General features: G+C 38.0%; 88 protein-coding genes, 3 tRNA genes and 1 pseudogene (1 of these 92 running past the window's edge). 54 read left to right on the forward strand and 38 right to left on the reverse strand.

Annotated features, from left to right (window positions below; genetic code table 11):
- The 3 genes from HX021_RS17325 to dnaN all read right to left on the reverse strand — a co-directional run.
- Positions 1 to 485, reverse strand: partial view of a CAP domain-containing protein gene (locus tag HX021_RS17325; RefSeq protein ID WP_286591799.1) — the 5' portion only. The gene continues 88 nt to the left of window position 1, outside the view; the window shows 485 of its 573 coding nt (coding positions 1–485); its start codon is at positions 483 to 485; its stop codon lies beyond the left edge, outside the window.
- Between the two features lie 273 nt (positions 486 to 758).
- Positions 759 to 1,418, reverse strand: a complete 660-nt coding sequence (locus tag HX021_RS17330; protein ID WP_286591800.1) for a DedA family protein — start codon at positions 1,416 to 1,418, stop codon at positions 759 to 761.
- Positions 1,419 to 1,432: 14 nt separating this feature from the next.
- Complete coding sequence (gene dnaN / locus HX021_RS17335; protein ID WP_286591801.1) at positions 1,433 to 2,554, reverse strand: DNA polymerase III subunit beta; 1,122 nt, start codon at positions 2,552 to 2,554, stop codon at positions 1,433 to 1,435.
- Between the two features lie 210 nt (positions 2,555 to 2,764).
- On the opposite strand from dnaN, the gene HX021_RS17340 reads away from it, so the two are divergent.
- The 7 genes from HX021_RS17340 to HX021_RS17370 all read left to right on the forward strand — a co-directional run bounded on the left by HX021_RS17340 (position 2,765) and on the right by HX021_RS17370 (position 8,517).
- Positions 2,765 to 3,907 (forward strand): DNA polymerase III subunit, encoded by a 1,143-nt coding sequence (locus HX021_RS17340; protein ID WP_286591802.1) that lies wholly within the window; start codon positions 2,765 to 2,767, stop codon positions 3,905 to 3,907.
- Positions 3,908 to 4,007: 100 nt separating this feature from the next.
- Positions 4,008 to 5,291, forward strand: coding sequence for a PSP1 domain-containing protein (locus tag HX021_RS17345; RefSeq protein WP_502959012.1), 1,284 nt, complete (start codon positions 4,008 to 4,010; stop codon positions 5,289 to 5,291).
- Positions 5,292 to 5,351: 60 nt separating this feature from the next.
- Positions 5,352 to 5,816 carry a gliding motility lipoprotein GldH gene (locus HX021_RS17350; protein WP_286591806.1) on the forward strand — a complete coding sequence of 155 codons (465 nt, stop codon included), beginning with the start codon at positions 5,352 to 5,354 and terminating at the stop codon, positions 5,814 to 5,816.
- A complete protein-coding gene (gene lpxK / locus HX021_RS17355) occupies positions 5,813 to 6,868 on the forward strand; it encodes a tetraacyldisaccharide 4'-kinase (protein WP_286591807.1) in 1,056 nt (351 codons plus the stop codon). The genes HX021_RS17350 and lpxK overlap by 4 nt, the downstream gene beginning before the upstream one ends.
- 79 nt (positions 6,869 to 6,947) lie before the next feature.
- Complete coding sequence (locus HX021_RS17360; RefSeq protein WP_286591808.1) at positions 6,948 to 7,334, forward strand: hypothetical protein; 387 nt, start codon at positions 6,948 to 6,950, stop codon at positions 7,332 to 7,334.
- A gap of 324 nt (positions 7,335 to 7,658) precedes the next feature.
- The gene (locus HX021_RS17365) at positions 7,659 to 8,048 is read left to right on the forward strand and encodes a DUF4890 domain-containing protein (protein ID WP_286591809.1); all 390 of its coding nucleotides are present in this window, start codon (positions 7,659 to 7,661) and stop codon (positions 8,046 to 8,048) included.
- Positions 8,049 to 8,109: 61 nt separating this feature from the next.
- Positions 8,110 to 8,517: a hypothetical protein gene (locus HX021_RS17370; protein WP_286591810.1), complete on the forward strand. Its 408-nt coding sequence runs from the start codon at positions 8,110 to 8,112 to the stop codon at positions 8,515 to 8,517.
- A gap of 68 nt (positions 8,518 to 8,585) precedes the next feature.
- Here the strand turns inward: HX021_RS17370 and dnaA are convergent, their stop codons facing one another.
- Together dnaA and dxs are read right to left on the reverse strand one after the other, a co-directional pair.
- Positions 8,586 to 10,010: a chromosomal replication initiator protein DnaA gene (gene dnaA, locus HX021_RS17375; protein ID WP_286591811.1), complete on the reverse strand. Its 1,425-nt coding sequence runs from the start codon at positions 10,008 to 10,010 to the stop codon at positions 8,586 to 8,588.
- 548 nt (positions 10,011 to 10,558) lie between these two features.
- Positions 10,559 to 12,487 carry a 1-deoxy-D-xylulose-5-phosphate synthase gene (gene dxs / locus HX021_RS17380; protein WP_286591812.1) on the reverse strand — a complete coding sequence of 643 codons (1,929 nt, stop codon included), beginning with the start codon at positions 12,485 to 12,487 and terminating at the stop codon, positions 10,559 to 10,561.
- Positions 12,488 to 12,647: 160 nt separating this feature from the next.
- Here dxs and HX021_RS17385 point away from each other — a divergent pair, with 160 nt between their 5' ends.
- Entirely contained in the window at positions 12,648 to 13,433 is a 786-nt protein-coding gene (locus HX021_RS17385; protein ID WP_286591814.1) for a segregation and condensation protein A, read from the forward strand.
- 42 nt (positions 13,434 to 13,475) lie between these two features.
- Here HX021_RS17385 and thiL read toward each other — a convergent pair whose 3' ends face one another.
- Both thiL and nadA read right to left on the reverse strand, forming a co-directional pair.
- Positions 13,476 to 14,528, reverse strand: a complete 1,053-nt coding sequence (gene thiL / locus HX021_RS17390; RefSeq protein ID WP_286591815.1) for a thiamine-phosphate kinase — start codon at positions 14,526 to 14,528, stop codon at positions 13,476 to 13,478.
- A 126-nt stretch (positions 14,529 to 14,654) separates the two neighbouring features.
- Positions 14,655 to 15,650: a quinolinate synthase NadA gene (nadA, locus tag HX021_RS17395; RefSeq protein ID WP_286591816.1), complete on the reverse strand. Its 996-nt coding sequence runs from the start codon at positions 15,648 to 15,650 to the stop codon at positions 14,655 to 14,657.
- 2,106 nt (positions 15,651 to 17,756) lie between these two features.
- Here nadA and nadB point away from each other — a divergent pair.
- Together nadB and HX021_RS17405 are read left to right on the forward strand one after the other, a co-directional pair.
- A complete protein-coding gene (gene nadB, locus HX021_RS17400; RefSeq protein WP_286591817.1) occupies positions 17,757 to 19,349 on the forward strand; it encodes an L-aspartate oxidase in 1,593 nt (530 codons plus the stop codon).
- A gap of 15 nt (positions 19,350 to 19,364) precedes the next feature.
- Complete coding sequence (locus HX021_RS17405) at positions 19,365 to 19,871, forward strand: gamma carbonic anhydrase family protein (protein WP_286591818.1); 507 nt, start codon at positions 19,365 to 19,367, stop codon at positions 19,869 to 19,871.
- 44 nt (positions 19,872 to 19,915) lie between these two features.
- On the opposite strand, the gene HX021_RS17410 is transcribed toward HX021_RS17405, so the two are convergent.
- The 4 genes from HX021_RS17410 to apaG form a co-directional block, all read right to left on the reverse strand.
- Positions 19,916 to 21,511 carry an Ig-like domain-containing domain gene (locus HX021_RS17410; protein ID WP_286591819.1) on the reverse strand — a complete coding sequence of 532 codons (1,596 nt, stop codon included), beginning with the start codon at positions 21,509 to 21,511 and terminating at the stop codon, positions 19,916 to 19,918.
- Between the two features lie 158 nt (positions 21,512 to 21,669).
- Positions 21,670 to 23,529: a tRNA uridine-5-carboxymethylaminomethyl(34) synthesis enzyme MnmG gene (gene mnmG, locus HX021_RS17415; protein WP_286591820.1), complete on the reverse strand. Its 1,860-nt coding sequence runs from the start codon at positions 23,527 to 23,529 to the stop codon at positions 21,670 to 21,672.
- An 89-nt stretch (positions 23,530 to 23,618) separates the two neighbouring features.
- A complete protein-coding gene (locus HX021_RS17420) occupies positions 23,619 to 25,478 on the reverse strand; it encodes an ABC-F family ATP-binding cassette domain-containing protein (RefSeq protein WP_286591822.1) in 1,860 nt (619 codons plus the stop codon).
- A gap of 352 nt (positions 25,479 to 25,830) precedes the next feature.
- Positions 25,831 to 26,217, reverse strand: coding sequence for a Co2+/Mg2+ efflux facilitator ApaG/CorD (gene apaG / locus HX021_RS17425; protein WP_286591823.1), 387 nt, complete (start codon positions 26,215 to 26,217; stop codon positions 25,831 to 25,833).
- Positions 26,218 to 26,365: 148 nt separating this feature from the next.
- Between apaG and HX021_RS17430 the strand changes: the two genes are divergently transcribed.
- The 10 genes from HX021_RS17430 (at position 26,366) to HX021_RS17475 (ending at position 36,627) form a co-directional block, all read left to right on the forward strand.
- The gene (locus tag HX021_RS17430; protein ID WP_286591825.1) at positions 26,366 to 27,076 is read left to right on the forward strand and encodes an SAM-dependent methyltransferase; all 711 of its coding nucleotides are present in this window, start codon (positions 26,366 to 26,368) and stop codon (positions 27,074 to 27,076) included.
- A 217-nt stretch (positions 27,077 to 27,293) separates the two neighbouring features.
- Complete coding sequence (locus tag HX021_RS17435; RefSeq protein ID WP_286591826.1) at positions 27,294 to 28,052, forward strand: alpha/beta hydrolase; 759 nt, start codon at positions 27,294 to 27,296, stop codon at positions 28,050 to 28,052.
- A gap of 18 nt (positions 28,053 to 28,070) precedes the next feature.
- Positions 28,071 to 28,556: a hypothetical protein gene (locus HX021_RS17440; protein ID WP_286591827.1), complete on the forward strand. Its 486-nt coding sequence runs from the start codon at positions 28,071 to 28,073 to the stop codon at positions 28,554 to 28,556.
- The gene (locus tag HX021_RS17445; protein ID WP_286591829.1) at positions 28,546 to 29,646 is read left to right on the forward strand and encodes a Nif3-like dinuclear metal center hexameric protein; all 1,101 of its coding nucleotides are present in this window, start codon (positions 28,546 to 28,548) and stop codon (positions 29,644 to 29,646) included. The genes HX021_RS17440 and HX021_RS17445 overlap by 11 nt, the downstream gene beginning before the upstream one ends.
- A complete protein-coding gene (locus HX021_RS17450; protein ID WP_286591831.1) occupies positions 29,646 to 30,398 on the forward strand; it encodes a zinc ribbon domain-containing protein in 753 nt (250 codons plus the stop codon). The genes HX021_RS17445 and HX021_RS17450 overlap by 1 nt, the downstream gene beginning before the upstream one ends.
- 140 nt (positions 30,399 to 30,538) lie before the next feature.
- Positions 30,539 to 33,847 carry a S41 family peptidase gene (locus HX021_RS17455; protein ID WP_286591832.1) on the forward strand — a complete coding sequence of 1,103 codons (3,309 nt, stop codon included), beginning with the start codon at positions 30,539 to 30,541 and terminating at the stop codon, positions 33,845 to 33,847.
- Positions 33,848 to 34,326: 479 nt separating this feature from the next.
- A complete protein-coding gene (locus HX021_RS17460) occupies positions 34,327 to 34,959 on the forward strand; it encodes a CPBP family intramembrane glutamic endopeptidase (RefSeq protein WP_286591834.1) in 633 nt (210 codons plus the stop codon).
- Entirely contained in the window at positions 34,934 to 35,143 is a 210-nt protein-coding gene (locus HX021_RS17465; RefSeq protein WP_286591835.1) for a putative signal transducing protein, read from the forward strand. The genes HX021_RS17460 and HX021_RS17465 overlap by 26 nt, the downstream gene beginning before the upstream one ends.
- A 1-nt stretch (position 35,144) precedes the next feature.
- The gene (locus tag HX021_RS17470; RefSeq protein ID WP_286591836.1) at positions 35,145 to 35,945 is read left to right on the forward strand and encodes a phosphatidate cytidylyltransferase; all 801 of its coding nucleotides are present in this window, start codon (positions 35,145 to 35,147) and stop codon (positions 35,943 to 35,945) included.
- 10 nt (positions 35,946 to 35,955) lie between these two features.
- Positions 35,956 to 36,627 (forward strand): DUF2461 domain-containing protein, encoded by a 672-nt coding sequence (locus HX021_RS17475; protein ID WP_286591837.1) that lies wholly within the window; start codon positions 35,956 to 35,958, stop codon positions 36,625 to 36,627.
- 1 nt (position 36,628) lies between these two features.
- On the opposite strand, the gene HX021_RS17480 is transcribed toward HX021_RS17475, so the two are convergent.
- Positions 36,629 to 37,825 (reverse strand): anhydro-N-acetylmuramic acid kinase, encoded by a 1,197-nt coding sequence (locus HX021_RS17480; RefSeq protein ID WP_286591838.1) that lies wholly within the window; start codon positions 37,823 to 37,825, stop codon positions 36,629 to 36,631.
- A 100-nt stretch (positions 37,826 to 37,925) separates the two neighbouring features.
- On the opposite strand from HX021_RS17480, the gene gcvH reads away from it, so the two are divergent.
- Positions 37,926 to 38,306 carry a glycine cleavage system protein GcvH gene (gene gcvH, locus HX021_RS17485; RefSeq protein ID WP_286591839.1) on the forward strand — a complete coding sequence of 127 codons (381 nt, stop codon included), beginning with the start codon at positions 37,926 to 37,928 and terminating at the stop codon, positions 38,304 to 38,306.
- Positions 38,307 to 38,362: 56 nt separating this feature from the next.
- On the opposite strand, the gene HX021_RS17490 is transcribed toward gcvH, so the two are convergent.
- The 3 genes from HX021_RS17490 to mqnB form a co-directional block, all read right to left on the reverse strand.
- On the reverse strand, positions 38,363 to 39,118 hold the full coding sequence (locus HX021_RS17490; RefSeq protein WP_286591841.1) for a DUF6263 family protein: 756 nt from the start codon (positions 39,116 to 39,118) through the stop codon (positions 38,363 to 38,365).
- 108 nt (positions 39,119 to 39,226) lie between these two features.
- Positions 39,227 to 40,213: a pyruvate dehydrogenase complex E1 component subunit beta gene (locus HX021_RS17495; protein ID WP_286591842.1), complete on the reverse strand. Its 987-nt coding sequence runs from the start codon at positions 40,211 to 40,213 to the stop codon at positions 39,227 to 39,229.
- Between the two features lie 138 nt (positions 40,214 to 40,351).
- Positions 40,352 to 40,978 carry a futalosine hydrolase gene (mqnB, locus tag HX021_RS17500; RefSeq protein ID WP_286591844.1) on the reverse strand — a complete coding sequence of 209 codons (627 nt, stop codon included), beginning with the start codon at positions 40,976 to 40,978 and terminating at the stop codon, positions 40,352 to 40,354.
- 168 nt (positions 40,979 to 41,146) lie between these two features.
- Here mqnB and HX021_RS17505 point away from each other — a divergent pair, with 168 nt between their 5' ends.
- The 8 genes from HX021_RS17505 to HX021_RS17540 all read left to right on the forward strand — a co-directional run bounded on the left by HX021_RS17505 (position 41,147) and on the right by HX021_RS17540 (position 47,230).
- Entirely contained in the window at positions 41,147 to 41,560 is a 414-nt protein-coding gene (locus HX021_RS17505; RefSeq protein WP_286591845.1) for a 6-pyruvoyl trahydropterin synthase family protein, read from the forward strand.
- Positions 41,561 to 41,589: 29 nt separating this feature from the next.
- Complete coding sequence (gene folE / locus HX021_RS17510; protein ID WP_286591846.1) at positions 41,590 to 42,219, forward strand: GTP cyclohydrolase I FolE; 630 nt, start codon at positions 41,590 to 41,592, stop codon at positions 42,217 to 42,219.
- Between the two features lie 240 nt (positions 42,220 to 42,459).
- Positions 42,460 to 43,095 carry an O-methyltransferase gene (locus tag HX021_RS17515; protein ID WP_286591893.1) on the forward strand — a complete coding sequence of 212 codons (636 nt, stop codon included), beginning with the start codon at positions 42,460 to 42,462 and terminating at the stop codon, positions 43,093 to 43,095.
- 22 nt (positions 43,096 to 43,117) lie between these two features.
- Positions 43,118 to 43,642: a glucosaminidase domain-containing protein gene (locus HX021_RS17520; protein ID WP_286591847.1), complete on the forward strand. Its 525-nt coding sequence runs from the start codon at positions 43,118 to 43,120 to the stop codon at positions 43,640 to 43,642.
- 14 nt (positions 43,643 to 43,656) lie between these two features.
- On the forward strand, positions 43,657 to 44,484 hold the full coding sequence (locus tag HX021_RS17525; RefSeq protein ID WP_286591848.1) for a glucosaminidase domain-containing protein: 828 nt from the start codon (positions 43,657 to 43,659) through the stop codon (positions 44,482 to 44,484).
- Positions 44,485 to 44,599: 115 nt separating this feature from the next.
- Positions 44,600 to 45,307 (forward strand): hypothetical protein, encoded by a 708-nt coding sequence (locus HX021_RS17530; RefSeq protein WP_286591849.1) that lies wholly within the window; start codon positions 44,600 to 44,602, stop codon positions 45,305 to 45,307.
- A gap of 19 nt (positions 45,308 to 45,326) precedes the next feature.
- The gene (locus tag HX021_RS17535; RefSeq protein ID WP_286591850.1) at positions 45,327 to 46,364 is read left to right on the forward strand and encodes a DUF3078 domain-containing protein; all 1,038 of its coding nucleotides are present in this window, start codon (positions 45,327 to 45,329) and stop codon (positions 46,362 to 46,364) included.
- Positions 46,364 to 47,230: an N-acetylmuramoyl-L-alanine amidase gene (locus tag HX021_RS17540; RefSeq protein WP_286591851.1), complete on the forward strand. Its 867-nt coding sequence runs from the start codon at positions 46,364 to 46,366 to the stop codon at positions 47,228 to 47,230. The genes HX021_RS17535 and HX021_RS17540 overlap by 1 nt, the downstream gene beginning before the upstream one ends.
- Before the next feature lie 65 nt (positions 47,231 to 47,295).
- Here HX021_RS17540 and HX021_RS17545 read toward each other — a convergent pair whose 3' ends face one another.
- The 6 genes from HX021_RS17545 to HX021_RS17570 all read right to left on the reverse strand — a co-directional run bounded on the left by HX021_RS17545 (position 47,296) and on the right by HX021_RS17570 (position 53,455).
- Positions 47,296 to 49,017 carry a sodium:solute symporter family protein gene (locus HX021_RS17545; protein ID WP_286591852.1) on the reverse strand — a complete coding sequence of 574 codons (1,722 nt, stop codon included), beginning with the start codon at positions 49,015 to 49,017 and terminating at the stop codon, positions 47,296 to 47,298.
- A gap of 97 nt (positions 49,018 to 49,114) precedes the next feature.
- Positions 49,115 to 49,324 (reverse strand): hypothetical protein, encoded by a 210-nt coding sequence (locus HX021_RS17550; RefSeq protein WP_286591853.1) that lies wholly within the window; start codon positions 49,322 to 49,324, stop codon positions 49,115 to 49,117.
- Positions 49,325 to 49,328: 4 nt separating this feature from the next.
- Positions 49,329 to 51,791: a PIG-L family deacetylase gene (locus tag HX021_RS17555; protein WP_286591854.1), complete on the reverse strand. Its 2,463-nt coding sequence runs from the start codon at positions 51,789 to 51,791 to the stop codon at positions 49,329 to 49,331.
- A gap of 397 nt (positions 51,792 to 52,188) precedes the next feature.
- Positions 52,189 to 52,443 (reverse strand): DUF6952 family protein, encoded by a 255-nt coding sequence (locus tag HX021_RS17560; protein WP_046673203.1) that lies wholly within the window; start codon positions 52,441 to 52,443, stop codon positions 52,189 to 52,191.
- Entirely contained in the window at positions 52,424 to 52,738 is a 315-nt protein-coding gene (locus HX021_RS17565) for a thioredoxin family protein (RefSeq protein WP_286591855.1), read from the reverse strand. Before HX021_RS17565 ends, HX021_RS17560 begins: the two co-directional genes overlap by 20 nt.
- A gap of 84 nt (positions 52,739 to 52,822) precedes the next feature.
- Positions 52,823 to 53,455, reverse strand: a complete 633-nt coding sequence (locus HX021_RS17570; protein WP_286591856.1) for a peroxiredoxin — start codon at positions 53,453 to 53,455, stop codon at positions 52,823 to 52,825.
- Positions 53,456 to 53,740: 285 nt separating this feature from the next.
- Between HX021_RS17570 and HX021_RS17575 the strand changes: the two genes are divergently transcribed.
- Positions 53,741 to 53,821, forward strand: a tRNA-Tyr gene (locus tag HX021_RS17575).
- 230 nt (positions 53,822 to 54,051) lie between these two features.
- A tRNA-Arg gene (locus HX021_RS17580) sits at positions 54,052 to 54,126 on the forward strand.
- 65 nt (positions 54,127 to 54,191) lie between these two features.
- On the opposite strand, the gene HX021_RS17585 is transcribed toward HX021_RS17580, so the two are convergent.
- Positions 54,192 to 55,385, reverse strand: a complete 1,194-nt coding sequence (locus tag HX021_RS17585; RefSeq protein ID WP_286591858.1) for an MFS transporter — start codon at positions 55,383 to 55,385, stop codon at positions 54,192 to 54,194.
- A 521-nt stretch (positions 55,386 to 55,906) separates the two neighbouring features.
- Between HX021_RS17585 and HX021_RS17590 the strand changes: the two genes are divergently transcribed.
- Together HX021_RS17590 and HX021_RS17595 are read left to right on the forward strand one after the other, a co-directional pair.
- A complete protein-coding gene (locus tag HX021_RS17590) occupies positions 55,907 to 59,101 on the forward strand; it encodes a S41 family peptidase (protein ID WP_286591859.1) in 3,195 nt (1,064 codons plus the stop codon).
- 160 nt (positions 59,102 to 59,261) lie between these two features.
- Positions 59,262 to 59,334: transfer RNA gene (locus tag HX021_RS17595), tRNA-Lys, on the forward strand.
- 526 nt (positions 59,335 to 59,860) lie between these two features.
- Here the strand turns inward: HX021_RS17595 and HX021_RS17600 are convergent.
- Together HX021_RS17600 and HX021_RS17605 are read right to left on the reverse strand one after the other, a co-directional pair.
- Positions 59,861 to 60,865, reverse strand: a pseudogene (locus HX021_RS17600) (recombinase family protein); the annotation flags it as partial.
- Positions 60,866 to 60,891: 26 nt separating this feature from the next.
- Positions 60,892 to 61,053, reverse strand: a complete 162-nt coding sequence (locus tag HX021_RS17605; protein ID WP_286591860.1) for a hypothetical protein — start codon at positions 61,051 to 61,053, stop codon at positions 60,892 to 60,894.
- Positions 61,054 to 61,515: 462 nt separating this feature from the next.
- On the opposite strand from HX021_RS17605, the gene HX021_RS17610 reads away from it, so the two are divergent.
- From HX021_RS17610 to HX021_RS17665, 12 genes are all read left to right on the forward strand, one after another.
- The gene (locus tag HX021_RS17610; protein WP_286591861.1) at positions 61,516 to 62,178 is read left to right on the forward strand and encodes a MarR family winged helix-turn-helix transcriptional regulator; all 663 of its coding nucleotides are present in this window, start codon (positions 61,516 to 61,518) and stop codon (positions 62,176 to 62,178) included.
- On the forward strand, positions 62,175 to 63,656 hold the full coding sequence (gene crtID / locus HX021_RS17615) for a bifunctional phytoene desaturase/3,4-desaturase (protein WP_091099027.1): 1,482 nt from the start codon (positions 62,175 to 62,177) through the stop codon (positions 63,654 to 63,656). The genes HX021_RS17610 and crtID overlap by 4 nt, the downstream gene beginning before the upstream one ends.
- Positions 63,653 to 64,489 carry a phytoene/squalene synthase family protein gene (locus HX021_RS17620; RefSeq protein WP_286591862.1) on the forward strand — a complete coding sequence of 279 codons (837 nt, stop codon included), beginning with the start codon at positions 63,653 to 63,655 and terminating at the stop codon, positions 64,487 to 64,489. The genes crtID and HX021_RS17620 overlap by 4 nt, the downstream gene beginning before the upstream one ends.
- Positions 64,486 to 64,944 (forward strand): hypothetical protein, encoded by a 459-nt coding sequence (locus tag HX021_RS17625; RefSeq protein WP_286591863.1) that lies wholly within the window; start codon positions 64,486 to 64,488, stop codon positions 64,942 to 64,944. Before HX021_RS17620 ends, HX021_RS17625 begins: the two co-directional genes overlap by 4 nt.
- Positions 64,945 to 64,947: 3 nt before the next feature.
- Positions 64,948 to 65,415 carry an SRPBCC family protein gene (locus HX021_RS17630; protein ID WP_286591864.1) on the forward strand — a complete coding sequence of 156 codons (468 nt, stop codon included), beginning with the start codon at positions 64,948 to 64,950 and terminating at the stop codon, positions 65,413 to 65,415.
- Position 65,416: 1 nt separating this feature from the next.
- Positions 65,417 to 65,875 (forward strand): sterol desaturase family protein, encoded by a 459-nt coding sequence (locus tag HX021_RS17635; RefSeq protein WP_165319616.1) that lies wholly within the window; start codon positions 65,417 to 65,419, stop codon positions 65,873 to 65,875.
- A 17-nt stretch (positions 65,876 to 65,892) separates the two neighbouring features.
- The gene (locus HX021_RS17640; RefSeq protein WP_286591865.1) at positions 65,893 to 66,573 is read left to right on the forward strand and encodes a lycopene cyclase domain-containing protein; all 681 of its coding nucleotides are present in this window, start codon (positions 65,893 to 65,895) and stop codon (positions 66,571 to 66,573) included.
- Positions 66,554 to 67,120 (forward strand): lipocalin family protein, encoded by a 567-nt coding sequence (locus HX021_RS17645; RefSeq protein WP_240903160.1) that lies wholly within the window; start codon positions 66,554 to 66,556, stop codon positions 67,118 to 67,120. Before HX021_RS17640 ends, HX021_RS17645 begins: the two co-directional genes overlap by 20 nt.
- The gene (locus tag HX021_RS17650; RefSeq protein WP_286591866.1) at positions 67,110 to 68,417 is read left to right on the forward strand and encodes a cryptochrome/photolyase family protein; all 1,308 of its coding nucleotides are present in this window, start codon (positions 67,110 to 67,112) and stop codon (positions 68,415 to 68,417) included. Before HX021_RS17645 ends, HX021_RS17650 begins: the two co-directional genes overlap by 11 nt.
- An 18-nt stretch (positions 68,418 to 68,435) precedes the next feature.
- A complete protein-coding gene (gene idi, locus HX021_RS17655; protein WP_165319619.1) occupies positions 68,436 to 68,954 on the forward strand; it encodes an isopentenyl-diphosphate Delta-isomerase in 519 nt (172 codons plus the stop codon).
- Entirely contained in the window at positions 68,951 to 69,853 is a 903-nt protein-coding gene (locus HX021_RS17660) for a TIGR01777 family oxidoreductase (RefSeq protein ID WP_286591867.1), read from the forward strand. The genes idi and HX021_RS17660 overlap by 4 nt, the downstream gene beginning before the upstream one ends.
- A 374-nt stretch (positions 69,854 to 70,227) precedes the next feature.
- On the forward strand, positions 70,228 to 70,692 hold the full coding sequence (locus tag HX021_RS17665; RefSeq protein ID WP_286591868.1) for a response regulator: 465 nt from the start codon (positions 70,228 to 70,230) through the stop codon (positions 70,690 to 70,692).
- Positions 70,693 to 70,718: 26 nt separating this feature from the next.
- On the opposite strand, the gene HX021_RS17670 is transcribed toward HX021_RS17665, so the two are convergent.
- From HX021_RS17670 to HX021_RS17685, 4 genes are read right to left on the reverse strand one after another with little or no spacing between them, the layout of a single operon-like run.
- Positions 70,719 to 71,804, reverse strand: coding sequence for a hybrid sensor histidine kinase/response regulator (locus HX021_RS17670; protein WP_286591869.1), 1,086 nt, complete (start codon positions 71,802 to 71,804; stop codon positions 70,719 to 70,721).
- 59 nt (positions 71,805 to 71,863) lie between these two features.
- Entirely contained in the window at positions 71,864 to 74,035 is a 2,172-nt protein-coding gene (locus tag HX021_RS17675; RefSeq protein ID WP_286591870.1) for a sensor histidine kinase, read from the reverse strand.
- 9 nt (positions 74,036 to 74,044) lie between these two features.
- Positions 74,045 to 74,809, reverse strand: a complete 765-nt coding sequence (locus HX021_RS17680; protein ID WP_286591871.1) for a methyltransferase domain-containing protein — start codon at positions 74,807 to 74,809, stop codon at positions 74,045 to 74,047.
- Complete coding sequence (locus HX021_RS17685; protein ID WP_286591872.1) at positions 74,809 to 75,618, reverse strand: hypothetical protein; 810 nt, start codon at positions 75,616 to 75,618, stop codon at positions 74,809 to 74,811. The genes HX021_RS17680 and HX021_RS17685 overlap by 1 nt, the downstream gene beginning before the upstream one ends.
- 276 nt (positions 75,619 to 75,894) lie before the next feature.
- Here HX021_RS17685 and HX021_RS17690 point away from each other — a divergent pair, with 276 nt between their 5' ends.
- The 8 genes from HX021_RS17690 (at position 75,895) to HX021_RS17725 (ending at position 83,799) form a co-directional block, all read left to right on the forward strand.
- Entirely contained in the window at positions 75,895 to 77,034 is a 1,140-nt protein-coding gene (locus HX021_RS17690; protein WP_286591873.1) for an SH3 domain-containing protein, read from the forward strand.
- 143 nt (positions 77,035 to 77,177) lie between these two features.
- Positions 77,178 to 77,654 (forward strand): hypothetical protein, encoded by a 477-nt coding sequence (locus HX021_RS17695; RefSeq protein WP_286591874.1) that lies wholly within the window; start codon positions 77,178 to 77,180, stop codon positions 77,652 to 77,654.
- A 10-nt stretch (positions 77,655 to 77,664) separates the two neighbouring features.
- Complete coding sequence (locus HX021_RS17700; protein ID WP_286591875.1) at positions 77,665 to 78,129, forward strand: hypothetical protein; 465 nt, start codon at positions 77,665 to 77,667, stop codon at positions 78,127 to 78,129.
- A gap of 196 nt (positions 78,130 to 78,325) precedes the next feature.
- Positions 78,326 to 79,294, forward strand: a complete 969-nt coding sequence (locus HX021_RS17705; RefSeq protein WP_286591876.1) for a D-2-hydroxyacid dehydrogenase family protein — start codon at positions 78,326 to 78,328, stop codon at positions 79,292 to 79,294.
- 215 nt (positions 79,295 to 79,509) lie between these two features.
- Positions 79,510 to 80,556, forward strand: coding sequence for a PLP-dependent aminotransferase family protein (locus tag HX021_RS17710; protein WP_286591877.1), 1,047 nt, complete (start codon positions 79,510 to 79,512; stop codon positions 80,554 to 80,556).
- Between the two features lie 246 nt (positions 80,557 to 80,802).
- On the forward strand, positions 80,803 to 81,087 hold the full coding sequence (locus HX021_RS17715) for an HU family DNA-binding protein (protein ID WP_028071165.1): 285 nt from the start codon (positions 80,803 to 80,805) through the stop codon (positions 81,085 to 81,087).
- An 18-nt stretch (positions 81,088 to 81,105) separates the two neighbouring features.
- Positions 81,106 to 81,942, forward strand: coding sequence for a tetratricopeptide repeat protein (locus HX021_RS17720; RefSeq protein ID WP_286591879.1), 837 nt, complete (start codon positions 81,106 to 81,108; stop codon positions 81,940 to 81,942).
- Positions 81,943 to 82,245: 303 nt separating this feature from the next.
- Positions 82,246 to 83,799: an Rne/Rng family ribonuclease gene (locus HX021_RS17725; protein WP_286591880.1), complete on the forward strand. Its 1,554-nt coding sequence runs from the start codon at positions 82,246 to 82,248 to the stop codon at positions 83,797 to 83,799.
- A gap of 50 nt (positions 83,800 to 83,849) precedes the next feature.
- Here the strand turns inward: HX021_RS17725 and miaA are convergent, their stop codons facing one another.
- The 3 genes from miaA to HX021_RS17740 form a co-directional block, all read right to left on the reverse strand.
- Entirely contained in the window at positions 83,850 to 84,749 is a 900-nt protein-coding gene (gene miaA / locus HX021_RS17730) for a tRNA (adenosine(37)-N6)-dimethylallyltransferase MiaA (RefSeq protein ID WP_286591881.1), read from the reverse strand.
- A complete protein-coding gene (locus HX021_RS17735) occupies positions 84,746 to 85,918 on the reverse strand; it encodes a Gfo/Idh/MocA family protein (RefSeq protein ID WP_286591882.1) in 1,173 nt (390 codons plus the stop codon). Before HX021_RS17735 ends, miaA begins: the two co-directional genes overlap by 4 nt.
- Positions 85,919 to 85,982: 64 nt before the next feature.
- The gene (locus HX021_RS17740) at positions 85,983 to 86,762 is read right to left on the reverse strand and encodes a hypothetical protein (RefSeq protein ID WP_286591883.1); all 780 of its coding nucleotides are present in this window, start codon (positions 86,760 to 86,762) and stop codon (positions 85,983 to 85,985) included.
- Between the two features lie 212 nt (positions 86,763 to 86,974).
- On the opposite strand from HX021_RS17740, the gene def reads away from it, so the two are divergent.
- Positions 86,975 to 87,556: a peptide deformylase gene (def, locus tag HX021_RS17745; protein WP_286591884.1), complete on the forward strand. Its 582-nt coding sequence runs from the start codon at positions 86,975 to 86,977 to the stop codon at positions 87,554 to 87,556.
- A gap of 29 nt (positions 87,557 to 87,585) precedes the next feature.
- Here def and HX021_RS17750 read toward each other — a convergent pair whose 3' ends face one another.
- From HX021_RS17750 to HX021_RS17780, 7 genes are all read right to left on the reverse strand, one after another.
- On the reverse strand, positions 87,586 to 88,197 hold the full coding sequence (locus HX021_RS17750; RefSeq protein WP_286591885.1) for a trimeric intracellular cation channel family protein: 612 nt from the start codon (positions 88,195 to 88,197) through the stop codon (positions 87,586 to 87,588).
- Positions 88,198 to 88,226: 29 nt separating this feature from the next.
- On the reverse strand, positions 88,227 to 90,587 hold the full coding sequence (locus HX021_RS17755) for a GAF domain-containing protein (protein WP_286591886.1): 2,361 nt from the start codon (positions 90,585 to 90,587) through the stop codon (positions 88,227 to 88,229).
- Between the two features lie 13 nt (positions 90,588 to 90,600).
- Complete coding sequence (locus HX021_RS17760) at positions 90,601 to 93,210, reverse strand: BamA/TamA family outer membrane protein (protein ID WP_286591887.1); 2,610 nt, start codon at positions 93,208 to 93,210, stop codon at positions 90,601 to 90,603.
- A 5-nt stretch (positions 93,211 to 93,215) separates the two neighbouring features.
- Positions 93,216 to 94,112, reverse strand: a complete 897-nt coding sequence (locus HX021_RS17765; protein ID WP_286591888.1) for a hypothetical protein — start codon at positions 94,110 to 94,112, stop codon at positions 93,216 to 93,218.
- A gap of 4 nt (positions 94,113 to 94,116) precedes the next feature.
- Entirely contained in the window at positions 94,117 to 96,129 is a 2,013-nt protein-coding gene (gene ppk1, locus HX021_RS17770; RefSeq protein ID WP_286591889.1) for a polyphosphate kinase 1, read from the reverse strand.
- Positions 96,130 to 96,179: 50 nt separating this feature from the next.
- Complete coding sequence (locus HX021_RS17775; RefSeq protein ID WP_286591890.1) at positions 96,180 to 97,364, reverse strand: Pycsar system effector family protein; 1,185 nt, start codon at positions 97,362 to 97,364, stop codon at positions 96,180 to 96,182.
- A 639-nt stretch (positions 97,365 to 98,003) separates the two neighbouring features.
- Entirely contained in the window at positions 98,004 to 98,297 is a 294-nt protein-coding gene (locus HX021_RS17780) for a hypothetical protein (protein WP_286591891.1), read from the reverse strand.
- Positions 98,298 to 98,633: the final 336 nt, after the last annotated feature.

Below are 98,633 nucleotides of genomic sequence, written 5' to 3' on the forward strand. Positions count from 1 at the left end.
TATAATGAACTGTTCCATTCGTCCATCCCCAATAAATGGGTCCGGTGATGGTATCCTGGGGCTTCTTTACCAATAATTAAGGCTTTAATGCCATCTGTTGCGCTAGCACGATTGGCGGCAATGGATTCAAAATTATTTGCGCTTCGCTTAGCCAGCCATGTAGAATTAAGACTATATCCTGCTTCTACGATAAAATAATTTGGCCCGTATCCCTCAGGAGAAACATGATCAAAATAGGAACGCTTAGCCATGTCCTTTGCACGGTATTCTGCAACCTCCGCAAGTTGTTTATTCCATTTCAATTGTGTCCTTTTTATCTTGTGTAGATTAAAAAGTCTCAATTCCTTTTTATATCGCTCTGGATTAGTACGAATCTTATTTAGTAGCTCGTAGGCCTCTTTTGCCTGTCGATGATCTACAATGACGCGCTGGGCAAAAACAAACTGCGTGAAAAATAAAGTAAATGCTAAAACGAAATATTTCATATCAATCCTTTAACCTAAAAAGACTTCATTTAGTATTTAACGTTTAATATTTTTTGAGTTTTTGGCAGTTAAAAATTATATAAACATGAAAATGAATATGATACATTTCAAAAGCTGATAACACCAAAGAAAAGACTCGAAAAATGAATCGTCCGAAAAGAAAAGAGTAATATATTGGTTACCTTCTATTGGATCCCATCTAAGCACACTAAAAATCAATCGATTGTGAGTTCCTTTTGTAATCTGCTCTAAGAATAAAAAAGGGAGCCTGATTTAGACTCCCTTTTTAGCTTTTATTTTTTCTTTTATTACTTCAACGATGATTGGTAGTATGGAAATAAAGATAATAAACAATACTACCTTGGAAAAATTGTCTCTGATAATTGGAATATTCCCTAAAAAATAACCAGCTAAGGTTATTCCTCCTACCCAAAGTACTGCACCGACAACATTATAAGTAATGAATGTTCCATAATTCATCCTTCCTATACCGCCAACAAAGGGAGCCAAAGTACGTACAATAGGAACAAAACGAGCTATAACAATGGTTTTGCTTCCATATTTTTCATAAAAAGAATGCGTTTTAGCAATCTGTTCATCCTTGACAACCTGCTTACCAAAAAGCTTAAATTTTGTCAATCGCATTCCAAAATGCTTTCCAATGGAATAGTTAAGTGAGTCTCCTGTAACTGCGGCAATCAATAAAACAAAAATCATCAAGCCTATATTCAATTCATTAGGTTGAGCTGCTAACATTCCTGCAGCAAATAACAGGGAATCTCCAGGTAAAAATGGCATTACCACCACACCAGTTTCAACAAAAATAATGAGAAACAAAATGAGGTATGTCCAAGTCTGATAATCATTGACAATTTCAACCAAATGTTTATCAATATGGAGGATAAAGTCAATAAGGTGTGTAATTAATTCCAAAACTGATAAGAAAATTAAGCGTTATTCAACATCACAGGCATCACCAACATTAAGATATCTTCATGGTCTTCAGACGCAGCCGGAATCAATAAGCCAGCACGGTTTGGTGTACTCATTTCAATAACGACCTCTTCACTTTCAAGATTGTTTAACATTTCAACCAAGAATTTGGCATTAAAACCAATCTCCATATCATCCCCTTCAAACTGACATGACAACCGTTCGTGGGCCTCGTTGGAAAAATCTAGGTCTTCAGCCGAAATATTTAATTCACTTCCTGATATTTTCAGACGGACTTGATGTGTTGTTTTATTAGCGAAAATTACAACTCTTCGCAATGTATTTAAGAAAAGTAATCGATCTACTGTCAGTTTATTAGGATTAACCTGAGGAATGACAGCAGCATAATCAGGATAACGTTCATCTATTAAACGGCAGATCAAATTGATATTGCCAAAACTAAAGAATGCATTTGTTTGGTTGTATTCAATAGAAACGGCAGTATCATCCGAAGGTAAGGAAGATTTCAATAAAGATAGCGCTTTCTTCGGCAAGATAAGTGATGCTGGTTTTTCTGCGCCAACATCTGTCCTGGTATAACGCACTAATTTATGTGCATCTGTAGAAACAAAAGTCACATTTTTTTCTGCCAATTGCACCAAAACACCGGACATTGCAGGTCTTAATTCATCATTACTAACAGCAAAGATCGTTTTACTGATGGCTTCTGACAAAATTGGAGCCGGCATCTGAATAATGGAACCATTGTCAATGGAAGGAATCTTAGGAAAATCATCGGCATTTTCACCACTCAATTTATACTTACCATCGCCGGCACTGATTTCAATAGCTAAGGTGTTCATATCTACTGAAAATGCTACAGGTTGATCAGGGAGCGTTTTTAAGGTTTCTATCAAAATCTTTGAAGGCATAGCTACTCTTCCTTCTTCTTTTGCTTCTATCTGCAAAGAAGTAACCATACTTGTCTGCAAATCCGTAGCAGATATAGTCAAGTTATTATCTTTTATTTCAAAAAGAAAGTTTTCCAAAATTGGCAAAACAGTACTTGTACTAGATGCTCCGTTGATAGCTTGTAACTGCTTTAATAAAATTGATGTTGATACAATGAATCTCATTTCCTAAATGCTAATTATTATGTGCAATAATACACAAATTAATCAATATTTTTTTGTTTTATAAGCGCCTTTCTTTCCACAAATAAAGATTTATACGGATGAAATAAGCAGTTGTATTTCAATTAATAAACACACTTTCAAAAGTATAGAAACCAAATTCACCCTTAGAAATCACAATATTTAGTTACATTTGTATAATAGCAATAGTGTATGCAGTTTAAAGATATCATTGGGCATAAAGAAATCAAAGAACACCTTGTTCGTACGGTTCAGGAAAACCGTGTGAGCCATGCCCAATTATTCTTGGGCCCCGAGGGCTCTGGAAGTTTAGCTTTGGCCTATGCTTACGCTCAATTTTTGAACTGTGAAAATAAGCAGGCATCCGATAGTTGTGGAGAATGTTCATCTTGTCGAAAATATGGTAAGTTGATCCATCCCGACTTACATATGTCCTATCCTTTTATCGCAAAACACAAAGAAGATACAGCCGTTGATTATGCAGAAAGTTGGCGCAAATCTTTTTTATCCAATCCTTATATGGGATTGGAACACTGGCGAAATCAATTGGATGCAGACAATAAACAAGTTAATATCAATATTGCCGAAGCACATGCCATCATCAAGAAATTAAGCCTTAAAGCTTTCGAAGCTGAATATAAAGTCTTAATTATGTGGTTGCCTGAATATCTGGATACACAAGGCAACGCTTTATTGAAATTAATTGAAGAACCCCCTGAAAAGACCCTATTTATCTTGGTTGCTGAGAATCAGGACAAAATATTGAATACAATCATTTCACGTACTCAACTAGTAAAAATAAAAAAATTGGGGTATAATGAAGTTGCTCATTATTTGATGACAACAGAGCATCTTTCTGATCAGGAGGCTTCTGAAATTGCTTTTATTTCTGACGGCAATCTACAAGAAGCATTCAACCAACTTCATTCACAGACCAATAATCAATTTGGTATTTTAGTCAATTGGCTCCGATTTGTTGTATCAGATGCTGGTACCAATATGATTTCATTAGTAGAGGAAGAATTGGCTAAAATGGGGCGAGAAAATCAAAAAAGCTTTCTTTTTTATGCGATCAATATGATGAGACAGATCATCTTGATTAAAGAAAGTCTTTCCAGTTTAGTATTTTTATCAACCAAAGAATTGGATTTTGTTCAAAAATTTGCATTACATTATAGCATTGAACAAATTGAAGCAACAATAAATCTATTTGAGGAAACGCATTATTTTGTTGAGAGAAATGCGAATCCCAAAATATTATTTTTAGATTTATCTTTGCAATTAACATTAATATACAAGTACAAAACGTTTCCGAAAGGAACTCAATATATATAAATAGAAAACTATGGGATGTGGCAGTTGCTCATCCGGCGGAGGTTGCGGTAGTACCACAGCGAATGGTATACCGGCAGGATGCCAAAACAATGGCTCCTGCATGACTAGCGGATGTAATAAATTAGATGTATATGACTGGCTTTCCGATATGGATATGCCTTCAAACTATAAACCATTTAATATCGTCGAAGTACGATTCAAGGGATCTCGAAAAGATTTCTTTATTAATGTAGACAACCTATATCTGGAAATGGGTGAAATGGTCGTTGTAGAACCTTCAACAGGGGGATACGATGTTGGTCATGTTTCCCTTACAGGTGAACTGGTCAGGTTACAATTAAAAAAGAATAATGTTACAGCAGAATCAGTAACAAAAAAAATCTATCGGAAACCAAATGAAGTGGACGTAGAAAAGTATAACGCGGCAAAAGATCTTGAATGGGAAACCATGCATAAAGCACGTAAACTTGCTTTAGATTTAGGTTTATCCATGAAAATTTCAGATGTGGATTATCAAGGTGATAAAACGAAAGCAACGTTTTATTATACAGCAGAAGGTCGCGTTGATTTCAGGGAATTGATAAAAAAAATGGCCGAAGCCTTCCGTATAAGGATTGAAATGCGCCAGATTGGTATGCGTCAAGAAGCTAGTCGTCTCGGCGGTATTGGATCTTGTGGCCGTGAACTTTGCTGTTCTACTTGGTTAACAGATTTTAAAACCGTGTCAACATCTGCAGCGCGGTATCAAAATCTATCCTTAAACACGTTAAAATTAGCTGGGCAATGCGGTAAATTAAAATGCTGTCTCAATTACGAATTGGATAGCTATATGGATGCATTGAAAGATATCCCAAATAACATTGACCGCATCGAAACTTTAAGGGGGATTGCCTATTTACAAAAAACCGATATCTTCAAAAAAATGATGTGGTTTTCTTTCCCAGGAGCAGAAAACTGGATCGCAATGCCTGTTCAACAAGTCAAAGAGCTTGTTGAAATGAATAAGCAAGGCATTAAACCAGAAGCAATATCAAGTACGATAGAAACTGATAATGTCAGGGAAGAAAAAAATATCAATTACGATTATGAAAATGTAGTTGGACAGGATAGCCTAACTCGTCTCGATGAGCGAAATAAACGGAAGAAAAAAAGAAAATCCAAAAACAATAATTCAAGGCCGGAAAACAAAGGGGGGCAGAAAAATGAAAAGATTGAACAAAATCCCCAAAAACAAATAGTGCCCAAGCAGACAACTGTAGACAGTTCAAATCCGACAGTGGCGAATAAAGATCCCAAAGAAGGTGGAAACAATAACAAGCCTAAAAAGCGATTTAATCGTCATAGAAATAAAAACAGAGGGAATAATAATCCTAAAGCAGAATAAAAGGAATCTGCCTAATAAATTTGATTGTATTAGGCAGATTCTGTTTTATATATATTTAAAATGAAATTAAAGGCTTTTCTTTTTGGAATTTTATGTACTGGTTTGTGGGTATCTTGTGACCAAACGGCTATCTTGAATGAGAATAATCCCATAGACAACAAAGCTTGGCTATATACCTCACCCTCCACTTTTCAATTCCACATCAGTGATAATACAAAAAAATACGATGTGTTGATGGATATACGTCATACACCGGAATATGCATTTTCAAATCTTTTTGTTCTCATTCATCAACAGGGACCTGACAAAAAACGTTATACCTTTCGTAAGGAAGTTAAATTAGCAAAACCAGATGGAAAATGGACTGGTAAATCATCAGGTAGCTTATATAATAATCAAACAATCATCCATAATGATTATCAATTTCCAGATACTGGTCTATACATCGTTTCTATTGAACAACATATGCGAGAAAACCCTTTGAAGGAAATTACAGATATTGGTCTAAAGGTTATTCCAAAATGATAATTAGCTTACTAAGATATCTCCTTTTTCCATTCTCCATTCTATATGGGTGTATTATATGGGTTAGAAATCGCCTCTATGATTTTCATTTTCTTTCTTCAAAGTCCTTTTCTATCCCCACAATTGTTATCGGTAATTTAGCCGTTGGAGGGACTGGTAAAAGTCCAATGACCGAATTTATAGCTTTCCATCTGCAAAATAACTATAAAATAGCTATCCTCAGTAGAGGATATGGTAGAAATACCAAAGGATTTCTTATCGTTGAAAAAGATTCTTCTGCGATGGCCGTGGGTGATGAACCCCTGCAGTTCAAAAACAAATTTCCACAACTAACTGTGGCCGTCAGTGAGGACCGCTGCACTGGTATAGATAAACTTAAAAATGATCATCAAATTATTATTTTGGACGATGCTTATCAGCATAGAAAATTGTCTCCCCTATTCAATATTCTTTTATTTGATTTCCAATCATTCGCAAAGCCAATGTTCGTATTCCCCTCAGGTAACTTTAGAGATTTGCTTATAGAGGCAAAGCGGGCACACATTATAGCTGTAACCAAATGTCCTGCTAATGTTTCCATTGCAGACCAGAAACTTATAGAGAAAAAATTAAGACGCTATAATAAAAAAGCTATAATCATATTCAGCAGTATTGACTATCTTCATCCAATAAATAGTATTGGTGATCAGGTTGATCTTAATGATAAAGATATTATTTTGGTGACTGGAATTGCTAAACCACAGCCTTTGGTGGATTATATCGAAAAGAAAGCCAAATCCATTATACATCTTTCCTTTGGTGATCATCATTCTTTTACCAGCTCAGATATGGAATATATTCTAAAAACATATCACGCTTCAGCCAGTTCAAATAAAATTCTGTTAACCACAGAAAAAGATTTTCAGCGTTTAAAACCATTTAAGGATCTTTTAACGCATGTAAACTTAGTCTATCTGCCTATTGGTCTTCAGTTTCATAATGAAGTCCAAAAAGACCTATTCCTCAACGTACTGAATAAAGCAATAGAAAGCCCAAATGTTAATCAACATTAAATTTTGTTAAAGACAATTTTCGTTAAACTTTTTTGTCAAATTTATATTCAATAGGAACATAAACTTAAAATATAAAACGATGAAAAAGAAAATGTTAATGGCAATAGCCTACTTGCTTTTAGTTTCAAGCTGGGGCATTGCACAACAAAAAGTAACAGGCACAACTCCCAAACATAGTCCTGAAGAACAAGCCAAAATGCGTGTAGAACGCCTGGACAAATTATTAACACTTAACCAGACACAAAAAGATTCAATATACAATCTGGTATTAGCTCATGCACAACAGCGTACAACATTAAAAAATGAAGGCGGCAATCGTAAAGCAAATATAGAAAAGTTTAGACAGCAACGCGAAGCACAGACAGCCAAGATAAAATCATGGCTTAGCCCAGAGCAAGCCAGGCTCTTTGAAGAACAGCAGGAAAAAATGAAAAGCAGAATGCCTAAACATACAGAAAATCAATGAAGACAAATACAAAATGGTCGATTAATAATTAATCGACCATTTTACAAAGAGATAGTATACATTATCTGAAGCGACATTGACTAGTACAAAGTCAAATAAAATATGAGTACGGCCAGAAATAAATTGATCTTACTTTAAACACTGTATTTAGAACCAATATTAAAAGTTTCTTACAAAACTAAATAAACACCTGATTATAAGACAGTTATTTAATATAACTTTGTTAAAGTTCTGTTAAAGTAAGCTATCTGATACAACATAAATTGATATTGAACAGTTTCTATACTAAGACGTTATAATTGTAACTTTTTAAATACAATAGATATGAAAAAGCTAATTTTAACAACTATAGGATATTGTTTGGTATTGAACCTAACATTCGCTCAGCAAGCAACTCCAGAAGAAATTGCTATTAAAGCGACCACAGAGCTCGTACAAAAACTGAATTTAAATGATGATCAAAAGGCTGCCGTTTCATCTATTCTTTTAGATCAGGCAAAAGCTGAAGAAGAGGTCTTAAACGATAGCAGCTCCAGCTCTGAAGCAAAAACAGAAAGCTTAAATAAACTACAAACAGAAATTGATGGTAAGGTAAGCCAACTACTCACGGAGGACCAAAAATCAATCTATCAAAAGCTTATTGCTGAACGACCGTCAAAAGCAATTCCTACGGCTACTCATCCAGCAAAAACTGAATCCACTACAAGTGAGTAACAGTTTGAATAAGGTATACATCACACAGTTCATTGAATAATTTCATTTAAAATTAAACATCATGAAAAAGTTATTTTTAACCGGTATAGGTTTTTTCCTTGCAATGAGCCTTACCTTTGCACAACAAGCAACGCCTGAAGAAAGTGCTTCTAAAATAGTGACCGAATTGGTGACCAAGCTTACCTTGAACGAGGAACAAAAAGCAGCTGCATCAGCAATTATCTTAGATCAAGAAAAAGCTATATCTACAATTGTTCAAGATAGCAATACTACAGCAGAGGTCAAAAAAGAAAGCATTGGCAAAGTCCAAAGTGAGTCTGACAGCAAGATTGCACAATTACTAACAGATGAACAAAAGGCAGCCTTTGTAAAATATATCCAAGAGCGCCCCGCCATAAGTATTCCAGTTACTCAAGAAACAACAGAACAGAAGGAATCAGGTAATGAACAAGGCAATCAACAACCATAATTTTAAGTAAAAAAAGCCATCCAATTAAATCGGATGGCTTTTTCGTTTCAGTCTTAATCTGATTTCTACTAAGACTTCAATTTTTTCATAATGTCACTGACATAAGTTTTGAATTTCTTATCAGTTTCAATTAAATCCTCAACGGTTTGACATGCATAAATGACAGTGGAGTGATCTCTTCCACCGAAGAAAGCTCCAATTGACTTTAAAGAAGATTTTGTATGGCTTTTAGCTAAATACATCGAAATTTGCCTGGCCTGCACAATTTCACGCTTTCTAACTTTTGACTTTACCATGTCTACAGGAACTTCAAAATACTCACAAACTAACTTCTGGATAAAGTCCATTGAAATTTCTTTATGTGTATTTTTTACAAAATTCTTCAACATCGATTTAGCTAAACTCAAATCAATCTCTTTTTTGTTCAAAGTAGACTGAGCTAATAGTGAAACCATTGCTCCCTCCAATTCACGAACACTGTTATCGATTTGTGTTGCAACATACTCCACGACATTTTCTGGTAATTCAATGCCATCAGAATACATCTTTTTCTTCAAAATAGCCATTCTCGTTTCAAGATCAGGAATTTGAATATCTGCAGATAATCCCCATTTAAAACGACTAAGCAAACGTTCTTCCAAACCAGCTAAATCTTTAGGTGCTTTATCAGACGTTAAAATAATCTGCTTTCCAGACTGATGCAAATGATTGAATATGTGAAAGAAAATATCTTGTGTTTTCTCTTTACCAGCAAAATTGTGCACATCATCCATAATGATTACATCCATTGCCTGATAAAAATTTACGAAATCATTGATTGTATTATTTTTCAATGAGTCCACAAATTGCTGACAAAATTTTTCACACGAAACATAAATGACCAACTTATCGGGCAGATTTCTTTTAATTTCATTACCGATGGCCTGAGCTAAGTGTGTCTTTCCCAAACCTACATCACCATAAATCATTAAAGGGTTAAATGAAGTTCCACCTGGCTTATTTGCGACAGCATAACCTGCAGAACGAGCAAGACGGTTACATTCACCTTCAATAAAATTTTCAAATGTGTAGTTTTGATTCAATTGCGGATCAACCTGCAATTTCTTCAATCCAGGAATAACAAATGGATTTTTGATATCTCTATTTAAAGATACAGGCACTGGGATAGATTGTCTCTTTCCTTCTGCTCCATTGCCATTGGATGGAAGATTAGTCGTATAAGGATGAGAAGCTGATGACTTCTCAACTACAATATTGTATTCCAATCTACCTTGTTCTCCTAGAAACTTCTTTACGGTCTTACGAAGAATTCCTACGTAATGTTCTTCCAACCATTCGTAAAAAAATAAGCTAGGCACTTGAATAGTCAAAACGTCACCCTCCAAACGGACTGCTTTCACAGGTTCAAACCAGGTCTTAAAACTTTGCGCTGGTATATTATCTTTGATGATCGAAAGACAGTTATTCCAGACACTTGAATACGTTTTTTCCATTCTAAAATTGTTAATAAGTTGATTTACAATATGCGACAAAAAATATGTTGATAACTTTCTCTGAGAACGAAGATGACAAAAAAAAATCAGCTAAAAAACTAAAATATGAAATAATTAATAAAACATTATATATCAGCTATTTACTATGTAAAATTGTGGAAAACTTAAGCTAAAATTGATATCTAAAAATAATTATTAACATTCCAAATTTATTTCGAAAAAAGATCAAAAAAAGTAGCAAGCATACTACAACTTCGTCTTAAAGGTTCAGAACTAAATTAACCAAAATAAAAGCGAAATACAACCTTTAATTCATAAATTTTTAATATTAAATTTATAAGAATTTAAAACATGATTAACATCATTGCGCAATATCTTTTTAGCTGATCTGACAACATACAAAAGATAGAAAACTATATATACTATTGGTTTGCAAAATCTATTTTGTAACATATTGTACATAGCTTAAATCTCTTGGATAAAAAAAGGGAAATCCCAAAATTGAGATTTCCCTTTTTAAATTATACGGAAATATTTTCTATTAACTCCTATCCAACCATGGTATCAGTCAATTTTATAGCACACATCTTTCTTGCTTCTTCTACTATCGCTCCTGCATCATAATGTGAATTCTTCCATTGCGTACTTTGATCTGCATGTTCGATAATTTTATCTAGGATCCCCAACCGAACAATTTGACTCTTATAATTGTGGTCAGCCATAAATTCCAGTACTGCAGATCCTATTCCGCCCTGCAAGCTGCCATCTTCTACGGTAATGATTTTCTTAAACTTTTTAAAGACTTGGTGCAAAAGTATTTCATCCAAAGGTTTAGCGAAGCGAAGGTCATAATGAGCTGGGTGTATACCCAGTTCATTCAATTGCTGCACTGCCTTTATTACTTCATTTCCAATAGCACCAAAACTTAAGATTGCCAATTCTTCCCCTTCTGTAATCACTCGTCCTTTTCCAATTTCAATTTCTGTGAATGGGCGGCGCCAATCGGGCATCACTCCGTTCCCTCTTGGATAACGGATTACGAAAGGCCCTTTGTTAGGTAATTGTGCCGTATACATCAAATTTCTTAGCTCTTCCTCATTCATTGGTGCAGAAACGGTCATATTAGGAACACAGCGCATGTATGCAATATCATAAGCCCCGTGATGTGTTGCCCCATCCGCCCCTACTACTCCTGCTCTGTCAAGGCAAAATACAACATTTAGATTCTGTAAGGCAACATCATGAATTACCTGATCATACGCCCGTTGCATAAATGAAGAATAAATATTACAAAAAGGCAATAATCCCTGTGTTGCAAGACCAGCACTGAACGTAACAGCATGTTGTTCGGCAATTCCCACATCAAATGCACGATCTGGCATCGCTTTCATCATGATATTCATAGAAGAACCTGAAGGCATTGCAGGAGTAATACCAACAATGTTAGCATTTGCCTCAGCAAGTTCAACCAACGTATGCCCAAAAACATCTTGATATTTTGGTGCTACAGGCTTTTCATTGGATGACTTTTTTATTTCACCAGTAATCTTATCAAATAAGCCTGGAGCATGCCATTTTGTTTGATCCTTTTCGGCAAGAGCAAATCCCTTACCTTTAATTGTAACCACATGCAACAATTTTGGACCTGGTATATGCTTAAGATCTTCAAGTGTTTTAGCTAATTTTCTCACATCATGTCCATCAACTGGACCAAAATATCTAAAATTTAAAGACTCAAAAAGATTCGCATTTTTTAATAAAGTGCCTTTGATACTTTTTTCTAATTTTTTGGCAACACCAAGAGCATTGGGTCCTATTTCAGATATCTTTGTCAATACAGCTGCGATATCATCCCTAAATCTGTTATAACGTTTTGATGTCGTAATACTTGTTAAATATTCTTTTAATGCTCCCACATTTGGATCAATAGACATACAATTGTCATTCAAAATCACCAAAAGATTAGATTTTGAGATACCAGCATGATTCAATGCTTCAAAAGACATCCCGCCCGTTAACGCACCATCGCCAATAACCGCAATATGCTGGCGGTCTTTTTCGCCTTTGATCTGTGAAGCCACAGCCATACCTAGCGCAGCAGATATTGATGTAGAGGAATGTCCAACGCCAAATGCATCGTACTCGGATTCAAAACGATTTGGAAAGCCAGAAATACCATTCTCTGTTCGGTTCGTGTGAAATACATCACGACGTCCCGTCAAAATCTTATGACCATATGCTTGATGTCCCACATCCCAGATCAATTGATCATAGGGGGTATTCATTACGTAATGTAACGCTACGGTTAACTCAACGACTCCTAAACTTGCTGCAAAGTGACCACCATTCACCGAGACTTGGTCAATTATAAATTGACGTAATTCTTGGCTTAGCTGTTCTAATTGGTCTTCATTTAGCTTTTTTAGATCAGATGGATCGTTTATTTTACTTAATAGTTCTCCAGCCTCAAACTGCATAGTACTGCTATTTACATTAAATGTTGATACAAAGTAACGACAATTTTATTTAATCTTTAAAATAAATCGCATTTACATATTAAGCTACAACAAATAAAAACATGAATAGTTTGTATATGAGCAACCCCAAAAGATTTAATTATGTAAATTTGTATGAGATATGCAAATAGAAGAAGGATATGAAATCAAGCTTCCTCAATTTGAGGGACCTTTTGATTTATTACTATTTTTTATTGAACGGGATGAATTGAATATCCATGATATCCCAATTTCGAGGATTACAGATGATTTTTTGGCTTATGTAAGCCAGATGCAAGCTCTTAACATGGAAATGGCCAGTGAATTTATCTTTGTGGCTTCAACACTGATGCGTATCAAAGCAAAAATGCTCCTTCCTAGGCCTGATCTGGATGATGAGGAAAATGAAATTGATCTTAAAGAAGACCTTGTTCAAAAACTTATACTTTATAAACAATTTAAGGAAATTTGTGAAGAGCTGAAAATCTTAGAAGACGACCGGCTTAAATTATATAGCCGTGGTAATATTCGGTATGATATTCAACAGAGACTTAAATTGGATACCACCGGTGAGAATTTAGATAGTTTTGATCTCTATGGTCTGATGATGGTCTATGAGCAGATCATATATCAATTTCACAATAGACCTCCAGAAGTAACACACACTGTTGTTAAATATCCATATACGATCGAACAACAGAAGAAAGCAATAGCTGAACTAATTGAAATCAATAAAAAATTAGATTTTCAAGAAATCTTAAAAAATTCGGAAAATAAAATTCAGTTTGTCTATAATTTCTTAGCTATTCTGGAGATGTTGCAACAGCGATTACTCCAAATTGAAATAGGATTAGGATATAACAATTTCAATATAGAACAAAGAGATTGTAAACAAGACGAACTCCTATTGGAAGAAGAAGAGATATAACAAAAAAAGACCAGCCTCCTTAATAAGCTGGGTCTTTTTTGTTTAGTCTTTTTTCTTAAAAGCATTCCATCCCTGAGCAGTAATAGGATAAAGATTTCCAGATTTAGAAATCATTTCACATCCTTCGGATGCAGTGGTCATATAACCAATAATACTAATATCAGGTAAATTTTTGATCTTATCGTGGTCCGATTGAGGAATCGTAAACAACAATTCGTAATCTTCCCCTCCATTTAAAGCTGCCACAGTTGGATCAATTCCAAATTCCCGGCCTGTGTCATAAGTCATTTGATCTAATGGTATTTTATCTTCATATAATCGACATCCTTTATTAGATTGCCGACATATATGCAAAATTTCTGAGGCCAATCCATCAGATATATCCATCATTGAGGTAGGTTTAAGATTTAATTTAGCCAATAATTCTACTATATCTTTCCTTGCTTCGGGTTTTAATTGGCGTTCAACAATATAATCTTTTCCCTCTAAATCTGGCTGTACATTGGGATTTTCCAAATAAATATCCTTTTCTCTTTCCAATAATTGCAAGCCCATATATGCTGCTCCTAAATCTCCAGATACACACAACAAATCTCCTTCCTGGGCCCCGTTCCGATAAGTTATTTTATCCTCATCGGCATAACCTATACTGGTGACCGAAATTATCAAACCTTGGGCTGATGCGGAGGTATCACCACCAATCAGATCAACTTGATATTTTTTACAAGCAATCAGTGCTCCTTGATAAATTTCCTCCACAGCCTCCAATGGAAATTTAGAAGATAATCCAATTGAAAAAGTAATTTGAGAAGCAATACCATTCATAGCATAAATATCACTTAAATTAACTTGGACTGCTTTATATCCAAGATGCTTGAGTGGTACATATCTCAAATCAAAATGAATACCTTCCAGGAGCAAATCAGTAGAAATCAATGTTTTCTTACCCGAAAAATCTAGCACTGCTGCATCGTCACCGATTCCTTTAATCGTTGACTTTTCAGTAATTTCTACTGCCTTGTTTATATAATCAATCAAACCAAACTCCCCCATTTCCTCGAGATTGGTCCGTTCAGTGTTATCAAAATCAAACATATTTAAAAATTTAAAGCTTTTAAATAAGGGTAGAGCACTACCCTAAAACAATAATCGATATGAGAAACTATCTGTTATCATATCGATTAGCTATTCAAGAATTATGGTCAAAAAATAATGGAATCACTATAATCCCAAGCTTGCCGATATTTCCAGCATACGTTCAATAGGTCGTTGCGCGCGCTGTATTACATCTGCTGGAAGAAGAATCTCCGGTGACTCGTATTTTAAACAATTATAAAGTTTTTCCAACGTGTTTAGTTTCATATGTGGGCAATCATTACAAGCACATGCATTATTTGGAGGGGCAGGAATAAATGTTTTATGTGGACTCGCCTTCTGCATCTGATACAAAATTCCAGATTCAGTAGCGACTATATAGGCCTTCGCAGTATCAATCTGGGTAAATTTAAGCATTCCAGCTGTCGAACCCACATAATCAGCTTTAGCCAAAATATGATCTTCACATTCAGGATGGGCGATAAATTTAGCCTCCGGATATGCTGACTTCAAGTTGTCTATTTTGTCCTGTGAAAAGATCTCATGAACCATACATGCACCATTCCATAGGACTAAATCACGTCCTGTCTTTTTCTTTACATAAGCTCCAAGATTTCGATCTGGTCCAAATATGATCTTCTGATCAGGGGGCAAACTTTCAACAATCTGTACTGCATTACTTGAAGTACATACTATATCAGAAAGTGCCTTTAATTCAGCCGTACAATTTACATACGTAATTACCAAATGATCAGGATATTGTTCTTTAAACTTAGCGAAAAGATGAGGCGGACATGAATCTGATAAAGAACAGCCAGCTTTAGCATCGGGTAAAATGACCTTTTTTGAAGGGGAAAGTATTTTTGCTGTTTCGGCCATGAAGTGTACTCCAGCAAAAACAATCAAATCAGCATCAGTTTTTGCAGCTTCCTGGGACAGGCCTAGGCTATCACCAATATAATCAGCAATATCCTGAATTTCAGATTCCTGATAATAGTGGGCTAAAATAACAGCATTTTTTTCCTTCTTTAAGCGCTGGATTTCAGATATCAAATCCAAGGCCGGATCAATCGGGGCATCAATATATCCTTTTGCCTGAAGCTCGTAGTTTACAATTTCCATTTGCTACTCTCAACAATTTATGAAAAACAAAAATACGGATTGTTGGATATATATAAGGTAATAAAACGAAAATTAAGCTACAGTCAAATATAACTCTAAATAATTATATATTAGTTAAAATAATTTATAAAAAAAACATTTAAACACTTTATAATCTGTTTAAAGCCGATGAGATTGTTATATTTCAAAAGTATTCTTAGCAGATCTTAAGATATTCAAAGCTCAAGCATCTTATATGCATTTTTTACAGCGATTGAAAGTCATTTTCCCAGACATCAATCAAACCGATTGGATACTATAATCCATAGTACAAAGCAAATGAAAATATTGCATATACAGAAGCTTTATTTACTAACATTTCTATTTGACAATAGATTCATTTCTAATTTCATCAACTAAAATTATTATGAATCCTGTAGAATTTAATAAAATTGATGATCTGTTAAAGAAACCATTTTATAAAAGCATTAGAATCGTCAATGGGATTGATTGATTTGAAATAAAGCTCTTGAGAAATGATTATTTGCATAGGTAAATAGGAAAGCATCTATTTATTGAAATGTAGGAGGGTTTAATTTAAATAAAATAAACTATTCATTCAATTTAAGCTATTGAGAAATGAATATATCTGTAAGAGGTTTATATGGTTTAAAATATAGAATATATAGATGACTTGATAGAGGAAGCAGCGCCAATGTCACCTTGAATTTTTATAAAATACTTTATAAATCAAATGAAATAAACAAGATATAAAAATGCTAAAGAAAATAAAAAGAATAATAATTAACTTTAAGTAATTAAATTAAACTTTATTTACTTCATTTAGCATTATTAAACTCTCTCAGAATCTGATTAAAAACATTCAAGCCCTGAACGAAGAGTCTATCGCAAGCATAAAGGGTTTATTTTAGTAATAAAAGCTCTCAAAATGGCATAGAAAATAGTTGAATAAAAATATCACGCCATATTCAAATCTAAATCAATTGAAACTAGTTATGAAATTTAAACCTTTTCAAACAAAGATAAAAAGAAACATTATTTTACAACAGATTTTAGAAAGATTTTTAAAATTTATAAAGCTCTTTAGAATCGAATATAATTCTTAAAATTTCCATCAGTGTATAATATCTCATTTATATAACCATAAAAGTCAAAAACAAAAGTGCTCAAATTTGGATAAATGCCAACGATAGATTAAAATTCTAAATTATTCACATAATAGCTATTTGAAACCTATGTTTCATCGTCTGGTAAAGAATCTCTCTCATCCAATGCACTTGAGAATTGAATAAAATGAATAAAAATCTAAACAGTTTGAAATAATAATTTGTAAAAAGCTTTATAAAGCATTTTATCCATTTCGAAAAATAAATTTTAAGCATCCAGATTTAAATATTCCCTGTAAAAAATTTATAAACCTCAAATAATTACTGCTAAAAGACCCAAACTAAGAGGCACATTCTAAAAATCAAGTATAAAATCGTCTATACTGCCATAAATTATTGTATAAAAATTTAAACACCAAATTTTTAATCCTAATAGGCTTTAAAAAATTCCAAAAAGAATAAAACCCAAATACAAACCCAATCAGAATTGAATAATCCAGTAGGGGAGTGTACTGCATTCCAAATATTCCATTCAGAACGCCTTTGTTCTGATATTGACAAAGCTAAAAAAAGATTTCGGAACGTAATCCACAATCTTTTTTTTCAATAAATACTAATGTTTTTAAATAAAGAGATTCTTATTGTTTATTAGGATGTGGAAAAGTAGAGTAATTAGCTTATTTTGAATTTTGATTTAAGGTTTTTATAGAGTTTTCAACAATTTTTCAACAGATATTTAGCATTAAAGCATTGATTTTTAAAAAGCTAATTTTTTATGTTTTTAATTTTCCATAACATTTTGTTGAATAGTTTATGTTTAAAAAATGTGGAAATCTGATCATTATTGTGCGGAAAAATAATTGAAATTTGGTAGATAAATAGGGGATTTGTGAATTGTTAAATACTTTTCATTTTTATTTAACCTTTTATTTACACGTTTTCCACATTTTTCGTTAATTTGACTCCTCACTTAGAGGATAAGTTGTGAATTTAGAAAGATATGACAGATAGAAAAGTCGATTTTTTGGTTATTGGATCGGGAATTGCAGGGTTAAGCTTTGCATTAAAAGCTTCAAAATTTGGTAAAGTGTTGATAGTCACCAAATCTAATGAAGATGAATCCAATACGAAGTATGCGCAAGGGGGGGTAGCTGCTGTTGTGGATAAGTCAGATAGTTTTGAGAAGCATATTATTGATACTCAGATTGCTGGCGATGGTTTGTGTGATGTTAAAATTGTGGAAAACGTTGTTAGAGAAGCGCCGGATCGGATTGCAGAACTTATTTCTTACGGAACGTCATTCGATAAGGAAGAATCAGGTGTATATGATTTAGCGAAAGAAGGTGGTCACTCGGCAAATCGTATCCTACATTATAAAGATATTACAGGCTATGAAATTGAAAGAGCATTATTAGTTCAGGCGCATGATGATCCTAATATTGAGATCGTAACACATTATTTTGCGATTGATCTAGTTACTCAACATCACCTGGGGGAGTATGTGGATAAGAACCGTGATGATATTACGTGTTATGGTATTTATGCTTTTAATACTTCATCCCATCATGTTGACAAGATTCTAAGTAAGGTGACGGTTATGGCCTCGGGAGGCGCGGGGCATGTATATTCAAGTACCACCAATCCGACTATCGCTACTGGGGATGGAATAGCAATGGTCTATCGGGCAAAAGGAAAAGTCCGTAATATGGAGTTTATGCAATTTCATCCAACTTCTTTATATAATCCAAATGATTCGCCTGCTTTTCTGGTATCTGAAGCTGTACGTGGATTCGGCGGTATTTTGAGAAGGGTAAATGGCGAGTCGTTTATGGAAGAATATGACGAAAGAGCTTCCTTGGCTCCACGGGATATTGTAGCAAGGGCCATTGATGCTGAAATGAAGAAGTCTGGTATTGATTACGTTTATTTAGATATAACGCACAGGGATAAAAAAGATATTTTGAAGCATTTTCCCAATATTTATGATAAATGCCTTTCAATTGGCCTGGATATGGCAAAAGATTATATTCCGGTATCTCCGGCAGCTCATTATCTTTGTGGCGGTATTTATGTGGATGATTTTGGACGTAGTACGATAAGGAACCTGTATGCTTGTGGAGAATGTTCTTCGACTGGACTGCATGGTGCCAATCGTTTGGCATCTAATTCATTACTTGAAGCACTTGTATATGCGCATCGAATCTTCTTGGATGCGACGAAGTCATTTGAGCTGTTGAGCCATGTTTCCAATGTTCCTGAATGGGACGATTCTAAGACTTCTTTATCGAATGAAGATATTTTGGTCAGTCACAATTTAAGAGAATGCCAAAAGATTATGAGCGACTATGTTGGGATAGTAAGATCCGATTTCAGGCTTGAACGAGCTTTAAAACGCCTTCATCTATTGTATGCGGAGACTGAAGAATTTTATAAGAATACCAGGCTATCTGTAAAACTTTGTGAGCTTAGAAATGTGATTCAGGTAGCTTATATCGTTACCAAGTCGGCCATGCTCAGGAAGGAAAGCAGAGGACTTCATTATACTACAGATTATCCGGAGCATTCGGATAAATTAAAGGATACTATTTTTTAATCAGTATAGCTAACTATGGCACTTATTTTACCCGTATTGGATCATACTCCAAAAATTGCAGCAGAATGTTTTTTGGCCCCGAATTCAACGATCGTTGGCGATGTTGAAATAGGACATCATTGTTCTGTATGGTTCAATGCAGTAATTCGTGGGGATGTAAATTATATCCGAATCGGTAATTATACCAATATTCAGGATGGTGCAGTTATACATTGTACTTATAAGAAATATGGAACTACAATTGGTAATTATGTTAATATTGGACATCAGGCCATGGTCCATGGATGTTTTGTGGAGGATCATGTTTTAATAGGCATGGGTGCTATAGTGATGGACAATGCCATGGTAGAATCTTATGTCATTATTGCCGCTGGGGCTGTTGTACTTGAAAATACACACTGTGAATCTGGATTTCTTTATGCAGGTGTACCGGCAAAGAAAATAAAGGCGCTGACTGAAGAGCAGAGAAAATTGCTGCAACAGTTACCACATAATTATGTTCTGTACAGTTCGTGGTATTAGTTTAAACGTTTTAGCAGTCAATTATAGTTTAAATTGGTCTCTTGCTATTTTTTGAGACCAATCAATGAAAAACTATCTTTTTGTTCCCAATTGGCGCGAATGGTAAATACGTTGTTTAAATACACGACAGGTTCAGGAAATGTTCGTTTTTCTACATTGCCGGTATCCCATATTCCATTATTATTGTCATCCCGGATAACACGTATACTGTATTTGCCACCGGGAAACTGTTTATAAACTACCGTTGGATTATCCTGGCTGATTTTGTCCATACGGTATACTTTATCTTTCTTTTCGTTTATTAGTTCAACTAAATAAGTTGTATTACTATCCAGATCTGTGAAATTGTAAGTAAGATCACCATAGTTTTCACTATCATCATAGGTTAGCTCAAATTTCTTTTCTTTATTTTGTTCGCCAAAATAGCCGGTTATGGCACCTTCTGCAAATTCTATCTGGTATTTTTTATCTTTTCTCCAATTATAGCGTATATGATAGATATTGGAGTTTAGGGTATCTATAGCAAGTTGATAATTGTTGCGGTAAAGCGAATCTTCCTTAAACTTTAATTTAGCTTTATCTATATTTTTAATCGGTGTAAATGCAGTTACTTGCAGGTGCATAATACGATCTACCCGACCACTGCTTGGTGTAAATATGGGCTCAATAATCCGTTCTATTTTGACATTTCCTCTCCTTACAAGAATAGTATCCAATGGTTTTTCATTTTCAGTCAACACCATTTTCAGTGAATCTATTTTCAAATTGGGTAGAAATAGGGTTGCGGAATCAGAGGTATTGGAAAATCGTACGATTTTATCTTTGTTATTTTCCTCATCATTGAGAATATCCAATGAAGGATTATCGACTCTTCTGTTAAATATGAGGAGTACACTGCCGTTTTTTTCGATTTTTTTTTCTTGTGTTCTGAATTTCTTAGGTATGGCTTTGAATGTTTCAAGATTGACATTGGACATATCATGATCAAGATTAATAGAATCTTTTAAAAAGCCTATTTCCTCATCGGGTGCGTTGTAAATTCTGTCATTATTTTTTTCCTGTAGTGCGTATATACGATAAGTGCCTTCACGTAGATTATTCAATTTATAATTACCTGCAGTATCAGTTGTCGTAAATATGTTAGCTTTCTTTTTTCCAAAAATGGAATCTTGGCTAGTGGGAATCAAAAGTACTTTTACCTCTTTTAGGATTTCTTTTGTTGTCGCACTTTTTACATTACCTGAAATACTGAGTGAATCTATCTTATCACCGGTCGCAAATACATAAGCATAATTTACCAATGGATTTCCAGCATTGTAGTCAACAAGCCCCTTACCAAAATATATGCTATAAGTTGTATTTTTTTCTAAAGAATCTGGCAAAGTAATTTCCAGTGTTTTTTTCTTGATTTTAAATTCTGGGTTGGTACCCATATCTGGTGTGACACTGAATTCTTTTTGTTGATTGGCCAATTTGATATATTCATCAAACGTTATCTGTATTTTTTTTTCTGTAAAATTCTTCGAAAAGTTCGTAGGAGTCTCCTGCAAAATTTTTGGAGGAATGGAATCTTTTGGTCCACCAGTAGGCTGCTGTATGCTTGCACACTGTATTGATAAACCAATAAGCACTATAAACATACTTAAAATAAGTAATCTTGTTTTTAAGCTATTTTTTAGCCTTTCTGAGCTACTTTTATTATTTTTCAAAGAAGTTATCATAAAAAATATAATATTGTCTTAAATCGCTTATTTTAAGCTTATTATGTTTATTTGTTAAAATATTGATTTTCAGTTGTTTAACTCATATGAACCATTAAAACACTGATATCAGAAGGTGAAACGCCTGAAATTCGTGAGGCTTGCCCCAGTGTGCGTGGTTTGACCTTTGATAATTTTTGCCTTGCTTCAATTGATAGTGAAGTTAATAAACTATAATCGAAATCGGGATTAATTTCTCTATCTTCCATCTTTTTCATACGATTTACGATTTCTATTTCCTTTTCAAAGTAACTTTCATATTTCAGATTGATCTCTGCTTGTTCGATGGTATCATTATCAAATTGAGCGACGTATTGCGCAAAGCCCTCATCACCTTTAACAATATCTTGAATGCTGACTTGAGGTCGTGCAAGTACATTACTCAATCTTGTTTTTTGAGGAAGTGCACTAGAACCTACTTCCGCAAGAACCAAATTCATCTTTTCGAGATTGGTAGAATTTTGTTTTAAGTATTCAATGATATTATTCGAATTGTCGATTTTGTCTTGTACTTTTTTTAATCTATCCTCTCCTACTAATCCAAGTTTATAGGCTAAAGGGGTCAAACGGATATCTGCATTATCTTGACGAAGGAGTAAGCGATGCTCAGCTCTTGAGGTGAACATGCGATATGGTTCCTCGGTTCCTTTTGTGACGAGGTCATCAACCAGAACACCGATGTAGGATTCGGATCTTTTAAGGATTAGCTCCTTGTCATCGTTAATCCGTTGGTGGGCATTTATACCTGCTAGAAATCCTTGCGCCGCTGCCTCTTCATATCCAGTAGTTCCATTGATCTGTCCAGCGAAAAATAAATGTTTCACCAACAATGTTTCTAAAGTAAGGTCCAATTGCATTGGTGGAAAGTAGTCATATTCTATGGCATAACCTGGCCGGTACATTTTAGCATTTTCAAAACCTGGTATGAGTTGTAGTGCTTTTAGCTGTACATCTTCTGGCAAAGAAGTGGAGAAGCCATTTACGTATATTTCTACTGTTTTAAAACCTTCTGGTTCTACGAATATTTGATGTCTGTCCCGTTCTGCAAATCTATTTATCTTATCTTCGATAGAAGGGCAATATCTCGGTCCTAAACCTTTTATACGACCAGTAAACATAGGTGACTTTTCAAAGCCAGTACGAAGCATATCATGGACCTTGTCATTGGTATAAGTGATCCAGCAACATCGTTGTTCTGTTGGAATTTCTACGTCTGTATAGGAAAAACGTCCTCTTTTTTCGTCACCCCACTGTTCCTCCATTAATGCATAGTTTAAACTACGACCATCTATTCGTGGTGGAGTACCGGTTTTCATTCGTCCAGATTCGAAACCTAGTGATACTAATTGCTCCGTTAACCCAGTTGCCGCCTTCTCCCCTGTTCTACCGCCACCAAATTTTTTATCACCGATATGTATAACGCCATTTAAGAAAGTTCCATTGGTAAGGACCACGGCATCTGATTCTATTTCTATTCCCATAGAAGTGATGACACCACAGGCCTTACCATTTTTAACAATAACTTCTTTTACGGTATCTTGCCACATATCCAGATTGGGAAGTGATTCTAATTGTAATCTCCACTCTTCGGCAAATCGCATACGATCATTCTGTGTACGGGGACTCCACATTGCTGGGCCTTTAGATAAATTAAGCATACGAAATTGAATAGTGGATTTATCAGCAATGATTCCAGTGTATCCGCCCATGGCATCTATTTCGCGAACGATTTGACCTTTAGCTACTCCTCCTATAGCTGGGTTACAACTCATTTGGGCTATTACTCCCATATTCATTGTAATAAGTAAGGTGGATGAACCTAAGTTAGCAGCGGCCGCTGCAGCTTCACAACCTGCATGACCAGCACCAACAACGATAACATTATATTTTTTAAACATCTTTCTATTCTTGTTCCACGTGAAACGTGGTTTTTAATTTTTACAAATTTACTGTTTCTTACGTTCCACGTGAAACGCATAATAAAATTTTACATAAAATCAGCAAGGTATAACCACCTTTCTGATTTATCATCGATTTGTTTTTGGATCGATTGGATTTCTTCAGCTAATGATGAAAGTTCAATATGATCTGTTATTTGATTTAACTCCTCTGTTTTTTTACTTACTAGTTTCTCTAGTTTTTCTATTTCTTCCTCTAGTTTACTATACTCGAGCTGTTCTTTATAAGAGAGTTTTTTCTTTTCTTCTTTGATGACCTGCTTTACCTGTTCTTGATTGCTTTTTTTCTGTTTTTCCTGCTTTTGAATCTCTTCCTGTGCCAATTTGAAGTCTGCATAATTTCCATTATAAATTTGAACTTTCCCATTGCCTTGAAAAATAAAAAGCTGATCTGTTAGTTTATCCAAAAGGTACCTGTCGTGCGAAACTAGAATTAGTACTCCTGAATAGTTGTCCAAAAAATCTTCCAATACATTTAATGTGTCAATGTCCAAATCATTGGATGGTTCATCTAGTATTAGGAAATTCGGGTTCTTCATTAGTACACGCATAAGTTGTAAGCGTTTTCTTTCACCCCCACTCAATTTGTTGACAAAACCAAATTGTTTTTCTGGCGGGAATAAAAAATGAGTCAACAACTGCGAAGCTGTGATCACTTCCCCATTCGCCATTTCTATATAATCGGCTATATTCTTCACGACATCGAGTACACGATCGTTTTCACTTACTTCTAATCCCCCTTGTTTGTAGTATCCATATACTGTCGTTTCACCTACAGCAATTGATCCAGAATCAGGTTTCTCTTCTTTGGTAATTAGGTTTAGAAAAGTAGATTTTCCGGTTCCATTTTTACCAGCTAAACCAATCCGATCTCCCTTTTTGAATGTATATGAAAAATCTTTTATAATTTTCTTTAGACCATAACATTTTGAAACATCCTCTAGTTCGAGGATCTTTGATCCCAGCCTACTAATTTTTACACTCAACTGAACCGATTCGTTTCCCTTTATAGATTTGGATTTTTCTTCCAAGTCATAGAAAGCTTCTATCCTGGATTTGGATTTTGTTCCTCGAGCTTGAGGTTGGCGACGCATCCATTCTAATTCTCTCCTCAGTAAATTTCGGCTCTTTTCAACCATGACTGCATCAATGGCTTCCCTTTCGGATTTTTTTTCTAAAAAATAGGAATAGTTACCTTTGTAACTGTAAAGATTACCTCTGTCCAGCTCCCGGATTTCTGTGCATATATTGTCTAAAAAGTAACGGTCATGCGTTACTAAAAGAACGGTTTTATTACCAGTCGTCAAAAGCTTTTCCAACCATTCAATGGTTTCAATGTCCAAGTGATTTGTTGGTTCATCTAATATATATACATCCGGTTCATCTATCAGAAGTTTGGCTAAGGCTAACCTTTTTCGCTGTCCACCGGAAAGACTTTTTATATCCTGCTGAAAGTCCATAATATTCAAACGATTTAAAATTGTCTTGATATTATGTTCATATTCCCAGGCATTCAGTGTACTTATCTTTTCAGTGAGATCTTCCAGTTTATGCTGATCAATATCTTCAGAAAGAAGCAACTCTTCATATTCCCTAATCAGACGCTGTTGATCATTGTCTGCACTATATATAAAATCATTGATTGATTTTAATCCTGTGAAATCAGGATCCTGTTCCAAGAAACCTATTTTTATTCCTTTTTCTTTTACAACTTTACCTGAGGTTGGTAGTGTTCGTTCCGCTAAAATGGATAGCAAAGTTGATTTTCCTGTACCATTTATCCCTACTAAGGCTACTCGGTCGCCCTTTTGAAGACCAAAGTGTAAATCTTTGAAAAGCCATCTGTCATGGAAAGAATGGCTTACTTGTTCTGTAGCTAAAATACTCACGTTTATATCACCCTAAAATTAATTTTAGTCAATTTAAATACACAAAAACTCCTGTTCAAGAATTATTATATCTTAAAATAAATATGTATTTTTATGGATAATCATATTATTGTATATGTCTGATTATCAGTTTTTTATATATTGAATCAATAATCTATTTGATTGCTGACTAATTAAATCCATTGGGTGCCTCTAATCTGATGTAAGTAGCTGAGCAAGTGTATGGATGAACCCATTGTATCAGCAATGTAAATTAGGAGGCCTGCAAAAATAAATAAATAGTTTCTTATTCGATGCGAAAAAAAGCGTCGTTGTGTGATAAATCGGCAATAATGATATTACCTTGATAAATTTAATTCAGCGCATAATCAGCAATCAAATTGAAACGAGGAATTTCCACTTGAAAACTGCTGTTATCCAATGAACGGATCATATTATAATGACCTTCCATGAAACCAAATTCACTGTTGAGATTACAACCGGATGTATATTGATGTATTTGTCCTGGTTCGATTACAGGTTGTTCCCCGACAACACCTTCTCCCGATACTTCTCTATAATCTCCTTTTGCATCAAATATCTTCCAGTAACGTCCGATTAACTGCACAGTATAATCGCTCAAATTTTCTATGCTGATATGATAAGCAAACATGAAATGTTCACGGTCGGGATTAGAATACTCCGATTGATAGATTGTTTCAACCGAGATTTTTACGCCTTCTGTAATTTGTGTGATCATTTGAATGACTGTTTATTGTTGCAATAAATACTTATGCTAAAATACTAATAATGAGTTTAAAATTCGAAAATATAATCATTTTTAAAGTTAAAATATGCTAAGTTTAAAATTAGTATATTCAAATGATCGTTAATTAGTAGGTTTGTATATGGCAAATGGTATATTGTATTTAATTCCTGTTCCACTCAGTGATGATGCTGCATTTCAATCTTTTACCCCGTATTTGGTAGAAACGATTAATACTTTGGACGAATATATTGTCGAAAATGAGAAGACAGCACGTAAGTTTTTGAAGCTGGCGGGATTAAAAATTCCGCAAAGTGAACTTAAGATTTACGATTATGGAAAGCATGCCCGGGACAAAGGAAATATAAACGAATTTTTCGAAGGGCTGAAGAAAGGTAAAAATGTAGGTTTGATGTCAGAGGCAGGCTGCCCTGGAGTAGCAGATCCAGGAGCATCCATTGTTGCACGTGCACATCAGTTAGGTATCAAGGTGGTTCCCTTAGTTGGCCCCAGTTCCATTTTACTAGCCCTGATGGCGTCTGGTTTTAGCGGGCAGAAATTTGCTTTCCATGGATATCTACCGATTGATAAGAATGAACGGGCCAAAAAGATTAAAGATTTGGAACTACAAGCTATACGTGAAAATCAAACACAGATCTTTATTGAGACACCATTTCGTAATAATCATCTTTTAGCAGATTTATTAAAGTTTTGTAAATCATCTACCCAACTTTGTGTTGCCTGTAATGTAACCTCAGCCGAAGAGTCCATTCAAAGCTTAACTATTTCTGAATGGAGAAAAAGAAAAGATGATTTTCATAAAAAACCGACCATTTTTCTACTCTATCCTTGAGCCTGGTCTTTTGATTCCTCCCCTACCCTATTGAGCTTAAATCTAAAATTAATGCGGATAATAGCTGTTTAAATGTTAATGGATGGGGTTTTGAAAATTGAGTAGGTCTTCTTATTTTATTTTTTTGTTTGCTGTTAGAGAAATGTCAATTGAAATATGATAATATATTTAAGTTAAATGAAGGTGGGTATCTTTTAATTGTATGAAATATAAAGTTATGAATTATAGTAAATTGAGTTGTTTTATATTGTTTTTTTCCTTAGTTGTCTGCCATAAATTGACTTATGCCCAGAAAACTACTTATATGATTGTACATGGTGCATGGGGTGGGTCATGGCAGTTTAAAAATACTGCTTCCGAACTGGTAAAAAAAGGAAATATAGTCTATCGGCCTACACTAACTGGACTGGGAGAACGTTATCATTTAGCAGATACGGCTATCGGCCTACAAGTTCATATCAATGATGTTGTCAATACAATATTATTTGAAGACCTTAGCAATATTATATTGGTAGGACACAGTTATGGTGGGATGGTCATTACTGCGGTTGCAGACAGTTTACCTGACAGAATAAAAAAATTGGTTTATTTAGACGCCATACTTCCTGATAACGGAGAATCTGTGATGTCACTGATGGGAAAATCAAGTGGAGACAATGGACTTTTGAAATTTGTAAAGGATGGTTTTATCCTCCCATTCTGGGTAAAAGATGAACATAAGTTTCCAAGAGATGTCCCCCACTCTATGAAGACGATGACTGATGAGATTAATTTAAAAAATTCAAAAAGGACAAAAATTCCATCGACTTATATCTTGACCTATGAAGATAAAAAAGCAATAGAAAAGGATGATTTTTATCCGTTTTATAAAAAAGCAAAACAACGTAATTTCAAAACAATTGAATTTGTGGGTGATCATAATCCACAGATAAAAAAACTGAAAGAATTGGTAGATTTGTTGGAACAGGAAAAATAGATGCAGTAAAATATTTCAATGACGCAGGACGAATTAATTAAAGAATTAAGTAAACCCGAAGTACAGCTTATTGTTTTCGGTATTTTGGCAATCCGTATAATTATATGGTTATTATTTGCAAATACAATTCGCAAAACACTCAAATTAGTGGCTGCGGACAATAGATTGATGACACCCAATCAGTCCTGGCTAGTGGCAATTCCATTAGTTAATATTTATTGGAATTTTCAAGTTGCTTCTCGTTTAAGAGATTCGTTAATCAATGAATTTTATGATCGCAAGATAGCAGTGGAAGAAAATCCAACTTACAGAAAAGGATCATTGTATGCCTGGATTTATTTGGCAACAAATATTCCGATGCCGTTTTCTATTTCAGGGGTATTGGCCATCATGCATTTTGTAACATTGGCAAACTATTGGTTTAATATTAATGCGAATCGTAGGATTTTGGAAGAACATGATAAATTTCGGGAAAAAGAGGTAATTAAAGACGATGAAAATTAAAGAAGTCATTCAATATTTGGAGCAGCTGGCTCCTTTAGGTTTACAGGAGTCTTATGACAATGCAGGACTAATTGTCGGTGATGCAAATAACGAGATCACCAAAGTGCTGGTTTCCTTAGATTGTACAGAAGCGATCATAGAGGAAGCAGTAGATAAAGGATGTAATCTGATTATTTCACATCATCCCATCATCTTTCAGGGATTGAAGAAAATCAATGGAAAGAACTATGTTGAGCGTACGGTTATTAAAGCTATTGAACATAAAATAGCCTTATATGCTATACATACAAACTTGGATAATATAACTGGTGGTGTCAATTCAAAGATTGCAGATAAATTGGGACTGGTTAATCAAGCTATTCTCGAACCGAAAAAAAATGTGTTGCGCAAAATGGTAGTCTTCGTGCCAAGAAGTCATGTAGAGGACGTAAGACAAGCATTATTTGATGCCGGAGCTGGTAAAATAGGTAAACATTATGACCAATGCAGTTTTAATACTGCTGGCTATGGTACCTTTAGGCCTCTCTTGGGAGCTGAGCCTACCATTGGAGAAATAGGTTTGCAAGAACGTGTGGAAGAAACTAGAATTGAGGTGATCTATGCTCGCTCGGTTGAACGTAAGGTCCTTTTAGCTCTTTATGAAGCCCATCCCTATGAGGAAGTTGCCTATGATTTATTTGACTTGCAGAATACGGCTGGTGAAATGGGGGCAGGAATGATTGGAAATTTAACTGAACCTATGGACGAATTGGAATTTTTAGCGTATCTTAAGGAAAATCTTAAATTGAAGGTTATTCGCCATACTGCATTACTGGGGAAAAAAGTCAGTAGAGTGGCGGTTTGCGGAGGCGCAGGTGGATTTTTATTAGGAGCTGCAAAGCGCTCAGGGGCAGATTTTTTTGTTACTGCTGATTATAAATATCATGAATTTTTTGATGCGGAGAATGAAATTGTTATTGCTGACACTGGACATTTTGAAAGCGAACAATTTACGCAAGAATTATTGTACGACATTATTACGAAAAAATTTCCTAACTTTGCAACCTTAACAACAGAAATAGATACAAATCCTATAAAATACTACAGTTGATGGAACAAACCGTAGAACAAAAATTGAAAGCATTATGGCTTTTGCAAGCCATACATACTAAAATAGACAAAATTCGCCAAGTTCGTGGTGAGTTGCCTATGGAAGTAGCAGATCTTGAAGATGAGATTGCGGGTTTAGAAACTCGGATCGAGAAGATCAGAACAGACTTAGACGATTTGGAAGATTCAATCGTTAAGCGTAAAAACATGATTAAAGATGCCCAAGCTGCTATCAAAAAATATGAGACGCAGTTAAATGAGGTGAAAAATAATCGTGAATACGACGCCATTTCTAAAGAAATTGAAATCCAAGGTCTTGAAATTCAGGTTTGTGAAAAAAGAATCAAAGAAGCGGAATTCGAGATTCGGAACAAAACAGAGAACTATGATGCTACTGTAGGTAATCTTGAGTATAGCAAAAATGAGCTTGATGGAAAGAAAAAGGAATTAGAAACCATTACTTCAGAAACACAAAAGGAAGAAGATGCCCTATTAGCAAAAGCAGCTGAGGCAGAAGCTAATATTGAGGAGCGTTTGGTAAAGGTATATTACCGTCTGCGTAATTCTTTCAAGAATGGTCTAGCTGTCGTTTCAATCGACCGTGATAGCTGTTCTGGTTGTCACAATAAGATTCCTGCCCAGATGCAATCCGAGATTCGCCAGCGCAAAAAAATCATTATCTGTGAACATTGTGGACGTGTATTGGTTGATGAAGGTATTGTATTGGAAATTGAACAAGAGTATGGTTTTTAACCATAACAAAATAGAAAAGCCCCGCTTGAAAAAGCGGGGCTTTTTTTTATAATCTATTTTATGCAACTTTGTTGATATAAACAGCAGATCATTCTTTAAAACACTAATTTTGCAGCTTAGATTTTAACCTTTAAACATTTATGAATAATATCCCTTTTAAGTTTATTGCGACAATTTTGCTTGGATTCATATCACTGTATACGAATGCGCAAGAAACTTTATTACTCCGAAATCCAAGTATTAGCGCCAATAATATAGCCTTTGTATATGGTGGTGATATCTGGATAGCAGATAAGAATGGAGCAAATCCGCGCCGTTTAACAACAAATCCAGGCGTGGAACAAAACCCGATGTTTTCTCCTGATGGTAAGAAATTGGCTTTTACTGGAAATTATGATGGTAATACAGATGTTTATGTCTTGCCTATTGAAGGTGGCGAGCCGAAACGGATTACTTATCATCCCTCCTCGGATGTATTGCGTGGATGGATGAGTAATGATGAAGTGTATTATACCACATCACGTGATTTTACATATGCTTTAAGCCCTCGATTATATAGTTCAAACGTACAAAAAGTGGGAATGGACAGGCCTTTGCTGATGCCTGAAGCCACGCAGGGTAGCCCTTCGCCAGACGGGCGCTATTGGGCATATATTAAAAATACCGATCCAACTGAACGCGATCGGGTAGCTTTTAAACGTTATAGAGGTGGCGGTACGCCAACTATTTGGCTATTCGATACACAAACCAAAGAGATAGAGGCAATTCCCCAAGTTAAAAGTAACGATGTAAAACCACTGTGGTTAGGAAGTAAAGTTTACTTCTTATCTGACCGGGATAGAATTGTCAATATTTTTAGCTACGATACCAAAACCAAAAAGATTGAAAAATTAACTGATTTTAAAGATTATGATGTTCGGTCATTGAATGGTTATGAAACCACATTAATTTTTGAATATGCAGGTATGCTAAGTACGTTAAATTTGGATAACAATAAAGTCACCCAACTGCATATCACTGTAAATACCGATGTGATGTATAAAAGACCGTTCTATAAGGAAATCAAAGAAGATATACGCTATGCTACCCTATCTCCTACCGGTCAGCGTGCCTTGTTTGAAGCCCGTGGAGAGATTTTTACCGTACCTAAGGAAAAAGGTGAAGCTCGCAATTTATCAAATTCTCCCGGTTCACACGAACGTTTTCCGAGCTGGTCCCCGAATGGAAAGTGGGTGTCATATATTTCTGATAAGAAGGGGGCCTATCAATTGGCTCTTGTCGACCAATTCGGGAAAGATAAACCCTTATATTTTAATTTAGGTGAAACCAATTTTTATTTCCAGCCAACTTGGTCTCCAGACTCAAAAAAGCTCTTTTACAGTGATGCTCATCTTAATTTATACTATATAGATATTGCGTCTAAAAAAGTTGTTAAAGTTGCAGACGACAAGCTGAGTGGTCAAACTGGAAGGGTGAGCAATCATTTTCAATCAAGCTGGTCTCCTGACTCCAAATGGATTTCATTTATTCGTACCTTGGAAAATGGGGTTCCAGCAGTATTTATGTATAATTTGGATACAAAGCAAATTCGGCAAATAACGGATGGTATGAGTTCTGCTCGCAGCACTGCTTTTTCTCAAGATGGTAAATACCTTTTCTTTACGGCCAGTACAAATACTGGGTTGACCAATTCTGGCCTACATATGTCTGCTACACAGCGGAATGTTGATTATGCTGTTTATGCATTTATCCTATCCAACAAGACTCCATCTTTCTTTAAGAATGAAAGTGATGACGAGCAAATTCGCGAAGATAAAGCCGATCAAACAGAAAAACAGGAAGATAAGAAAACAACGCGGGTAAAAGAAAATGATAAAAAGGCACCTAAGAAGAATGGTGAAGCAACAAGTAAAACTGTGGATAAACCCATGCAAGTGGATTTTGACCATTTAGAGAACCGTATCGTTGCTTTACCTTTACCTGTAGGAGCCTATTGGAGTCTGGATGGACTTGTTCCAAATCAACTTACTTATCAACGAGGCGGAACCATTGGAGCTTATGATTTTAAAGACCTTGAAAATAAAACAATCGTAGAAAATGTGCGCAGTTTTGTCATCAGTGCCGATGGCAAAAAAATGCTGTATCAGACTGCAAATGGTTTTCATATTGTACCAGCGGGACAGAAGGTAGCTACTCCGACAACGGGAGCGATCAAACTTGCTGGGATCAAACAATTGGTTGATCCGGTTGCAGAATGGAAACAAGTATTTCATGAAGTTTGGGCCATGCAGAAAGATTATTTTTATGTAGAAAATATGCATGGGGCGGATTGGAAAGCCATAAAAGCTAAATATGAGAAGTTCCTTCCATATGTGAATCACCGTTCAGATTTAGGATATTTATTGAATGAAATGATGGGTGAGATGGTTGTAGGGCACAATTATATTTATCCCGGAGATCAACCTTCTACTCCATCGGTATCAGTAGGAGTACTTGGGGCTGATTATGCTATAAAAAATGGATATTATCAGATTACTAAATTATTTACACGATTGGAGTGGAATCCATCGTTTAAAGCTCCATTGGCCGAACCAGGGCTACATATTAATGTAGGCGATTATATCGTTGGGGTCAATGGCATTGAATTAACAGAAGACAGCGATATCTATAGTGCATTTGACAATACTGTAGGTAAGCAAGTTACATTAAAGGTCAATAGCAAACCATCTTTAATCGGCGCGCGTGAAGTCGTTGTAAAACCCATTTCGTTCAGTGATGAAATGGGACTCCGTAACATGGAATGGGTGGAACGCAATCGTAAAAAAGTAAACGAATTAAGCAATGGACAAATTGCTTATGTCTATATGCCTAATACAGGTCCTGAAGGATATACTTATTTTAATCGTTATTATTTCTCCCAGATGGACAAAAAGGCCCTTCTTATGGATGAAAGAAACAATGGTGGTGGCTGGGTCGCAGATTATGTTATTGATCTGTTATCTCGTGAGCTTATTGCCGGTTGGGGAATCCGGGATGGTAAAGGATTTACGACACCAGGAAATGGAATTTATGGTCCTAAAGCCATGATAATTAATGAGAATGCGGGATCTGGAGGAGATATGATGCCTTATATGTTTCGGTTTAAAGGCCTTGGAAAATTGGTAGGACGGACAACAATGGGAATTTTGGTGGGTATTAGTGGATATCCACCATTATTGGATGGAGGACGTATCACCTCGCCAAACTTCGGAATATATGATCTCAATGGCAATTGGATTATCGAAAATGAAGGCGTTGCCCCTGATGTATTTATCGAACAACGACCAAAAGACCTTTTGGAGGGACGTGATCCTCAATTGGAGACAACAGTGAAAATTTTGTTGGACGAAATGAAGACTTATCCTTACAAAAACTTACAAAAACCAGCAGATCCGGTTCGTGTAAATTAATAAAGAATCCAATAGAAAAAGGGGCTTTAAAATTTTAAAGCCCCTTTTTCTATTGGACATATTATAGGACAATTAATCGCTCTTTTGTGCCGACATACCGATATTTACAGAAAAGATTTTGACAGATGAAAGAGGATCTTATAAAGTAACATGCTTTTATTATTATCTTTAAAACATATTTGATGTATATGTATTCTGAACAAACTACCCATCCTTTTCAATCTTTATTGCGTTTGATCCTGATGGTCATTGGCTTTACTTTCATTTCACAAGTGATCTATATTTTGCTCCTTTTCTTCTATTATAAGATAACGGGACAAATATTTTCTTTAGCTGCAGTGATGCAGGGGTCGGCAAATGAGATGCGATTTTTGTTGCTAATGAGTAGCTTAGGCTCTTTTTTGGTACCCGCATATTTAATGAATATACGAGAAGGGTATGGAATCAATTACTTCCAGCATGAGAATGCACTTAAAGCCATGCAATTTGTCTATATATTTTTAGCCATGCTTGCTTTTATGCCTCTGATGAGCTTAATAGGACATTGGAATGAATCATTGCAACTACCGGACAATATGAAGTCTGTACAGCTTTGGATGGAGCGCAGTGAACAAGAGGCAGGAGATTTGATTCAGGGAATAATCATGGAAGCAAGCCTCGCTGGATTTTTATTCAATCTGATTGTTTTGGCTCTGGTCCCGGCAATAGGTGAAGAACTTTTATTTCGAGGTGTTTTACAAAATATTGTTGGAAGATGGATTTCCAATCCCTATGTTGTTATATGGATTGTTGCCATTGTTTTTAGTGCAATACATTTACAGTTTTTTGGATTCATCCCCCGAATGCTGCTAGGAGCATTTTTTGGTTATCTTTATTTATGGAGTAAAAATATTATACTTCCCATATTTGGGCATTTTGTCAACAATGCTAGTGCTACTGTTATGGCATTCTATTATGCTAAAAGAGGGAAAAGTTATGGCGAACTCAATGCCTTTGAAGCACAATCATGGTGGATATATATTGCAGGCTTAGTTTTTACTGTTATTTTTGTATTCTTATTTTATCAATCAACACAAAAGGAAAATCATGGAGAACGACTGGAAGAAAATTAAAGTCTATACAAATGCTATTCAAGCTGAAATAGTAAAGCAGATGCTAGAAGAAAATGGTATTCCCGCTGTTGTTCTGAACAAACAAGACTCTTCCTATCTTTTTGGGAAGATTGAATTATATGTTAGTGAACAGTTAGCAGAAACAGCCGAACGATTGATTGAAGAAGCAGAGGGAGATAATTAAAATGAAAACGAGAGCGATCACTGGGATTATTTTTGTGGCTGTTATGGTGGCTTCTACTATGTTTGGAGCGTATGTATATAGCATTTTTTTTACCTTATTAAGTACCTGGTGCCTTTATGAATTCTATGGTATAGTTTCTTCGGAAGACCGTGCTCCAAATAAAACAATAGGTATTATTCTTTCCTTGTTACTATTTACAATAGGTTCAATGATATCTATGGACCTAGTCGAAGAAAAGTTTTTATGGCTTGTTATTCCGGTAATTAGTCTGACCTATATCATTGGGCTTTTTCAAAAAAGAAGTTTTCCTTTTAATGATATTGCCTATACTTTTTTAGGCATATGTTATGTGAGCTTACCTTTTCTTCTTTTTGCCAAACTGGGGTTTATTAATGCGGCATTCAATCATTATATTCCTTTGGGTTTTTTAATTTTATTATGGACGAATGATACAGGTGCCTATCTTGCTGGACGGAGTTTTGGAAAACATAAATTATTTGAAAGAATTTCTCCCAAAAAAACGTGGGAAGGATTTTTTGGGGGATTTATTCTAGCAGTTGTCGTGGCCATAAATCTGGAAAAATATTTCGGGAGCCTACCGCTGTGGCAATGGATCGTTGTTGCAATGATTATCAGTGTTGTTGGGACATTGGGTGATTTGGTAGAATCGATGCTAAAACGAAGTCTGCAGGTTAAAGATTCGGGAAACATACTTCCTGGACATGGTGGATTCTTGGATCGTTTTGATGGTTTATTATTGGCAGCACCAATGGTCTATATTTTTTTAATTTTAATCAATTAAGCTTAGAAGTATGAGTCACATTCAAAAATCTACCTTTGATTTTTTGAGGGAATTGAAGGATAATAATTCACGAGAATGGTTTGCAGATAACCGGTCCAGATACGAAGGATCTCTAGAGGATGTGCGAAGTTTTTTAACAGATTTAATTGCTGCACTGAGCGAATTTGATCCTAGAATCAACACCAGCATACAAGCGAATAAATGTTTATTTCGGATTTATCGGGATACACGGTTTTCAAATGATAAGACCCCGTATAAATCATGGTTTGGAGCAGGAATATCCGTTGATGGTAGAAAGCTCCATGGCCCCGAATATTATATACACATTGGGGCAGAAAACTCTTTTATAGCCTGTGGCTATTGGAGACCCGAGAAATCACATTTAGAAGCAATAAGACAAGAAATAGATTATAATGGAGCTCAGCTCGAAAAGATTTTAAAGGATGTGCTGACGGGTAAGAAAATCAACCTTTTTAAGGAAGATCTTTTGAAGCGAGCTCCTGCTGGTTACGGTGAAGATAATCCTAATATCCATTTTATCAAGTTAAAAAGTTTTGTTCTGGACCAATCTCTGACGATGAAAGAACTTTCCAACAAAAATGCTTTAAATAATATTGTGGCCTCCTATAAAAATATGCTGCCATTTAAAGAGTTTTTACAGGAGGCCATTGATACAGAGTAAATTATTCAGGAAAACTTATTTTTCCCATGCAGACGGCAGGGGAGTTTTTGATCTGTTTCACATTTGATTTATTTCCCGCCAGAGCTTCATTTGCCAATAGAGCAAAAAGGACAGCTTCTTTAGCATCTGGGTCAATGCCAAGCGTAGCGAAACTCTCAATTTTAAATTGTGGTAATCCTGTTTTGATCGCTGTAAACAGTAGAGGGTTATGTAAGCCTCCCCCACTGATATATACAGCAACATTATCCAGCCCGCTGGCTTGGCTGAGAATTCCATTGACCATTGCCTGGGCAGCAAAACAGTTGAGTGTTGCCATGATATCTTCAGGAGCCAAATTTTCTGTATATGAATTCTTTTGAGCTTCTTTGAGGTAAGCTAGATTAAAGAGCTCTGGCCCAGTGGTTTTTGGGAAATCTAACGTCAAGAAATCTTCCGATAAAAGCTGATCCAGCAACGGTTTATTGACAATGCCTCGTTGAGCGACCAGAGCATCCCTGTCCATCTCCAGATTGAAATTCTCTTTCATGAATTGGTTCATCATGGTATTTCCGGGACCTAAATCAGTTGCATAAGCTTCCATTTTGCTTTGATGACTAGGTATAAAAGTAAAATTGGAAATTCCACCAATATTTAATAGAAATCGGTTTTCCACAGGGTGGGAAAAAAGTAAATAATCACCATAAGCAGCTAAAGGGGCTCCCTCACCGCCCGAGGCGATATGTTTTTGTCTAAAATCAGACAGTGTAATTATACCTGTATGTACAGCAATATGATCGCCGTCTCCTATCTGTAATGTGCTATTGGGCCAATTAGCGTCCTTGGTTAAGGATTTTGGAGCATGATATACTGTTTGTCCATGACTTGCGATACAATCGATTTCAGACGCTGAAATGTACCAATTTTTAAGCGCTTGATTGATTAACCCAGCATGTATGATACCAATATATGCATTAAGACCCGTGAGTAGCTGCTGGTCAATACTGCGTTTTGCAAATACCTCGCGAACTTTAGCCCTAAAATCGTCCTCATAATCCATTGTCGCAAACTTGTCTAATTGCACCTGGGTATTCTTTCCATTATTTTTAATACGGCAAAGAGCAATATCGAGACCATCCAAAGACGTTCCGGACATTAAACCTATGATATAACGGTCTTTTTTTAGTGCAATCTGATAAAGTTTTTCAATTTGAGGATTCATAGCTTAAAAATAACTACAAAAATCTTATGATGAATATCATTTTTGACAATTAAAGATATTTTGTAACTTCACGGCATTAAAAATCAAAAAATTAAATACAATGAATTTTCCAGCAGAATTGAAATACACTAAAGACCACGAATGGATTCGTGTTGAAGGTGATGAAGCAGTTGTAGGGATTACAGATTTCGCTCAACGTGAATTGGGAGACATCGTTTTTGTTGACATTAACACTGTAGGTGAAGAGATTGCCGCAAACGAGGTCTTTGGTACAATAGAAGCTGTAAAAACAGTTTCAGATTTGTTTTTACCTGTTACAGGTACAATTTTATCGGTTAATGATGCAATTGATGCTTCCCCTGAATTGGTTAATTCTGATCCATATGGCGAAGGTTGGATTGTTCGCGTTAAATTAAATAATGTCGCTGACGTTGATGCATTATTGTCTGCAGATCAATACAAAGAAGAAATCAACGCTTAATAAGTAAACAATAAAATGAATAAAAATAAAAAGGGCACATAGGCCCTTTTTGTTTTTTATTGACTTTTTATCACTGTCTTTATTTTTGCTTCTGGCATATCGACATCACTTGTCATTGACGTTATCTTAGTGAGACAGGTCTTCTTGTCCAGAACATAAAAACCTAGAATATTGCCGACCTGTTTTGCATCTGGGCCAAACATTTTCCCTTCGACATTTACTTTATATCCCTGATCATTCACCTCAATTAAGGTCATCTTGTTTTCAACCATCAAGCCAGAATCTTCTGATTCTGTTTTTGATGTCCAGGAGTCACCAATATGTATAGGCTGCTCGGGCAATACGGTACTGATGTTTTCGAACATACTTTTATCAAAAGGAAGATTTATACCTTCAGGCAATTTAATATTGGACGATTTACCCAATTGGTTTACATCAAAACTTATATTGCTTTCTAATAACTTTCCTAGTGTGGCGTGCATCTGTTTAGAAAACGCATTAGCTTCCGGATTTTTGGAATCGTAAGTCATTTCCATTGCTGCGGCTTTCATCTTCATATTGATGCCCGTATACTTCAGGGCAAAGATAAATGAGTTGTTTTTTTGAGCCGTATTAATGATGTCAAACCCCATGACCAGATCGGTACTTACTTGTTGTCCTTCGGCATCAATGTCCATGGTCATATTAATCGTTTGTGATATCTTTTTTCCTTCGTCGGGATTTACCCTTAGTGTATATTGCTCTTGTGCAGAGACAGATGTAATGATAAAAACCAATACAGCAAGGCAGGAAATGAGATGTAGTTTTCTCATAATGGATTTCGCTTATTAATAATATATGGGCAATATAAATATATAAAAAAAATCCCTTTTAGCTCAAGTAAAAGGGATTCTTTCTATGTATGTAAATAGTAGTTCTTATTATTTTTTGATATAAGATACTTCTTTAACGGCTTTTACAACTTTTTCAACGTTCGGTAAAGCAGCTTCAATCAATGTTGGTGCATATGGAAGAGGTACATCTGCACAATTAACACGAATTACAGGAGCATCTAAATAATCAAAAGCATTCCGCTGTATATGGAAGCCCAAGTCAGTAGATATGGATGCTAAAGGCCATGCTTCCTCTACAATAACCAAACGATTGGTTTTCTTCACAGATTCAATAATTGTAGGGTAATCAATAGGGCGAACAGAACGCAAGTCGATCAATTCAACATTGATACCTTCTTTTTTCAATTCTTCAACTGCTGGAATGACAACACGAGGAAGCATTTTGCCAAAAGAAACGACAGTCACATCTGTCCCTTCCTGGATAATATTTGCTTTTCCGATTTCTAAGTAGTATTCTTCTTCCGGAACTTGGCCTTTATCACCGTACATAACTTCCGATTCCATGAAGATAACTGGATCTGGATCAATGATAGCAGATTTTAATAGACCTTTTGCGTCGTATGGGTTTGAAGGAACAACAACTTTTAATCCTGGAGTATTCGCATACCAATTTTCAAAGTTTTGAGAGTGCTGTGCAGCGAGCTGTCCTGCGTTTCCTGTTGGACCACGGAAAACCATCGGAATTGAGAATTGTCCACCACTCATGGAATGGATTTTTGCTGCAGCATTAATGACTTGGTCAATCGCAACAAGTGAGAAGTTGAAAGTCATGAATTCAACAATTGGTTTTAAACCGTTCATTGCCGCGCCCACAGCGATACCTGCAAAACCAAGCTCAGCAATAGGCGTATCAATAATGCGTTTTGCACCGAATTCGTCCAGCATACCTTGGCTTACTTTGTAAGCTCCGTTATACTCCGCAACTTCTTCTCCTAATAAAAATATTTTGTCGTCTTTACGCATTTCTTCGTTCATTGCTTCACGAAGTGCTTCTCTGAATTGTATTTCTCTCATCAGTTGTAAAATAGTATCAATTTTTCGATTACAAATCTACTATTTAAAATTCACATTTTGAAGGTTTGCTTTGCCTATTTATATAGTTTTATGTCATTTTTTAATAAGTAAATGACTTTTGTATCCAATTTTGGAAAATTAGCTGCACAGAAAATCCAGTGTTTGTATCAGCGCCTTATTACTGTTCATAATGGCTAATGGAATGTTCCACGTGGCACGGTTTCTCTTTTCCACGTAATTTGATATCCCTCTGATTTCAATAACTGGGAGTTCCATTTTTTCTGCTGCAAAAAAAACAGCAGCTCCTTCCATGCTCTCCACACAGATATTTGGATGCAGATCTTTCGTCTTTTGAATATTGACTGTGTTGCCGTGAACTTTATTGACCGTGATCCCATGCGCCTGAGGTAGAAAGGGAATGAACAAGCTGCCGGCCTTTACTGCAGGGGATTCAAACCTAGATTTTCCATAGCCTAACTGATCAATTGAAATAAATTCTTGATCGTCTTCTGCCCCCAATTCTATCAAGGATTCAGAAATAACCTGGATCACCTGGCCAATTTGAATGTTGCGGTCAAAGCAGCCCCCAATGCCTACATTAATAAGTAAATCATATTTTTTTTCATGTAGGACTCTTCCGAGTTCAAATGCTGTAGCAACCATACCTACGCCGGTAACCAAAGTGTCACAATAGGGGTAATTAGAGACGACCTCAAGAAAAGGCTGGATCTCAAATTGAGTGGCGGCTATGATTAATATTTGCATAGTAGCGTGTGTTTAATGAAGCGAAAATTACAAATTATCTTTTATGAACTACTTGTTTGTGAAAAATAAAAGTCCAGAAGATCTTGGCTGATTATATTACGCTAATCTGACGGCATTCCCAAAATAGAAATATTGAAATTGAGTGCAAAGCCGTATCTTTGTATCATTATGGTATTTATAACTCGTCGTGAACGTTTTTGTGCTGCACATAAGCTCTACCGTGAAGATTGGAGCAATGAGCAAAATGAACAAGTTTTTGGGCTTTGTTCCAACCCAAATTGGCATGGACACAATTATGATCTTTTTGTCACAGTGAAAGGTGAAATTAATCCCGAAACAGGTTTTTTGATTGATCTGAAGATCATGAAAGATATTATAAACCGTAACATCATTGATGTGGTGGATCACCGTAATTTTAATTTGGATGTTGAATTTATGAAGGGCGTGATGGCTTCTACCGAAAATATAGCGATTGAGATATTTAAGATCCTTCAACCGCAGTTTGAAAAACAAGGGGTGACCTTGCACAGCGTCCGTCTGCATGAAACAGAAAATAACTACGTCGAATATTTTGGCGATTAATCTTTAATACATTTTAAATAGTAGAAAATATGAGTCAACACTCATTTGACAAAGCAGAGTTGGATGGATATATTAAGATCGACAAATACAATACAGAAAAAGTAGATCGCATCGCTTCTCATTATACGGATATATTAGAAAGCCTCGGGGAGGACCCTAAAAGGGAGGGATTAATAAAAACCCCAGAACGGGTTGCTAAAGCCTTGCAGTTTTTGACACATGGTTACGATATAGATGCCGCTGAAGTTTTACGGGGTGCTATGTTTGAAGAGGATTATAGTCAAATGGTTGTCGTAAAGGATATTGAAGTATATTCCCTTTGTGAGCACCATATGCTGCCTTTCTTTGGCAAAGCCCACATTGCCTATATTCCAAATGGGCACATTGTTGGTTTAAGTAAGATCCCACGTGTTGTCGATATCTTTGCGCGTCGGTTACAGGTGCAAGAACGTCTCACGAATGAAATCCGTGATTGCATCCAAGAGACCTTAGGGGCAAAAGGCGTTGCTGTTGTGATGGAATGTAAGCACATGTGCATGGCTATGCGCGGAGTGCAAAAACAAAACTCAGTGACAACCACATCAGCGTTTACCGGTGCTTTTCAAAATGATGTGACACGGTCAGAATTTTTACGATTGATTACAGCAGATCTGGCCTAATTAATTGTTGTAAAATAATAAAAAATAAACCCTCGATAAGCTGCTACTTTCGAGGGTTTATTTTTTGATAAATTTTGAAAATAAATATAAAATTCAAAAATTAAGATAGTGCGTTTTTGAGCATATATGGCGGGGAACAGAAAAAAGCCTTTACAATAGTTTAACTGTATCTTATTGATAATAAGTGTTTTGTTAAAAAATGTTTTTATCATAAAAATGTTTTTTGGTACCTTTGCGGTTATGGAAATTGTTGCCAACGATTTAGAGTCCTATTTGGAACATACTACAGACGAAGAAAATTCGTTACTAAAAAGGGTCAATCGGGAGACATATTTGAAGGAAACAATGCCCCATATGTTATCTGGTCATTATCAGGGAAGAGTTCTTTCTTTATTGAGTAAATTAGTTGCTCCAAAGCGGATTTTGGAGATTGGCACTTTTACGGGATATGCAACATTATGTCTGGCAGAAGGCCTTCAAAAAGATGGTGTATTACATACCATCGATATTAACGAAGAGCAACAAGAAAGAGTTCAAGCTTATTTTGATGAGTCTGCATTCGCAGGCAAAATCAGGTATCATATAGGTGATGCAGTAGATTTAATTCCCACATTGAATGAAACATTCGATTTGGTATTTATTGATGCTGATAAGAAGAGAAATTTATATTATTTCGAAACGATAATAAATTACGTTCCGTCTGGGGGACTTATTTTGATTGACAACGTCTTATGGAAAGGTAAGGTGTTGGACTCAAAACCAGACAACCAAACAAAGCAGATCATTGATTTGAATGCACGTTTAGCTCAGGACAAGCGCGTAGAAAAGGTGATATTACCGATTCGAGACGGACTTTTTGCTTTGCGCAAAAAGTAATTTGTGAACTAAAACATTCTTCATGAATTTAAAACAATTAAAAAGCTATGTATTGATACTAGCTTTGGGATTTTTGGGAACTTTTAAAGTTTCAGCTCAAAGTAATGCGGCTTATGTCGATAAGTACAGTCCAATAGCTCAAGAAATGATGGAGGAACACGGTGTTCCAGCATCTGTTATCCTAGCGATTGCCATGCACGAAAGCGGAAATGGCCGCAGCAGGATAGCAAAACATTTGAACAACCATTTTGGTGTCAAAGGAAAGAATAACAGTACTGTTATTCGATCAGCTTACAAAGGTTATCGGTCCGTATTAGACTCTTATGATGATTTTGTAGGAATAGTAAAAAGAAAGAAGACTACTCGGAGCCTTTTTGAAAAACATCCTGGAGAAAAATATGAAGCTTGGGTAAAAGCAATTGCTCGTTCAGGATACTCTACCAGTAAAGATTGGACCGCAAAGGTACTGAGAACCATCAGACTGTATCATTTAGATATGTTTGATAATGATAGTAAGCAAAATAGATTCTCGTCAACAAAAAAATAGCGCGACATTATTGCATGAAGAAGTTTTTTTATGGCATGTTTGTATTCATGATGTTGATTACATCATGTTCAAGCCGGAGAGGCACTATATCCTCTAAATCTGGTTCAAAATCAAAAACTTCTTCATCCTCAGTAAGCCGGCCCACGATGGCTGGAAACGACTATATTGCCCATTATAAAGATGTTGCAATTGCGGAAATGAACAAGTACGGTATACCCGCAAGTATCAAACTTGCTCAGGCTTTATTGGAGTCGGGTAGCGGAAATAGTTATTTAGCCCGGGAAGCTAATAACCATTTTGGTATTAAATGTGGTGGTGTTTGGAAAGGTAAATCCATGACACGCCCTGATGATAAAATAAATGACTGTTTTCGTGTATATGACAATCCCGAACAATCTTTCCGGGACCACTCAGAATTTTTACTCCGACCGCGTTATTCAGCTTTATTCCAACTGGACAAAAATGATTATAAAGGCTGGGCCAAAGGCTTAAAAGCCGCAGGTTATGCAACCAATCCCCGGTATCCAGATTTATTGATTGAAATGATAGAAAGGTATCATTTAGATCAGTATGACCGTGGCGAATCCCCAACAGAAAAAGTACTGCGAGAAGAAGAGGTACAGGAAGAAATTGTCCAACATGTTCAGGAAGTCCCTCCTAGCATAGTAAAAACAGAAGAAATCAAGAGCCCTGTGGCGATGCGCATTCACGAAGTCAAACCACAGGATACATTATACTCGTTGAGCAAACACTATAATGTCTCTGTCGAACAGATTAAAGAGCTAAATGGTCTGACCGATGACACATTATCTCTTGGACAGCTCTTAGTTATATCTAAATAGTTACGTTTTAAAAGATGTTAAATATTTCTGTTTTGTATAGCTATATAGTAGTTTTACGAAAGTGAAGTTTGCGGGATATATCTTTCTATTCATAGCCACCTTAGGCAATACAACCATGCTTTTTTGTCAAGAGAAAAAAGTTGAAGGGATTGTATTCGATAAAAAGACCAAGCAGCGTATTGGAAATGTCAAATTAGCAAACCTGCGCACTGGAGACGTGCTGTATAACAATACCAAAGGTGAATTCAGCTTTCCAGCACAAATGGGAGACCGGATTGTGGCCATGAGCAAGGGCTACTTTTCAGATACTCTTGCTGTTGACAATAAAGGCCTGCTGTTATTTCATTTATTGCGAGAGTCTATCTACATTGATGAAGTTCAAGTCTCAGCCCGTAAGAGTCCTGAAGAAATTTTAAAAAAGGCTAAAGAAGACTATGCCAAGGCCTATCGACTGGCAGGATATGGTGATGTGTTTTCTGTAGGGCCTACCGGGGCTGGATTGAGTATAAATTCGATTTATAGCTTATTCAGTAAAGAAGCAAAAAGGGCACGGAGACTTACCAAAACGATTGAAAAGGATTATAAGGAAAATGTCGTTGATTACAAGTTTACTAAAGAGCTTATCAGCAAAGTTACCGGGCTTAGTTTTGAGGAGGCTGAACGGTTCAGAAGAATATTTCGGCCATCCTATTTTTTCATTCTGGCAGCTAGCGATTATGAATTAACAAATTACATTAAAGATTGCTATTCCCGCTACCGATTAAATCCTTCTCAATATTTTATTGAGCCTTTTCCAACAATTAATTATAAATTAGTACCGTAAAAAAATAGATATTTTCAGAATGAAGTTATTCAATTTTGTCGGCATGGCCTTGCTTTGCCTTTCTTTTTCAAGTATAAAGGCGCAAGATCTGAGAGATCTTAGGGCAAAACCAGATACCATAATTTCTTTAGAAAAAGAACAACCGTTAAATATCAAAACGATTCGTCCTGTCGTTCCGAAGTTAAACCTTGAGGTAGATTACTGGAAGCACTGGACAACGTTTGGCATCAATTTAAACCAAGCATCCTTCAATGAATATTGGAGTGGCGGGGGAGTTGGATCCATTGCTGTGGGGTTGAATGCTAATCATAAATCTGATTATACAAAAGATAATTTTAACTTCGTTACAGAGGTTGATTTGCGATATGGAAAACTAAAAAACAATAAACAAATCGCGAAGAAGAATAATGACCGTATTTTTTGGGACAATAAGCTTTCTTACAAACTATCTTCCAATTGGGCGCTCTATACTTCCATAACCTTTGAGTCCCAATTTGACGAAGGCTATAAATATAAAACTGAAAATGGTAAAGATACCATAGACTATGTCGAAAATTCATTTATGGCCCCGGGGTATCTGACAGAGTCACTGGGTCTTGAATATAAACCAAGCAATGAATTTTCATTACGTTTTGGTACAGGGACCGCCCGACAGACCTTCATTTTAGATGATCGGGTTAAGCCTTTGTCTGCAGAGGCATATTTTGCGCGCTTCGGGAAGTATCCTTTCCCTGAGGAGCCGACACGTAATGAGGAACGCTATGGTGTTAAAAAGGTTGGTGGAAGTTTTGCAAATGCCCTCGCATTTCAGCTCACTGCCAATTTGGATAAAAATTTTACCGACAAACTAAATGTAAAGGCGCGTTATAACCTTTTTGCCGATTATGAGAAATTTTCAGATCCTAAGCATCGTTTGGACGTGACAGTGACGGCTAAAGTGACCAGAACGATCAACGTAAATCTAAACGGTATTATGGTATATGATACGGATATTATTTCAAAAGTCCAATTGAGCCAGTCCTTGGCCATGGGGATTGTCTATAGCTTACCGAGATAATGTTTAGGTCACTGTCAGTAGGTCTATTCCTTTGTGTATTGGCATCTTTGGCAAGTTGTAAGTCAAAGGTCAAACCCGTAGTGTCTCAACCGCTGATCACCTCTTTTGTCCCCGCTGTAATCGTAGAGGAAAAAATAGTCTCAAAACCTGATACCAATCTGTTTACACCAGAAGAACGGCAAGTAATATTTCTACAAAAATCGGGGAGCCACCCCTACTGGAAACAAGAAGAAGCGATTCACTATGATGTCCGCAAACCTAATTTTGTGATCATCCACCATACGGCCCAGGATAGTATTGCACAGACAATCAAAACATTCCAGATACCACGTACGAAGGTAAGTTCCCATTATATTATTGGTAGAAACGGTGAAATTATCCAAATGTTGAATGACTATGTGCGCTCATGGCATGCAGGAGTCGCAAAGTGGGGGGGCGTTACAGATATGAATTCCTGCTCGATAGGTATAGAGCTTGATAATAATGGCAGAGAACCTTTCCCTGATGCTCAAATTAACTCATTGATTACTGTTTTAGATACCTTAAAAGCACGTTACTTAATTCCTGCTATTAATTTTATCGGTCATGCTGATATTGCTCCTGCACGTAAAAATGATCCCAGTGTTTTTTTTCCTTGGCGAAAACTGGCACAACGGGGTTTTGGTGTCTGGTACGATGAAGGTCAACTGGTAGCGCCCCCGGATAATTTTAATGCCATTGATGCACTGAAAATTATCGGTTATGATACCTCCAATTTAAAGGCCGCCATTGTTGCGTTCAAAAGAAAATTTATTGTTCGGGATACGACTCCTGAATTAACAGTGTATGATAAAAGTGTTTTGTATAATATTTATAAAAAATACTAGTAGAAGATCGGCCTTCATAGGTTCATCAGAATAATTGAAGATTTGATAGTGAACTGCAGCACTTCTTAATCGATATGCCGATCGTTGCTTTGTATGTGCTGTACTTTATTTCCTATGCCTAGCTGTACTAAATAAGCAATTAGCATGACCGCAACACAACCAATGAGATTTAACCAAAGGAAAGGTATCTTGTCAAGATACCAGATCCCTACCACCAGGATTTCAGATAGAATAGCAGCAATAAACACAGCTTTCCCTTTGATTTTTTTCATATAAAAAGCCACGATAAATATGCCGAGAATAGTTCCATAAAATAGAGACCCAAGAATATTTACAGCTTCAAGCAAGTTCCCCAATTTGTTGGCATATAAAGCAACTACTACAGTAAAGATACCCCAGCCTAGGGTAAATAAACGGGACCATAGGAGGTCTTGCCTTTCAGTTGCATGACGATTGATAAACCGTTTGTATATATCTATGGTTGTCGTAGAAGCCAACGAATTAATAGCACTTGCCGTAGCGCCCATAGAGGCCAAGAAGATAACGGCAATAAGTAAACCGATCAGACCTTTTGGAAAAGTGCTGGTGACGAAGGCCAAAAAGACATAATTATTATCATTTGTTTCTGCAGCAGGGTTATTTTTTTTGATGAGTTCTACCGTGCTTTCTTTTACATGCTGCATTTCTGTATTTAGCTGATGCAATGAGCTACGAAGTGTTGCTATACCATTTTGATCATCAAGATCCAGCGCATCATTAAGGTCGTGAACTACAGATTCACGTTGTTTAAAAAGTTGGCTATGTTTCTTTTCAAGTTCTTGATAGGCAGAAGCATGTTGGCTGTTCTTTAGGTTCTGTATTTCTATCTGATTAAAAAATAAGGGTGGTTGATGGAATTGATAGTATGCAAATACAAGAACGCCAATCAGTAGGATAGCAAATTGCATGGGAACTTTTAAAAGACCGTTCATAATAAGCCCCATCCGGCTCTCTTTAATGGAAGAGCCAGTGAGGTACCGTCCTACCTGACTTTGATCTGTTCCGAAATATGAAAGCTGTAGAAAAAAACCGCCGATCAATCCAGTCCATAAAGTATAGTTGTTATTGAGGTCAAAAGTGAAATCAAGTGCGTTGGTTTTCCCTGATTTTCCCGCAATATGCAAAGCCTTGGAAAATCCGATATCGTCGGGAAGAAGGTATATCACAAGCACACCAGCAATGAGCAGGGACCCGAATATAATACTCATCTGAAGCAATTGGGTGTGTGATACTGCTTTGGTTCCTCCATATGTGGTATAAATAACGACAAAGCTTCCGATCGCCAATGTTGTCCATGTCAGATCTATATGCAGAATCGTTGATATAATCAGAGCCGGGGCAAAAATCGTGATTCCGGTGGAAATACCTCTTTGTATCAGAAATAAAAGCGCTGTAAGACCTCGAGTCCTGATATCAAAACGTTTTTCTAGAAATTCATAGGCAGTAAATACCTTTAATTTATGGAAAATTGGGATAAAGGTGATGCAGAGCACAATCATGGCCAGGGGCAGACCAAAATAAAATTGGACAAAGCTCATCCCTGAAGAATAAGCCAGTCCGGGTGCAGATAAAAAAGTAATGGCACTCGCCTGAGTTGCCATTACCGAAAGTCCTACATGGTACCAGGGCAATGAACGATTGCCCAAAAGATAGCCATCAATATTTTTTATCCCCCGACTTTTGTATATGCCATAAGTGACAATAGACAAAAGGGTCAAAAATAAAACGATCCAATCTGCTGCACTCATGAATAGTGATTTGTAAAAAAGTACAGAAAAAGGATAAATACAAATAGCCAGATAACGACCAACCAATAGAAGCGTTTCCAGCTATTCATCTGATATTTTATCTATCTGAGGGTTTGTGTGGATAGATAATGCTGTTAAAGATAACAGCAGCAATCAATCCGATAACAGCACCACCAATAATGCTTAAAAATGTCTCATTTGCTGTGAATCCAATTAAGGCACCAAATACTACAGCCACCAAAAGAATGATTCCTTTTGCTTGACCAGCATCTATTGTTGAGCAATTGTTGTCCATTTGATTTTCCATTGTACTATTTTGATTTTGATTTTGATAACAAATTTACAAATAATCTGTAAGCTCCGGGAATTCCAGCAGGTAATTGTCTAAAAAAAGATAGTGAAGTATAGACAAACTTCCCTTTTCCATATTCCGTTACTAACAAAGAACCTTTATGAAGCGGTTCTCCGGCATCTTGAATGGCCAGTGGAGTGCGGTATCTTTTATCAATGTCTTCCGCAAAATACAAGCCTCTTTCCTGTACCCAATGTTTAAAATCGGCTGAGGTGATTTTGTTGGGGAAGTTGAATATCGGATCCTTTTCATTGTAGCTTACCGGGGCTAATTCATCGGTAACACGACTTCTTCCGATATTAAAGGGGTAAGGACCAAAATTTTTTGAAATCAGTCCATTGCTTACATTATATTGTTCGAGAACCGTTCCTCCTGCATGCACATAAGAGAGAAGTTTAGTTTGGATCTGCGCGATCTCCTGATTGACATTGAAAATTCTCACTCCTAAAATGACCGCATCATAATCTGTCAGGTTACTTTTTAAGAGCTGTTCGCTTGTCAGCACATCCACTTTAATACCTATCGCAGCCAGCGATTCAGGAATAAGATCTCCCGCTCCATGAATATAAGCGACTTTTCTAACCTCATTTATGAGGTTGATATTGCTCATTTTGATCGCGACATCCGGGAAATAAACAATCTCCGGGATATGGGCGTAATTAATTTCTTTAGCTTCCATTAAACGATCTTTTTGGTCAATCCGGAAATGAAGGGTATCAATCGAAGAAGTACCGGGGGCAAGCGGTTTTATGGTAATTTCTTTGGAAATATGAGCTGAGCCTGGGGCAAACTGAAGGTCAAATGATGCCGGGTTTATTTCCCAGCCCTTTAATTCATCTGCCGTCACTTTAAAATGTTGAGGCTGGCTTTGACCGTTTTTTTGGAAGAACAGATTCACCTTTGCTGCCTTCGCATACTGAGTAAGAGCTAAAGAGCTTGAACTTTTTGCCGTTAGCTGTGGCAGAATGGCAATGGGGTTGTAGATTTCACCACGTACCGGATCAGTATACTTATACTGGATATCTTGATCAAATGCAAGATGTTCTCCGTTAATTGATAATTCAAAGCGGACTTTTGGGTTGTCTGGGTTTTCGGGATACCCAGTGAGATCGAAATCCTTAACATTAAATTTCCCCCGGGCATGTGGTTCATTTAACCAGTAAGGTTGTGTTGTATGGTCAAAGGTAACTGTTAGCGAATCTTTCTGCAGAACATTCATGGCCAGGTTTTTATGGACATCATGATCATTTAACTTTATTAATTCCACAGAAACACCTGTTCGACGTACAATAATGGAATTGTCGACCTTAATTTGATCACCTCTGGCGTAATCCGGTTTTTTTGCGATGCTTTCAAACCAAATCCCACCGCAGGCAAGGATCAGTTTTTTTACCTCATTTTTCTTTTCCTTTTTCCAATAATCATCATTGACTTGATCCAGTGCTTTATAAAGTTGGATCAGGTTGGGTATGGTCAATTCAGGCCTGTTAAGTTGATAGTTTTGATTGATCAGACTGATCAGTGATTGTACTTTTTGGCTATTTGGAATTCTTTCCCAGGAAGTGTCTATCCCATCAAGCAAAGTGGTATCAGCAGGAGCACCATCTACATATTCAAAATATTCGATGGAGGAGCCTCGTTGTGCGGCTGATCCAAAGCCCTGACTTTTATGTGAGGAACGGCTATGGGCAGCAACTTCACCATAGGAAGTGCCTAGGAGTGCATTGTATGCGCCGATGTCGACCTTTAATTGATCCTCTCGTGTATTGTTCTGACCACCAAAATTCGCTGTATTCCAGAGTAATCGTTTCACTTGCCAGGGCTTTATATCATCGTTGAGTTGCTCAGGAAATTGTTCTGGGTCTGCTGCTGCTTTGAAGGCCTCCCGGGCCAGAATTGCCGATGCTTGATGGTGGCCATGTCCTCCCCTGGCGTCCGGAGGAAAACGTGTGATGATCACATCGGGTCTGAATTTACGAATGATCCATACCGCTTCACGAAGTATCCGTTGTTTGTCCCAAAAGGCGAAAGTCTCTTCAGGAGTTTTCGAAAATCCAAAATCATATGCAGAAGAGAAGAATTGTTCCCCTTTATCGATTTGGCGGGCAGCGAGGAGTTCCTGGGTACGAATAAGGCCAAGCTCTATTCCCTGCTCGGTCCCGATAAGGTTCTGTCCCCCATCCCCACGGGTTAAAGATAAGTACCCCGTCCTATATTTTTTCTCCTGGGCGAGCCAAGCGATCAAGCGGGTATTTTCGTCATCCGGATGGGCCGCAAAATATAAAACAGAACCAAGCACATTCAGCTTCTCTAAGTTCAATTTGATTTGAGCTGCATCCCATTGTGGGTTTTGTGCATAAACGGCTGATTTTGAAAAGATAATAGCCAAAAGAATAATAACAGAAAGAAAAGGTCTTCGCATTCCTAAAGATAAAAATTTCATCTAAAATGTGTAGCTGAACATTGTAATTTTAATGTATATATTGGGCCTTGTTTAGTTGAATGACTTAAATGGGAAGCGTATCGGGGGTAAAATTAATAGGAGATACAAACAAAAAACGGAAATTTCAACCTTGGTTGAAATTTCCGTTTAACAATTAAAATATTTTTTCTTGAAACGAGTTTTTAGAGAATAGTTATTTGTCGCTTCGCTCCAAGTGGCAACCTTTAACATAGTAAATATATGTAGAAAATATTTAGTTCTGTCAGATTCCTTTAATTAGTTTTCCACATTGCTAAATTTTGTCAACACTTTAGCTTTTGGACGACTAAAAATATGAAAAGAAAGCTTCTTTTTGGTACGTTTAAATCAAGCAAAACTACTTGTCAATTGCTCCTAAAACACGTTTCATGAACATGTTTAAAGCATCTTTCTTTGAGTTTCCTTCTTTTATTAATTTATCAACCTCTACCGCACCGTATAGGTTCGAAATTAATTCACCAAGAACGTCTAGTTCCTCATCTTTCAGAGGTGCTTCAGTAAGAGCTTCCAATGTTTCAATGGTTTCTAAAACATAATCGACATCATTTTGCTCGATGAATTCTGTTAAGTGTTTAATTACCGGCAGTTTCATTGAATAATTCTACTAATGCGTCCAACTTATTTGTTTGTACTTGATTGACCAACTTACCGTTTTTGAATGCGGCAAAAGTGGGTAGATTGTTAACATTGGCCAACTTGCGTGATTCAGGAAATTTCTCCGCGTCAGCAATAATGAAAGGGACACCCTCATTTTCGCCAGCCAATTTCTTAAATTTTGGTTTCATGATCTTACAATTGCCACACCAAGTTGCTGCATATTGCACCATCACAATATCGTTATTGTTTACAATTTCTTGTAAATTATCGTTTTCTAATTCTTGTAACATGATTTTATTATTAAGGTGATTGATGGAGAAATCAACAGGAGCCGGGATAAGGCCCCTGTTGATAGACCGCAGGTCTTTTTATAGTTAGTGTTTCGCTAAATAATCAGCAACACCTTTTCTGTCTGCATTCATTGCTTCTTTTCCTTCTTCCCAGTTTGCAGGACATACTTCGCCAAATTTTTGAACGTGCGCATAAGCATCGATCAGACGTAAATATTCTTTTACGTTACGGCCCAAAGGCATATCGTTGACAGACTCGTGGAAAACACGGCCAGTTTCGTCGATCAAATAAGTCGCTCTGTATGTTACAGCAGATCCTTGTGCCAATGTGCCATATTCTGGATGTTCAACTTCTTGAACGTCCAAGATGCCCAATACACTAGATAAGTTGCGGTTTGTGTCAGCTAAGATAGGGTATTCAACACCTTCGATACCACCATTGTCTTTTGCCGTGTTTAACCAAGCAAAATGAACTTCATTCGTATCGCATGATGCACCGATTAAGATTGTGTTGCGTTTTTCAAACTCAGCAGCAGCTTCTTGAAAAGCATGCAATTCAGTGGGACAAACAAAAGTGAAATCTTTTGGATACCAAAACAAAAGAACTTTTTTTCCTTCTTTAACTGCTTTTTCAAAGATGTTGATCTGCAAATTATCGCCTAAATAATCGATAGCATCTACTGTAATGCTTGGGAAACTTTTACCTGTGAAACTCATAATATATCTTTCTTTTTTGTTGGCACAAAGATACAGCAACTCTCATCAAAAAGCGAATTGATTTTACCAATATACTATTGTCAAAATCTATTATGACCTGATTATAACAATAAGTTTTTATTATATTAATGATAAATTCATGGTTTGTGAATGATAGGATGACTACCTGGAGAAAAAATAAAATAATTCATCCTCGGGCAGTTACAAAAATCTGAAAAAAAATAATTGCACAGTTGTCGTGCAAAGCCTACTTTTGCGACGTTCTTTTAAGAATACTACAATGCTGGAGGGGTTCCAGAGCGGTCAAATGGGACGGACTGTAAATCCGTTGCTTCGGCTTCGAAGGTTCGAATCCTTCTCCCTCCACATTTTTTCTCCAAATTCCCCTCCCCCCCCCCTTCACCATATCGTTAAGTACAAAGATTTCAGTTAGCATAGCCTGAATTGAAGGATAATGAGTTTTATCAAGTGTCTTTTTAACCTGGTACAAGAAAATCAGCATATTGTTATGTGCCGTGCCTGTACAAAAAATTATATTGATTTTGGTTCAGCTATTGACTTATTTGTAAAATAAGCCTAAGTTTGGCTTTTGAAAAGGCCCCGTAGTTCAACGGATAGAATAGATGTTTCCTAAACATTTGATAGCAGTTCGATTCTGCTCGGGGCTACCAAACGAATAAAAGCGACTGAGATCAGTCGCTTTTATTCGTTTAAAGACCGTTTAAACATTGTCTACTTATGTGGAAGCCTGGTTTTCTCCTTTAAATAAGGATAAACGTCCGACCATGATAAACATCAGCAAGCCGAAACAGGCAAAGACCCCATATGAATAGCGTAAACTGAATATTTCAGCAATATAGCCGATCAGTGGAGGTCCCATTAAAAAGCCAAGATAACTAATGCTGGAAACCATAGCCAAGGCTACACCAGAAGGAACGTTCTTGTTTTGTCCCGCAATGCTATAAATAGAAGGGACATTACAGGCTACCCCTATGCCCACCAGCATAAAGGCCAATGTACAGACTAGAAACTGTGGAAATATAACAGACGTCATCATGCCAACAAACATCAGTATCCCACTATATTGGAGAGTTGTTTTACGGCCTAATTTACGGATAACGGCATCACCGACAAACCGTCCCGTAGCCATCATGATCATAAAAGAAGCATAGCCTACCACGACAAACCTTTGCGGGGCATGAACGATATCCTTAAAATACACCCCGCTCCAGTCAAACATAGCCCCCTCGGTTGCCATGCTGAAAAAACCGATAATACCCAGCTGAAGTAAGCTCCCTTCAGGTTTTGAGAAAAAACTTCTTTTTTCTTTTTGTGGCGATTTACCCGGAACCAGGTATTTCTGGTTGATTACCGTGTTTCCAGTGACGAAAATCAATATAATTAAAAAATGAGATAAAGTATTTAAACCAAGATTCATGGTTAGCAAACCCACCAACGCACCTGTAAATCCCGCAATACTCCATGCGCCATGAAAAGAAGTCATGATGGACTTCTTGTATATCTGCTCTGTGGCCACCCCCTGCGTATTGACAGAAATATTGCACATGTTGCCTGTTACCCCAAATAAAAATAAAATTGCACCTAATTGCCAGGCATTTTGCGCAAAGGCGATGGAACATAAGACCAGCGAATAAGCAATAGGTACGATCCGCAATACTTTTGCACTCCCATATTTCGTCACCAGTTTCCCCGAAAGAGCCATTGTCACTAATTGTCCGATAGGAAGCATCAATAGAATCGTTCCCAGTTGTCCTTCACTCAAGTGAAGATGATCCTTAATGACAGGAATCCGGCTTGCCCAAGAGGCAAATGCAATGCCCTGACAAAAAAAGAAAAGCGATACGGCAATTCGTATGCGATTGCGTCTGTGGTAAAGGTCTTCTTCTGAGAGAGTTAACGATGCGGCCATAGTTTAATAGTTGAGGGTGCAAAGTTACGGATAAGTAATTCAAATTTACGACACAATAATCAAAGAAAGTTAGTCATAAGAATAAAACAAAAGTATATTCGTCCAGACTATTCAACCTTACTTCGGGGATAATTATCATAATGTCAGGGTTTTTGTTGTAATTCGGGCTGGCGATAATTATCTTCCGTCTGAATTGCAACAAAAAAGTGTCTTTCCTCATCGGTGAGCACTAAATAAAGATAACGAATTATAGCAAACAGCGCAAGGGTAGGTTGTTCAGAAAAGAACCAAAAGACCAAATGATATCAAACATCAAATATTCCTGATATGAACCAGATTGTTTGCTTGAGCAAGAATAAAGACCAATGTATGATTTAATTGACATGGCCAGAGAAAATAATAAATAAGGGCAATAAACAAGTAGAGTGTAAAATTCCAGATATCTAAATAATTTATGACAATTTATCCCGGTCCTATCCTACCTTTGTATCTGATAAATAATTATTAGCCTTCTCGATACAATGATAAAAAAACTACTTTTAAGTACAGTTCTAATTAGTAGTGGAGCTGTTCCTGTTGTTGCTCAGCAACCAACATTCTTATCTCATCCCACGTTGACTCCTGATGCAAAAGAAATGGTGTTCAGCTACGAGGGCGATCTCTGGAAAGTAGCAAGTCAGGGTGGTGTCGCTGTTCGGCTTACAGGAATGGAAGGGAATGAGGTCAACCCACGTATTTCTCCAGATGGTAAATGGCTTGCCTTCTCTGCCAGTCAAAATGGGAATATGGATGTCTATGTTATGCCTTTGACTGGCGGTGATATACGCCAGCTGACGACACATGAAAGCTCAGATGAGGTGGATAGCTGGAGCTGGGACAGTAAATCACTCTTTTTTACATCAACACGTTATAATCGGATGAGTTCCTATCAGGTGCCTCTGGATGGAGGTACGGCAACAAGGATATTCCCCCATTTATTCAATTACATCAGCAATATGGTTCCCACACCTTCAGGAGAATTGCTGTTCAACGATAGTTGGGAAGGGTATAGTTCGGCCAATCGCAAACGTTACAAGGGGGCATTTAATCCAGATATTAAATCATATAACCCTAAAACGAAGGTCTTTAAGCAATATACAGACTACATCGGTAAAGATTTTTGGCCAACAGTGGACCGACATGGGAATATTTATTATGTTTCAGATGAAAGCAACGGCGAGTATAATCTTTATCAGCTTATTGGTGGCAGTCAAAAAGTACCATTGACTACTTTTTCAGAATCTATTAAGCGTCCCTTTGTATCAGCCAACGGTACTAGTATCGTGTTTGAAAAGGGATATCAACTCTATATTTACAATGTCAAAAGCAAAGTAATTGAACAGCCTAAGATCGCCTTAAATCGCAATCAGGTGCTCGGCAAGCTCAAAGAATTTAATATCAAAGGTAACATCAGCAACTTTGATGTTTCTCCCGACGGTAAGAAAATGGCTTTCGTGTCCAGGGGAGAGCTTTTTGTTTCCGATGTGGAAGGTAAGTTTATCCGTCAGATGCCTGGGCAGGGTGAACGGATTATGGAAGTCAAATGGCTTAAGGATAGCAAAACGTTGTTGTATAGCCAGACTTTCAAGGGGTATCAAAACTGGTTTTCCCGTGCCGCGGATGGTAAGGGCGAAATAAGACAATTGACTCAAGATTTCCGAAATAATCGTGATATTGCTTTCAATGCCGAGCGGACCAAGGCTGTGTATCTCAGCGGGCGTGATGAGGTCCGCGTGCTGGATCTGCTGAGTTTAAAAAGTCAGACTGTTGTCAAAGATGAGATTTGGGGATTTCAGAATTCGGCACCTTCTTTCTCCCCGGATGGTAATTATCTATTGTTCACCGCCATGCGTAATTTTGAACAAGATATCTTTGTGCATAATTTAAAGAACGGACAAACAACGAATTTAACGAACACCGGTGTTACCGAAGCGGCACCCTATTGGTCTCCGGATGGGAAATATATCTACTTTGCCAGTAATAGAACAAAGCCTTCATATCCTACAGGTATGCAGCACTCAAGTATCTTCCGTATGGCGCTGAGCAACTTTGACCAGCCTTACCGCAGTGCTAAGTTCGATGAATTATTTGCTCCCCCTGTCAAAAAAGATACAGCATCTCGCGTGTCAAAAAGGGAAAATGATGTGAAAGGTAATCATGAAGCGCGTCGTGCAAATGCTAAATCAGCAAAAGAAAATGCTGAGCCTACGAAAAAAGTCGTGGTTCAGCTGGAGGTGGAAGGTCTGCGCGATCGTATTGAACAAGTGAGCCCAGTTTCCGGGACACAATATGCGCCGCTAGTTATTCAAAAAGCGGATAAATCCCATGTGTTCTATTCGTCCAATCATGAAGGCAAATACAGTGTTTATCGAACAATCTATGAAGCTTTTGTTCCGGCTAAAACCGAGAAAGTGGCCGAAGGTGGAATGGGGCAGCTAATAGAGTCTGCAGGAAAGTATTTTATGTTGAGCCGTGGCGTGATTAAGAAGTACAATCTGGAGCACAACAAGCTGGAGGCTATAGCCATGGATTTTAAATTCAACAGGGATTTGGCGAAAGAGTTTAATCAAATGTTTTATGAAACCTGGGCTAATTTAGAAGAAAATTTTTATGACGATAATTTTCATGGAATGGACTGGTCCGGCGTGAAGAAGACTTATGAAAATTATCTTCAGGAAATTAATAGCCGAACAGATCTACGTATTCTTCTGAATGATATGCTGGGAGAACTAAATTCGTCACATTTGGGCTTCAGTTCAATGGGCGATGAAGAGCATAAACCATTTCGCTATGTGACCAATGAGATTGGAGTAGAATACGATAATCATAATCCCTATAAGATTAATCATATTGTACCCAATGGCCCGGCTGCAAAAAAAGAAGCCAATATCAAAGAAGGAGATATACTTGTGGCAATCAATGGCGTTCAATTAAATCCGCAGGCAGATCGTGACAGCTATTTCACTCTGCCCTCGCTGGAGGAAGAAATCCAATTGACATTAAGTCGCCAGGGAAAAGAGATATCCACTCGTGTGAGGCCACTTTCCAGTGCGGCATTTAAAGATCTTATCTACGACGAATGGATTAAGGATAACCGTAAAAATGTGGATAAATGGAGCAATGATCAGATCGCATATTCCCATATGAAAAATATGTCGGATATCGAACTGCAGCGTTTTCTTATTGATATGGCCGAACAGGAAAACAATAAAAAAGGGATCATCCTGGATCTAAGGTACAATACAGGCGGCAATGTACACGATGAAGTCTTACGATTTCTTTCACAGCGGCCTTATTTACAGTGGCAGTACCGAGGGGGAAAACGTGCGCCACAAAGTAATTTTGCACCGGCGGCCAAACCCATTGTCCTATTGATCAATGAACAATCCCTGAGTGATGCTGAGATGACTGCGGCTGGTTTTAAAGCGCTTAAATTAGGAAAGGTCATCGGCAACGAAACCTATCGCTGGATAATCTTTACGTCTGCCAAAAGCTTGGTCGATGGGTCCACTTACCGTTTGCCATCTTGGGGATGTTATACGCTGGACGGGCAGGATTTGGAGCAGACAGGCGTTGCCCCGGATATTTTAGTGAAAAATACAGTTCAAGACAGGTTGGAAAATAAAGATCCCCAATTGGAAAGAGCCGTGAAGGAAATACTTGACAGCATCAAATAAGTGATCCACACCGTTTGATCTTTATGGTTAATTATGCAATACCTGTTTGAAAGATACAAATACATATAGTCAGGGAAGGCATGAACGTCATAAAAAACCAAAAATTATAAGTTTACACTTGACTTTTTCTGCGGTGAACCTTACATTTGATCTGTCGATTGACTTCGTAGCTCAGTTGGTAGAGCAACAGACTCTTAATCTGTGGGTCCTGAGTTCGAGCCTCAGCGGGGTCACATCTTGGGACAAGTCTAAAAACGATAGACTTGTCCCATTTTTTTTACCTTGTAACTTGCTGTTATTCTGATAAATAAGAGCAATCGCCGAATTTAGTCTCGGAGTTCGATGTCTTGTTCCGTCAAATTCCAAAAAATCGGGGAACATCGAACTCACTATAAGCCTTTTTTCCTCAATATCGCCGTTTTCATAGCGTCTATCAATGTTTGCGACCTTTTTTAAGGTAGATGCGACCAAATCCTTAATCTCTGTTCCGACCACTGCCAAATCATTTAATCTTCGTTCCAAAACCTCAATCTTTCCTTTGGTCAATTTCTTTACTTCTTGGAAATCATCGTCTGCCATTTCTCCATCGGCGTTTTTTAAAAGCGCATTTTGATAGCGTTTGTTCAACGCATCAATCTCATCTATGATATTTGCCCGTTCGGTGTTTTGGGCTTTGGTCTTGCTGTTGAAGTCTTTTATAAAGGCTTCGATAAAAACATCGACCATTCCCTCTTTTGGCGACATATACCGCAATTGTTTTAAAAAAGCCTCATTAGCAGTCTCCGCTTTGAACCTTGTTCCACAGGCAGAACTACAATGATAGTAGTAATAGTAATTGCCCATCTTTCCCTTTGAGGCACTTCCAGTCAGCATACGCTTGCATTTAGGGCATTTGAGAAACCCTCTAAGTGGCAAATTGTCCATAGCCACGATTTTAGGCTTTACAATCCTCTTTCTCCCATCGAGAATATCCTGCACATCAGCAAAGGTCTTTTCGCTGATTAAAGGCTCGTGTTGTCCTTTGACAAAACATCCCTTTTCCTCTTTGTAGGGAGGTATGAATATTTTGCCACAGTACAATGGGTTTCGCATGGCTACCCAAAAATTGTTCTTACTGAATCGCCCCTTTCCATCTGCTTTCTCCCGAACCATTTTCCATATCTGTTCCGTATTGAAGTTATTGGAAACGATTTGTTCAAATGCCCATTTCAAAAGGGGGGCTTCAAAGTCATGTGGGGCAATGAATTTCTTTTTGCCCTCTGTTATCTTGTTAACATATCCCAATGGAGCAGTACCCATATAACGCCCCTCTTTTTTCGCCCTGCGCATTCCGTGAAAAACGTTCAATGCACGCCTGTCGTTCTCAACTTCCGGTGAAGCAAGATAAAATGCAAGCATGATTTTATTTTCGGGAATGGTAAGGTCTAAGGGCTGTTCTATTGCCACAGGTTCAACGCCATGTGTCCGTAACTGGTTAATCATTTGGTAGGCATCCCCTGCGTTTCTGCTGAACCTATCCCATTTGGTAAATAATATTATTGACCCCGCTTTGTTGTTCTTTGTTTTGCGTAGGGTAGATAAATATTTCTGCCACTCTGGACGTTTGAAAGATTTTGCCGAATGGTCTTCTATGTACACATCTCTTACTGGAATGCCTTTTAATTCACAATATCTCCTTAATCGGTCTTCTTGGTCACGTTGCGAATATCCTTTGTCCGCCTGCTCGTCTGTCGATACACGTATGTATAAATCTGCCTTTCTCATCACAACAGTTTTCCTTGTTCATTAGATTAAAGTTTTCCTCTTAGATACTGGTTAACTGCAATGTGAGCTATCTTCTTAACAAACGCCAAAATAGCTTCCGCTTCTTCTAAATCGACCTCCGTACCTTTCTTTTTCAAGATTTGCTTAACTCTTTCGGGGGTTAAATCGTTCGTTTTTTCTTTCTCCATCTTCACTCATTTTGCTTGTTAAACAGAGCGGTTTTATCCGCTACAAGCAAACTTATTGCGTAGATAGGGTGACTATTGGTTTATGTCGTTTGGCTGAATTACTTGGCATAGTCTGCCTGTTTAGAACTATTTTCCAAATGCTTACCCAGTCGCTTTTGTCAACAACCAACCATTGTTTTATTTCTACCTGATTTGTTAAACAGTCCATATGGTTTTTGGGTAAGCTTTTATTTCTTTTCTTTCTATAAGATTCACCTCCAATATTTATTATTAGCTAATTTTCGGTAATAAATTGAATGATACATTATTGCCGTTTCATCCACTAATTACATCCTCATAATATATATACTACCGACCTTACCAAGAGTCTTGTATTGCTAAAAATAAACCCGCAAAGAATTTAGTATAAATTTATACATTTAATAAGTTGAATATAGTATATTTGTGAACTAATATAATTATATGAAATATGATATTTTAAAAAATGTTGTCAATCTGCTTGAGGAATTTGAAGAAGATATTCTTCAAGGAAGAACATACCCTAATGATATCGAAGGTTTTAAAAGATGGATAGTTGCCAATTATAAAGGTGAAGAAAAAAATAATGAACCTAATTGGGATGGAAAAGAAAAGGGACGTAGTGCAGAAAGTGTCATTAATACTTTAATTGTCCATATGAACAGATATGCCAAGAGTTATTCCAAGTCCGCCATATTCGGATCGGATTTTTCAACACAGGAAGATTTTATCTACCTCATTAACCTAAAAGCTTTTGGAGAAATGACCAAAATGGACTTGATAAAAAAGAATGTACATGAAAAACCTGCCGGAATGCAAGTTATCAACCGGTTGATTGCACAAGGTTGGGTAAATCAAACCGATTCTGAGACCGACAAAAGAAGTAAAGTTTTAAAAATAAGCAATAAGGGAATTCAGGTTTTAGAAAAGCAAATGGACAAAATCAGAAAAGCAACTGAAATCGTTACAGGAGATTTAACCAATAACGAAAAAATGGAATTGATCAGGTTGCTCAATAAACTCAATGATTTTCATCAACAGATCTACGATAAAAATATTGAACCAGAATATTTATTGAATGAAGTTTTAAAAGATAAAAGGCGATGAAGAAAAAAATAGCCGTTATCGGTTCCGGTTTTTCGGGATTGTCTGCTACAGCTTATTTGGCAAAAGCGGGAAATGAGGTTCACGTATTTGAAAAACACGAGCAGCCAGGTGGAAGAGCAAGGCAATTTTCTACCCAACAAGGTTACGTATTTGATATGGGACCAAGTTGGTACTGGATGCCTGATATTATTGAAAGTTTTTTTGCTGATTTCGGCTACAAAATCTCTGATTTCTTCGAGTTGATTTCATTAAACCCACAGTTTGAAATGATTTTTTCACAAGAGAAAATCAGTGTACCTGAAAGTTTAGAGGAATTAAAAATCTTGTTCGAACAAATCGAAAAGGGTGCAGGATTACAATTAGAAAAATTTATGCGATCGGCTAAATTCAAATATGAAGTCGGTATGCAGGATTTCGTGAATAAGCCTTGCCATAATTGGTCAGAATTCATTTCTCCTAAAATAACTAAAAGTGCATTGAGATTGGATTTGCTGACGAACTTCAGAACCTATGTTGCTAAATACTTCAAAAGTGAAAAATTAAGAACATTGATGGAGTTTCCTGTGATTTTTCTGGGTGCTTCGCCAAAAAATATTCCTGCATTGTATAGTTTGATGAACTATGGGGGTTATGCCTTAGGAACGCATTATCCTATAGGTGGCTTCTATCAATTGGTATTGGCGATGAAAAAAGTAGCCGAAAACCAAGGTGCAACTTTTTATTTTAACAAAACCGTTGAAAGCATAAATACACAAAATGGTAAGGTAAGATCTTTAACTATCAATGGCGAGACCTATGAATTCGATATTGTAATTGCTTCTTCCGATTATCATCATACAGAAACGCTTTTAAATAAAGACCTCAGAAATTATTCTGAGGTGTACTGGAAAAGCAGAACGTTTGCACCATCAAGTTTGATCTATTATTTAGGCATCAATCAAATTATTCCCAACCTAAAACATCATACACTCTTCTTTGAAAATGACTTAGACGAACACATTGATTGTATCTATGGCGAGAAGAAATGGCCGGAAAAGCCTCTTTTTTATGTTTGTTGCCCATCAAAAACAGATAATGCCGTTGCCCCTAAAGACAAAGAAAACCTGTTTTTGTTGATGCCTTTGGCAATCGGAATAAACGATGAAGAATTAACACGGGAAAAGTATTTAATGGAAATGCTTTCAAGAATTGAAAGACATACGGGCATAGCCGATTTACAGTCAATGATTGAGTACAAAAGAAGCTTCTGTGTCAGCGATTTTATTTCAGATTACAATGCGTACGGTGGCAATGCGTACGGACTGGCAAACACACTTGGTCAAACTGCAGTTTTGAAACCTAAAATAATAAATAAAAGATTGAAAAATTTATTCTACACGGGTCAATTGACCGTTCCCGGCCCCGGAGTTCCTCCGTCCATCCTATCTGGTAAAATTGTAGCAAATGAAATAATCAAACTTAAACAAGAAGGACTATGAAAAAGATCTTTGACGAACTATCGTGCTCGGTAAGCAAGATTACAACCCAAAAGTATAGTACGAGTTTTTCTCTAGGAATTTTAGCGCTGAAACCGTCTATACGTCCCGCTATCTATGCCATATATGGATATGTGAGACTGGCTGATGAAATCGTGGACAGTTTTCACGGGTACGATAAAGAGAAACTATTGAATCGATTAAAAGTAGAAACCGACGATGCATTGCAGGAAGGAATTTCGCTCAACCCTATTCTACAATCGTTCCAGGAAACAGTAAATCAGTATAAAATTGACAAAAGTCTCATTGAGCAGTTTTTACATAGTATGGAAATGGATTTGCAGAAAATAGATTACAATTCAGAACGATACGAAGAATATATTTTTGGTTCAGCCGAAGTAGTCGGGCTGATGTGTCTGCAAGTTTTTACGGATGGGAATATGGAAAAATATAGAGAATTGAAACCATATGCAATGAAACTGGGGTCAGCTTTTCAAAAAGTAAACTTTTTAAGGGATTTGAAAGATGATTATCAGATTTTGGGCAGGACTTATTTCCCGAATATTGATATGTGCATATTTGATAATAGTGTGAAAAGTCAGATTGAAAAGGAAATAGAGGAAGAATTTAAGGAGGCTTTAATCGGGATTAAGAAGCTACCCAATTCCGCAATGTTTGGGGTGTATTTAGCTTACAAGTACTATTTGTCTTTGTTCCAAAAAATAAAAAGAATATCCTCCAAAGAGATATTGAATAACAGGATTCGGGTTCCTAATTCTGAAAAGGCATTTGTGGCGTTCAAAAGTTATGTAAGATATAAAACTGCGTTTTTATGATCAAAATTCCTGGCTTACTAATATCGGCCATATTCTTTCTTATGAGTTTTAATGCAACAGGTTTGGATGTAGTAAGGGCTAACTACAACAAACTGGTATCAGAAAAAGAGTTGTGTGGAAAGATAATTGCGGAATTGACAGAAACAAAGAACAATTCAGCTACACATATGGCTTATTTGGGTGGTTTACAAACTATCTGGGCAAATCACGTCTTTAGTCCGATAAGTAAACTCAATACGTTTAAAGAAGGGAAGAAAAACATCGAGCAGGCAATCAAAAAAGAACCTGAAAATGTGGAATTAAGGTTTATCCGACTTTCGGTTCAAAAAAATGCTCCGTCTTTTTTAGGATATAAATCAAACATAAATGAGGATGCCAAATTTATTAAGGAAAACCGACACCAAATCAGGTCGGAGATTTTGCAGAAAAATATAGGAACGCTTTTAAAGGACTAGACTATGAAACATCGGTTATACAGGGAGCAACAATTGAATTGCGATATCGAAGCAGCGTGGGATTTTTTCTCTTCTCCTAAGAACCTTTCGAAGATCACACCCAAAGATATGGGTTTTACGGTGCTGTCGGATTATAACAGCGAACAGATTGCTGAAGGAATGGTGATCGATTATATCGTTTCGCCGTTGCTGAAAGTTCCGTTGAAGTGGAGAACGAGAATTACTCATGTGGAATCAAATAAAAGCTTTACTGATTTTCAGGAGAAAGGACCTTATAAATACTGGAGCCATTTTCACGAATTTATCCCCAATAAAGACGGAGTGCTGATGAAAGATACGGTAGATTATGAATTGCCTTTCGGCTTTTTGGGGAAGATGGCACATCTACTTTTTGTGAAAAAGAAATTGGCGTACATCTTTGATTTCCGATACCACGTTTTAGAGAAACTTTTTAACCCAATAAAAAACTGATATGGCTTTTTTAATCGTATTGCTCACGTTTACATTGATGGAAGGGGCAACCTGGATTATCCATAAATATGTTATGCACGGTTTTCTTTGGGTTTTGCACAAAGACCATCATGACCACAGCAATGAGGGCGTTCTTGAAAAGAACGACTATTTCTTTGTCATATTTGCTATACCCACGATTGCTTTGATGTATTTCGGTTCGCTTGAAAATTTCAACTATCTGTTTTATATCGGATTGGGCATTATGCTTTACGGAATGGCTTATTTTTTTGTGCACGATATTTTTATCCACCAACGGATCAAATTTCTGTCCCAGACCCAAAGTGCCTATTTTTTGGCACTGCGCAGGGCACACAAACAACATCACAAACATATCGGAAAAGAAAACGGTGAATGTTTCGGGTTTTTATATGTGCCTTTCAAATATTTCAAAATGTATTTTAATTCCGCGAAAAAATGATGGCATATACTTATTCAATGATATTATTTTTTACGGTCATCATTTGCTTTATCGCATCTTTTGACAGCCGGATTCTCTTTAACCGTTATTTTGGATCGTTTATAAAATCTGCGATTTTGGTTGCTATACCATTTATTTCTTGGGATATATGGTTTACCGCAAAAGGTGTTTGGTGGTTCAATACAGATTATACACTGGGAATAGTGATAGCGGGTTTGCCTCTTGAAGAATGGCTTTTCTTTATTTTCATTCCGTTTTCATGCGTGTTTACCTATTTCTGTTTTGATAAGTTTTTCAAGTTAGGATGGCTATCCGCCTTAAATAACCTGATCGTTTTTGTCAGCGTCATTATCTGTTCGGTTATGGCTTTGTTGCATTATGATAAAATCTATACACTTATGACGGCTATCGCCACTATAGCAACTTTAATTTACCTGCATTTCATTGCACAGGTAGATTGGATTGGCAAGGCATCTTTGGTGTTTACTATATTGATGTTAGGTTTTTTTCCTGTAAATGGCGTGCTGACGGGGACTGGTATCGAAACACCTATCGTAAATTACAACCCGGGAGATTTTCTGGGTATACGGATACTAACGATACCAATTGAGGATGCCGTTTATGGATATACGCAGTTTCTTTTGGTGCTTTATTTTTTTAAACGGTTTAAACATATAGATGATGAAAGCAAAAAATAAAATTTTAACAGTGGCCTTTTCCATAGCGTTAATTGCTCTTTTAAATTCCTGTGCCTCGATCCCCAAAAAGGCAAAAGCAGTGGAAAACTTTGATGTCGATGAATATTTAGGCACTTGGTACGAAATTGCCCGTTTTGATTCTCGTTTTGAAAGGGACTTGGACAATGTTTCCGCTCAATACAGCCTTAATGAAAATGGCAATGTCATCGTCTTGAACAGTGGCTATAACCATAATAAGCAAGAATGGAAAAAAGCGGACGGTTTAGCAAGGTTCAGAGGAGATAAAAATGTTGCAAAATTGAAAGTAAGTTTTTTCGGTCCTTTTTATTCTGGTTACAATGTGGTCGCATTGGACGAAAATTACCAGTATGCGCTGGTTGCGGGAAAAAACCTAAAGTATTTATGGATTTTATCGAGAACAAAGAACGTTCCCCAAGAGGTTAAAGCAAACTATTTGGGAATTGCAGAAGGGATTGGTTATGATACCTCTAAACTGATCTGGGTAAAGCACGACAGGAACGATAATCCATTTTTGAATGAAAAGTAGGGTCTCCGTTTTTTGGTTTCGCAGAGATCTGCATTTGGAAGACAATGTGGGTTTGTATCAGGCACTTGCTTCCGAATTACCCGTGTTGCCGGTTTTTATTTTTGATGAGACCATCCTAAATAAATTAGAAGATAAAAAAGACCGAAGGGTTGACTATATCCATCAGGTACTCTCGGCAATAAATAGCCGATTGAAGACATTCAACGCAAGATTGAATACATTTTATGGAAATCCTTTGGATGTTTTTAAAATGCTTTCCGAAAAATATGCTGTTCAAGGCGTTTTCTGCAATCGGGATTATGAACCGCAAGCCATTAAACGGGATACGGAGATTTACCAGTTTTTCAACGAACAGAACATTCCTTTTAAGGCATTCAAAGACCAGGTCATTTTTGATAAAAACGATGTATTGAAAAATGAAGGCACACCCTATACGGTTTATACCCCGTATTCAAAAAAATGGAAAGAGCTATTGACAGAAAAAGATTACAAGTCGTATAATCCTGATTGCACTAATTTTTTCAGACAGCGGTTTGCCGAAATTCATTCGTTGAATGAATTCGGTTTTGAAAAAACAGATATCACTTTTGATCCGCCGAAATTAGATGCAAAAATCATTGACGAATACGACAAATTCAGGGATTATCCTGCAATGCAACGGACAACAGAATTGAGCATCGCTCTTCGATTTGGCACCATTAGTATTCGTAAATGTGTAGCTTTTGCATGGAACCACAATCAAACGTGGCTGAATGAATTGATCTGGCGAGAGTTTTTTATGCAGATCTTATATCATTTCCCTAAAGTGGTTAATCAATCTTTTAAATCGAAATACGATAACATCAAATGGCGAAACAATGAATGGGAATTTGAAAAGTGGTGCGAGGGAAAAACAGGTTATCCGATTGTCGATGCAGGAATGCGACAATTGAACCAAACAGGATCTATGCACAATCGGGTACGGATGATTGCAGCGAGTTTTTTGTGCAAACATTTACTGATAGATTGGCGTTGGGGTGAAGCCTACTTTGCACAAAAGCTGAACGATTACGATTTATCGGCCAACAATGGAAACTGGCAATGGGCATCGGGTTCGGGTTGTGATGCTGCACCGTATTTCAGGGTGTTTAACCCAACTGTTCAAACCGATAAGTTTGATAAGAAGTTGGAATATATCAAAAAATGGATTCCCGGATTTGGAACAGATGCTTACCCCCAACAAATAGTAGAACACAGTTTCGCAAGAGACAGAGCGTTGAAAGTATATGGAGAAGCCGTCAAGGAAAACAATCAATAACGCTTTAATTAAAGTAAAATGGAGAGAAACAATGTAGTGTTGGTCGATGAAAACGATAATGCCATTGCTGAAATGGAAAAATTGATGGCCCACGAGCAAGGGCGTCTCCACCGGGCATTTTCGGTATTTATATTTAATGATAAGGGAGAGCTTCTTTTGCAGCAGCGGGCAAGCCACAAGTACCACGGAGCAGGGTTATGGACGAACACCTGTTGTTCGCATCCGCAATGGGGAGAAACTGTTGCTTTAAGTGCAGAGGAGCGGTTAATCTATGAAATGGGACTGAAATGTGATTTAAGATTGGTCTATTCATTTATATACAATGAGCGGGTTGAAAACAATTTGACAGAGCATGAGCTGGATTATGTTTTTGTTGGTTATTCTGACCAATGTCCTGTTTTAAACAAAGATGAAGTACAGGACTATAAGTGGATGAATGCGGATGAAATTCTATCTGATATAAAAAATAATCCATCACATTATACGGTCTGGTTCAGACAGGCCTTTCCGGAGCTGCTTTCAAAAATCAATTCATGAAAAAGATATTAATCGCCGGAGGTACAGGTTTTGTCGGAAAAGCATTGATAAAGCACCTAGTAAATTGTGGTTATATGGTCAATGTGTTAACACGGAGGAACAAAATCAGCAGCATGGAGAACATTCGGTATTTTGAATGGGATATAAAGAAAGGATTTATTGACGAAAAAGCATTTGAGGGCGTTTCGAAAATCATCAATCTAACAGGCGCAAACATTACCGAAAAGCGTTGGACGGAAAAAAGGAAAGTTGAAATAATCGAAAGCCGGACCAAGGCAATAGATTTACTTTTTACCTATGTTAAAACAAGGAATTTTAGCATAGATATCTTCATTTCATCTTCCGCCATAGGTTATTATGGTGCGATTACTACGGATGAAATATTTACAGAGAAATCCAATAACGGCAGCGAATTTTTGGCTTCGGTTTGCCGGAAATGGGAAAAAACAGCACTGCAATTTGACAGTTTGGGTGTTGCTACCGTGATTTTAAGAAAAGGCGTTGTCCTTGGGAGAGATGGTGGTATGTATCAAAAATTAGCACCTTTGGCGAAGTTGGGCATCAATACATCTTTAGGAAATGGCAGGCAATACTTACCCTGGATTGACATCCGGGATTTAGTCCGGTTGTATGAATTCATCTTGAAGACAGATGAACTCAGCGGGGTTTTTAATGCTGTTTCTTCCGAGCACATTATGATGAATGATTTTTCTAAAGCCCTGCTAAGGTCATTCGGAAAAACGAGTTTTTTGCCCAATGTACCAGCATTTCTGGTAAGGTTATTTTTGGGGGAAATGTCCGTGATGTTGTTAAAGGGTTCTAGGGTCAGCAATTACAAAATAAAACAAACCGGCTTTAAATTTGAGTATAGCTCGATTGAGAAGACATTTTTTATGTAGTAATAAAGCTGGTTGAAGACTTTAGTATAGCTTTCTTTATTGACATTTTTTACAATTTCCGTTTTTCCGTGTTTAAGATAATTTTCGGTTTAGCGGAGCTAACTTTATTTTTATCTAGATCATACTTATAAGAGGTGTCTTTCAATTGGTTCAATCGCCTTAAATCTTCCAATAAAGAGTTCGAGTTTTGTACCAGTGGGTTCACTTTCTAAAAAAGCCGTTTTACGTAAGTAGAATGGCTTTTTGTCTTTATGCTGATTTCCAGGATCAGGGTCTCCGTCGTGATCCCTAGTGACCGGCTTCGTAAAAACTACTTTCGTGTTACTTAATCCAGAAGATTTATTCCGTAAATTTGTATCGGAGACAACAAGCTTATGGAAAACAAGAAGATTTCAATATTATATGTTGACGATGAGGAGAATAATCTGCTTTCCTTTAAGGCGACATTCCGGTTAAAATATAACGTGTTTACCGCCATCAGTGGAGCTGAAGCGATCGAACTTGTCAAAAGCAACCCCATCGATATTATTATCACTGATCAGCGGATGCCTGAAATGACCGGCGTGGAGTTTCTGGAGGAAATCATAAAAATTGATGCTGCGCCAATGCGCATACTTTTAACAGGGTATGCTGATATGGGCGCTGTCGTCGACGCGGTCAATAAAGGAAAGATATTTCATTACCTCAATAAGCCCTGGAGCGAGCAGGAGCTCGATCAAACGATTCAACGGGCCTACGAGGTGTATACTGAACGGCAAAAAATAATTGAAATAAATGCACAGCTCGAAATGTCCAATGATCAATTGGAGTTTATGCTACGTCAAAAATTGTTATCCTAAGAACTGCATTTTTAGGATAGCAGATCTTATTTGCTGGGTATCCTAACCATAAATGTGGTGCCTGTATTGGCGGGTGACTGCACCTCAATTGTACCTTGTAGCTTGATTAGCGCATTTTGTACATTGTATAAACCAAACCCCATTCCTTTGGCCTGATCACTGCCTCTGAAAAATAGTTTGAAAATATCACTGATATGTTCGGGAGAAATGCCGATCCCATTATCGCTGACGATGATAGTCGCCTGCTGGTCTGATACATTAACCGATAATTTAACAAATGGATCAGGATGTCCTTTTTGCTGGTATTTGAACGCATTGGATAGTAAGTTGTGCAAGATTAATTCCAGTATGGCTCTATCACAATGAAACGGCTCTTTCTGTTCCACATGGATGTCAAATGTTACCTCCTTATTTTGTGTGTACATATTATAGAACTGCCTGACATTCCCAAAAAGTTCATCAAAATTAATTTCCGACAGCATGAGTTCACCTCTTCGCAAGAGGTAATAGTCCCTTAGGCTATCGATGTAGGCATCAAGGCTGACCAGGGAACTATCCATCAGGGTAAGCAGTTCATGGATCCGGTCTATATTGTCAAATTCTAATCCGAGTTTTACAGCAGAGAGAATGCCTGTCAGTGGATCCCGTAAATCATGACTCACACTATAAGCAAACTTATCCAGCTCGTCATAGGCTTTCTGCAATTCTTGGTTCCTGGTCTCCAATAACGAGTTGGCGACATAAAATTTGTTGGCCTCTTCGATTGCTGAGATAATTTCCTCATCCATCCAGGGTTTACGGACAAAGCGAAATATATGGCCCTTATTGATCGCATCGATAACTGTATTCATGTCCGCATAGGCGGTCAATAAAATGCGTATTGGCTTCGGGTAATCCTTTTTGATGCGGTAGAGAAAATCTATTCCCAGCTCTCCCGGCATGCGCTGATCACAAAAGATCACACGGATACCCGGATTGGAAAGAAGTATTTTTTCGGCTTCGGTGGTGTTCGATGCGGTATGAATAACATAATCGTATCTAAAATTTGCTTTAAAACCAACCAAGTTATTTGCTTCATCATCAATATATAATATTTCAAGCTCTTTCTGCATATTTTTATAATCTGGTTTACCTTCCCCAAAATGAACGAAATTAATGATAATTTATCGAACTATTCGGGGGTATTTTGTTGCCAATCCTTTTGTTGTATGGGAATATGCAACCTAAAAGTTGTACCCTTCCCGACTTCTGATTCTACAATAATATTACCATGATGTTTCGCAATGGTATTATAGGCAATCGACATGCCCAGTCCTGTTCCTTCGCCGACGTCTTTGGTCGTGAAAAAAGGTTCAAAAATTCGATCCCGAATGTTTTCCGGGATGCCAATACCATTATCGGATATGTTAACAAAAATGGCGGATTGATCCTTTGTAACTCCTGTTGTCATACTTAATTTTCCGCCACCCTTATCAGCGAATTTTTTATTTATGGCATACACCGCATTCGTGATAATATTCATAAATACCTGATTCAGCTTTCCTGCGTAGCATTCTATCCTTGGCAGATTACCATAGTTCTTTTCTACTTCGATCGTGTTGTTGATCAAGCTGTTAAGGATCAACAAGGTAGAGGCCAGACCTTCATTGATATCGGCAAATTTTAAGGTGTCTTCGTCGACACGGGAAAAGATACGTAAACTTTTTACAATTTCCGCTGTGCGATGAGCACCGTCGCTCATCCCTTGCAATAAAAAATCTACTTCGGTCCTCAGATAATCAATATCTAGATCATCTTTAAATTTTTTGATCTGGGCTTGTTTTTCACTATCGGAAATCCCCGGAGTAAATGCAATCCGTTCGACCTCATCCAATACTGTCCAGATCATCTTGATATCGCGTTTCAGGGGATTAATATTAGCTGTAACAAAGTTTATCGGGTTATTGATCTCGTGGGCGACTCCTGCGGTCAGCTGCCCCAGGGAAGCCATTTTTTCCGCTTCAACAAGTTGGGACTGGGCTTCTTTCAGATGTTCTAGCGTCATCTGCAGCGACGAATTGGATTCCGTTAGTTCACGTGTCCGTTCCCCTACTTTTTGTTCTAATAACGTATTCTGCTCATGGATAAGTCTCGCATTTTCCTGAGAGATAGTCAATTCTCGCTGATGGGCTGCTTCTTTTTCCTGTTTCAGTATATTGATGCTGTAAGCCAGACCAAACGAAAGCAAAGCCATTTCGATTACGGAGGCAATCTGTACCGCATTGCTTGTAAAGTTGTTATAATCTAATATGCCATAATCCTTTAATAAAAATACAACAGATCCCAGGAGCAGAACTGTCCAGCCATAGACAAAATATTTTGCGGGTTTATAGCCCCTTATCATGATACGGTAAGACAGATAGAGGACCAACAGTGAGCCGGCCCCGGTAGTCAATTGCATCATAAAAAATGCGGGTTGGGTCAAACCAGCTAATGCCAGAATGGTACCCAAGGTAAATAAAATGATAAAAATGGCGATTATACGTCTTGATCGAGGTGCATTCTTCGATAACTGAAGAAATGAATCAGCGAAGAGCAGGGCACTAAGCCCAGACAGACAACCGAAAATAATCGGACCTTTGGTAGCAAAATACGGCCAGGCTGGCCATAAATATTGAAAACTATACCCTTTGATCCCCATTTGAGTGACCCCTGCACACACAACATAGAGTACATAATAAAGATAGCCCCTATCTCGAACAGAAAAGAACAGGAAGAGGTTATATATAGCCATAATAAATACGATACCGATATAAATACCATTCAGCATACTCTCGCTGTTCAGCTGGGCCATAAACTTGCGCTCGCTGCTTAGGTAGATGGGTAATATTATTTGCTCGGTGCTTTTAATACGGAGAAAAAAGATCCTTTCCGATTGTCGGGGCAGATGAATGTCAAAAACATAATTGGGAACGTTATATGCTCTTATCGAAAAATTCTGATGTTCGCCCAGTTTGATGGATTGATACGAGCCATTCTCAGCAGGACTATATAATTCAATCTCATCAAGCAATGGATAGGCGATCTCTAAAATAAAATCTAAATCTTGTTGGCTATTATTTTTAATCGGGAGCCTTAACCAGATGGCGTTTGCTGATGTTCCAAGATTAGGAACGTCACTGTTCAGTGATTGAAAGGCCGATGAAGAAGAAACGATTGAAAAATCTGAGCTTTCAGGGCCGGTATAGCGTGCTAACATATGGCCTACCAATAGCCGTTGTCCAGCATGATCAACAGTGATCTGTGCCTGTGACGACAGGTAGGCAAGGCTAAAAAGACAGATCAGGAAAAACCAGCGTTTCATCTTGAGGTACTATTTTTTTGCTTGTGCGATTACTAAATTCATGGACACTAAAAAACAGCCCGATTCATCCAATTGATTCAGTGCCAGTTGAAAATTGTCATATTCCGCTTGACTTAATTTCCCCTTTTCGAACATTTCCAAGAGTATTTTGTCCAAAAATAGATACCGGCTAGCTTCTTCCCTGGAGCGTGTAACCATATTGAATGTTTGCAGCTGAACCTCTTGAAATCCATTGGCAAGTAGATCAGTGGTCAGCTTGTTACCTGCCCAACCGTTGTTGACTTTTTCTGCTGTCAGGTAATGACATATCTTGGCTTCTATAGCTACATGTTGTGTATAAAAAGTCAGGCTATTCCAGATGGTTTCCACGATGACCAACGGCTGCCCTTTGCGCAGTACACGATAGACCTCCCGAAACATGTCCTGCGGAGCCGTCAGATGTTGAACAAGACGTTCCATCCGTACGCCCGAAACGCTCTCATCCTTGAAATCGAGCTGGTATACCTCGCCCCGGATAAAACTGACATTGCTGATACCCTTACTGGCTGACTTAGCATGATCGATCAACGTAGCGTCGTGGTCCACGCCAACGACCTGTACAGCACTCCCTAACCGATTTGCAAGGTTAACAGCGTCTATCCCGGTACCGCATCCCAGATCCGCAACAACTCCTTCTATGATTGTTTCGAAAGGGCTATAGGAATGCATTTTAAGTTGCTTAAGAAAGTCTCCGGTATCCTGTAAATAACCGGCTCCATAGTGTTTAGTATCCATTACAATATATTTAGGTTACGATGATCTATTTTGGGGTCTGCTGATGTGTGTCGCAAATTTTTTATGACTTCATCAAGATCCCAATGGTCCAGGTGGGGAATATCGATTTGATAGTGAATTTCAATTTCTTTATTTCGCAGGGTTTCAATCCGGACGATATTGGAGTTGTCTCGGAGTGAGAATATTGCCGCCCTGTTTTCATGATCTGCCTCGGTTAATGTATCCAGATTTCTCATAATCATAACTGTTGCCAATAAATCCAACTTGGGATAGTAGAAAGTCCCGTTGTTACCGACGCTGGTATCTATTCGGTATCCGACACTCTCAGCCAGTTTTACGGTATATGGGGCGCATAAGGCAAATAACGATTTGATTCCGATCTGGGTACTGATCGCTGCTCCAGCTCTTGTGAGGAAGATACTGCCAATGCCATAGCCGGCGATCTCCCGGGAGTTCCATAGGCCACAGCCCTCTCCGGTACCATGAAGGGCGTAGTCGTATACTAAATCGTAGATACGTGCATCCATAGCGCCTGTAGCCTGTTCTATCGGTAGTGGCTCACTCCCTCCAGCGGCATGTATCCGGACTCCGCCATATACTTTCTCGCCATCAAGTGACTCCACAATAAGTACGAAAGATGCAGGATTATACATCCAGTCATTTCTGGAAGAGGTAACTTTCTTGACACCTATTGCTGTCAAGACGTGGGCATGCCCCTCTATAAAACGTTCACAGGTCTTCGGATCGTCGATAGCCCGAAATGCTCTTAATCTAACTACCGGACGTCCTTCGTTGAATAATAATGCCACCGAAATGCTCTAATTTATCGTTGAGACACAAAACTAATCAATAAAAAGCAAAGCTGTTTATCGGTCTGCCAAATAAACAGCTTTATGATTTGCCCTTTACAAAAGACCGTATTTCAGCAGAGCTAGGCAGAAGTAGGCTTAAATTTGTCTATCAGTGCTATATCAACGGCTTTATGAAACGGTTTTTATCGACCTGTCTTGTCTAAGACAGTCAAGCAAGAAGAACCCCTGAATACCAGTATTTTTTTTGAAAGGGGAATCGCTATCTTCAACCCTATGAAAAGACTGTTATTTTTACCCCTGTGTATGTTAGTCGGTGGGACTATTTCTATTGGAATGTCAGGCTGTGCTGAAGGAGCGAAAAAGAGGGGTGTCCAAAAGGAAGATTCGATACAAAATAACCTAACGGCGAGCAAAGATACCGCGGAAAAATTCCCTCCATTACCGATCAACTACGATCAGACAAAGGTCCTGAAAAATCTGTACGTAACCGACCGGGCTGGTGTCGTTCTGCGCCAGGGGGCGGATGAAAGTGCTCCAGCACTTGGAAAATATCCCTATGGAACAAAACTGGATATCATCGCTGAGGAGGGTGAATGGATTGCGGTGATGGATCGTATCCAGCGGGATTATAAAGGTGCTGATGGCGAAACCAATGATGTAACACAATGGGAAAAAGTATATGTCGAGAAATCTAAGATAGGCAGCCACGATAAAATTACAATTTCACCCAAAGATTTAAATCTCATCGTCTCGCAACACGTTAAAGGGCAAGAACGTTATTATGAACGGGGGCATCAATTGGATGAATATCTGCACTTGGAGCTGATTAGTGAACAAGATTTTATACAGGCAAGGAAAACCGCCGAAGATTGTTTGATCAGAGATACACTATCTTACCCAAAACATGATCATGTTTTAGAGCTTCCCCTAGTAAATGGCAAGAAACTTATATTTAAAGATAAAAAGACCGACAGCGATGATGAGGCTGAATTTAACTATATAGGGCATTGCGACGCGCTGAATGCTTTTGCCATTGCGGGAAATTATTGGGAGAGCGGCGATGTCAGGTTGTTCGATCGGCACGACGGACAGCTTATTGTAGCATGCAAAGATTATCCTTACCTCTCCCCAGATAAAAATTATTTGATGACGTTGCATGCCGACCCTTATGAATCTACTGGAGATCTAACAATCTTCCACGTGAAACAAGACAAAATAAGTCAGATGATTTTTTTAAGTTTCCGGCAATGGATGCCCTCAGTAGATACTCATTTGATCTTTTGGGGCAAAGACGGGCATATATATGCTGCAGTAAATCATAAGGATGCCTATTGGGATGAAAATGGCAGCCTAAAAGAAAAGCACCAGTACATCAGAATCACAATACTCAAGTCATTGGTTAAGACGGTTTAATCGGGAGCTGTTGAAATTAATATTTCCTGTGACTGGCCTCTAAAAGGATACGGGCTTTTTGTTTAATCTTGGAAAAGTAAAACTATTCTGAAGGACATCTGTTGTATTCCATAAAAATAGATTATAGTTTGTAATTTAGCTGAATGAAACTTAAAACACTCTCGTTATTTGTCGTTCTATTCTCCTTGTCTTTTTTGTCGATGGCACAGGATAAATCTTGGAAAGAGCATAATAAATGGATCTGGGGACCGTCTGTGGGTTATCAGTATCAGAGCGGTAATTTTCTGAAAGTTTCAGGTTGGGGATTGTTTGCACCCAATGATTTTCAGTATATGAAAATTGATGCCGGAGCAAATTTTAGTTGGATGGACAATAAAACTACCGTAATTCCTGAAGTTGGATTTACCTATTATTTGAACGATTTTGTATTATTTCCTTTTGTAAAAGCCGAACTAACCCCATATACCATCACACCCAAGGTTGGTGCAAGTTTATTTTCCATCGTGGATCTGGGTATAGGCTATGGCTTTGATTATAATACAAAGAAGAACTTTAAACCGATTGATGGATTTACGGTATCTGTCGGGGTGAATATACCCTTGAATTTTCATCTTTATTAAATGATGGGTTATGCAAAATAGAAATATACATTGGATCGGCTGTATGTTTTTTTTGCTTTTTTTTAGTAAAAAAGTGACAGCACAAGACCATTTGATTGGCCCGACCCTTAGTTATCAGTTCCAAAAAGGAAGTATCATCAAAGCAGGTGGCTATTTTGCATTTCCATTTGTGGGTGATAACATTTTGCGGGCAGATGCAACGGCCAATTTTACATGGACGCAAAAGAAATTTGCCCTCATTCCTGAAGCAGCATTGACATATTACCCTCAAACCTATGTGCTGACGCCATTTGTTCGGGCTGAAGTTACACCGTATACTTTCACACCAAAAGCCGGAATCAGCTTTGCGACATTGTTAGATCTTGATTTTGGTTATGGATTTTCCATCAATGAAAAAAAAGACTATAATCCGATTAAGGGCTTCGCAGTGTCCCTTCGATTCAGTATCCCATTAAATTACCGGCTCAATATGTAGTTACTTCTGCTCTTATAAATAAAAGCGTATTTTTCCGAAGACCTTTGCCTGATCACCTTTGTTCATCATAGAAAGGTAAAAAGTGGATGGAATGTCAAAATATCACGACGACTTGAAGTATGCCAATTTTATGCTGTAAATTGATGTTGAAGAACAAGTTTAATGTAGTAATACGGCTTATAATAAGTGAGAGAAAATGCGAATAACCATTTTAGATGACTATCAAGATGCTGTCCGACAGTTGGATTGTTTCAAGATACTTGATGGACATGATGTTGAGATATTGAAACAATCCTATACAGACCCCCAGGAGCTTGCTGAAAAACTTAAAAATACCGAAGTATTAGTGCTGATCAGAGAGCGTACAAAAATTTCAGCAAGCCTGCTCGCCCAATTACCCAAACTCAAATTGATCAGTCAGACGGGTAAAGTATCCAATCATATAGATTTAGCAACATGTACTGCGCATAAGGTTGCTGTTGCAGAAAGTGTGGGCTCTCCTATTGCGCCCGCAGAACTGACTTGGCTTTTGATCATGAATGGTTTAAGAAAACTTCCTGAGGCAGTTACAGCAATGAAAGAAGGGTGTTGGCAGACCAATATTGGCGGGTCGGTTGCGGGAAAAACAATTGGGATATGGGGGTATGGAAAAATAGGAAAGCGAATCGCACATTATGCAAGAGCCTTTGATGCACAAGTTGTCGTATGGGGAAGTGAAAACTCAAGACAAGAAGCTGTTAAAGATGGTTTTATCGCTGCCTCCAACAAATCTGATTTTTTCCATTTTGCAGATGTGGCTACCTTACATCTCAGGCTGGTACCAGAGACGCGTGGTATTGTCAAACTTGAGGATCTCAGGTCGATGAAGACTACAGCCCTTTTGGTCAATACTTCCCGTGCAGAACTGATTGAGGAAAATGCCTTACTGACAGCCCTGGAAACTGGAGTGCCTGGAATGGCCGCCGTCGATGTCTATGAATCCGAACCAGTCTACGATCCGAACTATCCACTGTTGCAGATGCAAAATGTACTTTGTACGCCACACCTTGGTTATGTCGAAGAAAATGGTTACGAACAGCTTTTTAAACTGGCCTTTGAAAATATTGCCGCTTTTTCGGATGGACATCCACAGCATATTGCCAATCCAGAAGCGCTTAGCCGCTGATCCAGATGCAGGGCCGGCTTAAAAGAGATACCCGTTCAATGCAGCTGATTGATACACTGAACAACAGCAGATGCTTATTAATTAAGCTGACATGTCCGAAACCATAAGGCGATAACACAAAAATTTATCCTGGACAGGTTGTCCTTTTTATTGATGCAATTGCATATTATTGTTGATGGACAAACACCGTTGTGCATTTAAGATCTAAATGTTTCATGAATAACTTTACAAAACTAAATCAGCCTACGGGGCGCTTGATATATTCGGCAGAGAAAGAATACCTCTTTTTTGGGGGAACCTCCTATTTGGGATTAGCTACTGATGAGGAATATATACAGCTATTTATTGATGGCGTGAGGCGCTTCGGAACAAATAACGGCACTTCGCGCAATAATAATGTGCAGCAGGCGATATTTGAGCAGGCAGAAGAGTTTGCTGCAAAGCGTTTTGGCTTTGAAGCCACCCTACTGCTTTCTAGCGGGTATTTGGCAACGCAATTTGCGGTGAGGGCCCTGGCCACTGAAGGGGAGCTGCTATATGCCCCCTCCTGTCATCCCTCCCTTTGGCTTGAAATAAAACCCGATGTAGCTGGAAGTTTCGAGAACTGGAGCAGACAAACTGTCGATTATATTAATCAATCCGAAAAAAAATCGTTCGTTATTGTCAGCAATAGTCTAGACAATATGACTCCGGAGAGTTACGATTTTACTGTTTTTGAACAGATTGATCCCAGTAAAAAAATTATATTGCTATTGGATGATTCCCATGGTATAGCTGTTATGCGTAACAATGCAATTTCACTTGAGCAGAACAGCTTATGTCAGAAAAATATTGAACTGATTGTTGTTGCATCATTAGCAAAAGGTTTGGCAACAGATGCGGGACTGATTTTAGCGGATCGAGAGCGCATAGTACAGTTCAAAAAGTCCAACTTTTATACGGGAGCATCACCCAGCCCACCTGCCAGCCTTTATGCTTTTGTCAATGGGGAGCAGATCTATCAAAGACAATTTGAAAAACTGCATCAGAATATCCGATATTTTAAAACGATAGCGGATGACTATTTAAATGCTATGGATAGCTTTCCTGTCTTCTCCTCGCGTGATAGGGGGCTTTATTCAAGACTGATGGAAGCAAATATCGTGGTCTCTAGTTTCCCTTATCCCCTTTCAACAGATCCCTTATTGAACAGAATAGTCATCAATGCCCATCATACCACTCATGACCTTGAACGTTTAGGTCATGCAATTGGCATATCTTGATTTTTATAAGATGTTCAATGAACAACTTATTGTAAATTAGAGAATTGTTTTTATTTTTGGATTTTATTTAAGCCTTTGTTTGAGGTAATATTAGGTTAATTGATTGTAAATGTTTGGCTTTTGGAAGCTTATTTATCAAAAAAGTATTTAAATAATTTCCATTACTCATTTTAAAACAATACTTTTGCATCCCCAAACATTAGTTGGCTTAAGGGTTGAAAAATAAATAATTACAGTAAAATAGATATGACTAAAGCAGAAATTATTGCAGAAATCTCTAACAAAACTGGCTTAGAGAAGGTAGATGTTCAAGAAACCGTAGAGGCGTTCTTTAAAGTTGTCAAAAACGCAATGATCGGAGGAGAAAATGTATATGTAAGAGGTTTTGGTAGCTTCGTAGTCAAAAAAAGAGCTGAGAAGACTGCAAGAAACATTTCCAAAAATACAGCAATCATTATTCCAGAGCACTTTGTACCTAGCTTCAAGCCAGCTAAGATTTTCGTTGAGAAAGTAAAAAATGGCAATAAATAATCTTTAAAATAGATTAAAATGGCAAGAACCAAACAAATAATAGTAATAGGAGCAGTAGTAGCCCTGGTTGCGGTGCTTTTAGCACAGCCTATTAAGGGTTTGGTTAACAATGACAAAGAAACTGCTGCAGCATCTGAATCGCAACCTTCCAATGAAGTAAATTTGGAAAACATTTCTTCGATGACAAAACAAGGTTTAGATGCTAGTTTAGTCAAAGAAATTTCCGATATTGAGGCCCAAGTTGCCAATGCTTCTGGAGAAGGTAAGGTAAAGCTGTTGCAACAGTTGGCAGATAAGTGGGATGATGTCGCAAAACCAGCCCCTCAGGCTTTTGTCTATGAGGAAATGGCAAAAGTTTCTCCAAAATTTGAATATTGGTTGAAAGCAGGTAATGCTTATCGTGCTGCTTATACAAATTTGCAGGACTCTACATTGGCTCAGGCGCTGAATCAAAATGCAATACATGCTTATGAGGCCGCCCTGAAAGCTAATTCAAGTAGTTTAGATGCAAAAACGGGATTAGGTGCCGCAATGGTATCTGGGACGAACAACCCAATGGCAGGTATTGCCTTATTGAGAGAGGTTGTTACCGCTGATCCTAAAAATTTAGAAGCAAATAAAACGTTGGGATTGTTTTCATTACAATCTCGGCAGTTTGACAAAGCCATCGAGCGTTTTAAGACCGTTATCGATCAAAAACCCGATGCAGAGTCATACTTTTACTTAGCCACAGGCTACGAAAATATTGGGATGAAAAAAGAGGCTGTTGTTGCTTTTCAAAAAAGTAAAGAACTGGCCGCTGATCCATCCCTATCACAATTCATCGACCGCAAGATTGAGGAATTGAGCAAGTAATTCATTTATTATTTTATAATCATTAAAAAATTTAGCTATGCCAAGCGGAAAAAAAAGAAAAAGACACAAGATGGCTACTCACAAACGTAAAAAACGTTTAAGAAAAAATAGACACAAGAAAAAATAGTCTTGTGATAAGCTTTTAAACATCTTGGCCCATTTTGCTGAGATAGCTTTACGAAATAATCTACATGTCTTTAGGGGGATGTAGATTGTTTTTTTCGTAAGAACGTTCTTTAAATGTTTAATCGGATACCAAAGATTGCGATTGCATATTGCATAGGTGTCAAAAATGAGTAGCTGTTGGTAAAGGAATTAATTATCGATTCAACTCCTGATAAAGGGGTAACTATTGCTTTACTACAAGATAAGCAGCTTGTTGAACTTAATCGCGAGCCCGCCAATAACAACTTCGCTGTCGGAGATATCTATCTCGGACGTATTAAGCGGATTATGCCGGGACTCAATGCAGCTTTCGTAGATGTAGGCTACGAAAAGGATGCTTTTCTACATTATTTAGATTTAGGTCCTCAGGTTCAATCCTTGCTGAAGCTTACGCGAATAGTAAAGAATGGCAGTTATCAAGAGAAACTGCTCAATAGTTTAAAACTTGAAAAGGATATCGATAAAGCTGGCAAGATCTCAGATGTCTTGAGCAAAAATATGCTCGTGCCAGTACAAATCGCCAAAGAACCCATCTCGACAAAAGGGCCTCGTCTGAGCTCAGACCTTTCAATTGCAGGTCGTTTTGTGGTTTTGGTCCCTTTCTCAAGTACTGTTTCCATTTCCAAGCGTATCAAAGGTAGCAACGAACGCAACCGCCTAAAGAAGATTGTTGAAGGAATTAAACCCGCCAATTTTGGGGTGATCATCCGTACAGTCTCCGAAGGGAAAGGTGTCGAAGAGCTACAACGTGACTTATTGGACCTGATCTCAAAATGGGAGCTATTTACCAAACGTCTTCGTAATGCTGAACCGCCACAAAAGGTTCTCGGCGAAATGGATCGTGCATCCACTATTCTACGAGATATATTGACGGACGAGTTTTCGCATATTTATGTTAATGATCCTTCGATCTTCGAAGAGACAAAATCATATATACACGATATATCTCCTGATTTGGAAAAAATTGTTAAGCTTTATAAACATAAAGAACCAATTTTCGATCATTTTGGAGTTGAGAAGCAAATCAAGGCAGCTTTTGGCAAGACTGTCACATTACCAGGTGGAGCATATCTCGTTATCGAGCATACCGAAGCCTTACATGTGATTGATGTCAATAGCGGTAACCGTTCAGCCAATAAGGAGAATCAGGAAGATAACGCATTGCTGGTCAATATGGAAGCAGCAAAAGAAATCGCGCGACAACTGCGTTTGCGTGATATGGGTGGAATTGTAGTCATCGATTTCATTGATATGCACAAGCCCAATCACCGAAAAGAGTTGTATACATTCTTAAAAGAATGTATGGTGTCGGACAGAGCTAGACATACGATTTTGCCGCCAAGTAAATTTGGCCTGGTTCAAATCACCCGTCAACGTGTAAGACCTGAAATGAATATTGTCACAAATGAGAAATGTCCTGCTTGTGATGGTACAGGTGAAATCCGATCGAGTATTGTCCTGATGGATGATATAGAAAATAATTTGAGTTTTATTCTTCAGGAACAAAATGAAAAAAAGGTGACCCTCTGTGTTCACCCATATATAGACGCCTACATTAAGTCTGGTTTGATTTCTAAAAGAATGAAATGGTTCATGAAGTACGGTAAATGGATTAAAGTCAATCCAATTACGTCATATTATCTAACTGAATTCCATTTCTTCAATGCGAAGGATGAGGAAATCAAGTTATAATAGAAAGAGATTAACGAAAAGGGTTAGTAGTGATACTAGCCCTTTTTTGTTTATATCCAATGAATATTTATACCATCTTTTTCCATTTTTCGAAAATAGGTCATTTGACGTTTGGCATAACGGTGTATTTCCGTTTCTAACTTACTGAAGAAAGTAGGATAATCCATTTGTCCGAGCATGTGCATGGAAGCGTATTTATATTCCAGACCATAGTATTGCAGCTGCTCATGCGATATGCCCTCTGCAAGAAGCCGTTCTACCTCTTGTAAAAAACCGTTATTCAGACGCTCATTCAGTCTCTTACTGATGCTTGATCTTCTTTTTTCAAGAGGCGGATTTAGTCCAATAACAAGAGCGTCAGGGGCTTGCTGCTCGGGTTTGAAATCTGGGTTTTGTCTGAGAAACTCCAGTATTTCGATGGCGCGGATGATACGTTTGTTGGTAGAATGATCGATTTGAAAGTCTTGGGGACATGTGTAAGAGCTTACCCGTTCCATTAATTCTGATTCTGTCTCTTTAGAGAGCGCTTCTTTAAATCCTTCGATGCTTGGAATCAGTGCATAGGGCGCCGGCTGGATAACGCTTTGCAAGTATAAACCCGTCCCGCCACATAAGATTGTATGTTTACCTTTTTTTAAGATGGATTGATAAGCCCGATTGAAATCAGTGATAAAATTTCCGAGATTGTACTGTGTCCCCGGTTCCTGAATATCGATGAGATGATAAGGGATGTTGAGGTATTCGGTCAGGTCTTTTCCTGTGCCGATATCCATACGGCGGTAAATTTGACGCGAGTCAGCACTGATGATTTCACCATTGATATATTGGGCCAGTTGTACCGCCAATCTGGTTTTTCCAGAGGCCGTAGGCCCCAGGATAACGATAACTTTCTCTTTTGGAACAACGGTCTGTCCCAAAAGAGAAAGTATATAATCTAATTTGTTGATCACAGAACAAATTTAGTCCATTTTTCCGTTCCTTCATTATTTTTTACGACGGTGTCTATAAAGGCCATACCTCTTACACCATCATATACTGTAGGAAAGTCTTGCTCTTCCGCTGTAGGGGTTCTCCCTTCGCGTTTTGCCGTTACTGTAGCTGCAAAGTTGCGATAGATATTGGCAAACGATTCCAATAGCCCTTCCGGATGACCTGCCGGAACACGCGTGTTATGGCTGGCAAATGAGCTCAATGTATATGGTGCTCCATAAGCGTTTCCAGTACGGTACAATTGGCGTGGTTGATCCAGCATTTTAATGATCAGGTTGTTTGGATCTTCATTTGCCCATTCTAACCCACCTTTTTCACCGTAAATGCGGATGCGGACAGCATTCTCCTCTCCTGCTGAGATCTGTGATGCCATTAACACACCTTTTGCGCCATTTTCGAACCGCAATAATACAGAACCATCATCATCCAATAGACGGCCTTCAACAAATGTGGTCAGGTCTGCACATAACTCCTCGATTTTTAATCCTGACACATACTCCGCAAGATGAGCAGCATGCGTGCCAATATCACCCATGACCAAAGATTTGCCCGAACGTTTCGGATCAGCACGCCAAGCGGCACCTGCATTGCCCTCACGCTCCGTCAAACGGCTTAACCAGCCTTGTGGATATTCAACAACAATTTTTCTGATCTTACCAAAATGGCCTTCCTTGACCATCGCTTTTGCCTGCTTCACCATTGGATAGCCCGAATAGGTATGTGTAAGACAAAGTGTACGCCCTGTACGTTCTACTGTTGCTTGTAATTCTTTAGCCTCTTCAACCGATACAGTCATTGGTTTTTCAACCACCACATCAAACCCTTTTTCCATTGCTAGTTTAGCTGGGGCAAAATGCAAAAAGTTTGGTGTTACGATCGTTACGAAATCCATGCGCTCTCCTTCTGGGAGCAAAGACTCTTTCTCGATCATCTCTTCATAGTTTAGATAGACACGCTCAGGAGATACAAATAGGTCTTCTCCAGATTGTTTCGAAATCTGCGGATCGATACTGAATGCACCACAAACCAATTCAATCTTGCCATCCATAAAAGCGGCAATACGGTGTACAGCACCAATAAAGGCATCATTTCCGCCTCCGACCATACCCATGCGAAGTTTTCTCTTCATAACGTTATTATTTTGATTATTTATTTTTTCAAACTCTTACAGTGTACAATATACACAATTTAGCTCATTTTATATATAAAATCATCTTGATGCTACCCATATTTTCCTTTGGAAAACCATTTGGGAACTGCATTTTTAGTGTTTCGAGCTCCTCTTTATTCCGATAAGGGTGGCGAAAACACTCCGTTACCCAAAAGGTAATCGGGGGCGTGATTTCCTTCGCTACGAATCCGATTCTTTCCAGCGAAGAAGACTGGCTCCAGTCTCGATCGGTGAATGTCATGATATCACCCGGCGAAAAATCCTTACAGAAAGCCCTGATTAATTTGCTTAATCCCCCGATGACATTATAACCAGACTTATTGCAGAAGCGCAACAGCTCAAATGAACGGTAATCATCGCTCGTATTATTCATGCGACGCCCGCCTGAAAATATCGCTACGGCTACCAGCTCTCCCTGTTCATAAAGACCATACCGGTATTTACCCGGAAGGGCAACTTGGAGGTGATGTTCCCTAAGAAATTGCAGGCTTATCTTTTTATCAAGTCGGGCAACAACGGTCTGACGGGCGTAGATACGTTTATTATTTTTGGCCCGTGCAATGATGCGTTGAACAATAAGGTCAAATTTTTGTCTCAATTGATCTTCATCAATATGGATGCCCGCTTCTGCCATGCCTTGTCTTGACTGTTGTTCATTGGGATAAAGCAAAATCTTTTTTGTTATTTCAGGAGAACTGACTTGTAAATATCCATCAAGTTCATACAGGCTTAACTGTATGTTCAGAGATTGTTGAAGTTCTTTGATGAACTGAATGACCAAATCTTTAAATGAAGGAACCATGGATACAAAAATAACTTTTATGGAAGCTTTGACGAAATATCCGCTTTTAATAATTATCCGTACCTTTGTACAAAATTTAATTGTACTATGTGATACCCCTGTTTAAAAGAATAAACATGAATGGTGCGACAGCAACACAGATCGTTCAAAAACATGTGCTGCATAAGATAACCTGGGTATTCCATATGAACGTAAAAAAATAATTTACATATATGAAACTTCCGATAGTGGCATACGGTGATCCTGTATTGAGAAAGGTTGCTGAAGAAATAGATGAAGACTATCCTGATTTAAAGAAATTGATCGATGATATGTTTGATACCATGTATGCAGCACATGGTGTTGGGCTTGCAGCGCCACAGGTGGGTCTGCCGATCCGTATGTTTGTGATAGACGCAACGCCTTTTGCAGAAGATGATGAAGAAAATCAAGAAATACTCAAGTCGTTCAAAAAGGTCTTCATTAACCCGATCATGGTGGAAGAATCCGGTGAGAAATGGGCTTTCAGTGAAGGTTGTTTAAGTATTCCTGACATCAATGAGGATGTGCTCCGTCATAAAAATATTCGAATCAACTATCTTGATGAACATTTTGAAGAACATGAGGTGGATTTGACGGGGCTCGCGGCTCGGGTCGTACAGCATGAATACGATCATATTGAAGGTAAATTGTTTACCGATAAGCTGAGCACTTTAAAGAAAACAATGTTAAGAAGTAAGCTTGATGCGATTTCCAAAGGCAATATCCGGGTCGGTTATAAAATGAAATTCCCACAACAAAAGAAAAAGCGTTAGTCCAGAGTAGCGCTTTTTCTTTTTATAACTTAATCTAAACGGGGAAGGTATAGTCTGTATTTGACGGCTGTCATCCGGATCAGAAAAACGACTGCAGCACCGATAAAAGCTGCCCAAGAGATGTCGAGGTTGAGATGAACCAACAGGATATAGATAAGCCCGCCGCCCAGGCACGCAGTGGCATATACCTCTTTTTTAAATATCAAGGGGGTTTCATTGAGCAGAATATCGCGTGTCATGCCGCCACATACTGCGGTAAACATACCAAAGATAATAGCAGCATGGACACTGCTTTCATAATTCAATGATTTTTGTACCCCCAAAATGGTAAAGAAACTGATTCCTATGGCATCAAAAAGGGTTAAGGTACGGTAATAGCTATACAATTGCCTGTTGAAGATAATAGCGATCAGAATGCCCAGAAAGATAGCGATCAGATAATTGCTGTCATTGACCCATACCGGACGCAAATTGAGGAACATATCCCGCATGGAACCTCCACCAATGGCAGTGACAAACCCCAAGAAAGCCGCACCAAAGATATCGATATCTTTTCGTTTTGCAGATAAGGTACCGGATATGGCAAAAAATAGGGTGCCAAGTAAATCGCTCAAGTAAAAGTAGTTGGCATCTGTAGTCATTGTATCCTATATTATATATGTGGACAAATTTAGGAGAAATCTCTATAATTTAAATTTATGGTGAGGCGAATCGCTTTTAAGCCAGCAATTCCCTGTACATCTTCCAGTTTTAAATGTTCTATTGTATGTTCAATGATACCCATGTCATAAATGGCCTGTATGCTCAGGTTCAGGTCCTCCAAAACTTCATCCGATAGATAAACAATAGCAATCTTGTTGACTTGGGTAAGCCTTTCCTTGGTTCGTTTTACCCGTATCTTATCTATTCTTTTCTTGATGATTTCGTAGCGGATATTCAGGGAGCCTTCTACATCAAACCTTCGCTCATCTTCCCTAAAGCTGATATCGATGCTGTGAGGGTTGATAAAAATGAGCTGGGTCGTTTCTAAAGGAAGAGCCAATGTATTTCTTGCCTGATGGGTCTTCAATGCAATCCGGGCCATGGAAATAATCTGTTGCCGGCGAAAAACATGGATAAACTCTTTGCTAAAAGGCTGTTGTGGCGTAATGGACTCGCCGATATAAACGTCATATTCGATGCCGTCAGTCCTAAATTTCTGGAAATAAGATGGATAATTGCCCTGGATAAAATTGTTGAAATGATTTAATTCCTTACTGATAAGATGATTGATATGGCGCAAGGAAGTTTCAAACTCATTCCGATAAAACTCTCCGGTCTCCCGATTAGTGAAAAAATGCTGCGCATAATGTGCAATGATCGCATGTTTTGTCGGAAACTGCCTTCTTGCTTCATCCAAAAACGGTTGGACATCCTTTCTGAAAAATTCAATGATTTTTACCATCGATTCATCGAAGGAAATATGATCAAGAGACTGCGTGATTTGTTCGACATGCTTTGAAAAGTCGACGATCAGTTGATGTTTCCCATCCAGCGATAGCTCGTCGATAAGCAGAGCGAGTTGCCTGACCTTAAAACTGAAATCCTTTAAGATAGATGCATTGCGGATGATCGTGGAATCTTTAACATCTATTGCGCCATATAACGGATATACTTCTTCAAAGATAACCGGCTTGATATGCGCATTCTGATCATCATTTTCGAGTTCTTGAATGTATTGAGCCGCAACATGATTGAACTTCCACTGTACGGCAGGTTGTATCGTTGTGAAGCGATTGATGATGATCTCATCGATACGCTTTTTGAACTCGGCGGTGATATCGTATGAAAGTTGAGATAGTAAGGGCACTAGGGAACGCAGCGAATGGATGGTTTCATTGTCCAACTGATCCAATTTATGGCTGTAGATTTCTAATATACCTGACAAAGCATGGTTATGAATCAGTGGGATACATAAATATGTCTTAACACCGGAGGCTTTGACTTGTTCATCAAAGATTGAGGTCGTATTCTTAATGCCATCCATGGCATTATAGAAGATCAGGTGTGGATGCTTGAGGTAATTTGCAACTTCGGGCCTGATGTTTGTGTATGTATTCTTTGCATAGCTCTCAGAGATCAAGATACTCTTGTTGGTGATGGAATAATCAAAAAATGGGAACCCATTAAGCTGAAATAAGGGGAATAAACTAAAAATGGTATCTGACCCCTTCAATAATGGGGCGATTATTTTCTCGAGATCTGATAAGAAAAGATGGTAGTTGTACGTCGCCAGGTCCAATAAGATCGACTGTATTCTTTTGAGCGTATGTTCTAAACTGGTCTTTTTGAATGTAACAATGGTAAAACCAGAAAGTTCAAAATCCACGATTTTAATGGCGCTGACCACGTTATTCCAGTCAAACAGAGCGGCATCATTGGCATTTTTGGTGAGCAGGCCCACGTCAATTTGTGGAAGATCCTTTTTAGGCTTAATATCTACAAACTTGAAATCAATATTCAGGTCATAATAGTCAATAATTTCCCCTTCATCGTTGACATGATGGTAGACAATACTATTGTTTTCTTTAGCGGGGAGACCATAAAGCCGCTCGAAAATAAGGGAATAGATCAGTTTCTCCTGATTGTCAAGTACTCCATCATCTTGCATTTGATCCTGAATATCTTGCTCCACCAGATTGTTTTTGCATAGCTCAAAAAAGGCCTCAGTACCGTAAAATGTTTCTTCAGCCAGTGGTGTCGCCAGTGCCCAGTATCTTTTAGGGGCCGTATCAATAAGCGAGACCGATAGGTTATAGATGAGCTGTAAGATATCTTTATAGGCACCAAGATTATGCTGGCATAGTTTGCCATTGATATGTTCTATCTCTTTGATACGTTCTAAAGCGAATAAAGGAATAATATCGTCGGATGAAATGCCATTCTCTATAAAGGATTCTAAATACCGGAAAAAGGGCTCAAAATGGAGCTTCCGCTCTATATGGTATGGCGCATTTTTATGGGTAGTGAGTTGTACTTTCTTTATTTCCATCGGTTGAAATAGTTTAAAAGCGGAAGCCTGTGCTAAAATAAGGATACCAGCCTTCTTTGGATCTGGCCATGACAAAATGAAGGGGTAATGCATTTGCGATGATATAGTAAAGACCTCCGCCATAACCTTGATGGATGGTGCCGCTATTATATCCTTTGGCCCAGACTTTTCCCACATCGTACATACCCATGAGCCCCAGTTCGCCCGGGAGTACATAACTCTTTATATCATGTATCTTGACACGGGCTTCCAGGTTATTGTAGACCATCTGTTGCCCCGCAAATCTATATTGACGAAAGCCCCGTAGGTTTTCATGACCTCCTAAAAACAAATATTGATAAAATGTAGGATTGCCAACGACAGTTCCCGCCCCTACTCTATTTGCAAATATAATACCTTCATGGAAAGCACTGAAATACCCTGTCATAGCTGCGCTTAATTGCGCAGAATTTCTGGAATATTTATTTATCCCGAGATACGAATTGAACGCTGCTGTGATTAATAATCCCTTGCTGGGGTTGATCTTACGGTTTCGGGTATCTTGTGACAAAAATGCATTTAGACCAACGAAAGCCTTGTCATTGGTGATAGAAAGGCTATCATATGAGTGCAGTGCCTGTGGATTTAGGATAAACCGGTTGTGGTTTTCATCAGGATCCAGGTGATAGAACTGGATGTGTGGACCGATGGCATAATTAAAAGTTGATGAAGGATGCCACCTTAATTGTGGATTGACATTGAAGATATTGAATCTACTCCGATAGTATTTTGCACCGTATTGGTCCTTTAGGAATAGTGAATTATTGCCGACACCAAAAAAGTTCTGGGTATTGTCAGGGGCCTTTGCCAAGGCGTCGATCACAAAATCGGCATTGCCTATCACCTGCTCCCATTCGCCGCGGTAATGAATTTTATAAGCCCCGGTCCTGAATGCCGCGGCAACGGTAATCTGCTGTTTGTAGGTAAAGGGTGTTTTTCTAAATCCGCGCTGATGCGTATATGCAGCACCAAGTCCCAGCGAAAAACCATCATCTGCATTATATCCTGCCGTTAGCAAAGGAAGCCAGGAGTTATAAAGATTTACGGGAATAAATTGCGTATTGAGGCTGTCTTTGCCCTGATGTAAGCTGATCCGTCTTTTATCCCCCAAGAAAGTCGAGTTTACCGTGTTCTCGTAGAGCTTAATTTTAGACTTGCTGCTGTTGATGACATAGGTCTTCGGTACAGTGTCACCAATGAACCGAAGCTTTATTGGGGAATTCAGGTTATTAACCAATACGGAGTCCTTTCCTTCGGAAAGATAAAGCCGGATTTCTTTCGTTAAGCGCTGATCATAGGTTTTATCCATCAAGGCCTTGGTTACTTTTCCTTCTTTGTTGATTTTAGAGACTTTGACCTGTAGTCCTTGGTTTTTGGTATTTGAGATCTCCACCTTTTCATTCTTGTCACTGAGATGGATATCTACAATATTATTGATAAATCGATAATACTCTTCCATTGCCGCAGGTAAAGCATCACGCCTGCTTTGGAGCGTATGAAAGATCTGCTTCCCTCTTATTGCGATGGATGACTGTGGCAGGCTGGCGACAGATTGCCACAGTACCGAATCCGTCAAGCGGGCCACAAACTGGTCCACCTCCTTAGTCCATTCCTTATGGGAAAGCTGATTGCTTGGGTGAGCATTTAGGAACCTGGATTTGAACAAGGAATACCGAATGCTGGGGATACCGGTTGTAAATCCCTGCATGACCGGATTGATAAAGCGTTGGTAAATATCCTTCATCAAAAAGCCCTGTGTAACGCGGAGAGCCTGATCACGGTCCCGGGGAATAGGGATATAGTCTTTATCCTTGTCCTCCGTTTCCTGATTTTCATTGTACCAACGCCATTGATCTTCATGGCGGTCCCAGTCACTGACAATGACATCCAGCATCCGTGCTCTTAAATATGCTCTCGGTTTAAAATTATCATCATTGTCTTCCTGTAATTTTCGGAGAGTCTTGGGACTATTGTCGGAATCCCCCAAAGGTTCGCGTTCTTCCAGCAGGGCGACAGTATTTACAAAGAGCGGGGCATATTCACCCAATAGCGTATCAGGGGCCACAACACCAATAATAGGATGGGCATGAGGGACATTGACCGCATTGGCCAAAGGAGGAATCATCAATGCCGAATAAGGATGTTGAGCACTTGTCGCATCATCAAGGATATCTTGGACAAAAGTGCCGTGCAATTCTTCAGGGATCAGGGATTCTGTACGTTTGTTGACCGACCGTAGCGCCCATTCACGACCTGTAGGGTCAACCAGGCGAAGTGATACAGACTGCATGCCACCACCCTGCTTTATCGGTCGGAGCCCGCCATATAAGTCAGCAAGTTGCAGGACAGGCAATGTTGTCTCCGCAGCCCATTCTTTACGATAATTTTCTCCAAGGAAGGATTTCTTAAATCGGCTAGCTTTGCCATATTTTGCATTCGCAACAACCGTGACACTGTCTTTGATCATCGTTTGTAGCAACGGCTTATCCACAGGAGAAGTCAAATGCAAACTCGACTTATTGTTTTGTTGTGCATAAGCTTGTAAGGAGAGAAAAAGTAAAAAGAATGGAAAGAACTTATACATGCTTATTATTTTTCAAATTTATGGATTGTTCCCTTATCCTGATTTCCGGCCTCACTGCTGATATAGAGATTCAATCTTGAATCAAAACTGATCCCCTCAGGTTGTGGAAAAATCTTTGGATCCAAAGGCGAGACCGACTTGACATGAAAATTTTCATCCGTTACAACAAGGGCCTTATCAATAGATGATAAAATATACCATTCCTTGGTATCCGTTCTTTTTGCAAGTGCCGAAGGTTTGAATGTTTTTTTGATCTTCGGATCAAATTTTTTCAGTTCGTTGATAGGTATGGCAAACTCCCCTTTTGGGGTGAATTTACCGTTGCTTTCAATAGAAAATATATATCCTGTAGTTTGCGCTTGTTTTCTGTCTACCTTACATTCTTTGCAGAGTACATAAGCCAAATTATTTGGCCTGTCTACATATAGCCCCTCATACTCCCCCTTGGGAAGTATATCCTTTTGCTCAGTAACAGACTGAATGTCCGTTATTTCTGTGATAGGAAAAGAGTAAATGCTGCCATTGCTTTTTAAGATAAAGAAATGTGTTTTGTTGATTGCGATATCCTCATAATCGCCGTCTTTTCCGAATGGACTGGATGTAAGTTTTTGTGAAGCTAAGCTATAACGGTAAAGTAGTCCCTGTTCATCCTGGATCGCATAAATAACATCGTCCTGCCCTTCTTGGAAAGCTATTCCTGAAATTTCCAATAATTCATCCGGTAAGCTCATTTTTACACCAGACGACAGTTTGTAAGGCAGAGGCTGTTGCTGTTGTTGCTGTGCTGCGACCTTGGCCGCTTTAGCGGCAGGTGGATCTTGGTTTGTTTTAGGATTGCAGGCTAATAATGCCGTAGAAACTAATCCTAAGGCAGTGGAAATCAATATCGTAGAATCTTTCATAAATTTAATGCTTTAAATAATCAAAAATTTGTTGCTGTGAGATATTGCCAGTTCGCGTTTCTATAGGTAGGTTCTGTCCCCGTTCATCAAGGAATGTAGCCTCCGTATCGTCGGCAAATTGGAGGTCGAACAATGTCAGAATCTTTGTGGATAATGCCGGATCCATAATGGGAAAGCAGACCTCTATCCGACGGTAGATATTGCGATTCATCCAGTCTGATGAACCGAGATACAGTTGTGTACCGACCTCGTTTTGGAAAATAAATATCCGCCCATGTTCCAGGTACCGCCCCACTATGCGTTTGATCTGGATATTTTCACTGATGCCCTGTACCCCCGGTTTCAATCGACAAATCCCTCTGACTAGTAGTTGAATCCTCACTCCTGCCTGACTAGCTTCATACAATTTATTGATTAACGATTCTTCCTCTAAATTGTTTAATTTAATTTTTATAATTGCTGCACCTCCGGTTTGTGTCTGTTGGATGGCACGGTCAATTAAAGCCATGAACGTTTGCCTTAGATTAAATTGAGCCACAAGTAGTTGCTGAAATGGAATTTCTGCTGCATGACTCGGCTTCCTTCTGTCAGGTAAGAACCCAAATAACGAGCCCAATTCAGCGGTTAATAAGCGGCGGGATGTCATCAGGAAATAGTCCGTATAGATTTTTGCTGTCTTCTCATTCAGATTTCCTGTACCAAATAAGGCACTTTCTTGTCCATTCTTTCTTCGGATAAATGCAATTTTTGCGTGAACTTTGAGATTGGGGATACTATAGGTAATCTTTACCCCCTGTTCTTTCATGAACCTTGCCCAGTGTATATTGTTGGCCTCATCGAAGCGCGCTTTTAATTCAACAAAAACACTGACCTTTTTGCCATTTTTTGCTGCGGTGGCCAGTGCTTGTGCAATATGTGAATCACTGGCGATACGATACAGTGTGGTATGGATTTCTGTTACTTCAGGGTGTATTGCCGCTTCGTTGAAGAAACGGAGAATAGGATCAAAAGATTCATAAGGTGTGCAGACCAAAATGTCTTTCTGGTCAATTTGTTCAAAGATTGAATGTTCAAAATCCTGCTGTATTTCGATCTGCTGCTGTCTTGGGAAAGAAAGATGATCCTGTTTGACCGGAAAAGAAAAAAAGTCTTTTAAGTTATGGTAGTAACCGCCCTCCACAATACTGCTTTTCCTCAGATCAAAAAGGGCCGCAAGCCTTGCCATGAACTGTTGTGGCAGGCCCGGCTGGTGCAGAAACCGGGTGGCATAACCAAGGTCTCTCTTATTTACCTCCTGTTCTATCTTCTGGGCAATATCGCCTTCAAATTCATCCTGTAAATTAAGTTCCGCATCACGTGTGACTTTGAATGAATAAAAGTCTAAATCTTTGTTTTTTATTACTCCCGGAAGAAATAATTTAATAATGTCGTCGATGAGTACAATGTACTGTTTACCAGCGAAATGGTAGGAAAAAAAACGCCCTATAGCATCCGAAGGTATATTAACGATGAATAGGTCTGTCGTTTGGCTGTCGACCAGCGCAAAATAAAGACGATTGTTTATCGGGAAAAAAGAAAACTCCACATCGACCTTAATAATCCGGAGATAGGATGCTATAGTTGTAAAAAAGTAGTTGGCTGCGGCTGTCCGGATCTCTATCGGGATTTGTTGATTATAAATCAGAAGAATATTCTCTTCCCTGAGTTTTTGAATGATGCTGGATAAATAAATGCCAAATTTTTCTTGTTGTTTGTGGATTATCTTGGAGGCCTTTTTATAGGTGCCAATGTCGAGATCCGGAACCTCCTGTTCTGTGCTTTTCTTTTTGATCTTTTTCCAGGCCATCAGTACAGGCATGCGGACACGATAAAACTCATCTAAGTTTGATGAGAAGATCGCCAGGAATTGTAGTTTTTCTAGTAGGGGAACTTCTTGGCGTCCAGCCTCGTCAAGGACTCTTTCATTGAAGGAAAGCCAGCTGATGTCTCTGTTGATGTATAGGTCTTTTTTTCTCATCCGAATCACTTTGATGAATAGGGAAAATTGCTAAGCCGTATTTCCCCGAATTACAATAATGTGGCCACAACAAACGAAATGACAGAAATGACCAGGCCAAACATAAAAATTCCATAGGCATAACGTAGCAGTTTATATTTTCGGCCAAGGACAACTCCTTGCGAATAAACATCCTTTGTCAGCATGCCGTATAGAAACTCAGAGTCTATCATTACTTTTTGCATGCCCTCATTATAGTCCTCAAGCTTCATTTTATAAAAATTTCCAAAAAATAATAAGTTGACAGATTTGTCTTCAATCTCCTGTTTGGAAAATTTACCAGGAGGTATTTTAGGAATGGTAGACAATATAGCCATCACCATTGTGGCCACAACCCCAACCGTAAGGATGATTGTCGGGAAAATGAGGTGTTCATTGCTATCCAGTTTACGGAATAAGACCGCAATAACCACAGATAAGATGATAGAATTAACGGTTAATAATATATTGGCTTTGTTATCTGCCATATCGCTTAGCCTTTGATTATTGGAGGATGTGATACGGAACATTGTCTCTATGCCACGCTCAGGCTTATTGGTTTTATCCTTCTCTTTTTTATCGTCCTTCTTGTTTTCTTTATTCTTTGAAATGGACCTCTCTTGCTTTCTCTCCAGCTCCTTTAAATTTTCCTCTTTTTTTGCATTGAGTTTCTGTTGGGCATATTCGGTATGATAGTGATGGCTCAACAAGAGTTTGATCGTGCCTGCCCGCCAGATATCTTTGTCGATTTCTTTACCGATAACAGCCTCCGCCTCCGCTTTCATTAATTTATTTCTGTTGACAAAGTCATCACTCCCAAGATGAAATAAATCGGCGTCACAGAGGATTTCCTCTAGCAGATTGCTGGGGTCCTGAGGCATTCGTGTGGCCAGGATACAACCTTTTATCTTTTCTTTTACCTCGTCTGAAACACCTTTATCTTTTAAAAAAGCAAATGCGATTTCAACACTTCGTTTCTCATGACCGATTGCATTGTCGGATTGTACATAGCCGAGATCATGAAAATATGCAGAACTGATCACAATAAAATGATCTTCTTCGCTTAGTTTATAAAACGAAGAAATCTCTTCTGCCGCCCGTACAACTGATCGGGTATGTAAATTATTATGAAAACAATGGCAGGTTGAGATATTTTCTGCAATGTAAGTTTCAGAATACTCTTCCACTTGTCTTAAAAGCTGAGCATAATCTATCATGGACCAAAACGATTTTTATTTGGAATAAAAGTATTCAATATCTTTAACATCTTAAATACAGGATACCCTTTTTGTTGTTTTTTTAACCTAGATCAATTTAATATCCCCGAGAAGACAAAAATCATCGTTTTTTATACAAATGTCTTTTTACTGTTTAACTCCTATTCTGATTATTTGTTTTTGCTTTCGTAATGAATTAAATTTTGCGCCTACTTGATCACATGGGGGACTGCTTTTGTAAGATCGCCTAGCACTTGCATCCGCTTTTAGCCATGGTTCAACTGTTTAGTATGCAAATTATCTAATAACTTAGGAATCATCTAGATTTAAATTAAGTTTTAGTTAGATATTAATTAGCTTTTACCTAAACAATACCTAAACTAAACCTAAACAAAACCTAAGTAAATCCTAACTAAACAATTGATTTGTATATACTCTGATCAGGGCTATTGTTATCAGTTTTTATACAGGTCTATGTTATGCTCTTCTTGCTTTATCCATCATTTGATACCCAAACCAATGGTTTGCCTACATTTGGCCCGTGTTACCGGACTAAAAAGCATTGAAGCAGTCAGCGTCAGGATCATAGAAGCTACGGCAGTCATCCTGAAAGCCTCCACAGACGCCTTTATACTGGGGCTAAGTTCTTGGGCCCTTCCGGCAGCCTATTGTAGATCCGCTGCTTTTTGCGGGCCGTTTGCAGTGGAATGCAATTCCCCGGGCAGGGCGTTTGCCTTTTTTCGTTCCTGTCCGTTGGTGGTGCTTCCTGCTTCCCCAGCATGCCCCTTTAGCAGGTCGCCACAGAGGAACCTGTGCCAGGAGTTTTCGATAAGTTTCCGGGGCCCTTCCGGCAGCCTGCTGCAGATCCGATGCTGAGGTCGGGCCGTCCACGGTGGAATGCAATGCCCCGGGCAGGCGTTTGCCTTTTTTCATGCCTGTCCGTTGGGCGGTGCTTCCTCGCGTGGCCCCCCCCCTTTGGCGGCTCCAGCATCCCCCTTTCGGCCCCCGTGACGCTGTTCCACAAAAAGAATCCGCCAAGTTCACAGCGAGTTACAGGGATATTGAAAGAAAATAAAACAAAAGGCTTGGAATTCTGCACGAAATCTCCCTATCTTTGCACCACTCCGCAAGGGAGGTACGGTTACTTCGAAAGAAGGGATCATGAAAAAAGAGGGGTCTAACGGAGGTTAGGCGCAGAAATCGGGAAAACAGAAAAGAAAAAAAACTTGAGAAAGTTTTTTGGAATTCCGGAAAAGATTTCTACCTTTG

Origin of the sequence: Sphingobacterium sp. N143 (genome assembly GCF_030325625.1) — a bacterium.
Classification (GTDB): domain Bacteria; phylum Bacteroidota; class Bacteroidia; order Sphingobacteriales; family Sphingobacteriaceae; genus Sphingobacterium.

Excerpts from the sequence above, each read along its gene's own strand:
- dnaN (WP_286591801.1), bottom strand. The coding sequence starts at position 2,554 with ATGAGATTCATTGTATCAACATCAATTTTATTAAAGCAGTTACAAGCT.
- HX021_RS17340 (WP_286591802.1), top strand. The coding sequence starts at position 2,765 with ATGCAGTTTAAAGATATCATTGGGCATAAAGAAATCAAAGAACACCTT.
- HX021_RS17345 (WP_502959012.1), top strand. The coding sequence starts at position 4,008 with ATGACTAGCGGATGTAATAAATTAGATGTATATGACTGGCTTTCCGAT.
- HX021_RS17350 (WP_286591806.1), top strand. The coding sequence starts at position 5,352 with ATGAAATTAAAGGCTTTTCTTTTTGGAATTTTATGTACTGGTTTGTGG.
- lpxK (WP_286591807.1), top strand. The coding sequence starts at position 5,813 with ATGATAATTAGCTTACTAAGATATCTCCTTTTTCCATTCTCCATTCTA.
- HX021_RS17360 (WP_286591808.1), top strand. The coding sequence starts at position 6,948 with ATGAAAAAGAAAATGTTAATGGCAATAGCCTACTTGCTTTTAGTTTCA.
- HX021_RS17365 (WP_286591809.1), top strand. The coding sequence starts at position 7,659 with ATGAAAAAGCTAATTTTAACAACTATAGGATATTGTTTGGTATTGAAC.
- HX021_RS17370 (WP_286591810.1), top strand. The coding sequence starts at position 8,110 with ATGAAAAAGTTATTTTTAACCGGTATAGGTTTTTTCCTTGCAATGAGC.
- dnaA (WP_286591811.1), bottom strand. The coding sequence starts at position 10,010 with ATGGAAAAAACGTATTCAAGTGTCTGGAATAACTGTCTTTCGATCATC.
- dxs (WP_286591812.1), bottom strand. The coding sequence starts at position 12,487 with ATGCAGTTTGAGGCTGGAGAACTATTAAGTAAAATAAACGATCCATCT.
- HX021_RS17385 (WP_286591814.1), top strand. The coding sequence starts at position 12,648 with ATGCAAATAGAAGAAGGATATGAAATCAAGCTTCCTCAATTTGAGGGA.
- thiL (WP_286591815.1), bottom strand. The coding sequence starts at position 14,528 with ATGTTTGATTTTGATAACACTGAACGGACCAATCTCGAGGAAATGGGG.
- nadA (WP_286591816.1), bottom strand. The coding sequence starts at position 15,650 with ATGGAAATTGTAAACTACGAGCTTCAGGCAAAAGGATATATTGATGCC.
- nadB (WP_286591817.1), top strand. The coding sequence starts at position 17,757 with ATGACAGATAGAAAAGTCGATTTTTTGGTTATTGGATCGGGAATTGCA.
- HX021_RS17405 (WP_286591818.1), top strand. The coding sequence starts at position 19,365 with ATGGCACTTATTTTACCCGTATTGGATCATACTCCAAAAATTGCAGCA.
- HX021_RS17410 (WP_286591819.1), bottom strand. The coding sequence starts at position 21,511 with ATGTTTATAGTGCTTATTGGTTTATCAATACAGTGTGCAAGCATACAG.
- mnmG (WP_286591820.1), bottom strand. The coding sequence starts at position 23,529 with ATGTTTAAAAAATATAATGTTATCGTTGTTGGTGCTGGTCATGCAGGT.
- apaG (WP_286591823.1), bottom strand. The coding sequence starts at position 26,217 with ATGATCACACAAATTACAGAAGGCGTAAAAATCTCGGTTGAAACAATC.
- HX021_RS17430 (WP_286591825.1), top strand. The coding sequence starts at position 26,366 with ATGGCAAATGGTATATTGTATTTAATTCCTGTTCCACTCAGTGATGAT.
- HX021_RS17435 (WP_286591826.1), top strand. The coding sequence starts at position 27,294 with ATGAATTATAGTAAATTGAGTTGTTTTATATTGTTTTTTTCCTTAGTT.
- HX021_RS17440 (WP_286591827.1), top strand. The coding sequence starts at position 28,071 with ATGACGCAGGACGAATTAATTAAAGAATTAAGTAAACCCGAAGTACAG.
- HX021_RS17445 (WP_286591829.1), top strand. The coding sequence starts at position 28,546 with ATGAAAATTAAAGAAGTCATTCAATATTTGGAGCAGCTGGCTCCTTTA.
- HX021_RS17450 (WP_286591831.1), top strand. The coding sequence starts at position 29,646 with ATGGAACAAACCGTAGAACAAAAATTGAAAGCATTATGGCTTTTGCAA.
- HX021_RS17455 (WP_286591832.1), top strand. The coding sequence starts at position 30,539 with ATGAATAATATCCCTTTTAAGTTTATTGCGACAATTTTGCTTGGATTC.
- HX021_RS17460 (WP_286591834.1), top strand. The coding sequence starts at position 34,327 with ATGCAATTTGTCTATATATTTTTAGCCATGCTTGCTTTTATGCCTCTG.
- HX021_RS17465 (WP_286591835.1), top strand. The coding sequence starts at position 34,934 with ATGGAGAACGACTGGAAGAAAATTAAAGTCTATACAAATGCTATTCAA.
- HX021_RS17470 (WP_286591836.1), top strand. The coding sequence starts at position 35,145 with ATGAAAACGAGAGCGATCACTGGGATTATTTTTGTGGCTGTTATGGTG.
- HX021_RS17475 (WP_286591837.1), top strand. The coding sequence starts at position 35,956 with ATGAGTCACATTCAAAAATCTACCTTTGATTTTTTGAGGGAATTGAAG.
- HX021_RS17480 (WP_286591838.1), bottom strand. The coding sequence starts at position 37,825 with ATGAATCCTCAAATTGAAAAACTTTATCAGATTGCACTAAAAAAAGAC.
- gcvH (WP_286591839.1), top strand. The coding sequence starts at position 37,926 with ATGAATTTTCCAGCAGAATTGAAATACACTAAAGACCACGAATGGATT.
- HX021_RS17490 (WP_286591841.1), bottom strand. The coding sequence starts at position 39,118 with ATGAGAAAACTACATCTCATTTCCTGCCTTGCTGTATTGGTTTTTATC.
- HX021_RS17495 (WP_286591842.1), bottom strand. The coding sequence starts at position 40,213 with ATGAGAGAAATACAATTCAGAGAAGCACTTCGTGAAGCAATGAACGAA.
- mqnB (WP_286591844.1), bottom strand. The coding sequence starts at position 40,978 with ATGCAAATATTAATCATAGCCGCCACTCAATTTGAGATCCAGCCTTTT.
- HX021_RS17505 (WP_286591845.1), top strand. The coding sequence starts at position 41,147 with ATGGTATTTATAACTCGTCGTGAACGTTTTTGTGCTGCACATAAGCTC.
- folE (WP_286591846.1), top strand. The coding sequence starts at position 41,590 with ATGAGTCAACACTCATTTGACAAAGCAGAGTTGGATGGATATATTAAG.
- HX021_RS17515 (WP_286591893.1), top strand. The coding sequence starts at position 42,460 with ATGGAAATTGTTGCCAACGATTTAGAGTCCTATTTGGAACATACTACA.
- HX021_RS17520 (WP_286591847.1), top strand. The coding sequence starts at position 43,118 with ATGAATTTAAAACAATTAAAAAGCTATGTATTGATACTAGCTTTGGGA.
- HX021_RS17525 (WP_286591848.1), top strand. The coding sequence starts at position 43,657 with ATGAAGAAGTTTTTTTATGGCATGTTTGTATTCATGATGTTGATTACA.
- HX021_RS17530 (WP_286591849.1), top strand. The coding sequence starts at position 44,600 with ATGCTTTTTTGTCAAGAGAAAAAAGTTGAAGGGATTGTATTCGATAAA.
- HX021_RS17535 (WP_286591850.1), top strand. The coding sequence starts at position 45,327 with ATGAAGTTATTCAATTTTGTCGGCATGGCCTTGCTTTGCCTTTCTTTT.
- HX021_RS17540 (WP_286591851.1), top strand. The coding sequence starts at position 46,364 with ATGTTTAGGTCACTGTCAGTAGGTCTATTCCTTTGTGTATTGGCATCT.
- HX021_RS17545 (WP_286591852.1), bottom strand. The coding sequence starts at position 49,017 with ATGAGTGCAGCAGATTGGATCGTTTTATTTTTGACCCTTTTGTCTATT.
- HX021_RS17550 (WP_286591853.1), bottom strand. The coding sequence starts at position 49,324 with ATGGAAAATCAAATGGACAACAATTGCTCAACAATAGATGCTGGTCAA.
- HX021_RS17555 (WP_286591854.1), bottom strand. The coding sequence starts at position 51,791 with ATGCGAAGACCTTTTCTTTCTGTTATTATTCTTTTGGCTATTATCTTT.
- HX021_RS17560 (WP_046673203.1), bottom strand. The coding sequence starts at position 52,443 with ATGAAACTGCCGGTAATTAAACACTTAACAGAATTCATCGAGCAAAAT.
- HX021_RS17565 (WP_286591855.1), bottom strand. The coding sequence starts at position 52,738 with ATGTTACAAGAATTAGAAAACGATAATTTACAAGAAATTGTAAACAAT.
- HX021_RS17570 (WP_286591856.1), bottom strand. The coding sequence starts at position 53,455 with ATGAGTTTCACAGGTAAAAGTTTCCCAAGCATTACAGTAGATGCTATC.
- HX021_RS17585 (WP_286591858.1), bottom strand. The coding sequence starts at position 55,385 with ATGGCCGCATCGTTAACTCTCTCAGAAGAAGACCTTTACCACAGACGC.
- HX021_RS17590 (WP_286591859.1), top strand. The coding sequence starts at position 55,907 with ATGATAAAAAAACTACTTTTAAGTACAGTTCTAATTAGTAGTGGAGCT.
- HX021_RS17605 (WP_286591860.1), bottom strand. The coding sequence starts at position 61,053 with ATGGAGAAAGAAAAAACGAACGATTTAACCCCCGAAAGAGTTAAGCAA.
- HX021_RS17610 (WP_286591861.1), top strand. The coding sequence starts at position 61,516 with ATGAAATATGATATTTTAAAAAATGTTGTCAATCTGCTTGAGGAATTT.
- crtID (WP_091099027.1), top strand. The coding sequence starts at position 62,175 with ATGAAGAAAAAAATAGCCGTTATCGGTTCCGGTTTTTCGGGATTGTCT.
- HX021_RS17620 (WP_286591862.1), top strand. The coding sequence starts at position 63,653 with ATGAAAAAGATCTTTGACGAACTATCGTGCTCGGTAAGCAAGATTACA.
- HX021_RS17625 (WP_286591863.1), top strand. The coding sequence starts at position 64,486 with ATGATCAAAATTCCTGGCTTACTAATATCGGCCATATTCTTTCTTATG.
- HX021_RS17630 (WP_286591864.1), top strand. The coding sequence starts at position 64,948 with ATGAAACATCGGTTATACAGGGAGCAACAATTGAATTGCGATATCGAA.
- HX021_RS17635 (WP_165319616.1), top strand. The coding sequence starts at position 65,417 with ATGGCTTTTTTAATCGTATTGCTCACGTTTACATTGATGGAAGGGGCA.
- HX021_RS17640 (WP_286591865.1), top strand. The coding sequence starts at position 65,893 with ATGATATTATTTTTTACGGTCATCATTTGCTTTATCGCATCTTTTGAC.
- HX021_RS17645 (WP_240903160.1), top strand. The coding sequence starts at position 66,554 with ATGATGAAAGCAAAAAATAAAATTTTAACAGTGGCCTTTTCCATAGCG.
- HX021_RS17650 (WP_286591866.1), top strand. The coding sequence starts at position 67,110 with ATGAAAAGTAGGGTCTCCGTTTTTTGGTTTCGCAGAGATCTGCATTTG.
- idi (WP_165319619.1), top strand. The coding sequence starts at position 68,436 with ATGGAGAGAAACAATGTAGTGTTGGTCGATGAAAACGATAATGCCATT.
- HX021_RS17660 (WP_286591867.1), top strand. The coding sequence starts at position 68,951 with ATGAAAAAGATATTAATCGCCGGAGGTACAGGTTTTGTCGGAAAAGCA.
- HX021_RS17665 (WP_286591868.1), top strand. The coding sequence starts at position 70,228 with ATGGAAAACAAGAAGATTTCAATATTATATGTTGACGATGAGGAGAAT.
- HX021_RS17670 (WP_286591869.1), bottom strand. The coding sequence starts at position 71,804 with ATGCAGAAAGAGCTTGAAATATTATATATTGATGATGAAGCAAATAAC.
- HX021_RS17675 (WP_286591870.1), bottom strand. The coding sequence starts at position 74,035 with ATGAAACGCTGGTTTTTCCTGATCTGTCTTTTTAGCCTTGCCTACCTG.
- HX021_RS17680 (WP_286591871.1), bottom strand. The coding sequence starts at position 74,809 with ATGGATACTAAACACTATGGAGCCGGTTATTTACAGGATACCGGAGAC.
- HX021_RS17690 (WP_286591873.1), top strand. The coding sequence starts at position 75,895 with ATGAAAAGACTGTTATTTTTACCCCTGTGTATGTTAGTCGGTGGGACT.
- HX021_RS17695 (WP_286591874.1), top strand. The coding sequence starts at position 77,178 with ATGAAACTTAAAACACTCTCGTTATTTGTCGTTCTATTCTCCTTGTCT.
- HX021_RS17700 (WP_286591875.1), top strand. The coding sequence starts at position 77,665 with ATGCAAAATAGAAATATACATTGGATCGGCTGTATGTTTTTTTTGCTT.
- HX021_RS17705 (WP_286591876.1), top strand. The coding sequence starts at position 78,326 with ATGCGAATAACCATTTTAGATGACTATCAAGATGCTGTCCGACAGTTG.
- HX021_RS17710 (WP_286591877.1), top strand. The coding sequence starts at position 79,510 with ATGAATAACTTTACAAAACTAAATCAGCCTACGGGGCGCTTGATATAT.
- HX021_RS17715 (WP_028071165.1), top strand. The coding sequence starts at position 80,803 with ATGACTAAAGCAGAAATTATTGCAGAAATCTCTAACAAAACTGGCTTA.
- HX021_RS17720 (WP_286591879.1), top strand. The coding sequence starts at position 81,106 with ATGGCAAGAACCAAACAAATAATAGTAATAGGAGCAGTAGTAGCCCTG.
- HX021_RS17735 (WP_286591882.1), bottom strand. The coding sequence starts at position 85,918 with ATGAAGAGAAAACTTCGCATGGGTATGGTCGGAGGCGGAAATGATGCC.
- HX021_RS17740 (WP_286591883.1), bottom strand. The coding sequence starts at position 86,762 with ATGGTTCCTTCATTTAAAGATTTGGTCATTCAGTTCATCAAAGAACTT.
- def (WP_286591884.1), top strand. The coding sequence starts at position 86,975 with ATGAAACTTCCGATAGTGGCATACGGTGATCCTGTATTGAGAAAGGTT.
- HX021_RS17750 (WP_286591885.1), bottom strand. The coding sequence starts at position 88,197 with ATGACTACAGATGCCAACTACTTTTACTTGAGCGATTTACTTGGCACC.
- HX021_RS17755 (WP_286591886.1), bottom strand. The coding sequence starts at position 90,587 with ATGGAAATAAAGAAAGTACAACTCACTACCCATAAAAATGCGCCATAC.
- HX021_RS17760 (WP_286591887.1), bottom strand. The coding sequence starts at position 93,210 with ATGTATAAGTTCTTTCCATTCTTTTTACTTTTTCTCTCCTTACAAGCT.
- HX021_RS17765 (WP_286591888.1), bottom strand. The coding sequence starts at position 94,112 with ATGAAAGATTCTACGATATTGATTTCCACTGCCTTAGGATTAGTTTCT.
- ppk1 (WP_286591889.1), bottom strand. The coding sequence starts at position 96,129 with ATGAGAAAAAAAGACCTATACATCAACAGAGACATCAGCTGGCTTTCC.
- HX021_RS17775 (WP_286591890.1), bottom strand. The coding sequence starts at position 97,364 with ATGATAGATTATGCTCAGCTTTTAAGACAAGTGGAAGAGTATTCTGAA.
- HX021_RS17780 (WP_286591891.1), bottom strand. The coding sequence starts at position 98,297 with ATGAAAAAAGGCAAACGCCTGCCCGGGGCATTGCATTCCACCGTGGAC.